Genomic DNA, 115,343 nt, shown 5'->3' on the forward strand with positions numbered 1-115,343 from the left:
TGGTGGCGGAAATACTTTTCTTTTGGTAAAAACTTTACATAATGAAAATTTGATGCAGTTGCTGAAAGAAAATATTGAGAGAGGTAAACCTTATCTCGGTTGCAGTGCCGGTTCCAATATAGCTGGAGTGAATATGAAAACAACCAACGATATGCCCATTGTTTATCCGTCGAGTTTTGATTGTATGGGATTGGTTCCTTTCAATATCAATGCACATTATCTTGATCCTAACCCGGATTTAAAACATAACGGAGAAACCCGCGAGACGCGTATTAAGGAGTTTTTAACCCAAAATGATGTTAAGGTCATTGGTTTGCGGGAGGGAAACTGGATCCGAAATAAAGACGGAAAAATCAGTGTAGAAGGAAGTGAAATGACCAGGGTTTTCGAAAAAAACAAAGCTCCTTACGAAGTAGAACCAGGAACATTCCTTTAATTATTCTTGCCATTTTTTTTCGATGAGGTCCATCAGGAAAACAGGACATTTTATAATGTTATTGGTTTTGGAATCCAGAAAAAAGAGGGTAGTTTTTGCCTCCGTAATTTTTTGTTGAGAATTGTTAAAGATTTCATATTCAAACTCAATTCTTACACCAGGCTTTTTTTTGATGTAGGTGTGGATTTCCAAAATTTCATCATATAAAGCCGGCTTCAAATACTTAATGGAGAACTCCGAAACAGGTAACCATATCCCCTGATTTTCAATCTCATCATACGACATTCCGAGCTCGCGAAAAAGTTCCACTCTGGCTACTTCGAAGTATTCAGCATAATTGCCGTAATAGACGTATTTCATCGGGTCTGTTTCTCCGTAACGTACTCTTAATGAATGTGTTGTGTGTATCATAATGATTGGTAAATCTTTCATACAAATATATTTTTTAATAACCAATAGCACAAAAATTTTTTTATCAAATTTAAAAATTAGATATTTGTCTTCCTGTCCTAAAAACGAAATTTGCCGGAAAAAGCTGAAAGAAAATGAATGAAAATTTAACTATTATCTGGGAGAAATGTCTACAGTTCATGAGGGATAACCTTAATGCGGCAGAAGACAATACTGACCTGAAAAAACTCGAAAACTCTTTTGATTTACTCTTTGATAATGTGCGACCAGTTTCATTGGTAAGCAATAATCTTACGCTTTTGGTACCGAGCGATTTTTATAAAGAATATATTGAAGATAATTATTTGTCTTTATTATCAGCTGCACTGAAAAAGAATTTAGGAAAAGGAGTGAAGCTCTGGTATTCCGTAATGGAAAACAAACCGGCCGGTCAGGAACAGCCCATTACGATGAATGTTAAGGGCAAAAGCATACCTACTCCCAAATTACAGGAAACTCTGCCACCTTCTTTTTCAGCAAACTTGATCAACCCGTTCGTGGTTCCGGGAATGAAAAAAGTGAATATCGATTCTAATTTGAAAGCCGATTTCTCTTTTGATAATTATGTGGAAGGAGAAAGCAATAAGTTTGCAGCAACCGTTGCAAGATCGATCGCAAAAAGACCAGGCGCAACGGCGTTCAACCCCTTGTTTTTATACGGAGGTTACGGAGTAGGGAAAACGCATTTGGGACACGCAGTTGGATTGGAAGTAAAAAATGCCTTTCCGGATAAAGTGGTTCTATATTTATCTTCAGAAAAATTTATTCAGCAATTTGTTACGGCAGCAAAAGCTCATAAACAAACCGAATTTGCGAATTTCTACCAAATGGTAGATGTCTTGATTATTGATGATATCCAGTTTCTTTCCGGAAAAAAATCAACTCAGGATAGTTTTTTCCATATTTTCGATTATTTGCACCAAAACGGAAAGCAAATTATCCTAACTTCCGATAAAGCGCCTGTTGATATTTTAGATATTCAGGATCGTATTGTTTCCCGTTTCAAATGGGGACTTTCCGCAGAAATTAAATCTCCAGATTTCGATACCCGAAGAAAAATTATTGTAGATAAACTGAGCCGCGACGGAATTGTTTTGACCGAAGATATGCTCGATTTCCTTGCATCTGAAGTGAAAACGAATGTTCGTGAATTGATCGGTGTGATCAACTCGGTAATCGCTTATTCTACGATTTATAAATCAGATTTGAGCCTTGAACTTCTCAAGGAAACGATTAATAAAATTGCTGCCAACCAGAAAAAGGTTATCAATATTCCTTATATTCAAGAGGTGGTTTGCGAATATTTTGGTATTCAGCGAGAGCAACTTTTATCGAAAACCAGAAAAAGAGAGATTGCCTTGCCAAGACAACTTGCGATGTATTTTGCAAAAGAATTTACCAATGCCACTTTCACTAAAATAGGCGAGGAAATGGGCGGAAAAGATCACTCTACTGTTATGTACGCTTGCGATACGATCAAAGATGTTTCCAAGATAGATAAGGAGCTAAAAAAATACGTAAAAGAACTTACCGAACGCATTAAGCAATAATTTTGCAGCGTTGGAATAGAAATTAATAGGATGAAGAATAGCAATATTCTTCATTTTTTGTAATATTGTTTATCACCGAAATCGTTTATTCATTATGAAAATATTAGCCGTTTGTCTCGGAAATATCTGCAGAAGTCCACTTGCGGAAGGAATTCTGAAATCTAAACTTCCGGAAAGCTTCATCATTGATTCTGCCGGAACAATTGCTCTGCACGAAGGTGAACATCCGGACAAACGCGCCATTTCCACTGCCGCAAAATATGGACTTGATATTTCAAAGCAACGTTCAAGACCGATTTTGCCGAAGGATTTTGTGGAATTTGATGTGATTTATTGCATGGATCTTAGTGTTTTTGAAACCGTGATTTCTATGGCGAAAAATGAAGACCAGCGTCGGAAAATAGTTCTTTATTTAGAAGAAGCTGGTTTCACAGGTGATCAAGCTGATGTTCCGGATCCTTATTGGGGCAATCTTTCTGATTTTGAAAACGTTTACCAGTTGCTCGATGAAGCGGCTGATTCTATTGTGGCTAAACTGGTTTCTTAAGAGGGAATTATCTTTTTTATCTTTTAACTATTTTCTAAATATCATCAACTTTGAATTTAAAATAATGTGCGGATAAAGGAAAGTATCAACAGTCTTTCGGTATTGTTGGAAGAAGGGTCTAGCTCTCTTTGCTTTAATATAGCTTATCCTTGAACTAGACATGAAGTATACTACAAGTATATACGGCTTTGGTACGACTCAACTACGGCAGAAGTACGGCTCAACCTTTGGGATTGGCTTTCTGTAAGTGGTTTCGAGAGAATTAATAGGTGGAAAAAAGTGTTTTTTCGGGAGGGAGTGTGTTGTTATCACAATGTAAAGTAAAAATACGAAAATAAGGTGGAAGGTGTGTTTTTTCAGTTTAAATTTATGTATAGTGATCTTTGAATAGAGAAAATTGCTATTGTGAGATTTATATTTTTGATGTAGCTATGTATTTTGAGTTAGGTACAAACCAAAGAGTAAAAATTTGTTAATTTATTTATTGATAAAGAAATGAGTTCTTGATAGTAATCAAGATTTTTATATTTCTAATTATTTGGTTTCAAGTGTTTTAAATAGGGTTTCACTTTTTCAATTTGGTTAAGATAACTACGCTGGGCGAGGAAACAGTAGGCGTTCATCAAAACTAAAAATATTAGTAGTGAATTTCCTGCATAATAAAGGGGATTTTGCGCAGTAAGGTGAAAAGTTTGATAAAGCATTGACGAAAACATTTTTAAATTAATTAAAAACTGTGCAAAACTGCCCAAAAAAACTAATGACAAAACTGCGGCGTCTTGATGAACGGTTAGTTTGTAATTATCATACCGTTTAACCAAGCGAAAAACCTTAAAATACCGGATATATTGTGCAATTGGAACCAGCATTACAACCGCCACAAAGGAAGAAAAAGCATAGAAAAATAAATTTTCCGGCAATAAATACGCAATGATAAAGAGCGTGCTAAAAGCTACCAAAGTAATCTTTACACTCTGTATTCCTATTGATTTTGATTCCGCCATTTGAATTTTCTTCAAAAAATAGGTGGTATCGTTCAGGTCGAACTGAATGCGGTATTTTGGAAAGTTGAGTTCTGGTTTCCATGCGTTTTTTACTTTTTCGAAAGCAGTTTCAAAATCTTTGGTCTCCACTCTCTGCAAATCATTAATCTGAGAAACGAAATGATCCTCCACTTCCATTAAAACATCTATCGGAAGTTTTTTGGACAAAAGATAATCGCGGATTTCGGAGTGTTGGGATGGAGTCATAATCTAAACTAGATAACTGTTATGATTTTATTTTTAAAACCTTCTAATTTCACCAGATAATAAATACTAAAGAATATAACCCAAATATTGAAAACATATTTTTGCAAAAATAATTTTAGGTTTTCTTTTTCCATTCTGGTAGTTTTTAAAAGCTGATTTGAGGCAATTTGAAAATAGCACACCGAATAATTAAAGGTCAATATGCAATCTCTTCTGCAAATTTCTTACACTTTTCCGGTATTCAAGAAAAAATAATAAGCCATAAATAATTCCCCAATCGAAGATGAAAAAAATAAATATTTTTAAAAAACCACTAAATGTAATTTCCAAATTTTGGAATTCTTGCAATGCCTGAATTGCTTTTGAAAATTTCATATCATAACTCATTAACACAAAAAGTATAATATACAATGTAGAAATCGTTAGCGAATAGCTATTGGCTTCTGCATAGCTAAGCTTTTTGCGTTTCTTAGGCTGCGTATTTTTCATCAGTTTATATTCAAAAATGTTGAAATATAAGCCGATTACCAAAAGAACAATATGCATTACCAAACAGAAATAATAAGCATAAGGAGCATTAAACAACATAAGAAAAATAGAAATCGAAAAAGGGATAGCGAAGAAGAGCAACGATTTCAAAATAAACTTCTTTTCAGTTTCTGCTATAGTTTTAAATTCTAAAACGGTTTTAGGCTTCCACCAATATTTGAGGCTTTTCTTTATTGCTAAATCTTTACTCCAAAGTTGCTGCACTTCCGTGAAAGCTTCTTCAAAATTTTTATTTTCAAAATCTATTTTAGCTTGAATTTGTTCCGTAAAATGATCAGAAACTTCCAAGTATAAATCCAGCGGAAGTTTTTTGGATAACAAATACTCTTTTATATCGGCAGATTGCAGTTCGGTTATCATATCGCAAAAATATTTTGTAGGTTAAACAAATAACTCTTCATTTTCTCCTCCTGCATTTTTTGTTGGCGTTTTCCCTTTTCGGTGAGCAGGTAATATTTTCGGTCGCGGCCGTTCACGGTTTGGATTTCCGAGAAGATGATTCCCTCGGCTTCCAGTTTGTGCAGAAGCGGATAGAGGGCGCCTTCCGTCATCTCCAGTTCGCCTTTCGTGAGTTCTTTTGCCCGCTGCGTCAGTTGGTAGCCATACATTTTTACTTCCGAAGCTAAGAGTTTCAGGATAATGTTTTGGAGTGTGCCTTTGTAAAGCGCATTGTTTTTCATGCCTAGTTAAATTATGTATTACAAATCTATATATAATTTTCTTAGGTATCAAAATTTTTTTATCATTTTTTATAACATTATTCTCAATAGGAAGAATTTTCTTTTTAAATATTTCCTGCTGGATCCAATTTTTCAATAAATAAAACCCGCAACACGAAAGGGAATTCAAAACAAATCAATATATTTGAAGCGGCTGGTGGAAATTCTGTTGTTGAGTTTCTGGTTTTGAATCAGTCGGAAAATGGATTCACCAAACTTTAGTTTTATGTTATTTTTAATTCCTGCTTACCTTTCTGAAAATTCCCCAATTGAGTATTTTGCCCCTTCGATTAAGGAATATATTCTGAAAACCGATTATTTTTTTGTAGAGAACCAAAAAACCGCCAGAAAGGTTATTAAATTTTTCGCACCCGAAAAGAAACAGGCCGATCTTAAGCTTTTTCTTTTAGATAAATATTCGGAAACGGCAGATTTAAAAGAAGCACAAAAGCTGATGAAAAGCGGGCAGGACTTTGGTTTGCTTTCCGAAGCCGGGCTTCCGTGTATCGCCGATCCGGGAAATTTAATGGTGAAATGGTGTCACGAAAATAACATCAAAGTTGTTCCAATCAACGGACCTTCATCGATTATCCTGGCTTTGATTTCGAGTGGTTTTAATGGTCAGGAATTCACTTTTCATGGGTATTTGCCGATCGATAAAACCGAAAAGAAAACGAAGATTCATTTTTTGGAAAATCAGGTTCAGAAAACCGGTTATTCGCAGATTTTCATGGAAACTCCGTACCGCAACAATCCGCTTTTTGAAGATTTGTGCAGGTTTCTTTCTCCCAATATGAAACTTTGTATTGCAGCTAATATTAATGATCCGAAAGAGGAATTTATTAAGACTTTAACCATTAAAGAATGGCAGAAAAACAAGCCAGAACTTCATAAGATTCCGGCGGTTTTTGTGATAGGGAAATAAAGTTTAACTTCCTTTAACAGCACTTTTGCACTATTGTTGCGATAGTCATGATAAATAAATTATTATGACAGAAAAAAAATTATCCGGGCTATGGCTCGATCAGCACAAAGCAATAGTAGTAAAAAATCATGATGCGCAGAACGCTTTCAAATTCTTTCTTTGTTCGCCGGTAAAAGCGGAGGTTCAACACGGAAATTCCAACGAAAATGCTGCGAATAATGCAGAACAAACCAATAAGGCAAAGTATTTTAAAGAAATTGCCCATCTTTTGACTAATTCTGAGGAGGTTTTCATCACTGGTCCTGGAACCATACAAGAAGAACTGAAAAACTTTTTACATGATACGGCTCAGTTTAAAAATTTGAAAATTACTTTAGGTACTGCTCAAAAGATGAGTGATGAAGAGGTTTTAAATGCTGTGAAAGGTCATTTCGGAGCTTAAAAACAAAAAATAGGGTTGATTTTTTCAACTCTATTTTTTTTAATATTTAATGCCAATTTTCTTTAAAATAAAATGCAAAAGCCAAATTGGACCTACCAAAAGAAATTGTAAATCTTTGAGGAAGCTAGGTTTTTTGCCTTCTATTTTGTGCCCATAAAACTGACCAATCCAAGAGATTACAAAAACAGCAAGATAAACCATCCACGATCGATGCTCAAATTGAATATTGATGAAATAGACGAAATGTTCCATTAATAGCATGATGATAATCATCATTAAAGCAATTTGCCACGATAATCTGAAGTAAAAAACCGTCACCAAAAGCAGTGCTCCCAAGGACACCAAACTGATCGCTCCAAAATACCTCATGAAGAAATGAGGCGCGGGAATCAGCGAAACGAAACCTAGAATGGAAAAAAAAATCAATGGTACACAAATCCAGTGAATGGCTTAGTTGGTGTGGTTTTGATGGCTTTCGGCATATTAGGCGAAAAGCTGATCAATTTTTCTCATGGAAATTCATTTAATGATTATAAATAAAAAAAGATTTTGAATATACTCAAAATCTTTTTTTACGATTCTTAGAAAGCTACGCTTAGCCAATTTCTACGCCGTTTTCTACCGGAACATCAGGCGTTACAAACGCTAATTTTCCATCGGGTTTTGTGGTTAAAAGCAACATTCCCTGAGATTCGATACCGCGGATTTTTCTCGGTGCAAGATTTAATAAAATCATTACTTGTTTACCTACACATTCTTCAGGTGTGAAACTTTCAGCAACTCCAGAAACTACGGTTCTTACGTCAACGCCCGTGTCAACAGAGAATTTCAGCAGTTTGTCTGCTTTTTCTACTTTCTCTGCGGTAAGGATGGTTGCGGTTCTTAAATCGATTTTGGTGAAGTCGTCGAACTGTATTTCGTCTTTCATGGGGTTTGCTTTAGGATTAGTTTTTTTATTGGATTCTTTGGTGTTCTCCAGTTTCTGAATCTGGAATTCGATGGTTTCGTCTTCGATTTTTGAAAATAATAATTCGGCTGGATTAATCTGATGGCCAGTTTTTATGAGTACTTTTTCATCTTGAATTTCTTTCCAGCTAAGTTGAGGAACGTTGAACATTTTCTGTAGTTTTTCAGCGCTGAACGGCATGAACGGTTCGCAAACCTGAGCCAATCCAACGGCGATTTGTGCCGCTACAAACAGTGAACTTGCTGCTTTTTCCGGGTTGTCTTTGATGGTTTTCCAAGGTTCTTCGGTTTGCAAATATTGGTTTCCGAATCTCGCTAAATTCATCATTGCAGATAATGCATTTCTGAATTCGAAATTTTCGAGGAAGTTTTCGATTTCAGAAGCTGCCTTTGCCATTTCATTAAGTTCTAAAGCGTTTTCATCACCTGCAGGAACTATACCGTCGTAATATTTATGAATTAAAACAGCTACTCTGTTGATAAAATTTCCGAAAATCCCAACCAACTCAGAATTATTTTTAGTCTGGAAATCTTTCCATGTGAAGTTGTTGTCTTTGGTTTCCGGAGCTGAGGATAGTAATGCATAACGCAAAACATCTTGCTGACCAGGAAATTCTTCCACATACTCATGAGCCCAAACAGCCCAGTTTCTTGAAGTTGAAATTTTATCGTTTTCAAGATTAAGGAATTCAAAAGCTGGAACATTTTTCGGCATGATGTAATCTCCGTGAGCTTTCATCATTGCAGGGAAAATAATACAATGGAAAACAATATTGTCTTTCCCGATGAAGTGAATCAATTCCGAGTTTTCACTTTGCCAGTAATCTTTCCAGTTTTTACCATTTTTTTCGGCCCATTCTTGGGTGAATGAGATGTATCCGATGGGCGCATCAAACCAAACATACAGCACCTTTCCATCCGCATCAGGAAGTGGCACGGGAACGCCCCAATTGAGGTCTCTAGTCATTGCACGAGGTTTCAGTCCATCGTTTAACCAAGATTTAACCTGTCCGTAAACATTGGGTTTCCAATCTTCCTTATGTCCCTCGATGATCCATTCATTTAAGAAATTTTCATAATCGTTTAAGGGAAGATACCAGTTTTTGGTTTCCTTTAAGATTGGGATATTTCCGCTTAACATCGATTTTGGATTGATCAATTCGGAAGGGGAAAGGGTAGAGCCACATTTTTCGCATTGGTCACCATAAGCATTATCGTTGCCGCAATTTGGGCAGGTTCCTACGATATATCGGTCTGCAAGAAATTCGTTGGCTTGTTCGTCGAAATATTGTTCAGAAACTTCTTCGGTGAATTTTTCTTTATTATAAAGTGTAGTAAAAAAATCCTGACTTACTTCGTAGTGTTTTTTAGAAGTTGTGCGGGAATATTCGTCGAAAGAAATGCCCAGATCTGCGAAAGATTTTTTGATGATTCCGTGGTATTTGTCCACAATATCCTGCGGTGTCACGCCCTCTTTTTTTGCTCGAATAGTAATTGGAATCCCGTGTTCATCGGAGCCACAGATAAATGCCACGTCATTACCTAGTCTTCTTTGAAATCTTGCGTAAACATCTGCGGGAATATACACCCCTGCTAAATGGCCAATATGAACGGGCCCGTTAGCATAGGGCAAAGCCGCAGTAATCATCTTTCTTGCTGACATAAATTGATCTCTTTTATTTTATGCAAAGATAAGGGTTAGGAGGCTTACTATAAAATTATTGAATCGATAAAAATTTCGAGTTGAGTTGCGAAATTGGGGATTTGTATATTAAAAAATGATAAACAAATGTTTAACTTTTTGTTAATATCTATATTCTCATTGATGAGACAATATAAAGGTTAAATATCTGATAATTAAAAAATTAGCTTTTATGTTCACAATCAAGATATGATTTTTCTCACATAAAATTAACGATTTTAATAAAATTTTAGGAATAATTGAATATTTGTTTAAATTGCAAGACTTCACCATGTGGAGTATTAAGTAAAGAATATTAATCCTTAAATTTTATTTTTGTGAGAAACTATACTACAGTTTTGAAAATTGCACCGGCCTTTTTGTTATTGGCGGGTACAATGTTACACGCACAAACAGCGGATTCGGTTAAAACTGCCGATATTGAGCAGGTTGTATTAATTGGATATGGAAAGCAAAAGAAGGCTGACCTTACCGGATCTATTGCTTCTATTTCGTCCAAAGACTTTAATGGAGGAGCGACCTCTGCAGACCAGTTAATACAAGGGAAAGCACCGGGTGTTACCATCACAGGAAACGGAGGAAATCCGGGTGCAGGTTCTACGATTAGAATCAGGGGAGGAGCTTCGCTTACGGCGAGCAACGATCCTTTAATCGTTATAGATGGTATACCGATGGATATGACAAAGAATCTTGATGGTAAGTCCCTTATGGGAGCATCTGATGCTTTAGCATTGATTAACCCGAACGATATTGAGTCATTCACTGTTTTGAAGGATGCTTCTGCAGCAGCAATTTACGGAAACAGAGCTTCGAATGGGGTTATTTTGATCACTACAAAAAAAGGTTCTGCAGGAAGACTGAAAGTTAATTTCTCTACATCAGCATCGGTTTCTACTAAAATGGGAAATCAAGACGTCTTGACCGCTGATGAATTCAGAAAATATGTAATTGAAAATGCTACCCAGCAAAAGTACATCGATATGCTAGGTACGTCCAACACTAATTGGCAAGATGAAATTTACCAGACTGCTTGGGGAACCGATAATAACGTTTCCTTATCAGGTGGTATTAAAAAATTGCCTTATCGCCTATCATTAGGATATACAGAGCAAAATGGTTTGGTGAAAACCAACGAATTTAGAAGAACTTCAGTAGGATTAAATTTGACTCCGAAATTCTTTGATAATCATTTATCAGTTACAGCATCCTTCAAAGGATCAATGACAGAAAACCGATTCAATGCGGGAGTTATTGGAGCTGCACAACTAATGGATCCAACCCAATCTGTTCGTGATTATTCAGCGCAAGGAGATCAGGTAGGAAACTATTGGGAATGGTTCTTGCCAAACGGAGCTCTTAACGTAAACGCTACAAGTAACCCAGTTGCTTCATTGGAAGCTAGAAGAGATGTTTCAACTGTATTCAGAGGGATTGCTGGTTTGCAATTGGATTATAAATTCCACTTTTTACCAGATTTACACTGGAATATCAACTTGGGATATGATCATCAAAAAGGTACAGGTGCAGTAACTGAATATGCAGGATACAGAAGCACTTTCTTTAACCTTGGAACACGCAGAGATTATACTCAGGAAAAAACCAATAAATTATTAGAAACGTACTTGAATTATGTGAAAGAAATTTCTGCGATCAATACCAAACTGGACTTGATGGCGGGTTATTCTTATCAGAAATTCAATGATAAAGTGCCGGGAGCTTTCACTTACAACGGTGATCCATCGTATGATGCACCTGCACCTTCGAGAGATTATGAGGGAAATTTGGTATTGTTAGGTTTCTATGGTAGAGGTATTTTCACTATTGCAGACAAATATATCTTAACAGGCTCTGTGAGAAGAGATGCGTCATCAAGATTCTACAACGGTACTGATTTAAAAAATAACTGGGGAACCTTTATGTCTTTTTCCGGAGCATGGAAAATTAAGAGCGAAAACTTCCTAAAAGACGTGAATGCAGTTTCCGATTTGAAACTAAGAGGAGGTTGGGGAGAAACTGGACAACAGGAAGTTGGAAGTTATTATAACTCCTTTGCATCTTATAATATATCTGAGGCAACTGCGCAATACGGTTTCGGTGATCAGTTCTATTTAATGTATCGTCCGACGCAGTATAACCCAAATTTGACATGGGAAACTACAGCAACCATCAATGCAGGATTGGATTACGGATTCTGGAATAACAGAATTACCGGTTCTATCGATTGGTTTAAAAAGAAAACTTCTGATCTGCAAGCAAGAGTACAAGTGCCTGCCGGAGAATTCAGTAATACCAACATTAAAAATATCGGGAAAATGGAAACGGATGGTATTGAATTCCTTATCAATGTAATTCCTGTGAAAAAAGAAAACTTCACATGGGAATTTAGCTTTAATGCATCTCATTACAAACCAACTATTACCCATTTTGATGATGTAGCACCAAATTATGTCATCCAGCAAGGTGGTATTTCAGGAGGTACTGGAAATACAGTACAAGCCCATGTGGTAGGAAATACGCCATTCAGTTTCTGGTTGTACCAACAAGTTTATGACAATAGTGGGAAACCATTGGATGGGGTTTATGTTGACAGAAACGGAGATGGAAAGATTGATACTAACGATAAATATCTGTATAAATCAACAACTCCAGATGCAACTTTAGGATTCTCTACCAAAATCAATTACAAAAACTGGGATCTTTCTACCTCTTTGAGAGCGGTTTTAGGAAACTATGTTTATAACAACTTCGCATCACAATCGAATGTACTAAGTATTGCTAACAACGATTTTTTAATGAACTTGTCATCTGTTACTGCTCAGTATGGATTCAAAACTCCACAATATTGGAGCGATATCTTTGTAGAAGATGCTTCTTTCCTAAGAATGGACAACCTTACTTTGGGATATAATTTTGGTGATATTTTCAATAAAGGAAGCAACCTTCGAGTATATGGTATGGCTCAGAATGTTTTCGTAATCACTGATTATTCAGGTGTAGATCCTGAAATTGTCGGAAATATCGATAACGGATTCTATCAAAGACCTAAAGTATATTCATTAGGATTAAACTTTCAATTTTAATAATTTAAGAAAATGAAAAATTTTAAAATAACAAAAAATACGATAGCTGCAGCACTTTTAGGACTTACCCTTACCGCAACTTCATGTGTAAATGATTTAAGACAAGAGCCAATTACAGAAGTTACCGCAGCGAGTTTGTATAAAGATTTCGGAAATTATAAGAATCTTTTGGCAAAATTATACGGAGGTTTGGCTGTTGGAGGTCAATCCGGAGGTGATGGTAATGGAGATATTGCAGATATCGATGGTGGATTTTCCAATTATATGCGTTTGCTGTATACTCTTCAGGTTATCACAACTGATGAAGCGGTAATCGGTTGGAATGATGGTTCTTTGCACGAATTCCACAAAATGATCTGGACTCCGTCAAACGAATTCAGCAATGCAATGTATTATCGTTTATATACCGAAATCGCTTTCTGTAATGAGTTTATTAAAAATACAACCGACGAGAAATTAAACCAAAACGGCATTTCAGGAGCAAACCTTGATGAAGCGAAAGCGATGAGAGCTGAAGCCCAATTCCTTAGGGCACAAGCTTATTATCACTTGTTGGATCTTTATGGAAACGTACCTTTCGTAGATGAAACTACTTTTGGTAGCGTGCCGCAACAAATGAAAAGGGCTGAACTTTTTACGTATGTTGAAAATCAGTTGAAAGATGCGGAGGCGGGATTGAAAGATCCAAAAACCAACGAATACGGAAGAGCAGATAAAGCTGCTGCATGGTCTTTGTTGGCAAGATTATATCTAAACGCAAAAGTGTACAGCGGAACAGAAAGATATGCTGATGTAATCACTTATACGGAGAAAGTAATTTCTGCAGGATATAGCTTGAAGCAAACTGTCGTTCAAGTTCCAAATGAATCTACGCCAGATCCGAATGATACAATGCCGAAGAACATAAGCTACGAAAGCTTATTCCTGGCGGATAACCACGTGAACAACCCAGAGAATATTTTCTCTATTGTTTATGATGGCGCTAAAACCCAAACCAATGGTGGAACCACTTTCCTTGTGCATGCGGCAATCGGAGGGGATATGGTAGCCGCAGATTTCGGCGTGAATGGTGGATGGGGAGGTTTAAGAACCACCAAAGCATTCGTTCAGAAATTTGAAAGTAGTGATAAAAGAGGTCGTTTCTATACTGATGGACAGACTTTAGAAATCAATGATTTAGGAAACTTTAATGACGGTTATGCTTTCATTAAATATAAAAACCTTAAGAGCGATGGTACACCAGGAATTCACGATAACTGGGTTGAAACAGATTTGCCAGTTTACCGTTTAGCAGATGTGTATTTGATGTATGCTGAAGCAGTTCTAAGAGGCGGTGGCGGAAATATGGCTACAGCACTTGGATATGTAAATGCCTTGCGAACCCGAGCAAGTGCTTCTGCGGTTTCTGTTCTTAATTTAGATTTTATTCTTGATGAGCGTTCCAGAGAATTGTCTTGGGAAATGACCAGAAGAACCGACCTTATTCGATTTGGTAAATTTACTTCATCTGCTTATTTATGGCCTTGGAAAGGAAATGTAAAAGATGGAATCGCTGTAGGAGAATACAGAAACATATTCCCAATTCCAACGAACGATTTGGTAGTAAACCCGAATCTTGTACAAAATCCTGGCTACTAATTATTTAATTTACAAGAAATGAAAAATAATATCTTTAAAAATTTTATACTTGCGGCAACCGTAATTCTTGGGCTTAGTTCTTGCGAAGACAGAGAATTGATTACCATAGAGCCAGAATCTGCCCCAATTCTAATGGATCTTTCAACGCAAAACTTGGTTTTGGATCCTAATTTCCCATCTAATCCGGCGATCACCGTAAGCTGGGATCCAGCTAAATTCAACGTGCCTGTAGAAACCAAATACAGTGTAGAAATTAGTGCAACGGAAGGTTTTGAAACCAAAGAAGTCGTAGGTTCTACCACTCAATCCGTTACTCATCTTTCTTTTTCAAACGTACAGATGAATAATGCTGCAAAGAAAATCGGTTTCGTACCGGGCGTTGCACAGAAAATGTACATCAGGGTTGTCTCTTTTATTGGTGTTAATGATTATGAGCAAGTTTCTAATGTTACCAGTTTGATGATTACTCCGTATTTAGCAGCACCAATTTACAATTTTGTAGATCTCTATCTGGTGGGTGATGCTACAGCAGCAGCTTGGGATAACAATGCGGATAACAAAAATCTATTACCTCTACTGAAAACTGCTGAGGATAATCAATATACTTTCACTGGATTTTTCAAACAGGGAGAATTCAAAATGATTAAAGTTAAAGGATCTTGGGATGCACAATTCGGTTTAGGTGCAGCATCAGGAATGTTGAGTACTGACGGCGGTTCCGGAAATATCCCGGTTGCTGCTGATGGCTACTACAAACTTACGGTGAATACTGCAGATCTTACGTACACATTTGAGCCAGCTACTGTTTCTACTACCACTTACGCTAATGTTTCGATTATCGGAAATGTAAATGGAAATTGGGATACCGATACCCAATTAACACAGTCAACTTTCGATCCACATGTTTGGTCTATACACTCGGTATCTCTTAAAGAAGGTGAATTTAAGTTCAGAGCTAATAATGCGTGGGATGTAAGTTGGGGAAGTAACGCTGCATTCTTCGGAACTGCAGTACAGGGAGGAGATAATATTCCTTTAGGAGCTGAGTGGACTTATGATGTGTATTTCAATGATGCAACAGGAGCGTACACCATTATTCCGGTGGAGTAATGTTGATTCCTATAATTTTTAATAAAAATTTTATGAAAAATATATTTAAATATTTATTAGTAGCATTGGTGTCAGCTTTTGTTTTCACCGCCTGCGACCGAAGTGCAGATAGAGACTGGACAACTCCGGAACCGTCATTTACCTTGTATAATACCACTTTGGGAGCTGCAGTTTTGTATCCTACAATGGAAAATAACCCTTTCATATTAAGATGGGACAACTCTAAAACTACTGGAGGAACTTATTCTGTTGTTGTTTCAAAGACAGAAGATTTCGCTACGAAAGTAGAGTTGGGTACTTCCAATTCCAATACCTTCACTACTACAATTGGCGCACTGAATACTGCAATGTTGCAAGCTGGTCTTTCTCCTTATTCTTCGCAAAATGCTTATATTAGAATAGAGATTGGTGCTGAAGTGTCGAATGCGATTAATTTTGTGGTAACTCCTTATCCTTCTGAAGTTCCGGTGATCAAAAATCCTAGTGCAGGTCAATTGATTACTTTGAATGCTGAAGCTCCATTAGAAACTGCTACCACTATTCTTTGGGATGATTATTCTTACAGTGTGGCTGTTGAATATAAAGTAGAACTTGCTGCGTCAGGATCATCAAACTTCCAATTATTAGGAAGCACTACCGATGAAACTCAGTTGGCGGTTTCTAATTATACTTTGAATGATATCGCTATCAAAGCAGGACTTCCTGTGAATGTAGCATCTTCTGTTGATATCCGCGTTACTGCAACTACCACATCAACTGGTGGTACCATAACTAAAACTTCAGATATTGTTACCTTTAAAGTTGCACCTTATCAACCTGCGTTTGTAGATTTCTATCTTGTAGGTGGTGGTACAGCGGTGGGCTGGAATGCTACTTCTGCTCAATTGTTGAAACAAACCAATGAAATTTCTGAAATTTATACTTATTTGGAAAATAATGGTGAATTCAGATTTTTAGGTCAACAAGATTGGAACCCTATTAATTACAGTCTAAACGCTGATGGTATCAATGATTCTTTCAAGTATTTCAACACTTGGTCTAACAATTTGGTACCATCAGGATCCGAAAACATGAAATTCACAGGAAATTCTGGAATGTACAAAATCACTATTAACCAAAACTCAAGAAACATCACGGTAACTCCTTCTTCTGTTCCTACTTTGCCAACAAATGTTTATTTGGTAGGATCTATCCAAGGTTGGAACGCTGGATCAGCATTAGAAATGACTCAAGTTGGTGATGGAGTTTACGAATATGTAATTGAAGTTCCGGATGGAGCAGAATTCAAATTCCTAGGTCAGCAAGATTGGTCTGGTACGGAATGGGGTAACATCCATGGTGCTGGAAACTCCGGTTTCTTAGGACCAAATGGTGATAACAATAATATTCAATACAACGGTGGCGGCACTACTTATAAAATTACTGCCAACATCAAATTGGGAACTTATAAACTGACTCCTCAGTAAGTTTTATTTTCCTTGAAATTTATAAGAAACTGTTGCTTTTTAGCAGCAGTTTTTTTGTGTTTTTGAGGATAAATATTGCTCAAAAACTTGGTCATTACTAGCATTTTATCTAAATTTATTGATTCGAAATAATCATTATGAAAAATATAAAAATATCTGCGCTTTTCCTGCTGATGGGAAGTTTCGCACTTAACGCACAGTCTTTAAAATCTCCCGACGGAAAATTTGAAATGAACTTTCAACTCAAAAATGGAGTTCCTTTTTATAACCTAAAATACCAAGGAAAAACCGTTGTTGAAGACTCCAAATTAGGATTAAGACTTTTAAGAGATGGCGATATTAAGTTTGCTTCCGAGATAGAAAGTAAAGACCAAAAAGGCAAAGATTTATCAGAAGGATTTACCAAAACAGCTGAAAAATTCGACTCCAAAAACGAAAGTTGGAATCCGATTATGGGCGAAAAAAAATCGTATGTAAATCACTTCAACGAACTTGCCGTAACGCTTAATCAGGAAGCGAATGATCGTTATATTATACTGAAATTCAGGTTGTTTAATGATGGACTTGGATTCAGATATGAATTTCCGCAACAGAAAAATCTGAACTATTTCATCATCAGGGAAGAAGACTCCGAAATCGATCTGCCAACCGATATGAAAGCGTGGTGGCTAGCGGGCGATTACGATTCTCAGGAATACCAAACGCAGACCACAAACCTTTCTGAGATTCCTGCAAAATGGCCAACTTCGTATGATGGAAATGCTTCGCAATCTTTAATTAAAAATGCAGTTCAGACGCCTTTAATGCTGAAAAAAGAAGGAAAAGATCAATTGTACGTAAACATTGCAGAAGCTGCAGTTATCAATTATCCGGCTTCCAACTTGGAATTGGATGCGACTGAATTTAAGTTTAAAACCCACTTAACTCCTGATGCTCAAGGTGCAAAAGGTTATATGCAAACCCCGGCGGTTTCTCCGTGGAGAACGATCATTGCTTCCCCTAAAGCAGAAGAAGTTTTGGCTTCAAAAATGATTTTCAACCTCAATGATCCTACAGAATATAAAGATACTTCCTACATCAAACCTACAAAATACATGGGTGTTTGGTGGGAAATGATCATCGGGAAATCTCAGTGGGCTTATTCCACAGCCAACAACGTACATATCGGGAAAACTGATTTTTCTAAACTCACCCCGAACGGAAAACACGCGGCAAATAACACCAATGTCAAAGAGTACATCGATTTCGCTTCAGCACACGGCTTCGACGCATTACTTATCGAAGGCTGGAACATAGGCTGGGAAGACTGGTTCGGTCACAGCAAAGAATTTGTTTTCGACTTCATCACGCCTTATCCTGATTTCGACATTAAAATGCTGAATGACTACGCTCATTCAAAAGGAATGAAACTGATGATGCACCACGAAACTTCCGGCTCGGCCACCAACTACGAAAGATGGGCCGACAAAGCTTTCCAGCTGATGAACAAATACGATTATCCGTCTGTGAAAACCGGTTATGTTGGGAATATTATTCCGCGTGGCGAACATCATTACTCACAGTGGACGATTAACCATTATTTAAGAATCGCAGAGAAGGCCAACGAGTATAAAATCATGGTCAACTCTCACGAATCTGTTCGTCCTACAGGTTTAAGCAGAACCTATCCGAACTGGATCGCCGCTGAAGCCGCACGTGGAACAGAATACGAAGCATTTGGCGGAAATAATCCGGATCATCAGACCATTCTTCCGTTCACCAGATTTATGGGTGGCCCAATGGATTACACACCGGGAATTTTCCAAACCAAACTAGATTATTATTTTCCCGGCGATACAAGATTTGTGAAAACAACTTTGGTGAAGCAGCTGGCACTGTACGTGGTAATGTATTCTCCGCTACAGATGGCGGCTGACTTACCGGAAAACTACGCACGGCATTTAGATGCGTTCCAGTTCATCAAGGATGTTGCGGTAGATTGGGATGATACCAAAATTCTTTCGGCAGAACCTGGCGATTATATCCACACGGCCAGAAAAGCAAAAGGCAAAGATGAGTGGTATGTAGGCGGAATTACCGATGAAAACACAAGAAATTACACCGTAGATTTCTCCTTCCTTCCGAAAGGGAAAAAGTACGAAGCCACTGTATATGCCGATGGCGACGATGCAGATTATATCAACAATCCTCAATCCTATAAGATTTACAAAAAGACGGTTACCAGCAAATCGAAATTGCCGATGAAACTCGCTAGAAGCGGTGGTTATGCGATTTCAGTGAAGCCTGTAAAGTAGGTGATGTGAACAGGTACCAATTAAACCTTAGAGGTTTTCAAAACCTATAAGGTTTCTAAGGTTTCTAGTTTTCGCCACTCCAAATAAACAGTACCATGATAGAGAGCAGATATCGCGAAAGTTTCGACTTCAACGGAATTTTTCATGTGTACACGCACGTGAACGGAAACGAATTGGTTTTTCGTGAAGACAAAAACTATATTTTTTTCCTTGAAAAACTCAAGCATTATCTGTTACCGGTTTTAGATATTTACGCTTATTGTTTAATGCAGAATCACATTCACCTGTTGGTAGCATTTAAAACGGGTGATGAGGTTGGTAAGAATTTGACTATTGAAACTGCAGAGGTGTATGGTGAAAAATCGCATCGGCTTCTGATGAAGCCGTTCAGTAATTTACTTAATTCGTATGCGAAGGCTTATAATAAAATGTACGGCCGGCGAGGGGCATTATTTTTAGATTATTTAAAGAGAATCAGAATAGATGACGAAAAATATTTATTAAATACCTTCAAATATATTCACAGGAATCCTATAAATCACGGTTTCGTTCGTGATGTGAGTGAATGGAAATTTTCATCCTATCGAAGTTATCTCCATCCGGAAACCGCATCGGCAGTAACACGCGATTATATGCTGAAATATTTTCGCTCGATGGATGAATTTATCGAATTTCACAGTTATCCTGAAATGAATCCTCAAACCTCATAGGTTTCTGAAACCTATGAGGTTTAACTACAGCTAGACAGCTAACTAACCAACAACCAACCATGAAAAAACTACTCTTATTATTGTCGCTATACATCAGCACGACGTTGATTGCCCAAATCCAGAAAGTAGAACCCGCCTTCTGGTGGAAGGGAATGAAAAATCCTGAACTCCAGATTATGGTTTATGGAAAGGATATTTCCAAATATGCGGTAGAACTTTCCGATCAAATCCCGGTTAAAGATCTTACCAAAACTGAAAACCCAAATTACGTATTCATCACCGTGAATACCAATGAAATCAACAATTCTCTTTTTAAAATTAATTTTAAAGAAAATAATAAAACCGTTTATTCCTACAAATACGAACTCAAAAGTAGAAAACCCAATTCTGCTAACAGATCTTCATATTCTTCGAAAGATGTGATGTATCTTATTATGCCCGATCGGTTTGCAAACGGAAATCCTTCAAATGATTCCCAAAAAAATCTTACCGATAAAGCGAATAGAAACGAACCGACTGGAAGACACGGGGGCGATTTACGCGGTATTATCAATAATCTTGATTATCTTCAAAATTTGGGTGCAACTGCGCTTTGGCTGACTCCGGTGAACGAAGACAACGAAAAAAGAACTTCCTACCACGGCTATGCACAAACTGATCTTTACCAAATCGATGGTAGATACGGAACCAACGAAGAATATCTGGAACTTTCCCGAGCACTGCAAAAACGCGGGATGATGCTTATTCAGGATTATGTGACTAATCATTGGGGAATTTCGCACTGGCTTATTCAGGATTTACCGACCAAAGATTGGATTCACCAATTTCCGGATGGCGAAGGGAAGTATGGTTTCAAAAGATCCAATTACAGGATCACTTCGCAGTTTGATACGAATGTCGCTGATATCGACAAAAAAGAAGCATTAAACGGTTGGTTCGATACCACAATGCCAGATTTGAATCAAAGTAATCCATTGGTTTTGAAATATTTAACCCAAAACGCAATTTGGTGGATTGAATATGCGGAACTCGGCGGTTTACGCGTTGACACATATCCGTACAACGACAAAGTAGCGATGGCAAAATGGGCAAAAGCCATCACAGACGAATATCCAAATTTCAATATCGTGGGCGAAGCTTGGATGTACAATCCGGCACATATTTCTTATTGGCAAAAAAATTCAAAGATTGCGGAAATTGATGGCTATAATTCCAATTTACCGGCAGTGATGGATTTTACTTTGTACACCGATTTACCTTCTGCATTGAAAGAAGAAGACGGCTGGGACAAAGGAATGATTAAGATTTACAACTCCTTCGGAAACGATTTTCTTTATCCCGACATCAATAACATTTTGGTCTTTTTTGAAAACCATGATACCGAAAGATTCAATGAAATTTTCAATGGAGATTCCAGGTATTACAAAATGGCATTGACCTTAATTTCCACCGTTCGGGGGATTCCGCAGATTTATTATGGTTCCGAAATTGGGATGCGTGGCGACAAAAATAAAGGCGGTGATGCCGATATCCGGAGAGATTTTCCTGGTGGCTGGAAAGGGGATTCGCAGAATGCATTCAACCCGAAAACCCAAACTCCGGAGCAACAGGATTTCTACAATTTCACTCTAAAAATATTGAATTGGAGAAAAGGAAAAGAGGTAATCCATAGTGGAAAAACCAAACATTATATGCCGAAAGAAAAGGTATATGTCTATTTCCGATACAATGAAAAAGAAAAAGTTATGGTGGTGATTAATAATAACGAAAAAGATCAAACTCTCGATTTAAGCCGTTTCGCGGAATCGTTATCAGGCGTTTCTGCGGGAAAAGATGTAATTTCCGGAAAGGATTTTTCGGTAAATGCACAAAATAAACTCACCGTTTCGGGGAAATCTTCTTTGATTTTAGAGTTGAATTAAAAATGGTAGCAGCGTTCTTTTTGTAATAAAATTACAGTGCTTTCTCTTTAATATAGATAGAAATCAACGTAAAAAAATTATCGTGTCATTGTCTTTGTTTAATAAAATAGTTAAAACCGTTACTATGAAAAAAATAACTTTTATTGGAATATTATTATTGATTTTCAATTTTTCCGCAACAGTTTCCGCACAAAATAAAGGTTTTTACGAAAACGTCCAGAAGAAAAATGTCGCTAAAGTTCTCGACGATTTGAATGCTTTTGCGGCAGCAGCAGATTACAAAAATTATTTCGATCTTTATGCCGAAGAATCTACTTTCATTGGTACCGACGCTACGGAAGTATGGAATAAAAAAGAATTCATGGTTTGGGCAAAGCCATTTTTCGATAGCGGCAAGGCATGGAATTTCACTTCGCTGAAAAGAAATATCACCTTTAGCAAAGATGGTACCTACGCTTGGTTTGATGAACTTTTAGATACCCAGATGAAAATTTGCCGCGGCTCCGGAGTTCTAGAAAAAATTGGTGGCAAATGGAAAATCCGACAATATGTCCTTTCTATGACGATTCCAAACGACAACGTCGACGAAGTTACCAAAATTAAAACCTCTGTGGAAGATGCCTATATTATCCAACTCAAAACTCAAAAATAATCTCAAAACCAATCATCCTTAATACTTCATAAATTATACTTCATACTTCATACTTCAAAAATCATCCTTCATATTTAATCCTCATAACAAATTATGGCAAAAAAAATAAAACCAAACCTCAGTATCGCTCAAATTATCAATATGAGTATGGGGTTTCTCGGAATCCAAATGGCATTTGGTCTGCAGAACGGAAATGCTAGTAGAATCTTAGCCAACCTCGGCGCCGATGTTCACGAGCTTTCCTGGTTCTGGTTGGTAGCACCTATTACGGGCTTAATTGTACAGCCTATTATCGGTCACATGGGTGATAATACCTGGAGTCCGCTCGGCAGAAGAAAACCGTATTTCCTCATTGGCGCAGTGCTTTGCGCAATCGGTTTGGTACTTCTTCCGAATGCAGCTTCAGTAACCCAATTAATTGCAGCCAATGTTTTATTGTTGGCGGTTATTTTTCTTGCGATGATGGATTTTTCTGTGAATATTGCGATGGAACCTTTCCGTGCGCTGGTCGGGGATATGCTGCCGAAACATCAGGGAACGCTTGGTTTTTCTATCCAGACTATCTTAATTGGAGTTGGAGCCGTTATCGGTTCAGAAATGCCGAACTGGCTCACCAAAATGGGCGTATCTAATGTCGCACCCGAAGGCTATGTGGCGGATAATGTGATTTACGCATTTTATATCGGTGCAGCAGTACTTATTTTGTCCATTTTATACACTATTTTCACTACCCGAGAATACTCACCTCAGGAATTTGCTGACTTTTCCGATGATAATAAAGAGCCGGAACACTCCAAATTCATGGATATTTTCAAAGATTTTGCCACCATTCCTCCTTTGATGAAAAAGTTAGGAGTCGTGCAATTCTTCTCTTGGTTTGCTTTGTTTACGATGTGGGTTTTTACAACAAGTGCTTTAGCGACTCACCATTTCGGACTTGCGCCGGATGATACTACCTCTGCAGAATTTAATAAAGCCGGTGATTTAACCGGACATTTATTTGGTCTCTATAATTTATTTGCGATTCCGTTTGCGTTTCTTTTAACTCCAATTGCTAAAGCGATTGGTAAAAAACAAACGCACGCTTTGGCTTTATTTGCCGGTGGATTAGGTTTAATTTCTATGTTTTTCATTAAAGATACCGGAATGTTGTGGATTTCCATGGTTGGTTTAGGTTTCGCTTGGGCAAGTATTCTTGCAATGCCTTATGCAATGTTGATCGATGCTATTCCTCAAAGGAAAATGGGTGTTTACATGGGAATCTTCAATTTCTTCATCGTGATTCCACAAATTATCAATGGTATTTTCGGAGGCCCAATTGTGAAAAATCTCTTCGGCAATATGGCCATTGATTATGTCGTAGTAGGAGGGGTTTGCATGATTGTAGCGGCTGCTGTAACAATGTTTTTAATTAAAGATGAAACCCCCGACTCTCCGAAAGAAATTGAGGAAGAAATTCAGCAGGTGCATTTTTAGGAAATCTGCCGCATCTTATCATCATAGCTAGTCAAAATTCCGATTAAAAAGGAAAAAGTATATTCAAAAAACATGAGTAATGAATGGGAAAATAAAATTGAAATTAAATCAAAAATATTCGTTTTTCAATAATCGTTACGAAGTATTTGTGGATGATGATTATATTGGACATGTTGATTACAAAAATCCAAAAATTGATTTCGTTACAAATTTTGGTAATCATAAAATTCTTGTCAAAGCGAAAGATTTTGAAAAAGAACATCATTTTGTTTTAGATTCAAAAAAAATAGTTTTGCCAATTGAAATTAATGAAAACATTTTTTGGTCTAAATCAAATGAAAACCTTCCGAAAGTCTTACAAGGTGTATTATTAGGCTTTTTAATCGTTTACGTTTTAGTTATCACTTTCCTTATGACTTCAGAGCGAATAGAATTTAATTATGCATTATTAATTCCCTTTTTTATTTTGCTTTTTCTAAAATCGTTTGGTGAAAAAAATGAAAAATTTGAACTTAATTTTAAATAGTATGAAAATTACAAAAAGAGACCTTTTATTTTTTATTATCGGACTTGTTACAATGTTTATTGTTGAAAGTATCTTTGATTGGAAAGGAACAAAGGATGCATATATGAAAGGTTATGACGAAGGGAGTCAAATACTGAAAAGATAAAAAAGTAATACAATAACTCGTAGTGCATTATTAAATTAAAGATACTTTAATTTTGTTCATTTTTCTATTAAAAACAAAAACATTTACAAATTGAATAAAAGTTAGAGCCGTAATTTTACTTAAGATTCTGGTTTTAAAACCATTAAATGATTTCGCATAATTATTTCTGATTTTAAATTGGTCACAAAGTTGAGAAAATAGCGTTTCGATTCTCTTTCTTGATTTTCTAAAAATGTATTTCTGCTTGTGATAATTTTTTTGGTTGCTTCTCATAGGTGTATCTAATTTTATATTTGCATAATTGAACAAATCTGTTTGTACTTGAGTTGATAAATAACCTCTATCTCCGATTAATGTGCAATTGTTTATTTGATGCTTTATGTCTTGCAAAAAATGGATATCATGAATGCTTGCAGTAGAAATATCAAAACTTTGAAATATTCCTGAAACAGAACATATAGCGTGTAATTTGTAGCCATAATAATAACTCGATTGAGAAGCGCAATATCCTTTGCTTGGAAATGAAAATTCATCTTCTTTACAGATTTTAGAGCGGTTTGCTCTTGCGTTTTTGCAAATTTCTAAAGGCATTGAGTCTACAATAAAAATCCTTTCAAGATCATGAAATCTATCAACCATAATCTTTCTGATATTTTCCATATGCAAGAAGAGTTTTCTTTTCCTGCGATTATAAACACTTCTTTCTATCATTCCATTTAGTTTTGAATTTGAAAGATATCTAAATAACTGATATTCTGAGTCTATTGATAAATATTCTGCAGAAATATTTATGGCAATAAGTTCTAAATCACTCAATTTTGGTTTAATAGGTTTAAAATAAAAATTTTCATTTAAGGTTAATTTTCTTAATTCATTTAAAATAAAATCGTAAATTGCATCTAGGTTATTCATAGTGTATTAGATTGGTATTCAATACAATATACGATTTTTTTTCGTATTATGAATAACCTTTTTATAATGCACTACGAGTTACAATAATTAATAAGTTTCAGCTTTATTCAGATCGTTTTGCACAACAAACAACGAGCTAGAAATGAAATTCCGTTGAAACGGAGACCATGTACAGAAAATTTTTTTTTTGTGGCAATTGATTCTCTTTAGAAGAAGTTTTATCATTTTAAAATGAAGCAGAAGAATGTTAACAGGTGCGTTTATAAAACGACATTTAATCAACCAATTCAATCGATCCCAAAAAAAGATCATACATTTATAGTCCTTAAAGCCTCAGAAACTTTAAGGATTTTTATTTTTTAATATTTTTCAAAAAAAGCAAATGTTTAAGATTTTCAACAAACAAAATACATTTCTTCTCTTTTTGGTAGCGATGGTTTTGCTCGCCAAAATTGTTCCGTTCCGGCCGGCGTACAACCAATGGTTCCCGCTATCTGATTTTATCGAGTGGGGAATTGCAGGGATATTTCTGTTATATGGGCTCAAGCTGAATCTTAAAGAAGTTGTGAAAGACGTCTCCAACTGGAAACTCCACCTTTTAATTCAGTCCGCAACTTTTCTCCTCTTTCCTTTCTTGGTGCTTATTTTTTATCCCGCCTTTCGAGAAACTGCTTATTACGGCATTTGGTTATCAGTTTTTTTTCTGGCAAGTCTTCCATCCACCGTTTCCTCATCCGTGGTAATGGTTTCTATCGCTAAAGGAAATGTTATGTCTGCCATTTTCAATGCGTCGATTTCCGGCCTTATCGGAATTGTGATGACCCCACTTTTGATGAGTTTTTTCTTAAATGCAAACACTGCAAACGCGGACAAAACCGAAATCGTTGAGCAGTTGCTCCTCAAAGTTCTGCTCCCGATTATTATTGGTATTGCATTGAACCCTTTTTTCAAAAAATGGATTACCAGATATTCCAGTGTCATTTCAGAATTCGATCGGCTCATCATTCTGTTGATTGTTTACGAGAGTTTCTCGACCGCATTTATCGAAAAAATCTTCGCTACGGTTCCCGGTTTTGTGTTTTTGATATTGACGATCAGTGTCGTTTCTTTATTTTTTATTGTCTATAATATCATTAAATTCATTGCCAAGAAGATGGGATTTCAACTCAAAGAAATCATCACTGCAACCTTTTGTGGTTCCAAAAAATCATTGGTTCATGGCAGTTTGTTTCTTTTGGTCTTAGGAATTCCGGATGATCAGAAAGTACTTTTCCTCTTGCCGGTGATGATGTACCACAGTTTTCAATTGTTTTATGTAAGTTGGCTTGCCAATAAAATCGCACAAAGAAATCCGCAATAATTGTAGATATTAATAAGGATCATAATTATCCTAGATCAATCATTCTCAAACTTATAAATGCTAGTTTTGTAACATTATAAATCATTAAAATAAATCGTTATGAAGACAATATATCACCCGGCAGATTCAAGAGGTTTTGCCGATCACGGTTGGTTGAAATCCCATCACACCTTCAGTTTTGCCAATTATTACAACCCTGAAAGAATGAATTTCGGTGCGCTTCGCGTACTCAACGATGATCAGGTTGCTTCCGGAATGGGATTTGGAACCCATCCACACCGCGATATGGAAATTATTTCTATTCCGTTAGAAGGCGATTTGGAGCATAAAGATTCCATGGGAACCACCGCTGTTATCAGAAAAGGTGAAATCCAGGTGATGAGTGCCGGAACCGGTGTAATGCACAGTGAATACAATAAAAACAAAGATGAATTGGTGAAATTCCTTCAGATTTGGGTGATTCCAAATAAGATGAATGTTACCCCGCGTTATGACCAAATCAGCATTAAAGAAAACGAAAAGATCAACGATTTCCAGCAAATTCTATCGCCAAATACTGAAGATGAAGGCGTTTGGATTCATCAAAATGCATGGTTTAATATTGCAAATTTCGAAGCAGGAAATGCCAAAGAATACAAAGTGCACCAGCCCGGAAATGGGGTGTATATTTTCGTGTTAAAAGGTTCAGCTAAAATTGGAGATCAGGTTTTAGGAACCCGCGATGGCTTCGGTATTTGGGAGACCGAAAGTTTTATTTTAGAAGCATTGGAAAATTCTGAGATTTTATTGATGGAAGTTCCAATGAATATTTAAAATTGTTATCTTTAAAAAAAAATTAAAAAAATGAAAATACTCGCTTTTGCAGGAAGCAATTCTACCGTTTCAATCAACAAGAAACTCGTAACCTTTGCTTCTACATTTTTCTCTGAAAACGAGGTGGAAATTTTAGATTTAAATGATTATGAAATGCCCATTTACAAAAGAGAAATCGAACTAGAAGCCGGCATTCCACAATCCGCAAAAGATTTCGCTGCGAAGATTGACGCTTCTGATTTGATTTTGCTTTCCACTCCGGAAAATAACGGAAACTTTCCGGCTGTTTTCAAAAACCTGATGGATTGGATGTCGCGAATTAAAGGCAGAAAGATTTTTGGTGAAAAAAATATGTTCCTCATGGCAACTTCCGACGGAGCAAGAGGCGGAGCCAGCGTTTTAGAAATTGCGCAGAAAAGATTCCCTTTCGATGGAGCCCAAGTTGTAGAAGTTTTCTCGCTGCCAAAATACAGTGAAAATTTTGATCCTGAAAAAGGAATTACCGACGAAGAAAAACTCGCGGAATTGAAAGATAAAGCCGAAAGCGTAAAACAAAAAATGAATCAATAAGTTTAAATTAGAAAGCTGCTTCACCATCGAAGCAGCTTTTTTTTGAACAGTTTTTCAAGTTTGTGTTTTGTTATTTTTTATTCATATTGGCAAATTTGAAAGTTGGTTGACAAATTCTGTCAAACTTCTTTTTTATCTTTGACTAAATTTAAAATTAAAAATGAAATGCATCAACTCAAAGACCTTATGAAAGTGCTCCGCGAATATCTTGCAGCACAAATTTTCATTGATAAAAGTATTCGTTAAACCTATTATTAAAAACTTGATGAAGTAATTTTCTTTTTTTTCAGATCCAACAGAAAACTGGTTTTTCTTGTTTGAAATCATTAACCAAATCCAATATCAAATTTAGATTACACAAGAAGAGCGCTCCAAGGAACGCTCTTTTTATTATTGCTGTACTGCTTTTTTCTTTTTCACAAATCGGAACGCCCGTTTAAACAACATAAACACCGGAACCATGATTAAACCTGCGATAATTCCAAGTAATGCTTCTCTCACAATTGCCGGTAAATTTGGTAAAAAATGATGGTGAAGCCAATCGATATTGTGGGCGAAAATTCCACCAGCAACAAGGATTAATGCAACCGTTCCGATGATACCTAATAATTTAATTACCCACGGAAGCGCTTTAATCAATAATTCACCTAAAGTATTGATGAATCCTTTTCCACCTGATTTTTTGATGAGTTTGAATCCTGCATCATCCATTCTTACAATCAATGCGACAATTCCATAAACGCCAACTGTAGCAATAATCGCCACGATAGAAACGGTAATGATTTCTACTAAAAATGGGTTGAACTGAGATTTTAGGGATTCAAAACCATCTTTTGCTGAAGCCAAAGCAATAATGACAATTTCCAGGGAAAGAATAAAATCTGTTTGAATGGCAGAATTTACTTTTGCCGCTTCCTCCGCTTCACCGCCATTATTTGGATCTTCGATTTCCTGAACCACCTCGTGACCTTTTTTTCTGCTATGAATGAGAAATTCAATAATTTTTTCTACACCTTCGTATGCGAGATACAAACCGCCAAGAATCAAAATAACCGTGATCGCAGGTGGATAAATCCATTGCAGCAAAAAAACTACCGGAACGATGATGAGTTTATTTATAAACGAACCTTTCATGATTTTTAGCAAAACCGGAACTTCACGCGAAGACAGAAAACCGGTCGCCTTCTCAGCGTTTACGGCAAGATCATCTCCTAAAATTCCTGCCGTTTGTTTGGTTGCTAATTTGGATGTTACTGCGATGTCGTCCATCAGTGCAGCAATATCATCTAAGATCGCAAAAAAGCCTGAAGCCATATTGTATTTTTAGTATCGAACAAAAATAGGAATTTCAATGAGAAATCAATGCTTTGTGTTTTTGAAAAACAACCTTTTTTTTAAATCATTTTTTAATTTCGTTTAAAAATCTTATTTTCGCAGAACAAAATTTGTATCCTTGAAACCGAAAAAAATACATTCCCAGAAAGAGAATTTCCAAAATATTGGATGTGTGATTTTCGCAAGTAAATACTAATGAGCCGACGTCTGAATGATTGCCGGCTTTTTTGTTCTTTATTTTCAATATTTTTCAAGTTTTTGTGAAGTAAAATTTAATAAAAAGTAAAAATGAGCAATACATACAAATCCGCAGGAGTTGACAAGGAAGAAGGTTACAAAACCGTCGACAAAATAAAATCGGCAGTTGCCGAAACCCACAATGAAAATGTACTGAACAGTTTAGGAAGTTTCGGTGCTTTTTATCAGATTGGTGGTTACCAAAATCCTGTTTTGGTGAGCGGAACCGATGGAGTAGGAACCAAATTGAAAGTCGCCCTGGATTCCAAAAAATATGATTCCATTGGAGTTGATTGTTTTGCGATGTGTGCGAACGATATTTTGTGCCACGGCGCGAAACCTCTGTTTTTTCTCGATTATTTAGCTTGTGGAAAACTCGATTCCGATATTGCAGCCGAAATTGTGATGGGAATGGTGAAAGCTTGCAAAGACAATAATTGCGCTCTCATCGGTGGCGAAACTGCCGAAATGCCCGGAATGTACCAACCCGGAGATTACGATGTAGCCGGTTTTTGTGTAGGAATTGTAGAAAAAGACCAAATTATCGATGGTTCCAAAATAAAACGAGGAGATCAAATTATCGCTTTACCAAGTTCCGGTTTCCACAGCAACGGATTTTCTTTGGTAAGAAAAATCTTCCCTGATTTCAACGAAGAATTTGAAGGAAAACCTCTTTATGAAACGCTTCTAGTTCCTACAAGACTTTATTATCAGCCGATTCATCGTGTTTTAGAAGAAGTGAAAGTGTCAGGAATTGCGCACATTACCGGTGGCGGATTAATTGAAAATGTACCGAGAATTATTCCGGAAAACCTTTGTGCGAAAATTGAAGCTTCTGCTATTAAAATTCCGAGCATCATGCTAGAACTTGAAAAGAGAGGAAACATCGCGAGATCAGAAATGTACGGAACTTTCAATATGGGTATTGGAATGGTGATCGTGGTTGATGAAAATCACGCAACAAAAGTTTTGGATTTGCTTGAAGATGCTTATATCGTCGGAGAAATTACGGAAGGAGAAGAGAAAATAGTTTTAAATTAATTGCTTTAGGCTGTTAGTTTTTTGTCCCGTATCTGCCTAAAATGTAAAGCGTTTTATGAAAAATCTAGTAGTCCTCGTTTCCGGTTCCGGCTCCAATCTTCAGCGGATCATCGATGCGATTGAACAGGGAGAAATTCCCAACGCTACCATAAATTTGGTAGTTGCTGATCGCGAATGTTTTGGTTTGCAAAGAGCCAAAAATCACGGAATCAAAAATATTTTAATCAAAAGAGGAAGAACTTTCTGCGAGAATTTAGCGAAAGAAATTCCCGGAAATACCGATTTAATCATTCTTGCAGGATTTTTATCGATCATCAGTAAAGAATTTTGTGAAAATTTCCCCGGAAAAATTATCAATATTCATCCAGCACTTTTGCCTAAATTCGGAGGAAAAGGAATGTGGGGAAACCACGTTCACAAAGCGGTTTTGGAAGCGAAAGAAAAAGAAAGCGGTGCTACCGTACATTTCGTAACTCCAGGGATTGATGAAGGTGAAATTATCCTTCAAAAATCATTTCCGATTTCAGAATCAGAAACTGTGGAATCCTTAGCAAAGAATATTCATGAAGTGGAATACGAAATTTTCCCGAAAGCTATCAATAAGGTTTTGGAAGATTGATTCATTGGAAATTTTTCGAAGATTAACTTTAAAAATGAATAAAAAAGAATAATGGAAGTCAAAATGAAAATTGATGACCAGAGATTTAATAAAAAGTAAAAAAGAAAGAAAATGTCAAAAAAGAGAGCACTGATTTCTGTTTCCGATAAATCCGGACTTATAGAATTTGCAAGATTTTTAGAAGAAAATAACTACGAATTGGTTTCCACTGGCGGAACTTTCAAGCATTTGAAAGATGCTGGTTTGTCTCCGATACAGATTGATGAAGTGACCGATTTCCCTGAAATGTTGGACGGAAGAGTGAAAACTTTGCACCCTAAAGTTCACGGCGGATTACTCGCAGTTCGTGATAATGAGGAACACATGAGCACCGTTCAGCAACATGAAATCGGGTTGATCGATATGGTGATCGTCAATTTGTATCCGTTTTTCGAAAATGCAAATTCCGATATTTCTTTAGATGAAAAAGTAGAATTTATCGATATCGGCGGACCTTCCATGTTGAGATCAGGAGCAAAAAATTTCAATTCTGTTACCGTAATTACCGATGTGGAAGATTATGCAAAAATTCAGCTGGAAATTGCAGAAACCGGAAGTACAACTTTGGAAACTCGAAAAAAACTCGCCGGAAAAGTCTTTAATTTGACTTCAGCTTACGATGCAGCGATTTCCAGAATGTTGCTCGATGAACCATATCCAACTTATTTGAGTGCTTCTTACAAGAAATTTTCAGACCTGCGATATGGTGAAAATCCTCATCAAACTGCTGCGTATTATGTTTCCACTACCGAAAACGGAGCGATGAAAGATTTTGAAATTTTGGGTGGAAAAGAATTGTCATTCAATAACTTACGCGATATGGATTTGTGTTGGAAGGTAGTCAACGAATTCAAAAACGAAATGGCTTGTTGCGCGGTAAAACATTCCACACCTTGCGGTGTTGCGGTAGGGAATTCGGCTTTAGAAACCTACAAAAAAACCTTCGAATGTGATCCAGTTTCTATTTTTGGCGGGATTATTGGAATGAATTTTAATGTAGATGCAGCCACTGCAGAGGAGCTCAACAAAACTTTCTTGGAAATCGTCATGGCGCCATCTTTTGATGAAGATGCGATTGAAATTTTAAGAAAGAAGAAAAATTTAAGAATTATCAAGATTAAAAATTCAGTTTCCGATGCTCAAACTTGGGTAAAAGTGGATGGAGGAATTTTGGTGCAGGATAATGATACCCAATTTTCAGAAAAAATTGAAACCGTTACGATTTTTAAACCTACTGAAGAACAACAAAAAGCACTTTTGTTTGCGCAACGCGTTGTAAAATATGTAAAATCCAATGCGATTGTGGTTTCCAACGGTGTTCAGGCTTTAGGAATTGGTGGCGGCCAAGTGAATAGAATTTGGGCAACGCAGCACGCTATCGAAAGAGCAAAAGAAAAGTTCCAAGGAGATTTGGTACTCGCTTCCGATGCCTTTTTCCCTTTCCGAGATGTGGTTGATTTCTGTGCAAAAGAAGGAATTAAAGCCATCATCCAACCTGGTGGAAGTATGCGCGACGAGGAAAGTATCGAAGCTGCTAACGAACACGGAATTCCTATGATGTTCACCGGAATGCGTCACTTTTTACATTGATCATTTTTAAAATAACAGCTGTCTGAATCGCTGTGTTTTTTAAGAAATGAATAAACTTTTTCTCCGAACAACATTTGAGATTCACTTTCAAATTAGTAATTTTGGAGAATTCAAATAATAAGATAATGAAAATATTAATCATAGGAAATGGAGCCAGAGAATCTGCAATTGCGGTAAAACTGAAAGGCGACAACAGAATTACGAAAATGTATTTTGCACAGGGTAATGCAACGACCGATCAACTTGGGCAAAATGTGTACGAAGAAAGTGTGGAAGGGTTGAGAGATTTCGCCATCAAAGAAAGAATTGATCTTACGATTGTAGGCCCTGAAGCGCCTTTGGTTGAAGGGATTGTAGACGAATTTAAGAAACACGGCCTCAAAATTTTCGGACCAAGAAAAAGAACAGCAGAATTGGAAGGAAGCAAGGCTTTTTCTAAAAAATTCATGCAAACCAATAACATCAAAACCGCAAAAGCAGTCGTTTTTGATGCCTATCAAGATGCGATTGATTATGTGAGAGAACAGCAATTCCCAATCGTGATCAAAGCGAGTGGTTTAGCCGGCGGAAAAGGTGTAGTTATCGCTGAAAATCTGATGGAAGCTGAATCCACGATTCATCAATTTATGATCGAAAGAATTTATGGTGATGCCGGAATTCAATTGGTGATTGAGGAATATCTGAAAGGTTTTGAAGCATCAATTATCGCTTTTTCCAACGGAAAGAAATTGTTCCCTTGCATTCCTGTGAAAGATTATAAAAAAGTTGGAAACGGAGATACCGGTCCAAACACTGGTGGAATGGGAAGTGTGGCTCCAAGCCCTGAATTTACAGCAGAACATTTCCAAGATTTTGAAGAAAATATCATGAAACCAACGCTTGCAGGTTTGGAAGCAGCGAATATTCAATTTAAAGGTTTTATCTTTTTTGGTTTAATGGTGACCAACAACGGAACTTTCCTTTTGGAATATAATATGAGAATGGGAGATCCGGAAACTCAAGTGATTTTGGCTTTGATGGAAAACGAATTGTTCGACGTGATTACCGATTGCTTGGAAGGAAGAGACATCAACTTGAAATTTAAAGATGAAAAAGCAGTTTGCCTCGTGATGTGTTCCGGCGGTTATCCACGAAAAATAGAAACTGGTTTCGAAATTAGAAATATTGAAAAAGTAAAGGAAAGCCAAGTCCTTTTCGCAGGTGCAAAAACTTCCGGAACCCGCATTGTGACTTCCGGAGGTAGAGTCTTAAGTTTAGTTGCTACAGGAGCGACCTATGAAGAAGCCCGCAAAAAAGTTTACGATGATGCTAAAATCATCAGCTTCGATTACGAGATTTATAGAGAAGATATCGGGAAATTTTAGTAGCGAAAGGCGTGAGAAATCACGCCTTTTTTTTTATAATAAATTCTATCCTAATCTTTTGAAAAACAAGCAGTAAGAAATTAGAAATAATAAAAAGTAAATATTTAATGAATAACGGTATTATCATCCTTGATTTTGGATCTCAATATAACCAGTTGATTGCCAGAAGAATCCGAGAACTCGGTGTTTATTCGGAAGTCCTTCCTTTCAATACAAGTATAGAAGATATTTTAGCGAGAAATCCTTCCGGAATTATTCTTTCCGGCGGACCAAGTTCGGTGAATGCAGAAAATGCTCATTTGGTTGATCGAGCACTTTTCGAAAAAGGAATTCCGGTTTTGGGAATTTGCTACGGAATGCAACTCACCACCCATCTTTTGGGCGGAACAGTGAAAAAAGGTGAAAAAGGCGAATACGGAAAAGCAAAATTTGAAATCCTAAAATCCAATCCATTACTCTCTGGAGTGAGCCGATTTTCAACCGTGTGGATGAGCCATTTTGATGAGGTAGAAAATGTTCCGGAAGGTTTTGTAAGCAACGGAACAACGGATGTTATTTCAGCCATTTCTGATGAAAGCAAGAAAATATATTGTGTGCAGTTTCACCCGGAAGTTTCTCATACCGAAGAAGGTGCTCGAATGATTGAAAATTTTGTTTTTAATATTTGTAAAGCTCCAAAAGATTGGAAACTTACCAATTATATCGATAAAACTGTAGCCGAAATCAAAGAAAAAGTGGGAGATCAAAAGGTGATTCTTGGTCTTTCCGGTGGTGTAGATTCTTCCGTGGCGGCGGTTTTAATTCATAAGGCCATCGGCGATCAGTTGCAATGTATCTTTGTAGATACCGGACTTTTAAGAAAAGATGAAGCTGAAAAAGTGATGAAAAATTATGGTGAACATTTTCACTTAAACATCAAATTGATCGATGCGAAAGATCGATTCATGACAAAATTGAAAGGCGTTTCGGATCCGGAAGCAAAGCGAAAAATCATCGGGAATGAATTCGTTGTTGTTTTTGATGAAGAATCTCACAAAATAGAAGGTGCAAAATTCCTCGCTCAAGGAACCATCTATCCGGATGTTATCGAAAGCCAGTCGGTGAAAGGTCCATCAGCAGTGATCAAATCGCATCACAATGTGGGCGGACTTCCCGAAGAAATGGATTTTGAATTGCTGGAACCTTTGAGAGAATTATTTAAAGATGAGGTAAGAAAAGTAGGCGAGGAGCTTGGTATTCCGCATCACTTGGTTCATCGTCATCCGTTCCCTGGACCTGGTTTGGGAATTCGAATTTTAGGCGAAGTAGATGAAGAAAAAGTGAAAATCTTACAGGAAGCTGATGATATTTTCATCGAAGAATTGTATAAAAATAACTTGTACGAAACTGTTTCTCAGGCATTTGTAGTTTTGCTTCCGGTAAAATCTGTTGGCGTAATGGGAGATGAGAGAACTTATGAATACACTGCGGTCGTTCGATCAGCTAATACCACGGATTTCATGACAGCAACGTTCAGTAAATTCCCGTGGGAATTCTTGGAAAATGTGTCGAACAGAATCATCAACGAAGTGAAAGGTATCAACAGAATTGCCTATGATATTTCTAGCAAACCACCTGCAACTATTGAATGGGAATAGGCTTTAAGAAAAAAATCCTTCTGAATTTTCAGAAGGATTTTATTTTATTCTTTGCTTCCGCCGCTGTCTTTTTCAACATTGGTTTTCATGTTTTCTTTTACCTTTTGATTTCCGAATCTTTTAATGAAAGTTAAAGAAAATCCGTACCAGTCGTCTTTAGTGGAGTTTCTAAAAGTTCCGAGCTGCGTATAGGTCGTTATATCAAACACTGGTCTTTGGAAAATATTGTACATCTGCAGACTCGCTTCCATCTGCGTTTTTGGGAAAATTTTAGTCACCGAAATATTGTGGAAGAAATTCATTTGATTGCCATACGAATTTCCAAAATTCTGACTGAACAATCCGAACCATCCATTGATGTTGATATTTTTATTGAAGAGATTGTTATAAGATATATTGGACGAACCTCCAAAATTGGTGAAATAATCTTTAGCATCCTTCAGATTATTTTGAGCATTAAAATCACTATTATCGGTGTAATTTAAGTTCAGACTTAGATTTACATTCAGTTTATTTTTTAAAAAAGCCTGATTGGTATTAAAGTTTATGCCATATTTTGCTACTTTTCCCGGGAAGTTTTCTTCCATTTGGATGGTTTTATCGCCGTCTTTGAAATAGGTAGTCCAGTAATCCTGGTTGCTATACCAATAGCTTGCTGTAAGAAAATATTTCTTGTAAAGTCCGATTTTCAGACTGAATCTGTCGTTCGGATTGGGGTCCAGATTCATATTTCCGCGCATGTAGGTCCCGTTATCCATCGGCAATTCGAAAGGATTCATTTCATTGTACCAAGGCCGCCAAATATTGTGCTTGTACGTTGCGGTAAGATCCGTGTTTTCCGAAATTGGATATTTTACTAAAAAATCTGGAAGGAAGGTTCCGTAAGAATCTGTTTTTTCAATATTTCCTATATCCTGCCGTACTTTAAACCAAATATATTCGTAGCGCAAACCGATTCTGGTTTCTAATTTCTTGAAAAATGTTTTGCTGAAATTGGCATACAGCGAGTTCAAATTTTCTAAATATTGAAAATCATTGCTTCGGGAAAGATCTTCCACCCAATTGTTACCAGATAATCCGTAATAGTCATAAGGAATTACATAGTTTTTATAGCTGCTTTTTCCGCCGAATTCAAGCGTACTTCCCGTTTTTCCCAGAGGTTGCGAATAATCTGCCTTGAAATAATAATCGCGGTTTTGGTTATCTGCCAAAATACGAATTCCCGTAGGAATGTTGTTTGCGCTAAAATTGATCAAGTGGTCGTTCGTATCCGTCACAGAACTGTAATTGATTCCGGCATTTAGATCCAGTATTTTGTTTTTTTCTTTATCGTAATATTTGTAATAGAGATTAGAGCCCAAATTTTTGTTTAAACCAGTTAGACTTTGGGTTTTTGCATAAAAATTTTGCAAATTGTTTCCGATAAAATTTTCCCCATAAGCATCCGAAAAACTACTTCTTTTGGTTTGGGAATATTCGAAAATAAAACCAATATTATTTTTGTCATTCAGCTCCAGCTCCGAAGAACTTGATAAGGAAGGAGATTTACCGGTTTCCGTACTTTCAGTGACGATCTTGGTTAGTTCGTTGTTTTCATAAATAAAATTTTCATTGTAGTTTTTCATGACTTGGGTATTGTCACTATAACCGCCGGTTAAGGTTTCGGTGAAATTCTTTTTATGATAATTAAAATTGAAATTAGCGTACTGCGAATTTTTGGTATTTTGAGTATTGGTAAGGGAAACACTGCCTTTTGTACCTTCGTTTTCCAGTTTTTTCAGCACGATATTGATCACCGGTCCGGCTGCTTCATATCTTGCGGATGGCGTGGTGATCACTTCAATTTTCATCAGATTATCTGCAGCGATGGTTTTCAGGTAATCTTTCAGCTCTTTGCCAGTGAAAACAGTTTTTCGATCGTTGATGTAAACGCTCACCGATTCACCTTCGGCAAGCAGGTTATCATTACTGTCCATGCTCACCAGCGGTGTCATTCTCAGGACATCCCAAGTGGTGTTTCCCGCAAGTATGGAGCTGTTGGCTACATTAAAGACCGTTCTGTCCGTCTTGTTTTCGATGGTTGGTTTTCTGGCAATTACTGTTACTTCGGCAATATCTTTTGTTTTGGTAGAGTCTGTTTTTATCTGCCCAGAAATTATGGTTACAGAGAAAAATGCAAAAAAGTTCAGCGTTTTTGTCATATGGTTATTAATTTTTTCAATAAGACAATCATTTGTGCTTCTTTGTTACATTATAGTTTTATTAATAGAGAAAATATTAGGTTTATTTACTTAAAAAGTGCGGCAATTTTCTCTGTTAATGAAAGATTTACAACTTTGAATTTCCTTTTTCTGAAATAAACTATCTTTGCAAAATGGAAAAAATCACTTTTGCCGATTTTGAATTACCCGAAAAGATTCTTGACGTATTGGCTGATCAAAATTTATTTGAACCTACGCCAATTCAAGAAAAATCCCTTAAACCAATCCTTTCTGGCCGTGATGTAATGGGAATTGCCCAAACAGGAACCGGAAAAACCTTAGCGTATCTTTTGCCAGTTCTCAAAACTTGGAAGTACAACAAAACAGGAAATCCAACCGTAGTAATCCTTGTTCCCACACGGGAATTGGTGGTTCAGGTAACGGATATTGTGAAAAATCTTACCCAGAATATTACTGCGAGAGTAGTAGGAATTTACGGTGGTGTGAATATCAAAACTCAGAAATTGCTTTTCAATGACGGATGCGATATTTTGGTAGGAACTCCCGGAAGAATCATGGATTTGGCGATTGATAATGCGATTTCTCTTAAAGAAGTTCAGAAATTGGTAGTCGATGAGTTTGATGAAATGCTGAATTTGGGTTTCAAATCGCAATTATCGAATATTTTCACCATGTTAAGAGAAAAAAGACAGAATATTCTTTTTTCGGCAACCATGACCGAAGCGGTTGACGCAGTTTTAGAGGAATATTTTGCAAATCCGATAGAGATTTCCTTGGCAAAATCGGGAACTCCGCTGGAAAAAATTGAACAGATTGCCTTTAAAGTGGAGAATTTCAACACCAAGATTAATCTTCTCGAACATTTGCTGAAAACCGATACCGATTTTTCTAAAGTATTGATTTTCTGTAATAATAAAAAGAACGCCGATTATCTTTATACAAAAATCGATGAGTTGTTTCCCGATGAATTCGATGTAATTCACTCCAACAAATCCCAGAATTACCGCCTGAATGCGATGAGAAACTTTGAAGCCCAAAAAGTGCGAGGTTTGATTACTACCGACATTATGGCGAGAGGTTTGGATATTTCGGATATTACCCACGTCATCAACTTTGAAATTCCTGAAGTTCCGGAACAGTACATCCATCGAATTGGACGAACAGGAAGAGCTGATAAAAACGGGATCTCCATTTCTTTTGTTACTAAAAAAGAAGAAACTTTGCTTTTGGATATTGAATTGTTAATGGACAAAGCGTTGATAATGAAAGATTTCCCATCAGAAGTAAAGGTTAACCCTGTGAAAATCGCTTCAGAAAAAGAAACCGTAGTGATGAAAAATGCACACACCGTGAAATTGGAAGAAGGTGGTGGCGCTTTCCATGATAAAAAAGATAAGAATAAAAAGATCAATCTCGGAGGACCTACCAAAAGGAATCCCCCGAAGACCAAACCCACTAACCGCGCGCAGGCAAAAGCCAAATCTAAAGCGAAGCGAAAAAAATAATCCCGAATTTCCGGGATTATTTTATTTTCTATTAATAATGCAGAAATAAAAGTAATAGAAATCTTTAGTCAAAAAAATGCTTTCCGTATTATTTATTGAGTTACTTGAGCGGTCACAAATATTCTAGCCATATCATTATTGATATTCGTGCAATTTGAAGTGTTACCACCATACGTAACAGAACTGTATCCCGTTGTTATTTTTGGCAGATTTCTACCATAAACAGATACGGTATGGGTACCAATAGGTAAATCGCTAATGATTCCTGCTAAATTAAATTTTCGCCAGTTACAAGTAAAATTCTTGCCAGCGTTCGTGTATTTACTCGCCAATTTTAATTGATTATTTACAAAAACTCCAATAGCAAATTGAAACTCTTGTTGGGTATTATTTGCATTATTAATTTGAGACATACCTTCTATATTAATATAAGTGGTATTGGAAGTATTAGTAATCACAACCGTTGCAGTTGCGCCTAAATTGGTCCAATTTGCGGTAGAACTATTAGCAGTAAATAGTGGCATGCTGCTAGGAAATGTAGAAATTGTAGTGCTTGCTCCGGAGTTTCCAGAAAAGTTTTCAGTTTGTTGTATAATAGCTAAGCCATCTGCAACCTGAAAATTTCTATTCCATTGGCCATTAGCCCAGAAATTAACCTTTTGGGTGTTGGTATTTTGCACAAGCAATCCTTGTACAGGAGTAGGAACCGACGTATTGTCGTTTGAAGCGGTTAGAGGTACTTGAGGTAGCAATATTCCTCGCTTAGTATCGGAAATTTCTAGTACTGCACTTGGATGCGGCGTATTATTGGTGATATTTCCGGCAATCAATACTTGGGCTGTTGATAAATTACTTAAAGTAATAATCAAAAGGGTTAATATAGTTGATATTGTTTTCATCGTTAAAAAACATAAGGTTGGTTAATAGAAATTGTGCTACTGATAGCTGCTTCGAAATTCGTAAGCGTATTGCACGAACTACTGGTATTTGGACCTCCATAGGTCACTGTGAGCCCATTGATTGTAGGAGCAGAAATATTTCGGATTGCAAATTTTACAGTATGATTACCGACGGATAGATTTTTTGCTAGACCATAGATCATGAATTGTCGGTAAGAACAAGAAGGTTGAATATCGAGAAACATTGGTTTTACATCAATCAGCTTATCATCCACAAAAAAGCCAATACTTGAACTAATACCACCTGTAGAGTTCGATGCTCCATTATTCACTTGAAACATACCGTTGATATTCATCAATGTTTCATTTTGAGGTCTATCGATGGAGATTGTTTTTGTAAGGTCAGAAATTACCGTCCATTGGGAAGTATTTAATATTTCACCGGCAGCATGTGCGCTGTATCCATAGAATTGATTTGGAGAATTTTGCGTGAAAGTATAGGCGGTGCTGGAGGTAGAGGTGTAGTATTTCACTTGATTCATCAGATTTCCTTGGTTAAGATCAGTGAAGAAATAGTCCCATTTCGCACCGTCCCAGAAGTAGTAACCTTCTTTTCCATTAAGGGAATTATTCGTGTTGTAAATAATTAATGATTCTTTAGGATTTGGAACAGCGGTAATATCTGTCCTGCTATGAAGCGATATTTTCGGTAGACTGACCCCTTTATCAGTAGCTCTAATATCCAAAATCGCAGAAGGATGTGGAGTGGTTGTATTTATACCAACCTGTCCGAAAGCAACACTACTGGAAAATATCAAGGTTAAAAATATTTTTTTCATGGTGATAATTTTAAGGTTTTTCAGAGATTTTAATATTCATAACGGATTTGTCCATCAGAGGGCTCAGATTGCTGCATGCTGAATGTTTCCCTCCAAATGTGATGCTTTGCGAACTTACTTCCTTCACTCTTAATGTTTCCCGTAATTCTATATTATGGTTTCCGATACCTAAGTTATTCACATTGAAATACACATTGAAGTCGTTATATATACAAGCGCTATTTCCAACAATTTGGAAATTTCGAACTCCGGCGAGTTTTGAGTCGACAAATAGTGCAATAGAGTAGGTCATATACGTATTATCGTTCGCTGCAGAATTAACCTGAACGATGCCACTTCCGGAAACCGACACCGTGTTTTGAGGAGAATATAGTTCAATGGTCTTTGAAAGTCCAGGAATTAATTGCCAATCGTGCGCGGAAGGAGCTTCTCCCATGGTATAGCTAATACCAGTAATAGGACTACTGTCATTAACTCCAGATGTAGAGATGCTACTTTCAGACCGTACAATTCCCAAATATTTATAAATATTGGTGGTGTTGAGGAAAGGGTTCCATTTGTTATTGGACCAATAATAAAAACCTTTTCCGGTGTTTGTATTGGTGTTATAAACAATCAATGAATTGGCCGGATTAGTAACCGGAGCAGCGTTCGAAAGGTTAGGAATCGATACATTGGGTAATAAGACCCCTTTGTTCGAAGAAACTATTTTAAGGGCTTCAGAATCATCGAAAGTAGTAACATTTTCGCCAATACCGATTTGGGCATGGGATAACGCAAATACTACCAGGAAGCCAGGTAATAATTTTATTTTCATCATTTGTGGTTTAGTGTACCACAAATTTAATTTCCTTTATTCAATTTATTATGGGTCAAAACACCCTAAATTTTTAGTGTATTTTTTGAGTGATTTTAACTAGATAAATTTTATGAATCATTGCAGTATTTATTAGTTAAAAAAAATTAGACTTTATAAATAGGTTAAAAAAAACGCTCTGGAATAACTCCAAAGCGTTCTTTTTATGGTTGAGATTAAATCTCCGGTTAATATCTGTAATATTCCGGTTTGAAAGGTCCTTCGACTTCTACACCGATATATTTAGCTTGTTCAGGTGAAAGGGTTTCCAATTCTACCCCGATTTTTTTCAGGTGAAGAGCGGCAACTTTTTCATCTAATTTCTTAGGAAGCGTATACACTTCGTTTTTGTAGGCTTCTGAATTGGTCCACAATTCGATTTGCGCTAAAGTTTGGTTACTGAATGAGTTACTCATCACAAATGATGGGTGACCGGTTGCGCAACCCAAGTTTACCAATCTTCCTTCAGCAAGAATGATGATTTCTTTGCCGTCAATGTTGTAAATATCCACCTGTGGTTTTACTTCGTATTTGGTATCACTGTAGTTTTTATTTAACCATACCATGTCGATTTCATTGTCGAAGTGACCGATGTTACAAACGATGGTTTTATCTTTCATCTTTTTGAAATGCTCAGCTCTTACGATGTTGAAGTTTCCGGTAGTGGTGATAATGATGTCGGCATTTTCTACTACAGTATCTAGTTTTTTAACTTCGTAGCCTTCCATAGCAGCTTGTAGCGCACAGATTGGATCTACTTCGGTAACGGTTACGATAGACCCCGCACCTCTGAAAGAAGCCGCAGTACCTTTCCCCACATCACCATAGCCGCAAACTACCACTCTTTTGCCCGCCAACATTACATCAGTTGCTCTTCTTACAGCATCCACTGCAGATTCTCTACATCCGTATTTGTTGTCGAATTTGGATTTGGTTACTGAATCATTCACGTTGATCGCCGGCATTACCAAAGTTCCGTTCGCCATTCTTTCATACAAACGGTGAACTCCGGTTGTAGTTTCTTCAGAAAGACCTTTAATTCCTGCAGTTAATTCAGGATATTTATCGAAAACCAAGTTGGTTAAATCTCCACCATCATCCAAGATTAAGTTCAATGGTTTTCTATCTTCCCCGAAAAATACGGTTTGTTCGATGCACCATTCGAATTCTTCCTCGTTCATTCCTTTCCAAGCATAAACAGGGATTCCTGCAGCAGCAATTGCCGCAGCAGCGTGATCCTGGGTAGAGAAGATGTTACAAGAAGACCAAGTAACTTCCGCACCCAATGCTACTAAAGTTTCAATCAAAACTGCAGTTTGGATGGTCATGTGAAGACATCCAGCAATTCTGGCTCCTTTCAAAGGTTGGGAAGGACCGTATTCTTCGCGGATTGCCATCAAGCCAGGCATTTCTGCTTCAGCGAGCATGATTTCTTTTCGGCCCCATTCAGCTAGGGAAATGTCCTTTACTTTAAAAGGAACGTATTGTGTTGTTGTGTTCATTGAATTGAAAAAATTTTTACAAAATTAAGCAATTTTATTCTGACTTTCAAAACCGTTTGTTTGATGTGTTTATTAGGCTTCTTTGTGTAGAATGTTGTTATTTTTTTAATGATTTAGCGATTAATGAATCGTGGTTATCAACAAATTAATAGCAACCGGTATTCTCCATTTTTTTCTTGCGGAGCTCGATGAATACAGGCCAAAACTTCCTGAAAAGGATGATCTACCGCCAATCTCCAAAGATTTCCGTTGCCAAGGTTAATAGGCGTTGCTCCGGGTTTTGCATCATAATGGAGGTCGAAAAAGTTTTCTTCAACGAATGTTTCAAAAGGTTCAGTATGACCATCATGCATTGCTTTTAGTTCTTCTAAAATTTCGGGGATTTTGATTTTTTGTATCGCCTGATTATTGGGCAAAATATCACTTGAAGCTCCAAAATACGTGCATAAAAAAGTATCCGCCGCAATTGGCGATCGGTCTACATGAAAGGAATAAACGTCTCTTGCGATAAAATTGAATTCATCATCCCGTTCATAAGATTTTAAAAGGTTGAGTGATGGAGCAGCTCCGAAGTTTTCGAGTAATTGTATATCATTTAAAATGATTTCCCTTGCGCGATTTCCCGATTCTGTGAGTTGAAGTTCGAGAAGATTATCGGCAGAAATCTCCGTAATATCATCTTCTAAAGAAAGTTGGTTTACGATTTCACAGAAGTCGCCGTCTAGGTTTCTTTGCCAGCAAAACGCATTGGTATTTCCCTGAAAACGGTTGTTCACCAGTTCATCAAAAGTGGAAAACGTTTTTATCAGGCTTTGCTCGGTTTGCGAATTCATTGCAGTGCGATTGTGGTTTACAAAAGTAGCATAATTCATCTTTTTGGAGTCGTTTTTTACATCGAACTTATATCCAATTTATTTCCCAATTTTTACCTCAAAAAAAAATAAGTATTTTTGCGAAGGATCAGTTTTAATTTGTTTTGTTGAATTATGCCTTTATACAGAGATTTTTCCGATGATCAAGCTACCATACTTCTTTGGAAATATGATGAAAATGAAATGCTAGATCCACAAGAATTGCTGGAAAAAGAAAATGATGATCGGATTAAAGATTACCATCCGACGAAACTAAAAGAGCATCTTTTGGTGAGGAAAATCCTGAAATCGGTTTTGCCTGGCTATAAAATTCTGTACAACGGGCGCGAACCTTATCTGTATCCGAAGGATTTCGAGATTTCAATTACCCATTCGTTTCCATTCGCGGCATTGGCTATTTCTAAAAATAAAGTCGGAATTGATATAGAACCATTTAACCCCAAAATTGTTAGAATTAAGCATAAATTTTTGAAAGAAGAGGAATCCGACTTTATTGAAAAAGATAAAGAAGTGGCGTATCTCACAGTGATTTGGTCGCTGAAAGAGAGCATGTACAAAGTTCACCATTCGAATTATTGGTCCTTGAAAAAGCACTATGAAGTGAAGCCTTTCAGTTTAGATTTCCCCTTCAATATTATGTGTAGAGTTCACGATGATCTGGTTTCAGATCTGTACAAAGCTCGGGTTGAGTTTTTCGACCATTATTGCTTCACGATTGTGGATTGAATTTCAGGTTCTAGCTTTTCAGCACATTTCCGTTGTTCTTTTGCGACATCGTAGATCAGTTCTAGGATTTCTCTCAGGTTTTTTAACTCGGTTAGTCTGGTGATTCTGTTCGGATCCCGCCGGTTTGAAATTTCGTTTTCCAAAATTTCTTTTTTCCTTTTTTCGAGGAGTTTTTCTACAGAATCTTCAGGTTTTAGCTGACTGTCTTCCACGATATCGCGGTGATATTTTTTCTGATTCAGGATAAGTGCGGTACGCAATAATTCTGCAGAAATTTTACGGTTCCAACTCGCAAAATCTATTTCGGGGTAATCTTTTGCTTTTTTGGAATACTGTGAAAATGAAGCAATGTACGCAGTAATCAAATGTGCGGTATTCACAAACTGATGCACCAGTTCCATCTTTTTCTGCTGGTTTTTAGGATCAGAAATCATCCTTTGGAAATTATCCGAAAGGTTTCCAAGGTCGATAATTGCGTCTTTTCTTTTAAGTTTAAAATCCTGAATATTTGCATTTTCATTTTGAAAGATATCCATCGCTGCCTGAAAATAATTCAGATTACTTTTGGCCGTTTTCTGCATTAGTTCCAGATTCTGGGTATGTTCCCAAACCGGCAGAACAAAATAGGAAACAGCGAAGGCAACGAGTCCAGCGATAGCGGTATCCAGGATTCGATCTTTGAAAATAAGGTTGACATTTCCGGGGTTCAAGAAATTAAATGTCAGGAAAATATAAATCGTCATGAACAGAACTGCCCAAAAATATCTTACTTTAAGAAAGGTGAAACAAAGAATCATCGAAAAGAGTAAAATGGCGAGAAGTACCGTACTGCTGTCGATGAAATATAAAATAAGATATGCAACTACAGCACCCACAACTGTTCCGTACAATCGCAACAGGTTGCGATGTTTGGTGGTAGAATAGGCGGGTTTCATGATCGCAATAAGGGTAATAAGAATCCAGTACGAGTGCCCAATTCCCAAGAAACTCAGCTTTGAAATGGCGTAACCAACCAACAAAGCAACGGTAATGCGCACCGAATGGCGAAAATGCGAGGATTTTAGCGAAAGATTATTGCGCAACACCTTGAAGTTGATTTTCTCTTCCGCAGTTACAAATTTTCGGTAATCCAAACCTGTAGAAAGACTTTTTGCTAGTTTTTTGTCTTGGGTAAAAACTTTGTAAATGGTTTTAATCTCATCGGTAATATCGGTAATCCGCACCAAAATCAGGCGCAGAATCATGAAATCTTCTAAGTTTTCCGCATTCAGTCGCTGGCTTCGCAGGTCGAAATATTGCTCAAAAATTTCGCTTAATTCTTGGTCAATTTTATAAATAGGTTTTGCTTTGGTGCCGCCTTGCAAAGCAATTCCGATATTGCTGAGTTCCTCTGAAATTTTCGAAAGGTAAATGCTAATTGAAGTTAAAAATCCTGAATCTCCGAAGCTTTCCTGAATTTTGCGATAGTCGCTCTCTGAGGTCATCAGTTTTTCGTGTAGGTCAATGGAATTAAGGAACATCAACATTAACAGTCGGCTTGTGGTAGTCGATTCGTTGACGATCTTTCTTGTTTTGAAAACAGTTTCCCTTGTTTCTTCCTGCAGGTTCTTAATTTTAATCTGTTGGGATATCACCTGCGAATGAAGCAATTCGAAATCGGCATTTGGCTGGTAAAATTTAGATTTTATGGTTAGATAATCGGCAAGTTCGAGGTAGTTTTCGCCAATCATTTGTCCCGCTAATTTATACGGTTGGATTTTAGAAACGATTAAAAAAATCAGCAGATATAAAACTGATCCTGCAAAAAAAATAAGTAAACTGTGCACTAAATTTTCTCCGCTAAGATGCCCGTCGATGAAAATCCCTAAAACAACCAAAGAAAGCGAACCCACCGCCGCGAGTCTTTGGCCGTAAATCCCTATCATCGAGAAAAACATTCCGAAGAAAATTATTTCTAAATAAATCAGAACCGGATAATTCTTAAGAAAACTCGCAACTAAAGCCACGAAAAAGAAAGAAATCACGGCGAGAATCAGCGCGTTTCGTCGGCGGATAAAAGGCCCAGGTTGGTCGGTAAGTCCCACAAAACTGGTTGCTAAAGGAAAAAGGAAATATTCCTTCAATAAACCAAAATAGGCCAGAATAATGCTGGGAACCACAATCGCCAGTGAAATACGAATCGCCGAATAAATATATTGGCTGGTTGTAAATTTCCGGAGTTGTGTAGCATAGTTCATGGTGCAAATTTAAGGGTTATTCTAAAAAGAAAGCCTCAATTTCTTGAGGCTTTCTGTATTTTTTTATTAAATAAAATTAATAATCGGCGTTCGAGGAATCTTCGCCAATGTTCCAGGTAAGCCCGAATCTTAAAGTATTGTCTAAGGCTGAATTTACTTTGGAAGTATTGATGAGGTAAGACATATCTAATCCGAAAGATTGGTATTTCAAGCCAACCCCTACGGTAGCGTACTGTCTTGCACCTTGCTGCTCACTTTCGTGGAAATAACCTCCTCTTAAAGCAAAAGCATTATCGTATTCATATTCTACCGCTCCACTGAACATGATACTTTGCGGGTTGTTGAATGATTTTCCGATTCCTTCGATTACACCTACATTCGGAATATTTCCGGTTTCATCTGGACCTGCAACCAATAATTTGGAAGCTTCGAAGTTTAAACCTACACGATTAAGATCATCGATAAATAAATCGTAACCTGCACCTAATCTTGCGGTGGTAGGAAGATAAGATCTAGATTCTTCGTCGCCCGTATAATCCAGTCTTGGACCTAAATTTTGGATTGCAAAACCAGCTCTTGCACGACCTTCGAAATCGTTGATGCTCGTGTGTCTTTCGGATTGAAAATATCCTGAAACATCTACTGCGAAAGAGTTTGCAGGTTTTAAAGTGTTATCAGAGTTGAAACCTCCGGACAAATCTGAACGGATGAATCGACCGGTAACCGCCATGGAATACGTATCAGTAAGTTTCAAGCCGTACGCAACATCGATGGAAAATTCGTTAGGTTTTGCAGTACCTTCTTGTACCACTTCAGTTCCAACCAATTTAGTAAGATCTACCGCTCCCATGTTGAAATAATAAATACTTGCAGAAATGGTCGCTCTTTCTTCATCTCCCAAAAATTGATGATAAGCTCCGTAAAGCAAGAAAACATCATTGGTCAGTTTACTCATATAAGGAGTATAGTTAACCCCAATCGCAGAAGTGGTTTTGCTGAAAGGATATTTCGCTGCGTTCCAAAACTGAGAGAAAGCGTCCGTGGTTGTCGCAACCCCTTGATCACCCATTCCTCCGGCTCTTGCATCCGGGGAAATCCTCAGAAACGGAGCACCGGTAAGAACCGGCTGTATTTGCGAGTAAGCAGCTACACTTACTCCTAAACTTAGTCCTAAAAATAATTTTTTAGTCAATTTCATAAAGTAGTTTTTTATCGTTTATATTTTTTTTATTTTAAAATGACCATTTTTTCCACTGCTGTAGCGCTGCCTTTGCATTTGTCCTGGTTTTGGCTTTTTGCAAAGATTTTAAAAATATAAGTTCCTTTTCCTACTGCGTCTCCGAAATCATCTTTGCCGTCCCACTCGATCGCGGTTCTTGGGGTTCGGAAACCTTGATAGAACGGCTCTGCAGTAACAGAATTGCTGATTGTTTTTACCAATTTTCCGGTGATGGTATAAATCTGCACATTCACATCTAAAATATCATCGCAATTATGTTCGAACTGCACGTAGGTTTTGTTGGTAAAAGGATTTGGCCAATTTAAGAGTTTATTAACAATTAAATTTTGGTTGGTTTCGTCCTTAACTATAAAGTTTAACGTTTGAGTAGTGGAATTATTGTTGATGTCCCAAACTTTAAAGGTAAGTTGGTGCGCTCCTGGCGATAGATTTCGGAATGGGTAGCTTACATTTCCTTTCTGATAATCGGATAAAGAAGGGTTGGTACATCCGTTTCCGTCGCCTGAAAAATAGAAATCGTTCAGCGCTACGGTGTTGATGATTTGTCCGTCGAGAACCACGGTGATGTCGTGTCCAATTCCTGAACCTGTAGAGTTTATTCCTTTGTCATCGGTTACACAAGCCAAAAGCATTGGGTTTTGATCGGTAATTCCACCGTCGGCAAAATTGGTATTGTTCATATAAAGCTGAACTTTCGGCGCTTCGGTATCATTGATTCCATCCGGATTGATTCCGCCAACTTTTTGAACCTGATTATTAAATACATCAAAAACTTTATTATCTGCGTAGGCTAAAATTCTACCGTCACCAATTTCATAATTAATGTCTTTCGGAACATAAAATTCTACAGTGAAGATACCGTTAACCGCCTGACCGGAAGATTTTACGATAGGTCCATTTTCTTCGGTATAGGAAAGAACAGGATTCATTTTTGGTACTCCATCATTATTGAGTGTTTTTTTGTTAAGTCTTTTATCAAAAATATTAATCGCCACTCTTCCGTTGAAGGTATTATCAACCGTTCCGTCGGCTTTGGTAATGTGGCCTTTCACTTTCACAAAATCCAATGCACGCAACTGTCCTGGAACCGGAGATTCAATTTCGTCGATGGTTAATAATCTTTTCGGGCGGCTCATTTTGGTCGCCGGATCGCCCAATAAATTTACTTTTAGGTGGTCGGAATGGGTTCTTTTTTCAATTTTAGCTTTTAAGAAGGCATCACCCAAACTGCTGAAATCGTCATTTACCAAATTAAAAAGATGTCGGGTGAAAATTGTGGTAAATTCTTCACCATATCCAACTCCGATCGCTCGGCTGGAAGTAAGCATCATAGAAGCACCCCCTTGTTTCGATTTCATCACCTGTTCTCCCGCGGAAGAAGTAGCAGGATCGTCCCAAAGTGTAAATTCGCAGGTGATGGTAGAAACCAGTGGGAACCTTGCGTAAACATTATTGTAATTATTGAAATTCTGAATTTCATCTATAGTTAAAACTCTTTCCTGAGCCCATCCATTGATTCCTCCATGCCCGAAATAGAACAAATAGAGGCTGTTTCCAACATCATTTGCAATGGCTTGGTTTACCTGAGGATATCTTTGTCCACCGGCAGAAGTTTGCGCAGTGAAGGCATCTAAGTACAGTTTTCTGACATTATATTCTTTTCTTACATTCCCCGTTTCGAAAACATTTACCAAGGAAGCATTCATGGTATTGTGGAAAGGAAATTGGTTATCCGCATCATCATCCACCACGAAAGCGAGTTTCATTCTCCACTCGCCAAATGGAGTAGGCTGGCCACGAAGTGCGTTGTTGTATGCTAAAGCTTTGTCGATCAGTAATTTTGCTTCTGCAAGATTTGCAGCGGGTAATCTACCAACCGGAAAATCGGGTAGTCGAGAAGATAAAAGTGTAGATGTAACTGGTCGGGGCGAGGTCATAGTAAAATAATCGTCGGTAACGAAGGAGTTCGAATAGTCCCCACTTTCTTCACTTTGGTACGATGGAACAATATCGGATCCGGGGTGGTTTCTTCCGCGGAAATCATAGGAACTATCGCCTAAAATGAAAAGATATTTCAGTTTTCCTGTTGGTGTATTGAGTTTGGTGGCGAAATCTCTGATGGCGGTAATATCTTTGCTGCCACTGCTGAATTCGTTATAAATTTTATTTACATCTACTACTGCAACCTTATATTTGTCTTGGTAATAGTTGGCTAATCTTTGCACCTGTCCCATCATTTCGGTGGAAGTAATCATCAAATATTCTATATTTTGCAAACCAGATAAATCTTGATTTTCAATTCTTCCGACAAACGAAGGCGTATAAGCATCGCTGTTTTTAAAAGCGACAAATTCGTTTATAAACTGGTTATTGGGAACGTAACCAAAACTGAAAGTACTATTACTGCCTGATTTGTTTACTTTTTTGGTGGCCGTAGTAATGTCTGAAACCTCCCAAACTTGTTCGACCGCTGATGCATCGGAAATGTTGAAAGTGTACAAATCTGAACTTCCCTCCTTGATGTCGTAGCTGCGGAAATTCATTTGGGAATTGTTGAATTTTAAATCTTCTTTATATTGAACTTCGGCATAATCGAAATAAAATCGGCCATTAGGATTGGCAGCGATATTCGGGGCGAAGTTGAAAGTAAGCTGATTGCCTTGTAAATTGGTGATGATTCCGCTATAAGTCAACGGAATTGCTTCTTTTTTCTCGGTTGCTAAAATCGAAGAAGTGCCCGGATTTTGGTTATTGATTGTTGTTGTAATTTTATTTCCCGCAGATTGGTAAGCGACTACTCTTGAGCGGTATCGAATCACGTCCGAGCTTTGCATCGGAGATTTTGTAGTGAAAGTGAGTGTCTTACTATCGATAATTGCATCGCCTGTCCAAATTCTTCCGATTTTCATTAAATTGAATTTTTCTTCATTAATGAATTGATAATCGTCATAGCGAGAAATCACATTAGAATTCACTGCTTGATCAACTTCCAGAACTCTCTTTCCGGGGCCTAGATCGAAATTGATAAAGTAATAGGAGTAATCCTCATAAAGATTCACATAATTAAGAGGCCTGTCTGTACGGGTTTCAATTCTTCGGTTTCCGTTACCATTGGGCAAATCGGAAACTTTAAATAAATTATAACCGTGAGGACCTTGAGCATAAAAAAGCGCATAATCTCCATCATTCCAAGTGCCATCTTCTTCACCAACCACCTGAATTGCATTCTCTTGCAAAGCGGAATATCGGGAATCCTGGTTGTGTTCCGGTAACATCACTCCGCCATTTCCGTAAATTCTGAAATTTTTTGGATTAATGCTGGAAGGGTTGATGCCATTATCTCGCAGAAACTGAGCTGTGATTTTGAAAATCCCCGATTTATCTACTTTTATTTTATAGAAATTACCGGATTTCAGTGGGTTTTCGGTAGTGCCAATTTTTCCGGATAATATTGGACTGGCTTGAGCAGTTTCAGTACTGTTTGTAATAGCAAAAGAAGTTAATCGGTAAATATTTCCTTTTTCAGATTTAAAAGCAGCAACTTTTATATCCGAAGTAATTTCTTGGGTGTAAGGATTGGTGTAATTGCTGATTTCGGCTCTTTCATTAGAAGGAATGTTGTATAAACTCAGTTCAAAAAGATCTTTTTGCAAAACTTTTTCCCAAACCATATTGGTCACCGTTTGAATTTTCCCGGAATATTTCCCGGAGGTGTGATAATAAACGGTACCGTCTTCATAAGAAAACCCTTCGCTTTCGAAGTAGGGAATGGTCAATTGATAGCTTCCGTAATCGATGGTTTTGGAGCCTTTCCACTGAATATTTACGGATTGAGCCGTTGTTAGCGAAATAAATAAGCTAATAAAAAAAAGAGTTAAAATGCGTTTCATCTGAGTGTAAAATTTCACAATTACAAATTAAACGAAAAATAATAGATTTAGTATAAACAATAAAATTAAAATGTTAACGTTTTCCAAAAAAAACTAATTTTTAATTTGATTTATTAAAGTTTTTCTTTTTTCTTTGTATCCTGAAAATATCTATATACCAACTATGAATAAACTTAAGTTGTTTACATTACTAGCGTTCAGTTCTACACTCATTCTTACGAGTTGTGGCGGAGGTGGTAATAGCAAGAAAGGTGGCGGAACCAAGCGTTTTACCAGTAAAACCGGATGGAAACCCAATGACCAAAAAGGCTGGTTCTTCACCGGAAAACAACAAAAACAAAAAGGATGGCCAGGAATGGTTTACGTGGAAGGCGGTACTTTTACTATGGGATTAGTGAAAGACGACGTAATGCACGATTGGAATAACACCCCAACAAGAATGCAGGTAAGCTCATTTTTCATCGGAGAAACCGAAATTACCAACTACGAATACCGCGAGTATGTAACTTGGTTGAAATTCGTATTCCCTCCATCTGATCCAAGTTTCAAAGAAATTTATAAAGGTGCTCTTCCTGATACCACCGTTTGGAATAACGAACTTTCTAGAAACGACTTTGCTGAAACTTATTTCCGCAGACCGGAATTCGATTATTATCCAGTGGTAGGGGTTTCTTGGTTACAAGCTTCTAGATATTGCGACTGGTTATCCGATAGAGCGAATGAAAAAGCTTTAATGGAGCAAGGTGTAATTGCTAAAGATTTTTATGCTAATGATGCTAATAACCAAGGTGCAGGAGCTTTCAGTTTAGATAAATTTAAAGCGAATGATCCGGAAATAGAAGCGTATATCAATAAACAAAGACTTCAGCAGAAATCTGGTATTAAAACCAGTAACCAAAGAATTCTTGCCGCTAACAGAAATGCTACAGCAGGTGTAGTTGAAAAATTCCGTCTCCCGACAGAAGTTGAATGGGAATTTGCTGCACTTGGTTTACAAAAAGATAGAGAATACAATTTGTATCTCAACAAAAAACCAGTTATTGAAGAGCTGAAAGGCAAAAAAGGTAGAAATCGTGGGATGTATCTTGAAAACTTCAAACAAGGTAGAGGAGATTACTCCGGTGTTGCAGGATGGAAAAATGATGGTTCACCAACTACTTCAGACGTGAAACAATATCCTTCCAATAACTTAGGAATCTACGGAATGTTCGGTAACGTTGCTGAATGGACTGCAGATGTCTATCGTCCAATTATCGATCAAGAAGCTAGCGATTTCAATTATTACAGAGGAAATGTTGCTCAAGAAGTTGTGAGAAATGCTGATGGAACTTATAAGAAAATTGAAGCTCCTGCATTTGATACTTTAGCGGACGGAAGATTAGTTTACAAAGGATTACCTGGACAATATGAAAGAGAAGTTGTTGCTGACAACAGAAATTTTAGAGATGGTGATTTCCAGTCTTCATTAGATGCAGGTTACGGAAGAGGAGAAGATAGTACTACTGCTGGATACAATATGTACAACTCCAAACAGAAAAGATTTATTGTTGATGAGCGTGGTAGAGTAGTATTACAAAAAGACCCAGTATCGAGAACAACTAGAGTTACCAATGAAGTAAGAGTTATTAAAGGTGGTTCTTGGTTAGACGGAGCCTACTGGTTAGATCCAGGACAAAGAAGATTCCGTGATGAGGCTAAAGCTTTTGGATGGGTTGGTTTCCGTGTAGCACAAGATGCTAAATCTTCCGGTAAAGGTAGAACCAAAAGATAATTAGTATAAAATATTTTCTAAATCCTTCTGTTTTTGCAGAAGGATTTTTTATTTTTGAATAATGAATGCAGCCTCTTTTTATCCGCTTTTTTTGCAAGCAGGAAAAGTAACCATCGATAGTAGAAAAATAGAATCCAATGATATTTTCTTTGCCTTTTCCGGCGAAAATTTCAACGCAGCTACTTTAGCTGAAACATCCGCTGATCAAGGTGCTTTAGCAGTAATTGTAGAAGATCAAGCTTTTGAAAATACAGCAAGAAATATCTTTTTTGTTCCTTCTACTTTGGAGTTTTTACAAGAATTGGCGATTCATCACCGGAACCAATTAAAAATCCCAATCATCGCATTGACGGGAAGTAACGGGAAAACAACAACCAAAGAAATCATTCATGCAGTTTTGTCTCAGAAATTCAATGTACAATACACCTTTGGGAACCTTAACAATCATATCGGAGTTCCGCTAACTTTACTTTCCATTAAGCTCGAACATGAAATGGCTGTGGTGGAAATGGGAGCCAATCATCAAAAAGAAATTGAACTGCTTTGCCAAATTGCCCAACCCAATTTTGGGTACATTACCAATTTCGGAAAAGCACATCTCGAAGGGTTTGGCGGTTTTGAAGGCGTTATCAAAGGAAAATCTGAATTGTATGATTATCTTAAAAATCATTCTCAAACTATTTTGGTGAATGAAAATGATCCGATTCAAGTTGAAAAAACCGAAAATTATTCCCCAAAAATTACTTTCGGAAAAGCCAATTCCGATTATCAGTTCGAAGAATTTTCTAACCAAAATTTTGTAGGTTTAAGTTTTAAAAATCAAAAAGCACAATCGAAACTTACCGGAAATTATAATTTCACCAACTTGTGTGCTGCAGCGAGTTTAGGTTTCTATTTCGGATTAAATTTTGAACAGATAAAAACCGCTATTGAAAATTATACGCCAACCAATATGCGTTCGCAAGTTTTGGAGAAAAACGGAAAAACTTTTGTGTTGGATACTTACAATGCCAATCCGAGTTCGATGGTGGAATCACTGAAAAACTTCAGTACTTTCAATGGAAGTAAAACCATTATCATCGGCGATATGCTGGAATTGGGCGAAGAATCGGATAAGGAACATCAGTCGATTTTGGAGTTTGCGGAATCTTTTAATTTCGATGAAATTATCACGGTTGGGAAACACTTCAAAAAAGCCAATTCGATTTCCCAATCTTTTAACGATACTCAGGAATTATCAAAATATCTGGAATCGAATGATATTCAATCCAAAAATGTTCTACTAAAGGCATCGCGAGGAATTGCTTTGGAAAAAATTCTGGAATTTATTCATTAATGAAGATTCCAGTAATCGTTCAAAATTAATTTGATGTTTTGGAACGTCATCGGGAAAACTTGCTGTACAATCTCATCTTTGCTTTTCCAGGAAACTTCGGAAATTCCCTCCTCAATTTGTGGTTTCGGCGTTTCGTTTCCTACGTACTGCATTCTGAACCAATAAGTGGTCTTCAGAATTTTTGTGCCATTTCTTTCGGTGTAAATGTGAAAAGTATTGTTCAGGAATTCCTCCAAAATAAGTTCCGATAATCCTGTTTCTTCCTCTACTTCACGAAGAGCGGCTTGTTCCAAAGATTCGCCTTTTTCAATTTTTCCCTTTGGTAAATCCCATTTTCCGATGCGGTGAATGAAGAGAATTTCGCCGTTTTTATTGCTTACTACACCTCCTGCAGCTTCTACTACTTTGAACATATGGGTAAAATCTTCCCAGATTTCTTCGATGTTTTCGCCATATACGTTCAGTTCCGGGCAAGAAGTATTTTCCAAAAGATCAATTGCAATTTCTAAGGTCGCAAAACCTTCAAAACGCAATTTCTTTTCTATATCTTCAGGATATTTACTTAGCATTAATTTTTTTTCATTCACAAAAACTTTATACATTTGCATCCATTTAATCTCGCAAAAATATAAAAATGAATTTAGAAGGACGCAAAATTATTGTAAATAAATCCGTGAACGATTTGGTAGGGATGCTTAAAAATCCTGAAGATTATAAAAATCTGATGCCGGAATCGCTTCAAAATTTCGAAGTTAGAGACAACGGGTTCAAATTCGGCTTGAAAGGAATGCCGGAAATTGCTCTTAAAATCGACGAAGTTACCGAAAACCAAGTGTTGCTTTCTTCCGCAAGCTCTAGTTTAGATTTCTTGTTGAAAGGCACGATGAACGCCGTAAACGAGAACCAAACCGAAGTTCAGTTATTATTCGAAGGTAAATTCAATCCGTTTATTAAAATGATGGTAGAAAAACCACTTCAGAATTTCATCAACACGCTTACCGATAACATCGAAAAGTTGTAAAAGAATATTTTAATAATAAAAAAAGCCCTGAAAGTAGTATTTTCAGGGCTTTTTTTATGAATGGGTGTAATTCGCAAAAGCTTCTTCTAAACTTCCATATTTTCCTTTAAATTCTTCAATCTGAGAATCTTGAATAATATTTCCTTGATGAATGAGAATCACTCGCGAGCAAAGCGCTTCTACTTCCTGCATGATGTGCGTCGAAAGAATGACGGTTTTTTGCCGTCCGATTTCCTTTATCACATTGCGGATTTCAATAATTTGGTTGGGATCCAAACCATTGGTTGGTTCATCGAGAATAAGCAAATCCGGTGAGTGCAAAATTGCCTGCGCAAGGCCAACCCTTTGTTTGTACCCTTTGGAAAGTTGCGATATTTTCTTCGATTTTTCGGGAGTAATTCCTACCAATTCGATAACTTCATCAACTCTTTCTTTAGCAATTTGATGGATGTCTGCCACGAAATTCAAGTACTCTTTTACATACATTTCCGGATAAAGCGGATTGTTTTCCGGCAGGAAACCCATGTTTTTCTTCGTTGTGATTTCGTTTTCGGTTACGTCGTTGCCGTTGAACAAAATCTGTCCTTCATCAATTTTTAGAACACCAACAATTGATTTCATCAACGTTGATTTTCCTGCGCCATTAGGTCCCAATAGCCCAATGATTTCGCTGTTTCCGATCTCGAGATTGATCTTGTTTAAAGCAACTTGTTCCCCGAATTTTTTATTTAAATGAATGATTTGAAGTGACATGAATTGTATTTCTGTTTGATGCAAATTTAAGCAATGATGAGCAATTGTGGAATTTTATTGAGCAGCAAATTCTAAAACTCTTGTTTTTGATTAAAGTTAAATTTTGATGCATTTATTTTAAAGCAATCCATTGAAATAACATTTTATTTTTTATATGAAACTCAAAATCTTTTGTAATTTTGCCGTATGGAATTAAGTATAGGAGAAATGCTGATGATCGCTTTGGCGATTGTAGTTTTGTTCGGTCCCGATAAATTACCACAAATAGCTCGCGATTTAGGTCAAGGAGTACGCAAAATGCGTGGTGCAATGGAGGATGTGAAGACCGAGATTTTGAAGGAAACTGATAATCCTGTATCTGAAATTAAAAGAGAAATCGACAAAGTAAAGCAGGCTGCGAAGGATTACAATCCACTTGCTGAACTGGAATCCAAAGAAGCTCTAGCACAAAGAGATATTCCCAAAGTAAATCTTGCGGAAAACGATGATCACCAAGGACCGGTAAGCCGATAAAATGCAAGAAATTATTCAGGAAGATAAGGAACTTTTTTTGTACCTCAATAATTTGGGGAATCAGTCATTCGATCAGTTCTGGATTATGGTTTCGGCGACTTGGATTTGGGTCCCGCTTTATGTTATTTTTCTTTATTTGCTTTACAAAAAATTCGGAACTAGAAATTTGGTTTTCATTCTCATATTTATAGCTTTAGGAGTCACGGTTTCCGACCAACTTGCCGGAATTTTCAAAACCGGAATTTCAAGACTTAGACCTTGCCATGATCCATCATTAGACGGTTTGCTTCCAGAAGTAAAATGTGGCGGACAATTTGGATTTTATTCCAGCCACGCTTCAAATACATTCTTCATTGCAACATTAATGAGCATTTTGCTGAAAAAAACACATCGATATTTGCCATATTTCCTGTTTTTCTGGGCGGCTTTAGTATCGTACAGCCGAATTTATTTAGGTGTACATTTCCCGATGGATATTTTCATGGGCGCTTTGATGGGATTTTTCCTGGGCGGTTTCTTTGCAACACTTTCTTTGAAGGTGATTTACAAAAGACAAAAAGCGAATTCTTAATTTTTTTTACTTAAAATTTAATTTTAAATATTATTCCGTCGCATTATTAAATCGTGTGCTGAATCTTACTTTATTCCTTTTCTGCAAAGCCGTAAAAATATTATCTTTGCTACTATGTCACACAACAACGATAAAAGACTTTTCCTCATCGACGCCTATGCGATGATTTTTCGTGGGTATTATGCCTTAATCCGTAGTCCGCGAATTACCAGCGATGGGAAAGATACTTCAGCTATTTTTGGATTCACCAACTCATTGATTGAGTTAATCCGTCGTGAAAAGCCGACCCATTTGGCGGTCGTTTTTGATGTAGGTCAGGCGAGTGTGAGAACCTCCGATTTTGCCGATTATAAAGCCAACCGAAGCGAAACTCCGGAGGCGATAAAGATTGCCATTCCGTATATCCATCGGATTTTGGAGGCGATGCATGTTCCAATTTTAGGAGTTGAAGGTTACGAAGCTGATGACGTGATCGGAACCATTGCCTGCAAAGCAGAAAAACAAGGTTATACCACTTTTATGGTGACTCCCGATAAAGATTTTGCTCAGCTGGTGACCGATAAAATTAAAATTTATAAACCAGGTTTAAAAGGCGCAGAGTTCGAAATTTTGGGTGTTGAAGAGGTAAAAACAAAGTATGAAATAGAAGATCCAAAACAGGTCATCGATTATCTGGCGATGATGGGCGATGCCGTGGATAATATTCCGGGATTGGAGGGCGTTGGAGAGAAAACGGCCAAAAAATTCCTTAAAGAATACGGAAGCATTGAAAATTTGCTTTCAAATACCCATGAAATCAAAGGGAAATTACGAGAAAAAGTAGAAGCCAGCGCAGAACGCGGAATTTTATCCAAAAAACTAGCAACCATTATTTGTGACGCTCCGGTGGAATTTGAAGAGGAAAAATATGATCTTGAAATACCGGATTTCGAAAAAGTGAAAGAAGTTTTTGATGAAATAGAATTCAGAAGATTGTATGAAAATCTTTACCGTGCATTCGCTCCTGCAAAAGATGCTGAAAAAGAATTTGATCCTAATAAAATAAGCCGTTTCGACAAGGTACAAGATCCAAATAAACCAGTTCAGCTCGATCTTTTTGCTACTTATGAACAGTTGGATCAGGCCACCAAAACCCAATCCAATATCGCGGAGAGCGATCATTTGTATCAATATATCGACGCTCCGAAAGCACAGAAAATTTTAGTTCAAAATTTGCTTGCCCAAAAAGCAGTTTCTTTTGATACCGAAACCACTTCTTTGAATGAAATGGAAGCTGAACTGATCGGAATGAGTTTCTCTTACAAAAAAGGCCTTGCTTACTACATTCCGCTCTCTGAAAATCGCGAAGAAGCACTCGAAACATTGGAAATTTTCCGACCATTTTTCGAGAAACAAGATATTGTGAAAATAGCGCACAATTTAAAATTCGATTACAAAATCCTGAAGCAATACGGAATTGAAGTTGAAGGTGCAATTTTCGATACCATGATCGCTCATTATCTGCTCAATCCTGATGGCAGACACGGAATGGATTATCTCTCCGAAATTTATCTTCATTATCAACCAATTTCCATTGAAACCCTTATTGGTAAGGGAAAAAAACAAGGAACTTTGCGTTCGGTTTCCATTGAAGAGCAAACCAATTATGCTGCTGAAGATGCTGATGTAACTTGGCAATTGTACGAACTTTTTGCGCCTCAACTAAAAAAAGAAAATCTTGAAGATCTTTTTTTCAAAGTAGAAATGCCTTTGATGAAAGTGCTTGCCAAAATGGAATTGGAAGGCGTTTCTTTGGATAAAAAATGGCTTGAGCAAGAAAGTAAAGATCTGGAAGATGATCTTCGTAAGCTTGAATTAAAAATTTTTGAACTCTCTGGTGAAGAATTTAACATCAATTCACCAAAGCAAATGGGTGAAATTTTGTTCGAAAAGATGCAGCTCGACCCGAAAGCGAAAAAGACGAAAACCGGACAGTACGCGACTTCAGAAGATGTTTTGCAGAAACTTTCAAGTAAGCATGAGATTATTAAATATATCCTCGAATACCGAACCTATCAGAAACTGAAATCAACTTATGTGGATGCTTTGCCTTTGCAAATCGATAAAGATGATCATCGCGTGCATACCAATTTTTCGCAAACTACCGCTGCGACCGGACGTTTAGCTTCTGTAAATCCTAATCTTCAAAATATTCCGATTCGTACCTTACGCGGTCAGCAGATTCGCGGGGCTTTTGTTGCAGGTGAAGGGAAAAAAATTATTTCTGCCGATTATTCTCAAATCGAATTGCGTCTGATTGCAGAAATTTCCAATGAGGAGAATATGATTTTGGCCTTCCAAAATGGTGAAGATATTCATGCTTCTACAGCTTCCAAATTATTTAATATTCCGCTGGAAGAAGTTACGAAAACTCAGCGCTCTCAGGCGAAAACGGTAAATTTTGGAATTCTTTATGGGCAGGGAGCATTTGCTTTGGCAGAACAGACCGGACTTTCCAGAACTGAGGCCAAACAGATGATTGAAGCATATTACGAAACCTATCCTCAGCTAAAGAAATTCATGGCAGACCAGGTTAAGAAGGCGCAGGAATTAGGATATGTGGAGACAATTCTTCACCGTAAACGTCATTTAAAAGATATTAATTCTGCCAATTTTGTGGTGAGAGCTCATGCAGAAAGAAATGCGGTGAATGCCCCAATCCAAGGGAGCGCAGCTGATGTGATTAAATTGGCAATGATTAAAATTGATGAAAAACTAGAAGAACAAAATTTAAAAACCAAAATGTTGCTACAGGTTCACGATGAACTTTTATTTGAAGCACCAGTTGAGGAAGTAGAAATCGCCAAAACTTTAATTAAAACCGAAATGGAATCCGCGTTTGAAACCAAAGTTCCGTTGCTGGTAGAAGTTGGTGTAGGAAATAACTGGCTGGAAGCGCATTAAGTCACAGTTTAAGTCATCAAAAAACCTTCAATTATGAAAACCTTCATTTTCTACGAGAACAATCCTGAGGCAACCATGGAGCAGTTTATGGAAGTTTATCCTAGACATCAGGAGAATGAAGAAAAATTTATAAAAGCCGGAATATTTGCGATGAAAGAATTGCAAGACGAGCTCCTTTAGAATGAAATTCCTGATCATCATCCCCACTCACAACGAGGAAAAGAATATTCTTTTCTGTCTCGAGTCTCTGAAAAATCAGACTTTCAGGGATTATAAAATAGTGGTGGTAAATGATGGCTCGACGGACCAAACTCAAGCTATTGTGAATGAATTCGCAGCAGCTCATCCAGATTTTGAAATAAAAAATTTAGAGAAATCGGAACATCAACCCGGCGCAAAAGTCGTACGCACTTTTAACAAAGGCCTGGAAATGGTTGATCTTAAAGATTTTGATATCATCTGTAAATTCGATGCCGATATTATTTTTCCTGTAAATTATCTGAAAAAAATTCACGACGTTTACGAAAAGAACCCAAAAGCCGGCATGGTTTCGGGAATTGTTAAAATCAAAAAAAATGTTTTTGAGAAAAATTTTGCTTTTAATTTTTCTGATGAAAAAGGACAATGGACTTTTGAAAATATTGCTTCTAAAAACCACGTTCGCGGACCGATAAAATCTTACCGGAAAGAATGTTTTCTGGAAATGAATGGTTTGCGACCAGTTTTGGGTTGGGACAATATCGATGTGATGTTGGCTAAAAAACACGGTTGGGAAGTGATCACCATCAAAGATTTATGGGTGAAACATCTTCGTCCGACTGCTTATAAATACAAAAATCAAAAAGCCGAAAAATTAGGCGAATATTTTTATAATATCGGTTTAAGTTTTCCTTTAGCTGTAATTTCCTCAGTGAAATCCTCATTAAAGAACAGATCAATCGCTGAATTTCTTCTCACGATGAAATCATTTTTAATACAAAAAGGGGAAAGAAATTTATCGAAGGAAGAAATCAAATATATCCGGAATTTACGGTGGAGTCAGATATTTAAAAAAAAATTTTAACCACATAGTTTCATTATGGTCACGAAAAAATATTTGGATAATTTGACATACGAGATCATTGGAAGTGCTATTGAGGTCCATAAAACGATGGGCAGAGGTCTCTTAGAAAGCGTATATCACGAGTGTTTAAAAGAAGAGTTAAGACATAGGAAAATAAATTTTCTAGCAGAGCTAAAACTCCCGGTGATCTATAAGAAGAAATTACTTAATGTTGATTTTCGTTGCGATTTATTCGTCGAAAATAGTATTGTAGCAGAGCTAAAAAGTGTGCACGAATTAATTCCGATCCACGAAGCACAACTTTTGACCTATATGAAACTATTAAAATGTCCGAAGGGCATTCTAATTAATTTTAATTCTTCTAATATTTTTAGAGAAGGTCAAAAGACCTTTGTTAACGAATATTTCAGTGGTTTACAAAACGAATAAACCTATAAATCTATGTGGTTAATTACCAAGTAATAACAGTCGAATCATGAAAAGTATAATTGCAATTCTTTTATTTTTTTACGGGATGTTATCCGCGCAAAAAAACGCCGATCTTATCATTACGAACGCGAAAATTTATACAGTGAACCAGAATTTCGATGTAGTGGAATCGATGGCGGTTTCCAATGGAAAAATTCTTGCAGTAGGAAAAAGCAAAGATATTCTGAAGAAGTATAAATCTGAAAATATTCAGAATCTTGACGGAAAATCAGTTTTTCCTGGATTTATCGATGCGCACTGCCATTTCACTGGTTATGCGAGTGATCAATGGAAATGCGAATTGTGGGGAACAAAATCTTGGGACGAGATCATTCAAAAATTGAGCGATTATTCCAAAAATGCGCCTATGGAATGGCTTTACGGAAGAAGTTGGGACCAAAATGATTGGCTGGTAAAAGAGTTTCCGAACAAAGCAAAACTCGATGAATTGTTCCCGAATCGTCCGGTTTATCTGAAGCGAGTGGATGGTCATGCAGCGATTGCCAACCAAAAAGCGCTTGATATTGCCGGAATTACAACAAATACCAAAATTAATGGTGGCGAAATAGAAGTGAAAAACGGCAAACTTACCGGGATTCTGGTCGATAATGCGATGCTTTTGGTGGAAAAATATATTCCTGAAATCAGTGATGAAATGGCGATTCAGTATTTTGAAGATTTGCAGAAAACTTGTTTTTCTTATGGACTTACATCGCTTCACGATTGCGGAATTTCAACGCATACATTCTCGCTTCTGGAAGAAATGCAGAGGCAGGACAAACTTCAGATGAAAATTTTTGCTTTGCTTTCAGATGAACCCACCACCTACAACGAATGGATTAAAAAAGGAAGATTCACCAAAGGAAATATTACTTTTGGCGGATATAAAGTTTATTCGGACGGAGCTTTGGGAAGCCGGGGCGCGTGTCTGCTCCACGATTATTCTGATAAAAAAGATTGGAAAGGTTTTTTGTTGAGCGATCAAAAACATTTTGAAAATTTAGCTAAAAAGCTAAAAAGCAGTGATTTGCAAATGTGTACCCACGCGATTGGAGACTCTGCAAACCGCACGATTTTAAATATTTATGGTGATGTTTTAGGCATTAAAAATGATAGAAGATGGCGAATCGAACATGCCCAAATTGTCGATAAAAATGACTTCGATTTGTTCGGTAAATATTCCATAATTCCTTCAGTTCAGCCTACTCATGCGACTTCGGACATGTATTGGGCGGAAGAAAGATTGGGAAAAGATCGTTTGAAATATGCTTATGCGTACGAAGATTTGCTGAAACAAAATGGCTGGCTTCCTCTGGGAACCGATTTTCCGGTGGAAGAAATCAATCCGATAAAAACATTTTTTGCAGCAGTTGCCAGAAAAGATGCTAAAAATTTTCCGGCGAATGGTTTTCAGAAAGAAAATGCATTAACCAGAGAACAAGCGTTGCGCGGAATGACGATTTGGGCGGCGAAAGCGGCTTTTCAAGAAAAAGAATTGGGGAGTTTGGAAGAGGGAAAATCTGCGGATTTTGTGGTTTTAAATCAGGATTTAATGAAAGTTGATGAAAATAAAATCTTAGAAACGAAAGTTTTGGAGACTTATAGTTCAGGAAAAAAAGTGCATTAATTTTGAAGAAAATCGCCTATATCGAACTCGACACGCATGCGGAAATAGCTGCGAATTTTATGGGATTAATGAATGATTCCCGCGAGTTTTCTGTGGATTATTATTTCAGTGAAAAAATCCTCAAAACTTTAGGTTTAAATGAAACTGAAAATATAAAAAAAACAAGTCCAGAAGCGCTTTTTTGTCAATTGTCAACCAACGATTATCAACTTATTATCATCGGAACTGTTCACCGATATTTTAATTTATTCAATGAAATTTCCCGAAAATTCAATACTTCTGTAATTGTTCATAATCTGAATTTTACAAGCATTTCAAGGTTTCAACTTTTTAAGAATGTTTTTAAAAACGATACAAAATACCGTTTGAAACTGTTAATGAAAGAAGGTTTGCTTTCAGCGACTGAAGTTTATAAAAACGCGAAAAATCTTTTGGTTTTGGATGAAAGTTTAGTTCAGAAAAATTCGGATTTTACTTTGAAATTTCTTCCTGTTTTCTTTAAAAACGAATATTCCCCAAACAGAAAATCAATCGTCACCATTGTAATTCCGGGAACGGTTTCTCAATCGCGGCGTGACTATCTTCATCTTTTAGAAAGCATTAAATCTTTTAAAAGGAAAATTCATTTTCGGTTCGTTTTTTTAGGAAAAGCTGATGGAAAGGAACTTTCCTGGCTTAAGGAATTTGAGAGAAATAAACCAGAAAATATTTCTATTCACTATTTCACGGAGAAAGTTCCTCAACAAATTTTCGATGAATGGATGCAGAAAGCCGATATTTTATGGTGTCCGATTCAGAGGGAAACTGAATTTTTCAGCCAGACAGAATTTTACGGAGTCACTAAAATGAGCGGTAATGTAGGCGATGCCATTAAATACGGAAAGTCTGCGATTTTTCCGGAGAATTTTCCTAATTCGCATCCGTTCATCATTCGAGAAACTGCAACTATTGAAGAACAGATTTTAGTTTTGCAACAAGGTAAAATTTATGATTTCGAAAATCATTTCGCTAAGGAAAAAGTTCTGAAATCTTTAGAAAAAACGCTCGTAGAACTTCTTTAAAATTTAAAGAGACTTTTCAGGAAATTACGGTTGATGTATTCCTCAAGTGGGAAAATTTTCAGGAAATAATTCCCTACAAAAAACATCAGAAGAACGACTCCGGGTTTATAGAATAAATTTAAGAAACTGCTTTTGAATTCCGGCATAATTACCGCTACAGTAATTCCCAAAGTACCTATTATCAAGGCATACATCATTTCGATCGTCAATGGGAAAACTCCAAATTTAATGTAATTGAAGACGATTTTTGCGATGTTGAAAAGCGTAAGGGAAATTGCCGTCGCAATCGCTATACCGAAAAGTTCAAGATTGGTGTTTTTAAGAAAATAAATATTCAGCAAAACCGTGGTCACCGCCAAAAAAAGCATCACTACGATATTAAAACGGTAATATTTCGAAAGCGAAATAATATGTCCGTTAAATCCGGTCGCCAAATCGAAAAGCATTGCAAAACCGAGTACCCAAATTACAGGTTCCGATTGTCTCAAAAGCTCACCGTTCTTGATGAAATGCGTCAAATACGGAAAACCGACCAACACGCACGAAAGCAAAACCAAACCGAGGAAAAATAAAATGAGCGATGATTTTTTGTGCAAACGATCGAGTTCTTCGTAATCATTTTCAGCGAGGTGTTTATTGATAATCGGCGCGGAAATGCTGTACAATCCCATTGCTGGAACCGTGATTAGCGAAATGATGGAGTAGAGCGTGTTGTACACTCCGTTTGGCTCGAAACCTAGGAATTCACCGATCATCACACTGTCGATTCTCACCGCGATAAAATTCCCGATATTTCCCAAAAATCCGTAGAAACTATAGTTCAGCACTTCTTTCCAAAGGTTGTCTTTTTTAATATACTCGGTGGAAAAATCAGGTTTCAGCTTTTCGAGTCGATTGGTGTAATAAATATAACCGAAAAGCCCTAAAATAAACATTCCGATAAAGAAAAGATATGCTGCTTTTTCAGGAAAACCAATAAAAAAGAAAAGGCAAAATGCACCTAAATTGGCAATTTTCGGTATTAAATTTTCAAAAATATTTGGAACGACGATTCGCTTGAAATTTGAAAGATATTTGTTGAAAACCGCACTGAAAGCAAGTACGAGAATCAGCGGTAAAATCAGGCGTTTCATTTGCCACATCTCCGTTTCTTGAAGTTTTGGGAACAGCAGATTCACGGCGAAATATCCGATGAGAAAAATGATGAAATTCAGCAAAATTCCCAATAAAGAAAGCGAAAGAAAATTTTGATGTTTTCCGTCTTGATGCGTTTGGTTGAAAAATTTAACATTTGAAAAAGATAATCCGAAAACCACTACCGGAAGCAGCATTTCGGCTGTAGGAAGTACATAGCGGAGCTTTCCGTAAAACTCCATGTCGTGCGGAAACACGAAAATTGCCGAAAATGTTCCGAGCAAAAATCCGAGATATCCAACAACGGAATATTTAAAACTCTGTCGCGCAACTACACTCATATTTTTTCGGTTTTATGGGATTTAGGAATGAAAATCATGTTGTTGATATACGCTTGTTTCGTCCCAACTTTGCCGTCAGTATTTTCGGAAATCATTTTTTCATCGAGTTTTTCTAAATCAAATGTTTTTCGATTTAAGAAGAAAGTTTGGTATCCCCAATTTTCAATTTCGGAAATCAGTTGATGAAGCGGTTCGGAGTGGTGTCTTTGTTCCATTTCCACCATCATTGTTGGATGAAATTTTTTGATTACGGCTTTTGCACCGTGCAAAGTTTGCATTTCGTTCCCTTCAACATCAATTTTAATGAAATCAATTTTTTTTAATTTTTCCTGCTCAGCCCAATCGTCCAGTTTCATTACTTTCACTTGTTGCAAGACATATTTGGTTTCATCGATTTCTCGGTAATCCAATTGTAAAGTTCCGCGGGTATTATATTTTTTTCCTTTAATAATGGGGACTTTAAATGTTGCGATTTCATTTTTATCGGAAAGAGCTAAAGGAAAAATATTGGTCTTTGGGAAAATCCGCTTTAACCGGGAAAATAGATTTTTGTTGGGTTCAAATGCGTAAATGTTTTTAGGCGCCAATTTATTTTCAAGTTGAAAAACAAAACTTCCGGAATTGGCTCCGATGTCCAAAAAAACAGCATCAGACTTTAAATATTCCTTTATCCATAGTAATTCCGGTTCGATATTTCTCTCCGAAAAATTTTCCCGGGTGATATTTTTTAAATTTTTAAAATATCTTTTCTTGTAAAATTGGGGAGCAACAAATTGTAAATTTTCGGCAATTCTTTGGTATAAAGACATACTTTTTTCCTTTGAGGGAAACAAAGATAGAAAAATATGTTAAATAAATGTTAAAACCTTAACGTAAGATGAAATAGGTTTTCATAAAGCGTAGTAATCCTTATCTTTAACAATCAAAAAATTTTTATGAAAAAATTCTTTATCCTCGCAGGTTTTTCGGCGCTTATTTCTTGCGGTTCTGTTAATCATTCTCCAAAACAAAATTTTACTTGGGAAGGTGCGAATATGTATTTTTTGTTGACTGATCGTTTCAAAAATGGTGATGCTTCAAATGATGTAAATTTTGAACGAAAAGAAAAAGCTGCAGTTTTACGAGGCTTTGAAGGCGGAGATTTAAGAGGGATTATTCAGAAAATTGATGATAATTATTTCACCGATTTGGGAATGAATGCGATTTGGATGACTCCGCTTGTGGAGCAAATCCACGGTGCAACCGACGAAGGTACCGGCAAAACTTATGCTTTTCACGGTTATTGGGCGAAAGATTGGACCAATCTTGATCCGAATTTCGGAACAAAAGAAGAACTGAAGGAATTGGTTGAAAAAGCTCATGCAAAAGGAATTCGGGTAGTTTTGGATGCGGTGGTGAATCATACCGGACCGGTTACGGCTATTGATCCTGTTTATCCCAATTCATGGGTTCGTACTTCGCCGCAGTGCCAATATAACAATTATCAAAACACTACTGCATGTACGTTGGTTGCTAATCTTCCGGATGTTTTAACGGAATCCAATCTTCCCGTTGAACTTCCTCAAATGTTGATTGAAAAATGGAAAAAAGAAGGGAAATATGAAGCGGAAATGAAATCTTTGAATGATTTTTTCGCAAGAACCGGTTATCCGAAAGCGCCAAAATATTATATTATGAAATGGCTTGCTGATTATGTTGAAGAATTTGGAATTGATGGTTATCGTGTGGATACAGTGAAACATACGAATGAAGATGTGTGGAAAGATTTCCAGAAAATTTGTCAGGAAGCTTTCGATATCTACAAAAGAAAAAATCCATCGAAGGTACTGGATGATAACCTGTTTTTCACCGTCGGCGAGATTTACGGTTATGGGATTTCCCAGAAACAGCTTTACGATTTTGGTGATAAAAAAGTAAACTATTACCAAAACGGTTTCAAATCTTTAATTAATTTTGATTTTAAAGGTGACGCGAATAAATCTTATGAAGAACTGTTTTCAAATTATTCAAAACTTCTGCACGGCGATCTGAACGGAAAAACCGTAATGAATTATCTGACTTCTCATGACGACGGTTCTCCTTTTGATAAAGAAAGAAAGAGAACTTTTGAGGCTGGAACCAAACTTTTGCTCGCGCCAGGAATTTCACAAGTTTATTACGGCGACGAATCTGCGCGCGATTTAACGATTGAAGGCGCAACAGGCGATGCAACGCTTCGCAGCAATATGAATTGGACTGATCTTCAAAATAATACTGAAAGTCAAAAATTATTGCAACATTACCAAAAATTAGGAAAATTTCGAGCAAATCATCCTGCGGTTGGAGCGGGCGTTCATCAAATGATTTCAGCAAGTCCGTATTGGTTTACAAGGGTTTATAATGATGATAAAGTTTTGATTGGTTTAAATTTAAATTCCGGAACCCAAGAAATTTCGGTTGAAGGCATTTTTGAAAATGGAACAAAATTACGAGACGCTTATTCCGGGCAAATGACGAAAGTTGAAAATGGAAAAGCAACGATTAATACTGAGTTTTCAGTAGTTTTGTTTGAAAAAAATTAATATGAAAAAGTTACTATTTTTAGGTTTAATATTATTCGGGTTCAATGCATTTTCGCAAAAAGTTCCGGATGTTTTAAAAACCGAGTTTTCGAAAGAAGCACTGGCTCAGAAAATCGTCACCGCTTCCGGGAAGAAAGTGAGCATTAATGATGTTTTGGAACAACATAAAGGCAAAATTTTAATCATTGATTTCTGGGCAAGCTGGTGTCGTGATTGTATTCTTGCGTTGCCTTCTACAAAGGAGTTGAAAGAAAATAATCCTGAAATAGAATTTGTGTATTTCTCGCTCGACAGATCCCATGAACAATGGAAAAAAGGACTAGAAAAGTATAATATTGTCGATCAGGAAAATTACTGGTTTGATGAAGGTTGGAAAAATAATTTCAACAATTATATCGACCTGAATTGGGTTCCGAGATTTATGGTAATCGATCAAAAAGGGACGATTGCTAATTACTATTCCATCAATCCAAAAGATCCGGAACTTCAGAAAATATTAAATTCTTTAAAAAATTAAAGGATTTTTACGTTAAATATTACAAAAACGGCGCACTCAGAAAATCATTGAGTGGTTTCATTGATTGGAAAATCTTGGTCATGTTTTTCGTGGCATTTTCGCCCATCAAAGCGTCATCAGAAATCGGATGAACGACAATTAAGTTTTTTAATTTTAAGAATTCTGCCATAGGATCGTCTTTGTCGAAACCATTGGGAACTCTTTGCAACTTGGCTTCCACGCTCAATCCGCGGAAATTATTACGGAAATCGTCTTGTTGTAGAATTTCTTGAAATTCTTTGGCATTCATCGAAATTTCTTTGCGGATTTCTTTTAAAACAGAAGGTTCCGGCTGGTAAACTCCTCCGGCGAGAAAAGATTTTCCGGGTTCGATATGCAAGTAATATCCGGAAATTTTATTGCCTTTTCCCATTCCCAGACCTGCACCGAAGTTGGTTTTATAGGGCGATTTATCTTTAGAAAAACGCACATCACGATAAATGCGATAGAGCGATTTCTTGGCATCAATTTTCATGATTTCTTCATCAAAAGCTCCAATTTTTTCAATTAAATTTTCTACCATATTCAAGACATTTTGTTGAGCTGCGATATATTGGTCTTTATTTTCTGTAAACCATTCGCGATTATTGTTTTTTGAAAGATTTTTAAGAAAATGGAGTGTTGAAGCTTCTATTTTAGAGGACATATTGCTTAGATTTAAGTCCAAATTTACTGAAAAATTGGAGTTGTACGGTAATTATTGTATTCTTTAAGATAAATTTAATAAAACAATGTAATTTTTATCAATTCAAAAAAACGTATATTTGCAAAATATTTAATATACTTAATGAATTTATTTACAGAAACCAGCCTAAGTCCAGAAATTCTAAAGGCAGTTGGTGAATTAGGGTTTACAAGCCCAACAGAAATCCAAAAACAGACCATTCCTTTTATCTCTACAGATATACGCGACATGATCGCACTAGCGCAGACAGGGACGGGCAAAACAGCAGCATTTTCGCTTCCGATTTTGGATATGATTGACGAGGGTAGTCGCAAAATCCAATTTTTGGTGCTTTGTCCGACAAGAGAGCTGTGTCTTCAGATTACGAAAGACATTAAAAATTATTCCAAATATTTGCCAAACATCAAAACTACAGCGGTTTATGGTGGTAGCAGTATTATGGATCAAATCCGATCGCTTCGTGATAAACCACAAATTATTGTGGGAACTCCGGGTCGTGTGATCGATTTAATTAACAGAAAAGCATTGGATTTCTCGGAAATTCAGTGGCTGGTTTTAGATGAAGCTGATGAAATGCTTTCAATGGGTTTCAAAGATGATTTGGAAACTATTTTGAAAGAAACTCCGGAAACGAAACAAACTTATTTATTCTCAGCAACGATGAATAAAGAGGTGGAAAGAATTTCCAAGAATTATTTAACTTCTCCTCACCGTATTTCCGTAGGATCGATCAATGAGGTGAAGAAAAACATCAAGCATGAATTTTATGTGGTAGGTTACCGTCATAAAAAAGAAGCTTTGAAAAGATTGATTGACGCTAATCCGAATCAATATTCGATTATTTTCTGCCGTACCCGTATGGAGACCCAGGAAGTAGCAGACTTTTTAATGCAAAACGGTTATGCTGCAGATGCACTTCACGGCGATTTATCGCAAGCACAGCGAGACACCGTAATGAAAAAATTCCGACTCAAAAATATTGATATCTTGGTGGCGACAGATGTGGCTGCACGTGGGTTGGATGTAAATTCATTGACGCATGTTATTCATTATTCCTTGCCGGATGATCCGGAAGTTTTCGTTCACAGAAGTGGTAGAACGGGTAGAGCAGGGAAGGACGGAATATCAATGGCTTTGATTAAACCTGAAGAATCCAGAAAATTAAAGCAGATAAAATCTTCTACAAAAATTGATATCGTTGAGAAAAAAATTCCAACCGGAGAAGCGATTATCAAAGCTCAGGTAGGTGGTGTTTTCGAGAAATTATTCACGGAACATGAGGAGTTTTTTACTTTTGATGATGCTTTAATCCCAGATTTATCGGAATTTTCTAAAGAAGAATTGGTTCACAAATTATTGCAATTGCAATTGAGAGACTTAGCCATGTTCTACAAAGACAAGAACGATTTGGCAGATCAAAAATTCAATAGTGACGACCGCGGCGAAAGAGGTGGAAGAGATCGTGACAGAGGAAGAGACAGAGATCGTGGAAGAGACAGAGGCGATCGAAGAGATAACTACCGAGATGGTGGAAGAGACCGCGACAGAAAGCCAAGAAAAAACAATGGCGATATGGTGAGATTTTTCTTTAATCTTGGTAAAAAAGACCAATTGAAAAAGATGGATATGTTGGAAATTATCAACAAATCCACCGCGAAATCTAAGAAAAGACCAGATATCGGAGACATCGAAATTCTTGAAAAATTCTCATTTTTTGAAGTAGAAAAATCTTTTAAGGATGAAGTTTTGAAAGGTTTGCAAACCCAGAAATTCAAAGGGAAAGAAATGAGAGCCGAAGTGGCGAACTAATTTCCGCTGAAATTGATAAACTAAGCAGTTCTGTACGAAAACAGAGCTGCTTTTTTTGTAATTTGTGGAAAGAAAATCATTAATGTTAATAAAACTTAATATTAAAATCGTGCAGTTAAAACGCTTTTTCGGAAATTTGCACCACTAATTTTAAATGATAAACAATGGGAATCGGAAATATCTTTAAAGCATTCCAACCAAAAGACAAAGTGTTTTTTGTACTCTTCGAAAAAGTAGCTGCAACGCTTACCCAAATGTCCAAAGAGTTTCATGAAGGATTGATGGATTTTGACATCAATGATGATACGATGCTAAAAAATATGAGCGATTACGAGCATAAATTGGACGATCTCACTCATGAGATTTTTGTGCAATTAGGAGAAAATTTTATCACTCCTTTTGATAGGGAAGATATCAGCCATTTAGCAAGCGGGTTGGACGATATTGCGGATTATATGTATGCTTCTGCAAAATATATTTATTTATATAAAACTCCTCTAGATCCTGCATACACAGAGTTTTCATTGTTGATTTATAAGTCTTGCGTGGAAATTCAAACAGCGATGAATAACCTTAAAGATTTTAAGAATCCGAAAGGTGTTAAAGAATCTTGTATCAAAATCAATTCTTACGAAAATATTGCTGATGATGTTTTAAGCCAGGCAATCGTAAAGCTTTTTGAAACGAACGATGCGATTAACGTGATCAAAATAAAATCCGTTCTGGAATATCTTGAAATCGTAACCGATAAGGCTGAAGATGTAGCAAACACCATGGACAGTATCGTGATTAAATATGCGTAACCAGATCCTTTAACATTAAAAATAAAGAATGGATTTACCAATATTATTAATTGTAATCATCGTTTTAGCATTAATTTTTGATTATATCAACGGATTTCATGATGCAGCCAATTCCATTGCGACCATTGTTTCCACCAAAGTTTTAACGCCTTTTCAAGCAGTATTATGGGCAGCAGTGTGGAATTTTGCGGCTTTCTTTGTGGCGATGTACATCATCGGCGAATTTAAGATCGGAAACACAATTGCCAAATCAGTCAACGAAGATTACATCAATCTTGAAGTTATTTTTGCTGGGTTAATCGCCGCAATCGCCTGGAATTTACTCACTTGGTGGTTCGGAATTCCATCATCATCTTCACACACATTAATCGGTGGATTTTTGGGTGCAGCATTGATGTATGCTTTAGTTTCAGATTATAATGCAGTAGCTTTGGCTCAGCCGGATCTTTCTTTTTTTGATACCGCATCGCTTGCCTTTAAGCAGTTATTTAGCCAAAATGTGGTGAAATATGATAAAGTTATTCCAATTATCCTTTTCATCTTCCTCGCTCCAATTATTGGATCTATTATTTCTATTATCATCACTTTGATTATTGTAAATATTGCCAAAAAAACAAATCCCCGAAAAGCGGATAATATTTTCAAAAAATTGCAGTTGGTTTCCTCCGCATTGTTCAGTTTGGGACATGGAACCAATGATGCGCAAAAAGTAATGGGAATTATCGGTGCAGCCGTGATTTATTATCATGTTCAAATGCTGCAGGATCCTGTTTACCTAGCCATGGATGGATCGCATCAGTTTACTTATTTCGTAGAGCATTACTATTGGGTGCCCATCACCTCGTTCCTTATGATTGCCCTCGGAACCATGAGTGGCGGCTGGAAAATTGTGAAAACAATGGGAACTAGAATCACCAAAGTTACTCCACTTGAAGGTGTTGCAGCTGAAACAGCAGGTGCTGTCACTCTTTTCTTAACCGAACATTTCGGGATTCCGGTTTCTACCACACATACCATCACCGGTGCGATTATCGGGGTAGGATTAACGAAACGGATCTCAGCAGTGCGTTGGGGAATAACGGTAAGTTTGCTATGGGCATGGGTTTTAACCATTCCAATCTCCGCGATTGTTGCGGGTATTACTTACTTACTCATTGTTGCTGTCCGATAAAGTTTTTTAAACCTTAAAATATTTAAAGCCACTTTTTTTAAGAAGTGGTTTTTTTTTATCAACTATTTAGAAACAAAAAGTTTTTAAAATTGTAAATTTGTAAAAACATCATTTTTATGCAATTTTTAGATAAATATCAGGAAATCGTAGCCAAGGCTGTGGAAAAATATGTCTTTAAAGACAAACCTACAGAACTCTATGAACCTATGAATTATATAATTTCGCATGGTGGTAAAAGACTTCGCCCGATTATGGTTCTTATGGCCAATGATCTGTTTGGTGGAGATCTTCAAAAAGCTATAAAACCGGCTTTAGCGATTGAGTTTTTCCACAACTTCACACTGATTCATGATGATATTATGGATGAGGCGCCACTTCGAAGAAACCAACCAACCATTCATACCTTGCACGGTATTAATACAGGAATCCTTTCCGGTGATGCGCTTTTATTAAAAGCTTATAAGTTTTTTGAAGATCTGGAACCGGAACTGTTCAAAGCTTGTATCCGTGTTTTTACTCATACCGGACTATTGCTGTGCGAAGGACAACAATATGATATTAATTTTGAGACTTTACCAAACGTAACTTTCAACGATTATATCCGAATGATTACCTATAAAACAGGAGTTTTAAGTGCATCTTCTTTTGAAATTGGAGCGTTAATTGCCGGCGCAGATTTCAAAGATGCAAAAGCGATTTTTAATTTTGGTAAAAACGTAGGAATTGCTTTTCAAATTATGGATGATTATTTAGATGTATTCGGAAATCAGGAGCAATTTGGTAAAAAACATGCAGGCGATATTTATGAAAACAAAAAAACCGTTCTTTATCTTCTCGCAAAAGAAAATGCAACCGAGGAAGAACGAAAAGAATTGGAATATTGGTACTCCAAAAAAACCGATAATGTAGATAAAATCTACAGCGTAGAAAAGATTTTCCGCCGTACCAAAGTTGATGAAAAAACACTGCTTCTCATCCAAAAATACAACGAAATTGCTCAGGATTATTTGAATAAAATTGACGTTCCGGATGAGAAAAAGAAGCCGTTTGTCGAGTTGGCCAATTATCTTTTAAGAAGAGAATCGTAAATTCTCAAACTTTCAAATTGAAAAAATGAAATTCCGCACCGAAGTAGAAATTCCTGCTTTCCCCAAAAAAATAGAAACCCAAGACCGAATTTTTTCCATAGGATCTTGTTTCGCAACCGAAATGTCCGATCTGCTGGAAACTGCTCAAATGCAAGTTCTCAACAATCCTTTTGGAACCGTTTTTAATCCGTTTTCCATTAATCAAGCATTGAAAAAACTTCACGATGCTGAATTTTATACCGAAGAGGATTTGATCAAATACAATGATGAACTGATTTCTCTGGATCATCACAGCAGCTTCAATTCCAGGTTTGTGCATCAGATTTTAGAGAAAATCAATCACCAAATAGAACTTGGAAACCGTTTTCTTCAGACCACCAATTGGGTGATAATTACCTATGGAACTTCTTTTATTTATGAATTTTTGCCAAAGAAAAAATTGGTTGCAAATTGCCATAAAATCCCCGGAAAATTCTTTCAAAAAAGAATGTTAACCCATCTGGAAATCACCGATTCTATTTATGAAACTGTGACTACTTTGAAGGATATTTGCAAAGACGATGTACAGATTTTATTCACCGTTTCACCGGTTCGTCATACCAAAGACGGAATGGTGGAAAACAATTGGAGCAAATCCAAACTCATCACCGCCATTCACGAGATTTTGCCACAGTTTGAAAATTGCCATTATCTGCCGATTTATGAAATTTTAATGGACGATTTGCGCGATTACCGATTCTATAAAGAGGATTTGATTCATCCTAACAAACAAGCGGTGCAATACATTTGGGAGAAATTCGGTAACGCCTATTTTTCCGAAACAACAAAAGAATTTGTAGAAGAAAATTTCAAAATTGCGAAAGCATTAGCGCACAAAACTTCCGATGAAAAAAGCCCGAAACATCAGGAGTTTTTAGAAAATATTAAGGAAAAAATCGCCATTCAACAAGCTAAAGTAAAACATAAAATATTTTAAATTATTTGGGCAGCTTTTTCCGCCTTCCACTCCCGCTTTTTTGTTCCGCTTCGCTGCACAAAAAGAGCTCCGTTCAAGTCGGGCTGCGAATATGAAATATAAACAAAATGATCGATACCCATACCCATTTATACTCCGAAGAATTTGATCAAGACCGAAAAGAAACCATCGGAAGAGCTTTGAATAAAGGAGTTTCTAAGTTTTTTCTTCCGGCAATCGATTCTGAAACTCATGAAAAAATGCTGGCTTTGGAAAGCGAATTCCCTAACCAAATCTATTCCATGATGGGACTTCATCCCTGTTATGTAAAACCTGAAACTTGGGAAAACGAATTGAAACTTGTTCAAAATTACCTCAATCAAAGGTATTTTCCAGCAATTGGAGAAATTGGAATCGATTTATATTGGGACAAAACTACTTTAGATATCCAAATTAAGGCTTTCGAGCAGCAAATTGATTGGGCAATCGAAAGAGATTTACCAATTGTGATTCACACAAGAGAAAGTTTCGACGAGACTTTTGAAGTTTTAGAAAGAAAAAAACATCCGAAATTACGAGGGATTTTCCACTGTTTCTCGGGAAATCTGGAGCAAGCGAAACACGCCATCGATTTGAATTTTATTCTAGGAATTGGTGGAGTAGTCACCTTCAAAAACGGGAAAATTGATCAGTTTTTAAATGAAATTCCTTTAGAAAAAATCGTTTTAGAAACCGATTCGCCTTATCTTGCGCCAGTTCCACATCGAGGAAAAAGAAACGAAAGTGCGTATCTCGATTTGGTTGCAGGAAAATTGGTCGATATTTACGGAAAAGACTTCTCTGAAATCGACAGAATTACCACAGAAAATGCACTGCAACTTTTTAAAATTTAAACATAAAAATGCCGCGAATTAAAGAAGGTTTTTTCCTTTAATTCGCAGCTTATTTTAGTTTTTCACTTTATTTATTTCGCGAAAAATTACTTTTGTTTTTCGGTTTTTTGAAGCCGATATTTTCTTTGCTTTGTGGCTTTGGTCTTGGGGTGAATGGTTTGTTGTTCGAATCTCTTTTCTGCGGAACCAGATTGTCGGTATGAAACGGATGATCGGTTTCTACAGGGATTTTCTTGCCAATAAGTTTCTCTGTATTTTTTAAATTGACCAAATCCAATCCGTCCACAAATGATATCGATTTCCCTTCAACACCGGCTCTTCCAGTTCTTCCGATTCGGTGAACATAAGTTTCGGAGACATCAGAAAGCTCGAAATTTACGACATATTTCAGTTCATCAATATCAATTCCTCTTGCTGCGATATCGGTAGCAACCAAAATTCTGGTTTTTCCGGATTTGAAATTGGTGAGTGCGTTTTGTCTTTGGTTTTGCGATTTATTTCCGTGGATGGCTTCGGCAGAAATCTTTTGAGACTGCAATTTTCTGGCGATTTTATCAGCGCCGTGTTTGGTTCTGGAAAATACCAAAACCGAATCGGAAATATCTTGCTTAAGAATGTGGGTAAGCAAATCCAGTTTGTTGTCTTTTTCAACAAAATAAACTTTCTGCTGAATAGTATCTGCAGTTGCGGAAACCGGTGCTACTGATACTTTCACAGGATTACTAAGCATGGAATTTGCCAATGTTTTAATCTCATCCGGGAAAGTTGCCGAAAAAAACAAAGTCTGTCTTTTTTGGGGTAAAAGTTTCACAATTCTTTTTACATCGTGTACAAAACCCATGTCGAGCATTCGGTCGGCTTCGTCTAATACGAAGATTTCAAGATTTTTCAAAGAGATGATTCCTTGAGCAATAAAATCTAAAAGTCTTCCCGGTGTTGCTACCAAAATATCCACTCCTTTTTTAAGAGCGGCTTCCTGTGCGCCTTGTTTTACGCCACCGAAAACGACAAGATTTCTCATCTTCAAATGTCTTCCGTAAGCGTTGAAACTTTCTTCGATTTGAATGGCCAACTCTCTGGTTGGAGTCAGAATCAAAGCTTTGATTTGGTTATTTCGAATGTTTTTCTGAGTTAAATTTTGCAGAATTGGAATAGCAAAAGCTGCTGTTTTTCCGGTTCCTGTTTGTGCGGTTCCGAGGAGGTCTTTGCCTTCTAGAATACTTGGAATGGCTTGTTCCTGAATTGGGGTTGGTTTGGTGTAACCTTCTTCCTGTAACGCTTTAGCGATAGGATCGATGAGTTTTAAGTCGGTAAATTTCAAATGAAAAATTTTTAATTATAATAAAATGAACTGCGTCATTCTTTAAGTAATGTAACGAAGAAATGAAGTTGAAAATTTCGAAAAATTTCGGATTTCGCAGGTGGCGAATTTCATTAAGAATGACATCGTTCATAAAAAATCCTTCCGCGAAGAAGGAATTTTGTGTTGCAAATATAGTGTAAATTAATTTAGCACTAGCTTACTGTTTTTTTGTGACGATTAATTCACTTTAGTCCAATCCTGTGATTTTCTTAAATCTTCAATGAGTTGATATACTTCATCTAGTTTTTCGGTTCCGCCTTTTCCATAATCTTCTATGTGTTTTTGTGTTCCATCAGCGAAGGTGATTTTCAAATGAGAAGTTGGTAAATCGGTAACGTTTTTGTTTCCGTAATAATCCTTTAAATTTTTTAAATCCAAAGAATCTAATTTTGACAAAAGTAATTGGTAATCAGCTTCTTTAATGGTTGTTTTGAAAGTTCCTTCTTTTTCCCCAGACATATCATCTTTGGTTCTGCCTTCGGTAAAGGTAAATCGCTCTGCTTCTATCACCGCAGTTCTGTCGGGATTGATGGTAATTTTAAAAATCGGGCAAAAACCAAAACAAGCTCCTGCTTCGTATTCGATTTTGGAATATTTAGATTTGGTGGTAGTTGCACAAGATATCAGCAATGTAATTGACAATAAGATGAGTAAATATTTCATAAATTTGCTTTGTTACGTAAAAGTCAATTTTTATACCAAAAAAAAATAGACTTGAAATCTTTCAAATCTATTTTTATCTTTTAATATAACTAACCATGAAGCTTTTTCCAGATTTCATCTTTCAGTTCCATCAATCCTTCCTGTGTAACCGCAGAGAAGAAAATTGGCTGCTTATTTTCTGGGAATTTCTTGGAGATTTCAGCTTTCAGTTCTTCATCCAACATATCAGCTTTTGAAATGGAAATGATGAAATCTTTATCTAAAAGTTCAGGATTAAATTCTTTTAATTCGTTTTCCAAAATTTTAAATTCTTGGAAATAATCTTCCGCATCAGCTGGAATTAGGAACAAAAGAATTGAGTTTCTTTCAATATGTCTTAAAAATCGGTGTCCCAAACCTTTTCCTTCCGCAGCGCCTTCGATAATCCCGGGAATATCCGCCATTACGAAAGATTTGTAGTTTCGGTAATCTACAATTCCTAAATTGGGAGTAAGCGTCGTAAATGCGTAATCAGCAATTTTCGGTTTAGCTGCGGAAACTGCCGCCAAAAGCGTAGATTTTCCTGCATTCGGGAAGCCAACAAGTCCTACATCCGCCAGAAGTTTCAATTCGAAAGTAACATAACCTTCCTCTCCAGGCATTCCAGGTTGCGCGTACCGTGGAGTTTGGTTGGTAGAAGATTTGAAATGTTCGTTACCTAAACCGCCCATTCCACCTTTCATGATGATGATTTCCTGGCCGTCTTCTAAGATTTCGCCTAAGATTTCACCTTCCTCATTTCTAGCAATAGTGCCCATAGGAACTTCTATGTAAACATCTTGCCCATAAGCGCCGGTAAGCTGGTTTTTCCCTCCGTTGTGTCCTCGTTCTGCTTTGATGTGGCGGGTAAAACGAAGAGGAAGAAGCGTCCATTCATGAGCGTTTCCTTTCATAATTACGTGACCGCCGCGTCCACCGTCGCCACCGTCGGGACCGCCTTTCGGAATATATTTTTCACGGCGAAGATGCGCTGATCCGGCACCGCCATGACCACTTTTACAGTGGATTTTTACGTAATCTACGAAATTTGACATTTTTAATTCTTATATGTTCTGAAAGATGATTGAGTAAAGATTTTTCTTAAAAAAACCTTTCACTGCTTTCATCTATTTTATTTTTTCTACCTCCGCGAAGAGTTTTTCGGAAATTTCATCGACGGCTCCGACTCCATTTACTTCCACATATTTGCCTTGTTTTTTGTATAATTCGGCAACTTCTGCGGTTTTCGCGTAATATTCTTTAATTCTTGCTCGGATGATATCTTCGTTGGAATCATCGGTCCTTCCGCTGGTTTCGCCTCTTTTCAGTAATCGTTCTACCAAAATTTCATCATCTACAACTAGGGAAAGGCAGATCGAAATATCATCATTCAAAATTTCTTTTACGATAGTTTCTAAAGCTTCGGCTTGGTTGGCTGTTCTTGGATATCCGTCGAAAATAAATCCGTTGGTTTCGGTTGGTTTTTTCACTTCATCTTTCAGCATTTCTGTGGTTACCTGATCGGGAACGAGTTCGCCTTTGTCGATGTATGATTTTGCCAATTGGCCAAGTTCAGTACCGTTTTTAATGTTGTAACGGAACAAATCGCCGGTAGAAATTTGCTTAAGGTTGAATTTTTTAATCAGGTTTTGCGCCTGTGTACCTTTTCCGCTTCCTGGAGGACCGAAGAGAACGATGTTTATCATTTTATTAGATTTGTATTTGAAGATTTAGATTTATTTTCTCGTCTATTTTTAAGAAAGTTATTCATTGATTCGGCCTTCTTCAAGCTGGTATAAATCTTTCAAGTTTCTGCCAAGTTCGTCGTAATCCAATCCGTAGCCTAAAACAAATTTATTCGGAATTTCTTTTCCGATATAATCCAATTTGAATTCTTTCTTGTAAACATCCGGTTTCAATAGGAATGAAGCTAATTTTACAGATTTTGGTCGCTGTGTTTCGGTGAAATATTGAAAAAGACTTTCTACAGTGTTTCCGGTATCCACGATATCTTCAACCAAAATAATGTGTCGGTCTTTGATATCTTTCGTTAATTCCATTTTTTGGTAAACAATCCCTGTCGATTTGGTTCCCGCGTAGGAACTCATTTGGATAAAAGCGATTTCGCATTTCCCTGGATAATGTTTCAGTAAATCGGAAAAAAACATGATAACTCCATTCAAAACGCCCACAAATACTGGGGTTTCGTCTTTGTAGTCTTCATAGATTTTTAGCGCGGTAGCTTTTACGATTTCTTGGATTTCTGCATCCTTTAAATAAGGAACAAAGGTTTTGTCGTGAATTTGTATAGATTCCATAGATTATTTACAATATGCAAATTTAAGGTTTTTTTAAATAATTTTTTTAAATTAAAATATTTAAACATTTTTATAAATCAAAAATGCGATTTCTTTCCTAAACCTTTGCGCAAATCTTTTATTAAATCTATTTTTGTGGAAATCTAAAAATAAAGTAAATATGTCAACTTATGTAGTGGTTGGTCTTCAGTACGGAGATGAAGGCAAAGGGAAAATCACAGATGTTTTATCGGCCAAATCGGACTATGTGGTACGCTTTCAAGGCGGCGATAATGCTGGACACACCGTGTATGTTGGTGATGAGAAATTTGTTTTGCATTTGCTTCCATCTGGTGTTTTGCAATGCAAAGGAAAATGTATTATTGCAAACGGAGTAGTGGTGAATCCAAAAGCTTTCTTGAAAGAAATCGGGCAAATTGAAGAAAAAGGCATGAAAACAGATCACGTTTTTATCAGCCGAAGAGCTCATGTGATTATGCCTTATCATATTCTCCTCGATACCTATCGCGAAGAAGAAGCGGGCGGAACCCATATTGGAACTACAAAAAAAGGAATCGGACCTTGCTACGAAGACAAAATTGCCAGAGTCGGAATCCGCATGGTGGATCTTTTGAATCCTGAGGTTTTAGCTGAAAAAATTAAGAAAAATCTTAAAATAAAAAATTCACTTTTTGAAAAATATTTTGATAAACCAACTTTGGAATTTGATGACATTTACAATGAATTCCTTGAATTAGGTCAAAAATTAAAAGACAGAATCGTCGATACAGAGGTGGAGCTAAACCAAGCGATCCGCGACGGAAAAAATATCCTTTTCGAAGGTGCACAAGCTGCAATGTTAGATATCGATTTCGGAACTTATCCTTATGTAACTTCGTCTTCGCCTACTACAGGAGGAGTTTGTTCGGGAGCTGGAGTGCCGCCAACAAGTCTTCAAAATCTTATCGGTGTAGCAAAAGCTTACACAACAAGAGTCGGCGAAGGACCTTTCCCAACGGAACTTGATAATGAATTGGGCGAAAAAATAAGACAAACGGGATTCGAATTTGGTGCGACAACCGGAAGACCAAGAAGGACCGGATGGCTCGATTTGGTTTCGCTGAAGCATGCTACGATGATCAATGGAATTAATAATCTTGTGATCACCAAACTCGACGTGCTTTCCGGAATTCCTACTTTGAAAATCGCAACACAATATAAAACCGAAGATGGGAAAATCATCGATTATTTCACTTCATCAACCACTAAACTTTATAACTACGAACCAATTTATGAAGAACTAGAAGGTTGGACAGAAGATATTACCAAAGTAAGAAGCTACGATGAATTGCCTGCAAATGCGAAAAAATACATCGAGTTTATCGAAAATTATTTAGGAATTAATGTGTATTTGGTTTCCGTAGGCCCGGAAAGAAGCCAAAATATCATTCGAAAAGAATTGTTCTAAAGTTCTTTAAACAATTATACAAAAGTTGTCGGTAATTTCCGACAGCTTTTTTTTATTTCTACTTTAAATTTTCATATTGCTATGATTTGAATAATATCAATCTAAATTAATTAAGTAATTGGCTTATAATTTGATGAATTTTTACCAGTTATCATTTATTGATATGAACTTGTAAATTGGTGTTTAATTTTAAAACTTTTTAGGTGATGAAAAATCTATTCAAATCTGATCAGAATAATCGTTTTAATGAAATATTATTCGAAAATCGTAACAAAAATTATGGTGCTTATGTGTTGAGAAATCAAGAAGGTGAGATTTTGCAAAAGTCTTTGCTGATTGGTGTTGCTTTATTTGCAGCGACGGCTTTAACGCCTTTGTTGATTAATTCGTTTTCGACAAAAACAGTGGTTACAGCTCCGATTCCATCTTCACATACTTTGAAACCTGTTGATCAAACTCCGGAAAAAACTCCCGACATTGTAAAACCAATTGTTCCGCCAAAAGTGAATACCTATGATTCCCAAATAGCGACTCCTACTAAAAATGCAAATGAACCTAAACCTTTAACCAAGCAAGAGATTGAAGATGCCGTTCCTGGAATTACTACAAGTTTGGATAATCCGCCCGTTTCGGTAGTTAGTCCGCCACAAATTGAAATTCCGATGGTGACCACTCCGGCGGTTGTTCCGCCGAAAACAGTAGACAATAATCCGGTGACAACGGTTGATGTAGAAGCAAAATTTAATGGAGGAATTGACGCTTTCAGAAATAAAGTCGTTGGGAATTTCGATACCGGGAATTTTGAAGGAAGCGGAGATTTGATGAGAACTGTTGTAACTTTTATCGTAGAAAAAGACGGAACAATATCAAACATAAAAGCTAATGGCGACAATCCTCAATTCAATAAAGATGCAGAGAAAACCATTCGAAGCATCAAAGGAAAATGGACTCCAGCAAAATTGAATGGCGAAAATGTAAGAAGTTATTTCAAATTCCCGATTTCCATGCAATTTGAGTAAAATATCCGGTAAATAAATATTCCACTCATTTATCCACAAAAACTATGCTTTTGTGGATAATTTTTTTTATCCATAAACGGCTAATTAACAATATTTTAACTTAAACAGAGTTATTAACAATCATCTAAAAATCAGAAAAAAGTGTATTTTTGAAGATTAAAATTTAAATAATGGCTAAAGTTATAGGTGTTGCAAATCAGAAAGGTGGAGTAGGAAAAACTACGACCGCAGTAAATTTAGCGGCAGCATTGGGAGTATTAGAAAAGAAAATTTTATTGATTGATGCTGATCCACAAGCGAATGCAACTTCCGGTTTGGGGATTGATGAAGCGAACTTTTCGACATACAACCTCCTGGAACACAGCGCGGATGCCGAAAAATGTATCCAAAAAACGGCTTCGCCCAATTTAGATATCATCCCTTCTCATATTGATTTGGTAGCTGCTGAAATAGAATTGGTAGATCGCGAAAACCGCGAATATATGTTGAAGGAAGCGCTAAAATCCATCAGAGATGATTACGACTATATCATCATCGATTGTGCACCAAGTTTGGGATTGATTACCATTAATGCCTTAACCGCAGCGGATTCGGTGATTATTCCCATCCAGTGCGAATATTTCGCTTTGGAAGGTTTGGGCAAACTGCTCAACACCATTAAAAATGTTCAGAAAATTCACAATAAAGAACTTGATATCGAAGGATTGCTTTTAACAATGTATGATTCCAGATTAAGACTTTCCAATCAAGTAGTGGAAGAGGTTAATTCACATTTTCCGGAAATGGTTTTCGAAACCATTATCAGCAGAAACGTGCGTTTGAGTGAAGCGCCAAGTTTTGGTGAAAGTATTTTGAATTACGATGCAGAAAGCAAAGGAGCGATTCAGTACCTTCAATTGGCCGAAGAAGTACTATTGAAAAACGATAGTTTAGTAAAGAACTAAGCCAATTTTAAGTTAAACATCAATCATCATTTATACCGAATGAAAGACAAGAAAAGAGCAATGGGACGTGGTTTGGGAGCTATTTTAAGTGCCGAATCCAAAGCTACCGTAAACTCCGCAACCGACGAAGGTGCAGATAAATTTGTAGGAAATATTGTAGAAGTGTCACTGGAGGATATTTATCCCAATGCTTCACAGCCACGGACATATTTTGATGAAAAAGCCCTGAACGATCTCGCGCAGTCCATTAAAAATTTAGGAGTAATTCAGCCGATTACGCTTCGAAAAGATGGCGATAAATTTGAAATTATTTCCGGTGAACGACGTTTTCGTGCAAGTAAAATCGCAGGTTTAGATACTATTCCAGCTTATATTCGATTGGTTAATGATCAGGAGTTGCTCGAAATGGCTTTGGTAGAAAATATTCAGCGTGAAGATCTGGATGCCATTGAGATCGCCCTTACTTATCAGCGTTTACTGGAAGAAATCGGGATGACGCAGGAAAATCTGAGCCAACGAGTAGGAAAGGAAAGAAGTACCATTACCAACTCGATTCGTTTGTTGAGATTGGATCCGGATGTTCAGAATTCTATTCGAAGTGGGGAAATTTCTGCAGGTCATGGTAGAGCGATTATCAGTTTGGATGATCCACAGAAACAGCAGGAGCTTTTCAATAGAATCATTAAAAATAATTTAAGTGTAAGACAAGCTGAGCAGGAATCTAATTTGTTGAAAAATCCTGTTACCGCGGAGAAAAAACCAAAAGCTCCGGTTACGAATCAGTTTAAGAAAGCAGAGAAAAATCTCGCTGATATCTTAGATGTAAAAGTTGAAATAAAAACTTCCGCCAACGGAAAAAAAGGAAAAATTGTTCTCGATTTCAAAAACGAAGAAGAGCTCGAAAATATCCTTTCACACTTTAATAAATGAAAAAAATTACCCTAATTTTCATGCTGTTGTTTTCCCTGAAAGTTTTCGCACAAGTCAGTCCGAAAGATACGATTCGTGTTGAAAATTATCCTACGGATTCCATTTCTACCAAAACTTCAAAATCAGATGTTCAGGTGTTCGCCGATATTCAGGAAGCCAATGCAGTAACCCAAACGATGAAATATAATCCTACAAAAGCCGGGCTTTACTCTGCGGTTTTGCCTGGTTTAGGACAGTATTACAACAAAAAATACTGGAAAATCCCAATCGTTTGGGGCGGAATCGGAACCGGTGTCGGAATTGTTCTTTGGAACCAAAAACAATATACCAGATATCGCGATGCTTTTATCGCTCAGCTAAACGGACAAACTCATGAATTTTCGGATATTCCGGGAATTACGGCGGATGCTTTGGGAAGAGTTCAGGATCGTGCAAAGCGACAACGGGATTATGCAATCGCGGTGACTGGCTTGGTGTATGTTCTGAATATTGTCGATGCAGTAGTTGATGCGCACTTGTATGAAGGCCGAAAAGATCCGGATTTGGCTTTGAAACCCACCGTGATTTATGATGAATTTGGTCAGCAAAATTCTAAAGCGGGATTAAGTTTAAGTTATAATTTTTAAAGAAAAGAAGCGCTTTGACGCAAAATATATTATGAAAATAGCGATTGTTGGATACGGAAAAATGGGCAAAATCATTGCCGATATTGCCGAAAAAAGAGGTCATGAAATTGTGGCAAGATTAACAGAAACTCCCACAAAGGAAAATCTGAATAATCCGGATGTTGCGATAGAATTTACCAATCCTGAAGTGGCTTTCAATAATATTAAAAGTTGCCTTGAAAACAAAGTTCCTGTGATTTGCGGAACTACCGGTTGGCTCGATCAGAAACCTGAAATTGAGAAAATTGCTTCCGAAAATAATACGGCTTTCTTATATGGTTCCAATTTCAGTTTGGGTGTGAACTTGTTCTTTGCTTTAAATGAAAAGCTTTCAGATTTAATGAAAAACTTCAAGGAATACCATGTTCAGCTGGAAGAAATTCATCACACTCATAAAAAAGATGCACCGAGTGGAACCGCAATTTCTTTGGCAGAAGGAATTATTAAAAATGATCAAAGATTTGATGCTTGGAAACTCGATGAAACCAAAGAAAACCAACTGGGAATTGTTGCGATACGAGAAGATGAGGTTCCGGGAACTCACAGCGTTTTCTATAGAAGCGAAGTAGACGAAATTGAAATTAAACATACCGCTTTCAGCCGAGACGGATTTGCGTTGGGAGCCGTAATTGCTGCGGAATGGATTCAAGGAAAAACCGGAAACTTCTCTATGAAAGATGTTCTGGGATTGTAACAAATTCTGCTATTAATAAACTAATGAAAAACTGCTCTAGAAAACAATCCTAAAGCAAAAAGCCAAAAAATTATGAATTATTTTCTTACTTATACTGTCTATGTTCTCATTCTTTCCGTATTGATGGGGATTTCTACATGGAAGCTTTTCAAAAAAATGGGCTACAATCCGCTTTTGGCTTTTGTCCCTTTTTATAATTATTTTATCATTCAGAAAGAAACCAAGCACCCTAAATGGTGGGTTGCGATGGCCTATCTTCCAATTGTAGGACCGATTATGATGACGGTTTTTCATTTATTTTTAATGAAACATTTCGGGAAAAGTTCTTTCACCCAGAAATTGCTTACTGTAGTTCTTCCTTTTATTTATATGGCTTTTGTGAATTATTCGAAAGATGCAGAAGTTGAAGCAAAGGACGAACTTTATTTAACCGAAGAAGAAAAAAATGAGAAAAAGAAAGAATCTTTCGTGGGTTCTGTTACTTTCGCAGTAGTTTTCGCAACCATTGTTCATGTTTTTATTACGCAACCTTTTGGAATTCCTACGGGATCTATGGAAAGAACATTGCTTGTCGGAGATTTCTTGTTTGTTAATAAATGGAGTTACGGTTACCGAATGCCGATGCGTCCATTAGCAATTCCGTTTTTGCAGGGAACTATCATGGATACTGGTGAAAAAGGAAACCCGAAAGACGATCCGAAATCCTATGTTGACGCAGTAAAATTACCTTATTCCAGAATTTTCCAGTTCAGCAAACCTAAAAAAAACGATATCGTAGTATTCAATTATCCTCGAGATTCTGTTCATACAGCGATTGATAGAAAAGATTCCTATGTAAAACGTTGCGTTGCTGTTGCGGGAGATGTTATCGAAATGAAAGCGGGAAGACTTTTCGTGAACGGAAAACCCGAAACAATTTTAGGCGACCAACAAATACAGCATAAATTCATCGCGACTACAGGAAGCCAACTCGATATTCCTGCATTATACAGACAATATGGTTTTCTTCCAGTGCAGGAAATTCAAACCGAAACCGGCTACCTTTATGATTTTCAGGGATTAACGGATCAAACCGCCAAAGAAATTAAGCAGCTGCCACAAATTATCGAATTGAAAGAACATATTTGGCCAAAAGATTCCGCAGCGGTTTCCTATAAAGTGAATGCTGCAAGAGATGCTTATACCAAGAATATCGACACCACACAATCAATTTTCCCGATCAACAAAAAATGGAACCAGGATTGGTATGGCCCTTTGAAAATTCCTAAAAAAGGCGATGTCGTAACTTTAAATCAAGAAACTTTACCGGAATATCAGTGGATAATCTCCGAGTATGAGCATAACAAACTAGAAAATAAAAACGGAAAAATCTTTGTGAACGGTAAAGAAACATCGCAATACACGATTCAGCAAGATTATTATATGATGATTGGTGACAACCGCGATGCGTCCTTGGATGCGCGATTTTTCGGTTTCGTTCCCGAAGAAAATATCGTTGGAAGCCCGATGTTTACGTGGATGAGTGTGGAAGGATTGTTTGCAGATAAAAGTTCATCCTATCAACCAGAAGGTAAAAAAATCCGCTGGGACAGAATGTTCAAAGCGACCAACACCGGTGAAGCCAACAAAACTTCCTATTGGTGGGTTGCCGTGATTATTCTTGCGCTGTTTTTCGGTTGGGATTATTTCGCGAAACTCTTTAAGAAAAAAGAAAAGGTGGATTAATTTTCCTCTTTTTTTTGGGAGCTGATTCCCGCTTTCCGCTGTATCTTTTTCTTTTTTCTAAGAAAAAAAGAAAAAGGATGCCGCTGCAATCGGGGCTATTGGTTTTGTTAACCTATTTTATGTACGATCCAGAATGAAAGTTTTATTGCCCTTATTTTACTTACCTCCCATTTCTTGGTTTTCTGTCTTTTTGCAGCACGACGCCGAAGTTACGCTCGAGCAATTCGAAAATTTTCCGAAACAAACCTACCGAAACAGAACCGTAATTTACGGGGCAAACGGAAAATTGGCTTTGATTATTCCGGTTTTGCATAACGGAAAAAAAACAATCAATGAAATTGAAGTTTCGCAAAGGGAAAATTGGCAAAAACTCCACTGGAAATCAATTAAGAACGCTTACCAAAGTTCACCTTATTTTGAGTTTTATGAAGATCAATTAGCGCAGATTTTCACTTTCGAAACGCAATCTTTATTTCAATTTAATTTGAATGCGCTACAAATTATCCAAAAAATTCTTAAAACAGAAAAGGCATATTCTTTGAATGAAGAGTTCACGAAAACTCCGGCTGAGGTGGATTTTAGAAATAAGTTTTCTGCCAAAAAAGAATCGGAATTTGAAATGGAAGAATATTATCAAACCTTTTCCGACAAGCTTGGCTTCGAAAAAGATATCTCCATTTTGGATTTGATCTGTAACAAAGGACCGGAAAGTTTGACCTATTTAAGAAATGTTCAGTCAAAATAATATTTAATTATGAAAAGAATTATTATTGCAGCCTGCTTTTTGACAGGTTTTGCATCTTTTGCTCAGAATACTGCTACTTTGGATCCGATGCAGGATAAAGATTTAATGACTTGGTATCACAAAGATTTTTCTTCATCCAATGTATACGGTGTTAATACCGAAAATGCTTATAAATATTTGGAATCAAAAGGCTTGAAACCAAAAACTGTGGTTGTAGGCGTTTTAGATAGCGGTGTAGAAGTGGATCATCCGGGATTGGTAAAAAACATGTGGAAAAACCCAAATGAAGTTCCAAATAACGGTAAAGATGATGATAATAACGGTTATATCGATGATATCTATGGTTGGAACTTTATCGGTGGTAAAAATGGTGATATCGACATAGATAATATGGAAGTAACCCGCGTGGTGAAAAAATATCAACCAGTATTTGAAGGTGAAAATTCGTCGACCAATAAAGCAAATCAAGCGAAAATGCCGGAAGAATTTGCAATGTACATGAAAGCCAAAGAAATTTTTACCAAAAAAAGCGTTGAAGCAAAACAAGGTTATGAAACTTACTCCAGAATTCAGAAAATGATTCCGAGTATGGTTGCTTTACTTAATGGTAAAAACTTAACTCCAGAAGCTGTTTCCGCGATAAAACCTTCTACTCAGGAACAAGCGATGGCGGTTTCTGTTTTGGGACAAATTGCTCAAGATCCTGCTGTTAAAGGAAAAAGTCCTGCGGAAGTTCAGAAATATTTGGATGCTCAAATGAAAGAAGCTTTGGATTATTATGGTCCACAAGCGACTAAACAATATAATTTGGATTTCGATCCAAGAGCGGAAATCGTTGGTGATAACTACGACGATTATTCGGAAAGAAAATACGGAAATAACCACTACGAAGGTCCCGATGCAAAACACGGAACCCACGTTGCCGGAATTATTGCCGGACTTCCGCAAGGCAAAGAGATTCAGCACGGTGTAGGTTATAAAGTTGCAAAAATAATGACCGTAAGAGCCGTTCCGAATGGTGATGAGCGTGATAAAGATGTTGCCAACGCTATAAGATACGCAGTAGACAACGGAGCGAAAATCCTGAATATGAGTTTCGGTAAACCTGTTTCTCCAGGTAAAGCTGCGGTTTGGGATGCCTTCAAATATGCACAAGATAAAGGTGTTTTATTAGTAAAAGCTGCCGGAAACGAGAATGAAAACATTGCGGAAAACGTTTATTATCCTACCAATTTTAAAGATGTAAACGATGCAAAACCATTCATCAACAACATGATTGTTGTAGGTGCATCAACGAACGATAATGAGTTTTTGAGAGCAGATTTCTCCAATTACAACCAAAAAATGGTGAATGTTTTCGCGCCAGGCGAGAAAATTTATTCTACCGTACCAGATGGTAAATACGAATATCTGCAAGGAACTTCAATGGCTTCGCCGGTGGTAGCAGGTGCTGCATCTGTTTTGTTGGCGTACATGCCGAATTTGAAACCGGAACAAATCATCGAATCTTTGGTGAAAACATCTAACAAATCTTCGGTCAACGCAATGATTAATTCGAATACGAACAATAGATTTGATTTAATTTCTGAAGCGGGTGGCGTAATCGATGTGCGTAAAGCTGCCGAATATGCCTATACCAACTTCTACAAAGCAACGCCAACAAAATCAACAGTTGCGAAAAAGCCTATTAAAAAACGTGTGAAAAGTAAATAAATTTTCAGCACAATATCAAAAAGCCCGATGTTTTTCGGGCTTTTTTTATTTAAATTTTTGAACTTGGCACGGTTTTTAGTTATTTGATTTTAAATAATTTTATTACTATGAAAAATTTACTATTGGTCGGAATCATTGGAGCTGCATTCACAGTTTCTTGTTCCACCGCAAAAACAGCTCAATCAAATAAAAGCGAATTCCTAAAATTGAAAGGCGACTGGGAAATTACCAGCGTTGATTACAACAAGGATTTCAAAGTAAGACCTTTCGACGAAGGTGCTGATGCGCAATGTTTCGTTGGAAGTCACTGGAGACTCATCCCGAATAACTATAGCGGTTCTTATACTTTGAACGGTGGTGGTGCTTGTCCAAGTGTTATTCAGCCAATTAAATTTGAAGTAGTGAACGGAAACGAATTCAAGTTCAAAAAATTATTAGAAGGATCAAAAGCGAAAGCCGTAACCCAAGGTTACTCTTTAAATTTGATTAGCCAAACTACTGATGGTTTTAGCTTAGAGCAAAACATTCCTTCCAATGGTGAAAATGTAAGAATCGTATATAACTTTGCCAGAACAGGCATGAAATAACCTTATAAATTTTTAATTATGAATATTTTTAATAAAACCAATATTGCAGCTTTATTCATTTCATCCTCATTGGTGTTAACGAGTTGTGAATCAGTTCAAAACGCAAATAACCAACAAAAAGGAACCGTAATTGGTACCGCTGCTGGTGCAGTAATTGGAGGTGTTTTAGGAAACAACATCGGTAAAGGTAAAAATGCTCCTGCTGGTGCAGTTCTTGGTGGAATCGTTGGTGGTGTTGCCGGTAACGTTATCGGTAGAAACATGGATAAACAAGCGAAAGAAATCAAGGAAACTTTACCAGGTGCTGAAGTAGAAAGAGTGGGTGAAGGAATTAAAGTTACCATGAAAGAAAATATGGTTAACTTCGGATTCGATTCTTCTAATTTGACTTCCGCGGCGATGGCAAACCTTGATAAATTGGCTGAAGTGTTGAAAAACAATCCTGATACCAACATCAATATCTATGGACATACCGACAGCAAAGGTACTGACGAGTACAACCTTTCTCTTTCCGATAGAAGAGCGGCAGCTGTGAAAGCCTATTTAGTTTCTAAAGGAATTGCTTCCAGCAGAATACATACCATGGGAGTTGGTGAAAAAGAACCAATTGCAAGCAATGATACTGAAGCAGGTAGAGCTCAAAACAGAAGAGTAGAGTTCGCAATTACTGCAAATGAGAATATGATCAAAGACGCTCAAAACGCTCAATAAGACCAAATCATTTTTATTATATTTAAGTCCGCTTAGGCGGATTTTTTTATTTTAAAGTTTTCAGGAAAAAGCTGTTTCAGTTGAATAATAAGCTTTTATAGAGATAATCAAAGAAGTCAGGTAACGATTTAGTAACGGTTCTTATTGCTTTGCTTTTCGACACCTTTCCGTTAGCTCATAGCAAATATACAAAATGATATTGTACCATAAATATCGATGCTTAAATTATTGAAAAATACAAATAGAGATTAACGATTTCTTACATCAACCGTTCTTCCAATTGTCCTTTCCAAATCGTAAACCCTTTATTGTCATTAGAATAATCGTGGACAATTCTTGAAAAATTTGATGGATTGGTTTCTAAATAGGCTTGTCTTCCTTTTTCTCTGATGATGTTCAATTCTTTATCAATTTGTTTTATGGTGTCAATCAAAACTGATTTGCTTTTTTCTGTATGCCAGATATAGGTTGCTTCTTCGGTGTCTAAAGTTTCTAAAATGATGTGGTAGTTTTGTTCTCCTTCCAACAGAAAGACGAATGAAAACGGCTGTAAAACAAACCGTAATTTCATTACATTTCGTTCGTGTCTTTCAGCCAAAAACTGAATGTGCCGTGAATGTTTATATTGCTTCCCTTTCAGTAAGTCTTCCAAAACATTTTCGGCATTGGTATAGATATTTTGATTTTTCGGCAATTCATTCGTTGTGAGCATATTTTGTTTTGAAGTCGGAATTTGACCGATAAAACTCTTGTTCAGAAACTGAAACTTTACACTTTCAACGATTTCTTTATTGATGCTTTCAATGTTGGATGATGTTGCTAATTGCGATAAAGTCACTCCATTTTCAATTTCGGCATAAATATCAATCATAACGGATTTTGATTTCAAAACCTTGATGAAATAAGGTTTCAACACTTCAAATTCAGGTCTGAACTCTTCGTTTTCGATTTCAAAATCAAACCGTTGATTACTTTCTTTATCAATGTATTCAAAGCCAACATTGCCGTATCTGAAATCCAAATCTTCAATCGCTATTTTGATTTGCTTTTCGATAACTATACTTTGTCTCTCGGGAGTAAATTCGGTTGGTTCATCAAATAGACTTGCTTGTTTGGCTATTTGACGATAATACGTGTTCCGTTTTAAAAACAACTTGTTCAGGTAGTCAATTTTGATATCCCGATAATCATAAATAGTTGGGTTGATTTCCGAACGTTGTACTCGACCAATGTATTGAATTAGTTTACCCTTAAAAGAAAACGGATATACCAAAAACAGAGAACTAATATTTGACAAATCCGAGCCTTCACCAAAGTATTGTCCTGTGGTAATCAGTATCTGAAAATTACCTTGCTGTAAAGTTTGCCATTTGGATTTTCTGTTGCTTTCAGTGTCATCTCCACTTAACGTAATGACTTCGTAAGATTGTTTCAGAAAAAGGTAAAGTGTATCAATATGTTCTTTTCTTTCTGTAATAATGGTAATTCTTTTTCCTTTGGAAAGTTCGTTTTTGATGTCGTTCAGGATGAGCTTGTTTCGTTCTGAATCGTGAACCAAAATCTTTGAAAGCGTTTCAAAATTATCCGTTTTAGAACTGAAAGGAACATCCAAATCTGTATTCCTTACAATGATTTGGGCGTGTTTGAAATTTTCAATTTCGTTGTTAGCAATCTCCGAAATTATATCTCCAATAAAAGCAAAAATCAGTTTGTCGTCATTGTATTTTCGGAAAGGAGTTGCCGTCAATCCATACAGATAAAAGGTTTCTAATTTCTCAATGGTATTGCGAAATGTTTCGGCAGGAATATGATGACATTCGTCTACCAAGATAGTTCCGAATTGATTTTGGATTTGCTCAATTTGCTTCGGCAGACTTTGAATAGTTGCAATTGTAATCTGCTCTCCAATCTTCACTTTTCCCTGTCCGATGATGCCGATTTCGTGTTTTGAAATTCCAAGAAATGCCTGAACACGTTCCTGCCATTGTTCCAACAATTGTTTGCGATGCACAACGATTAGTGCAGGTTGTTTTTTATCAGCAATAACCTTTAAACCAACAATCGTTTTACCTGAACCTGGCAGAGCAACGATAACTCCAAAATCTTTTTTTGAAATCGCTTCAATAACTTTTTCTTGATGACTTCGTAGATTAGCATTGAACGAATATGAGATTTCTTCTTTTAGTTTTCGGTTGTCTTGAAAATCAAAATCCAAGTTTTGTTCTTTGCAAAATCGCAAAAGTTTACCAATAAAGCCTCGTGGAATGATGACTTCATTTTCCGCTTCTTCCACGAGTTTAAAATAACGTTCTGTCCCAAAAGTATTTTTACCCGATTTCTTCTTGATGAAAAATTCCGAATTGGCAAAGTTCAGTTCTTCTTTCAAAAAATTGACGAGTGGTATTGTTAATCCATCTCGTTGAATTCGGATGTTTTGTTGAAGTGTAATGGATAGTTTGCCATTATGGTTTTTAGGAATTGGAAGATTTTGCATTGTTAAAACTTCCGGATGCAAATTGTCCAATACACCAATCGAAACCCTTTCAATTTCATTCAAGAATTGCCATTGGTTGGGATAAGGCTCAAAAGTTTCAGAGTTAATAAAGCAACTGTTTCCATTCTCCATTGCAGGTTTGAAAAACGGCAAAGCAATTAGATTGCCCAAACCTTTTCCCGAAAGAAAATCCTGATTAGGAAACAATCTGTCGAAACTTGAGCTTTTGTCAAACATTGAAAATGCTCCTGATTGTTCCAAAATAGAAATGAAAACTTTTCTGCTTCTGACAGACGGATAAGGTTTGTCAAAAAATATCCAAACGTGTCCGCCATTTCCCGAGCGGGAACGCTCCAAATAAGCAGGAATGTCTTTCTCCTTGCAAGCGTTTAAGAAACTTACGGCTTCTTCTTTCCAATTTTGTTTGTCAAAATCAGCCACCAAAAACCAAGAGGTATTGTCTTTAAATAAGGGATAAATACCAATTTGCTGTACACCGTTTAAGTGTTTTTGAATTTCATTATCAATAAGTGGCAGGTACGTTTTGTGTGGATAATTTGCAAACGTTCCGCCATTCCTCTTATGAACCTGATAATGGTATGGATCATATTGACAGGAAGGCATATATCCCGATTTTCCTGATTTCTCCCAACGAACGGCAAACACGTCTTCTCTGCCTTTGAAGAGGGAGCGGAAAATATCTATGTTATTGGAAGTAAACTCATTCATTTAATCTTAATTCTCTTCTTCGTAATAGATTTTGTAATATTTTCTTCCATTTTCATCAACGCCTTGTTCTATCATTTCTCGGTTTCCGTGAATATAGATATGGAAGTTTTTATCAAGTTTAAGTACATTTTTGAAGACACGTGCCTGTTTTTTTACAGCTTGGGCTGATATTTCAAAGCTGTCAGCAAGCTCCACTTCATTTTCTTGTCGATAAGTCTGGTCAAATTTTCTAAATGACTCTATAACATTACTATCTCCAAAAACTTCTTCTTCAAATTCTTGTTTGTCAAATGTTTCATTCTTTTTGAAATAATCAACAGAACGATTTAAAAAATCTATCTTGTCGGCTTTGCTTACGTCAAAATCCTCATCCAATTGTTTTGTGACAAATTGCTTTGTAATCCCTAAGAATTCGTTTGTTTGATGATATTCATTTCTTTGTGGTTTAACACTTAAAAATTCATCTTTCCAATATTGAGCTTCTATGTTTTTGTTCGTATTATCTACAAGAGCAACTAAATACCCTTTCTCTTTTTCTAAGTTAAAAATAAGACAGCCTTTATCTAACTTATGTATGTTTATTCCGCTCACATCGGACAATCCATAACTTGTTTTTTTATCTTCAATTTTTAAGACCGTTTCTTTATTCTCCGATTTGAAAATTCCAATACAATCCGTTACCTCATCATCAATGGAGCTATCATTCATATAGAACACACATAATTCTCCTGATTTAATTTGAGGATGCGTACTTTTATCATAGAGATATCTACCCACATTTTTAGAGTGCTCTATAAAATTTTCATATTCTGTGTCACTAAAAATCGAGCTAACGAAAGAGTATACAGGATTCAAATCCAGATGAGGAAGAAAGTGAAATTGGTATAGTTCATCGAACTTAAAATTACTGACAATTAGCTTATTGATTATTTCTTCAACACTTTCAAAGTTCGTCATTTCATCAGAAAACCTTACCCCATCAGCACTACCTTTATTACCAATGTTATGGATAATTAATTTATTTAATTTACCTAAGTTAATTTTTTGCATAAATTTTTAGTTATTGCCGTATATTTCTTTTGGAATAAGCCCTTTGCCATTTATAAATTCATCGACAGTATGGAAGTGCGACAAGTTATTGTTTATCCAATAATCTTTAGAAGCGTGTTCTACCATAAATATTTGAAAATGATTGTTTTTTTCTTTTACAATGAACTCAATAAATGAGTTTAGTAGCGTAAAAGCATCTATTAGTTTTGACCTATCGTCATTTCCTTGCATTTCATCACTCCCTGCGTAATATGGAATACTTGGTTGGTCAATAAATAGGAATTGAGGTACATGTTCTGGATTTACATTTATTAGATGCTCGTGTAAACCCAAATAAACGCATAGGTGCATAAACATATAGTTGGATTTACTGCCAACATTATCTAAAGGAAACAATTGACCTTCGGGATATAGTTGTAAAATCATTTTGTCAGAATTAAAATCAAGCCTGCTATTTGTGTATGCTGGTAAAGATTTTAATTGATTAAAATTGCGTTGAATACTTTTGTTTAGTTCGGTTTTTAGATTGAACTCTATTTGTTTTGTATCAGTAGGTACTTTAGCCAAGTCCTTACTTTCTTCTGTTAATATATTCAACCTTATATTATCAATAGGTTTTCCTAACTCCAATTTTAAAAGTTGCTCTAATGCGAGTTTTATTTCTCCTAATACAATGAATTTTTGAACTTCTGTCTGACTTTCAGCCAAATAATTCTTCTTTATTTCATTCAGTTTAGAAATTTTATTTTCAATTTCTTTTAATTGTCTATTCAATTCTTTTGCATCGCCAGTAACCTTTATCGGTTCGATAATTTTCTTGGATAGATTTTCTTTGATGCTTTTCAAGGAAGATTCTAAGGACTCTACAAATGCTTTTGTTTCGTATGAATCTACTAATTGGTCAGATAGTTTTTCATTTAGAAATTCTATCGGCTGTAAACTGTCAGCGGATTTATTCAAATTCCTTTTGTATGCTTCATATTCTTTTTGATATTGACTTATAGCATCAATCTGACTGCGTATTGCAATTCTTCTTTTGTTTAGCTCGTCTAATTCTCCAAACAGATTTGAATTTTGTGCTACTTTTTGAGTATTTGTTATTACGTCCTGAATGATTGGAATTGCGGTATCAACCGTTTCAAAGGGTTCAGAATATTCTATAAAGTTATACTTCTTACATTTTTCAAACAAAACCTGAATCTCATTCTCAAAATTTTTGACTTTTCCTTGATTGTCCTTTTCTTGATTTTGTATCTTTCTTATTTCTCTTTTAACTTCTTTTAGTCGTTCAGAAGCCTTGATTTTTGCCATATCATTAACACCGATTACCAAGTTGAAAATATGATTGAGTGCTTTATCATATTCTTCTTTTCCGTAAAAAGTTGTATCGAAGTATGTTTCCTGTGCTCCAATGATGTTTTCGGTTAAAGAGTTGAAAATCAAAAAATGGCGATAAGAAAGATTGAGAGAAGTCCCACCTAACTCTTTGCCATAAGGAAATCTTAATGTATCTGTAATGCCAAATTCACTATCTAATATTGATTTAATTTCTGCAATTTCTTTGTTGCTTTCAGGATAATCAGGGAAAGAACCTAAATTAAAAAACACTTCCGAAGATACCGCACCTTTATCAGGTGTTTTTCGCACAATGGATATTTGTTTGTCATTGATAGAAAAACGTATCCCAAACCATAAAACTTTGTCGTTTATTGTATTTGCGATATTTACTTTTCCCGATAAAAGGCAATAATCTATAATATTCCAAAAACTGGTTTTTCCAGTGTTTGAGCCACCTGTAATAACATTGACTTTATCAGGTAAAAACTGGTAATTTTTAGGTTCGGCATCAGCATCTTTAAACCATAGCTTTATTTCGTGAAGTACAAATTTCATAGTTGAATTTTTAAAACTTTATACAGTTTTGACGTTGTGTATTTTTCAAGCATATCTATAAAATCAGGGATAACACTTTCTATTTTAGAAAATCGACCTCCTAAATTCGCATTGTCAAATGTGAATGTTTCGGTTCTTACAATCTCACTTCCGATAATGATTTGATTGCTTTTACTTAAAATCATCAAGGCATTAATGGTTATTGGTAATAATGACACATATCGCTTATTGAAAGAAACAAATAATCGAGGTTGGTCTTTGACGAGTTGTTCTATGCTCAAATTTTGCCCTTGAGTTTTTGCTAAATAATTTACTGTTCGGTCGTCTAATAGAAATGGTAAAATCAGACACGAACGAGCAACATCCAATTTATCAACCTTGTTCAGTACAGATAAAAGAATGCAACTCGCAATAGCTTCATTGTTATATGTGTAATAAATTTCTTTCATTATTCTTTATACTTGTTTTGCCAATCAAAGTGCCAACCAATTTCTAACTTGTTTGACAGTAAATAGTAATGTCCATTTGTAAAATCTACACCCAATGGTAAATAATCTCCAATTGATAAATCAAGCCTGCGGATATATTCAACAAGTCCAATACTTAAATCTTTTATTTCACTTTCCAAACTTTCTATTGTTGTTCCCGAACTTATTTTTCGTTCAATTTGCCGATACTTTCCTTTAAATTCATTATCCCATCTACTTATACTATCTTTCTTAAAATCCTCCGCTTCTGAAAACAGTATAAAATTCTCTTCATCAGACCAATATGTATAATGTCGAAGAAATTTAAGCATCAATGTTGTGTATTTTATCACGTCTTGTGAACCTGCTTGAATCTCGCCAACATCAAGTAATTGTTTTATGAAAATTTGCTCTTCTGGATTTTCGGGAAGAAGAATAGGGAAATTTCGAGTAGGAAGTTTTTGTACTCCCGTAGATACTTTAAAACATTTTCCAAATTTTTTATTGAAATCATCAAAGGTAATTTCAAACTTCTGTCCTGACTTTATTTCCAAATATTTTGACAATTGTAAGTTTGAGTATAGACTATCATATATTGTTTCAACAATATGATTTTCTCTGTAAAGTTCAAGTAGCTTATTTTTAATGCGTTTTATTATTTCATCAACACCTGTTTCAATTGAAATTTTTGAAAGAAAAGATGACAATTTTGTCTTATCAAGAGAAATTAAGTTTTCAATGTATTTTTGTAAAGTTTCATCTTTTGTTTTCGTCTTTATATCGTTTAGTTTTGCCAATATATTATCAATATCTTCGTCAATCTTAAATTGATGAAGGGCGTTAATGAATTGATTGCTATTTTCATTTTTGTTAGTTGCCAGTACAAAAGAGTGTTTATTGAGATAATTCTCTTTGCCTTTTTTGATGAAATTAGTCCAATTACTTAATGTTTTCCAAAGGTCACTATCCAATGTTGTCAAATTTTGGATAGCCCCATTACTACTTGTTAAAACACTATGTTTTGTTTGGAATAAAATGGTTGTTCCATCTGCTTTATCGATATGTACGTCATCTTTCACTTCAAAACCGACTTTCTGTCCGTGTCGGAGTTCAAGAGCTAATAACATAAAATAATAGAATTGATAATCAAATCCTATTGCTTGTGCTCCAGCCGTATGTTGTTCCTGTATGGATTTTGTTTCGTCCATATTAATCTATTTATATCCTTACACTATTTCAAACTCTTATACCAATAGAAAAATGCTTCCGGATTGGTCTTTTTTAACTTGTTCAATTTGTTGTACGTTTGGTCTTCAATCAGCCAATCCTTAATCTCCAATGGATTTTTAAACCGTTCTATTTCCTGATTTTCTTTATTCAGTAATGAAGTCAGATAGGCAACTTTAGATGAAGCTGTTATGGCTTCTTCGATTGAAAAACGGTCAATAATGAAATTCGTGAAGTTCTTAATACCCAACTGCAAGTGTTTGAACTCATCAGACTTCATATCTCTTTCTGCTAAGGTATAACAAGCATTCCAAGTGTCTTTCAATACCTCGCCAGCATCAATACTTAACTTTCGATAGCCGATTTCCTCCTGTACCACTCTCGAATAACTTTCTTTTACTACGTTAAGGTCTGATATTTGGTCAAACAAAAAACCAATATCATATAACTGTTTAATGATTTCGACAGGACGATTTTTTGAGTATAATATGCCTGTGGTTTTTGGAGCAAATGCAGTAAGCTTATCTCCTAAAATAGCCTCAAACGTTGGCAGTACAACCGTAGTATCTTTGCCCGATGTTGCCAACCAACTGTGATTTATCAGATATTCTTTAGTTTCAGGGTATGGATTGGGAGTGTATAATAAATCTAATAGTATCGGTTCTTCATGACCATCTACCACACTTTTGTAAAACATCTTGAAATGTCCAATGGGTGCGTCAGGCGTATGTTTTCGGTCGTTATCATCTTCCCAACGGATAAACATTTCCAATTGGCTTATCTTCGCTAAAATCTCCTTGATTTTATCCTCTGATTCTTCTGTAATGATGTCAATATCTATCGAAAACCTCTTAGGCGTTTCCGTTGCTAAAAGCAGAGCCGTTCCGCCTTTAAACACAAAATTTAGATTATTCAATTGCAATTGCTCCAAAAGTGTTAAAGCATATATTACTTTTTCAATCAGTTTTGGGTCAATGCGTTTCCCCAACTTATTTCGTAAGTCGGTGATCCATTCAATAATATATGACTTTGTGTCTATCATAATTTATATATCATTGGCATAAATAAATTTATTTTGCCAAACTTATATTTATCAGTTCGTCAATTTCTTCCTCTCTGTTTCTTCGGACAGCGTACCTACGCATCTTTAACTCATTTAAAGTATATTTCTCCATTACACTCCGCATAATAAATTCCTTTTCATTTTGCTGTGCTGAAAAAAGTGATGTGTCAATCAACATATCCACCAATAACTTTTCCAATGCAGGAATAATAATTTTGTCTTTTTCTATCAAAGGAGGTTCTGAAACCATATTCTTCACAATAAGGACTTCATCTTGGTTGTGAATGTAGCGGTCAAATATTTCCTCATCAGGATTAAAGAAAACGCTTTTAATAGTGTCCGTTAAAAACGTGAATACAGATTCGGAAGCATCTTTTTCAACTTCCACGACGGTATAATGCTTAAAAGGTTGATGACGCATAAAATCATTCAACCACACGGTATCCCAAACACAAAAACTGATATAGGGAAATTCCCGCTTGACCTTATTGAATATTCTTTTTAGCGTGGTTGAAATATTGGGCTGAAAAGGCTTTTGTCCATCAAGTTCATAAATCCCTCTGGAGGGAGCATTTATAACCCCTTCTTTTTTCAGCTTGGACAGATACATATTAATGGTGTTGTCAGACCAAGTAGGGAAATCCTTTTTTATTGATTCCACAAGCTTCTGCTTGGAAAGTCTTTCACTTTCCTTAAAATAGCGACCGATATGTTTTTCTAACGTTTCTGCCAAAACAGTTTTTTATGGTAAATGTAACACTAATTTATATAAGTTCGGCATAAAAAATATATTTTATCAAAGTTATATTTTAATTAAGTTTTGTTTTTCAAGGTTTTAAGTCTGGATTTTGCTGTAAATTAACGTCTAAAATAAGATGTTATGAAAAAGGGTAAAACGCCAGAACAGAACCTTGAGGATATAAACAAGTTTTATGAACAGATGGAGAAAGAAAAAGAAGACCGTCTGATAGACCTTATTGTGGAGATAATTGTGGATGCAACGCTAAGGGAATATTATGGGCAGATTGATGCCAGAGATAACCCGACATCTGGTAAAGAAAGAGATGAATAATTCTTAAAATTCACTCCAAAAGAAAAACAGAAAAAAAAGAAAGCCATTCTGCCAACGGATATAAGATAACGAAGCACTATAAGTCCCGAAGGGTGGCGAAGCCATTATGCGTGCTTCGTTATCTTTGCTTCCCTTTTTGTTTGTTTTTGACACCTCTATAAATCTTTGTCCATATATTCTTCCAAAGAAGATTTCAGTTGGTCTAAAAATGCGGTTCGGGAACCTGCACGATATTTCATTCGATGGAAAGAATTGTGTAAATCCCCTAAGGTAATCTGAAACAGTTTTTCCAACACCAAACTGATTTTTCGAATTCCTATTTTACCGTAGGAAAGGGAGCCATTCGCATACAGCGCATAAATCATTTCTATCAGGGCGTTTTTGGTATCCGTCCAAAGGATACCATCAGATGAAATATCCCTTGCAGAAAGAGAGCCTGCCATTTCATCATCGTTGATTTTTTGGAGTATGTAGGTGTAGAGTAACTCGTTGGCTATTATCCGAGCCACCTTGTAATCATAGTAGGTTGAAAACAACGGGTCAATTTCAAAGACAAAACTGTTCAGACCATCGTAAAAATTGATGTTACCTAACCTAAAGTAGGTTTCATCACGGTCGGTTCTTCCTGAACGATAATATCTGTGAAAATCTGAATTGTAGATATGCCCCCTGTATTCCTCTTTTAATTCCCGTAATTGTTCTGAAAAATAACTTGCGTGCATTTTCCCTCCGTCAACAGGGCAAGCTGTCTGCATACGAAATATCTTATTGTGGTAAATGAGTTTGGAGAGGATGTATGGCTTAATGTTGCGAAAGAAATTGATTTCCTCCCAATGATTTTTAAAGCCTTGCTTTGTAATATCCTCTTTTATCGACCCCAAGAATTCTTGCAGGTATATTGTCATTTGGTAAGCTTCATCAATTATATTAGGTGCAGACAGCGAAATTGCATTTTCTTTTCGCTGTATCTCCGAGATAATATGATTTAATGAAGATGCCATTCCGATTAGTTTTTTTATTGCTTATTAAACAGAAATATCTAAAGGTCATTCATCGGAATAACCTTTAGATTTCTTTAGTTTATATGATTTGTACAGAATATATTTCTTACTTTCCCTGCTCCACACGTTTTAGTGCTTCGTTGTCTTTGGTTTCAAAATTGAATTGCTGAAAATCTTTGTCTGTCGGTATTTCTAATTCAAAACTTTTCAGTTCGGCAATTTCGATTTTCAAATCTTTTCCCGTAAAATCCAAAACGTGTCCGCCCTGTGTTTTGTCGGTTGAAAGGAAGTGAAAATGAAAGCCTTTGCTATTGATGCCGTTCAGGTATTCTGGAAGATGATAACCGATTAACGTGCCTTGCGTGTTTGAAAACTCAAAGAACTTTTGCGTATCGAAAATTGAAGTGATAAGAGGGAACGGTTCATTCTTTACAGGTGGAAATGCCCTTGTTTTTATATGGTCGAATTGTCCTGTTATTTTAATGGCATACATCGTATTCTTATTATTCAGTGCCTTGCCTATCTGCTCCCAAAGGGCTTTTTCGCCAATTGTGTTTTCAACATTGATAACCGTGTCGGCTTTAAAGAATGTTACGAACGACATTGAGGTTTTAAAATCGGTTTCAGGTTCAACGGTTTCGCCTTTGGCTTTGGTCTGATATACTTTTCCGTCAAGCATCGTCAATTCGCCATCTAACATATCGGGTGCTCCCAAACCGAAATCGCCTCTTAGCTTCAAATCTTTAACAGGTAAAGTTCCCTTGTACAGACCGCCCACAAAAGCATCCGCCACACCGTATTGATATAATTTGTTGTATTTCTCTTTATTTACCATTTCCAGTTCTTTTTTATCCGTGATGATTACTTTATTTTTAGCATTTGGGGCATATATATTTTTTGTGAGGAATGGTCATAATAAATATCTGCAACGCTTTCTTCAGTCAGTAGCATTTCGGGTTGTTGGTTTACCAAATCGTAAATCCAAAGTTTACCATAGCCTTTGGTCGGAAACGTTACCCAATCCGAAATCAGCAAATGATTGTCGTCTAACCATTCCACGCCGTCAAAAAATCCGTTGGCAATGTTGGGGAGCTTCTGAAAATCTCCATTGCCTGTTTTGATATAGACCGCTCCCTCGCCCAGAGTTTCCCCATTGGTACAAACGGCAAGCTGATTGGTGTTCCTATTGAACGAAATGCCGTTTATTGTCGGGATATTTCCGATTATTTCAAACGACTTTGTTCGGGTATTTACTTTGTAGATATTCCCCGAATAAGTATCTGTAACACCTATAAAGCCATTTTCCAAACGGCAAATATCATTCAGTACGGTAGCCTGCGGAATGGCAAGTTCAAAAACGGTTGTTCGGCTGTTTATGTCAAATCCTACGATGCGTTCAAGGTCTGCCACGTACAAAATACTGTTTTCAACAGCCATACCTTTGGGAGCGTGCAAAACACCTTTGGTCGGCGCAAATTTCAGTTCTATCAGTTTGCCGTCTGCGGAAATTTCACTGATAAATCCATCACCATCCCGACTGCTGAAATCCTGCCCTTGATTGGAAACAAAAAAGCGTTTGCCGTCCGATGTAACACTTTCGGGTGTTGCAAAGCCGTTGATGACCTGTTGCGAAAAACTGTTTAAACCAATGCAGATAAGGACTGCGGTTGATATGCTTCTTATTTTCATAGTTCCCGTTGCTTTAAAATTTGATGACTACTTTTCCGAAAGCATTGCCCGATTTCAGCTTTAGAAATGCTTCCTGCGTTTGGTCTATGCTGTAAACGCTGTCTATAATAGGTTTGAGATTATTCTTCTCGATAGCATTTACCAATTCCTCCAAATCCTGTGCATTGCCTACGGAATAGCCTTGCAGGCGGATATAGTTCATAATAAGCGGAAACACGTCAAAGGATAGTCTGCTACCGGACATAAAACCGACCAAACCCACAAAACCGTGTTCTTTTACGGATAAGATGCTCTGCTCGATGGTTTCCTGTCCTGCCACATCGAGCGTAACATCTACGCCTGTACCGTTGTTCAACCGTTTTACTTCATTGCTCCAATCGGGAAAGTCCTTATAATTGATGACATCATCAGCTCCCAAATCTTTCAGTTTTTGCTCTTTCTCCCTGCTACCTGTGGTTGCAATTACTTTCAGACCCGAAATCTTTGCGATTTGCAGGGCAGACAAAGAAACACCACCGCTTCCCTGTACCAAAATCGTCTGTCCTGCCTTGATGCCTGCCTGCATAAGCATTGCCCAAGCGGTCAGACCTGCAACCGAAAGTGATGTAGCTTCTTCATCGGTAATGTTTTGAGGGGAACGGACAAGCGTGTTTTCGGGCTGTACGGTAAACTCCGCCAAAGTTCCCGAAGCTTGCAGTCCTGTCCTTAACGCATTGTGGTAAGGCGTGGTTTGCCCTGCTTCCCAATGTGTGATAAACGGTATCAATACACGGTCGCCTTTCTTCCAACGTGTCACGTTTTTACCAACATTTTCCACTATACCCACACCCTCTGAAACAGGAATGAACGGAAGCGGGATATTCAGCCCTGCGGTGTTCTCTACTGCAATAAGGTCGAGGTATTGCAATGAAACGGCTGTGGTTCTTACCAATACTTGGTTTTCTCCAACTTCGGACGTTGGCACTTCGGCTATTTTCAGATGCGCTATGCCGTAATTTTCTAATTGTATTGCTTGCATAAGTTTAATTGTATTAAAGCACAAAGTTCGCCTTGATGCTTCTTTAAAAATTATGCAATTCAAACGAATGATTATGATATTAGTGCCAAAAAAGCAACGCCTAACGGTTTATTTTTTCGCTCTTTCATTTATTACTTCTTTCAAAATATTGGTTCCATTGATTGCAGATGGAAAACCTGAATAAACAGTCATCAAAAGCATAATTTCTTTGATTTCTGTTTCTTTCAGTCCGATGTTTAAACCTGCATTGATGTGGAATTTGAGTTGTGGTTGTGCTGTACCCAAAGCTGTAAGTGCAGAAATTGTTGCTATTTGACGATACTTTTCGCTCAAATTATCTCTTGAAAAAATATCTGCATATCCGTATTCCAAAGTGAATTTTACCAACTCGGGCGAAAAATCATTGTAAGCAGATTTTAATCTTTCAACTTGCAAACTGTCTAATTTAGACAGTTCCTTTTCGCCCAGTTTTAATCTGTCTAATGATTTTGTTTCTGTGGCTGATTTTCCGATTTCATCTTTAAATCCGTGTATTTGTCTTTCCGCCAAAACCTCTTTCAAAGCGTTCATTCCGTTAATCGAACTCGGAAAACCTGAATAAACGGACATTTGCAAAATGACTTCTTTCAATTCATTGACGGAACTTCCAGTATTCAATGCTCCGTTGATATGAACTTTTAATTGTGGTTGTGCGTTTCCCATAGCTGTCAAAGCTGCAACAACAGCAATTTCCTTGGATTTTAAATCCAATCCGTCCCTTGTGTAAACATCTCCAAAAGCGTATTCTATGATGAAAGTTCCCAAATCGGGAGAAATATCTTTCAGGCTTTCAATTACTTTTTCTCCTGCTTCTCCATCAATTTCTTTAAGTTTTTGCCAGCCTGCTTTAAATCTTTCTGATTGCATCGTGTCTGATTTTATTTGTCCGCTTGCATTTATGCTCAATGTCAAAAGCGAAATAATTACAACTAATTTCATTTTTTTAATTACAAAATTAGTTTCGATGCAATCTTTCTGTTAGGACTTCTGTCCTTTATTCAGGTACTTTTCCCGAAATCCGGCAGGAGAATAATCGGTTTTCTTTTTGAATATTCGTGAGAAATAGGAATTGTCTTCAAATCCCAATTGAAAAGCAATCTCACTTGTATTTAACGAAGAATACAACATCAACCTTTTAGCTTCGGTAATTTTCACGTCTAACTGAAGTTGTTTCGGCGTAAATCCCGTTTCTTCTTTGCAAGTCTGATTTAAGTTTTCCGTAGTAATACCAAGTTTTTCAGCATACTGTTCAATAGTCAAATTCTTATCTATATTTTCGTTGACCAATTTCTTAAATTCCGTGATAGTGTTACTCTTTTTAAAAGTTTGATGATTACTCAAAAGTGAAAGCAAATAAGGAATTGCTGTTTGTTGATTATTCTTCGACAGCATTCGTTTAAAGATTTCTTCGATGAACTTTAAATCGTCTTTTTGAATGTCAACAAATGGAAATGAGAAGTCTATGTTCAGGTGTTTTGCAAACGGTTCTTCAATAAGCAAAAAAAATCCGCAACTGTCAATAGAATAGTTCCAATTATGGATTTGCTTTGGATTGATTGTGAAAATTCTGTTCGGCAGAATTTCGTATTCGTCAAAATCAATAACATTCATTCCGTTTCCTTGCGTAAACCAAACAAATGAATAAAAAGCGTGTCTATGAGGCCATTCAATTTCAGGGTCTGGCGTATCTTCAAAGACCCCGACATAATATTCAGTGGGTTTAGTGAGTTTGGGTATTATGTCGGTTATTTGATAGACTTTCATTTTATAATGGAGATAGTGTTTATTTACTGATTTTTATTGTATTATTTATCCGATTTCTTTCCTGAACTGCAAAGGCGTAATACCTGTTTGCTTCTTAAAGAAAATGATAAAATTGGATGAGTGTTCAAAGCCTAAACAATAAGCTATTTCTGCAACATCCCAACTGCTGAACTGCAATAATGCTTTTGCTTCTTTCGTCACTCTTTCGGCAATCCATTCCGTTGTGGTTTTTCCTGTACTTTCTTTCAAAGCCCTGTTTAACGTATTCGTGTGTACATTAAGCTGTACCGCAAATTCGGTTGCCGTTTTGAGTTTCAGCGTTTGGCTTGGGGCATCAATGGGAAATTGTCTTTCCAGCAATTCCAAAAACAAATTGCTGATGCGCTCCGAAGCATTGGCGGGCTGATAAAAGGTTTCGGGTGGTTGTATTTTCATTGCTTCGTGCATAATAATCTGCACGTAGCTCCTCAATAAATCGTACTTATTGGTGTATTCCGAGCGTATTTCACGCATCATATTCTCAAAAACGCTTTCCAAAAGTTTTAAACTTTCTTCACTCGGAAAAAATATATGGTTGCCCCCAACTTTGAACAATGCCGACTGTGAAAGATTTTCATTTTTCAGTGTCGGGCTTACAAAATCTTCTGTGAAAAGGCAGAAAAAACCTGCCTGATTTTCCGACGTCGGCTCCCACGAATAAGGAATAAGCGGATTAAGAAATGTAATAGACGGTTTGTCAATCTGTATGGATTTGTCGGCATAGCTCAAAACACCTGTTCCTTTAGTAATCATTGAGATTTTATAAAAATCCCTACGGTTAGGCGGTAATGAGGTGCTGTCACACGCAAATTCCTCTCTACGGTATATATTGAATTGTCCCGTTTTTGGATATTCCTGTCCGTGATTGGTGTAAAACTCTTTTATTGTTTCCTTACGTTTCATATTGCAAAGTTATGAAATTCAAACAACCGTTTTCACAATCTCCTCCCTTTCTGCTTCTTTTTCTTAATCCGATTGGCAAACTGGTCTTCTTCATAATTCTCTCCCTGTGCATCAGGCAACAGGCTGAACAATCCCAAATCGGAACTATGCGAATGTTCCTGTGAGATAAACTCAAAAAGGTCTTTTGGTTGGTTGTCTATTGTATTCGGTTTAGAAACAGGGCTGTGCTGTGTTTTCAGTTCGGGTTTGTTACCGTTGTTCCACCAATCGTTAAATACATTTGCCGACAGGTTTCTATCCAAAGCTGAACCATTCCAAACGCTACGGCTCTCGTGGTCAATAAAGGTCATACCGTAAATTCGTCCTTCAATATTACATCTTATAACCGTATTGATGCCTTGCTCGGTCAATTGCTTTCTAAAATCCGTTTCATTGCTTGTAGTATGTATGGCAAGCTCCACCGCATTTTTGAGAACAGACCTTACAGGCGTGGTTTTCATTTTCTCTTTGGACTGTTCAAAGTGTTTTTGCAGTTGTGCAATTCCTGCATCTTTCCCGAATAGCGATGCTTTGAACGGATTGCTTGCCTTGTTTCCGTTCTTGTCCAATGCCACATACACCAATCCGTTTACGGTCTGACCGTTCCGCTCGCCTTTGACTTCTTCTGCTGTGATGTTGAACAGCGACAATAAAGCATTATAGCTTCCCATAGTCGGAAAGCTGTAATACTTTGGCAAGTGTCGCACTACCGAAGCAATCTGACTTTTGATGTCGCCTTTGTGGTAATCCACAGGTTTGAAAACTTTGTTGGCTTGTTTCTGCTCCTGCTCGGTTGCTTTTTGCAGGTTGTATTTCGTTTCCAAATCCCGACAGATAGCCATCGAACGTGGATGGTCGTAATCATCGGGGATTTTTTTACCGTCAATGCCTACACAGGTCGAAACAATATGGATATGTGTTCGGTCAATGTCCGTATGTTTGAAAACAATATATGGCTGATTGCCGTAACCCATACGCTCCATATACTCGTGTGCCATTTCGGTAAACTGTTCATCGCTAACCTTGTCTTTCGGGTCGGGGTTCAATGAAATATGCCGTACCGTTTTTTCCGTTTTGATATTTGCCGATAGATACGGCTCAAAGCACTTGTTAAAATACGCTACGGAATACCTGCCGTTCATTGTATCGGGTATCTTGTTCAACAGTAAAACCGCTCCGTTTTCCGTTTCCACTTTCTGCTGATTGTACAAAATAGCTCCATACATATTGTTTCCCTTTCCTATTTTTGCAATCATTTTTCTACTCTTTATTTAGATATTTCTTTTCAAATTCTTCGGTAAGAATTAAAACCTTTTGCAATAATTCTTTCATTTCTTTGGTCTCTTTTTCCAATTTAAAGAGGTATGCAGATGCTTTTTTATCTGAAAAGTTGGCGTTCAAAAGCTTTACAATTTGATTGTAATTCGTTGCTATTCCTCGAAATTGACCGAAAAACTTGGTCAAACCTGCGTGGTATTCTATTGCATCCATATCAATTTTAACGGTCTTAACCGTCTTTTGAAAGATGCAAGCTGTAATAAAATGAGCTATTACTTTCATTCCCGATTGGTCAAAAAGTGCAAGAAACTTTGCATTATCTTCTGCATTTAGGTTAATGGAATACCGATTGACGGCAGGGTCGTTCTTCGGTTTTCTTCCTGTTTTTCTAATCTGTTTTCTGTTTTTCTCTTCCATAATAATCCATTTTTAATTTTTAATAAACGTGCGACTTCGGAGCCGTTTCCAGCCCCCTGCAAGGGCAAGTGCTTTTGAGGTGCCGAAATTTATTTCGAGTACCTCAAAAGATAACTTGCTCTGAACATGGGTTCAGAAAAATCCGTTTTGCAAACGGATTGTAGTTAGCAGGGAAAACCCATAGCTTCCATTACAAATTTCGGTAAGACTATTTGAATAACAGCTATTTACAACAATGACAATGAATGCCAAATGATGCCACTGAATACCACCTTAAGGCAGATTGGGACTGCTTTTATTTCCTTTGTATATGGCTAGCTAGCTGATTGGTTATATCCTTAATGAAGTAACTAAACAGCATAAATCCCGACAGCAAATCTGCGTGATTGAATGCAGACGAATTGCAGATTTTTGAGTTAATGAACTAACCAATTAAGGGTCTGCAGGTGCTTAGGTAGATAGGTAGTTACATAGATACAACAGTATATACAGCTGATTGCTTAGTTAACCAAACAGCTAATTGGATATAATATTAAAAATGATAGATATGATACACGAAGAAAACAAAAATCAGCAATCCGAAAAAGAGGATTTCTCTATTGAAAATTTCATAACTGATGAAAATAAACAATCTTTCACGGAACAACAGGTAGTAACACATCGGGAAGATTTTGTCAAACCCAAAGTAGATGAGGAAGCTATTATGCGTGTAATGGCAGGCGAAGAACCTTCGGAAACTGAAACGGAAAACACAAAAACACCTGCGAGTAATACAAGAAGGATGATTTACAAGCCAAAGAAGCTGACCAAAGAGGACTACTGCGGACGGTTCTTCAAAATTCCCACGACAACGGCAAGCAGGGGGAAATCAGTGTATGTACGGCAGGAACACCACGAAACATTTAACAGGCTTACAAATATTAAGGGCATCGACAAACTGACGATTTATGCGTATCTGGACAACATTATCGAATACCACTTTCAGGAGTTCGGGGAATTGATTAGGGAAATCTATAACGAGAAACACAAACCGTTGTTTTGATAACTATACGTGGTGGGTGGTACGTTTCTACCTCTTAAAATTATTTTCCAAAAGAAAAAAACAGAAAAAAAAGAAAGCCATTTTAGCAAGGCGGACAGGCGGAAAAACCAAAAGGAAACGGAATAAGTCCCGAAGGGTGGCAGGGCAAACACAACCACTCGGCGAAGCCACCATATTTGCCCTGCCATTATGCCGTAGTCTTTTGGTTGGGTGGTGCGGTGGCTGTCCGCCTTAACTTTGCTACCTTTTTATTCTTTTTTAATCAATTCCAATCAAAGAAAGGGTACAAAAAAACACGTAAGGGCTAAAGATAGGGTGTTTTTGGTATGCTTTCCCTTATCCGTAAAAAACTCTTTAAATGTGCGAGGGCTTTGCAAGGAAAATTTAAAGTGTTTTGAGGATTACTTTCCATTCATATTGTGCCAACATAAGCCTAATACTGCCTAATACTGCCTAATATAAACAATACATTCCCTTGTGTTCTATATTGGGTGCAAATTTTGAACCTATGGCACAAAAAGTAATACCTGACAAAGAGCAGAAAGAGAAAGAACAAATCAGAAAAAAAGAACATAGTCCTTTGATACAGGTTGATAAGCAGAGTGACCCGATTTCTAATTTCATCGCCAACTTTAAACGCCAATTCAAAGACACAAAGGGTTTAGGTCTGGGCAGGCTGTTCGGGGGCAAGCGTGTTGAACCGCCAAAGCAGACTGCCGAACCTGAAAGCATCATAGGCGCTACCAAAACGGTTATGCGTTCGGATTATAAAAATGCCGAAAACAATCAGACCGTACACACCAATAAAAAGCCTGCTTTAAAAATGGACAATACAAACAAAATACAACAGGCTCGCCCTAAAAGTAAGAAACCAAAGTTCGGATTATAGCCTAGTATTTGGCAACTGTACGCCAAATACCGCCATCGGATGCAACATTAAAATGACCTATTTGAATAGCTTTTATTTTAGAGGTTTAAATGATGCAGATATGGAAATAACAGTTTTAGACATTCAGATTTTGAAAGCATTGCATAGGGAAGTTAAGGAAGTTTCCAATTTGATAGCGGAAATGACTACACCCTACAAAGCACTGCAACAGGCAACTAAATGGCTCGACCAACAGGAAGCCTGCCAATTGCTCAACATCAGCAAAAGAACGTTGCAGACGTATAGGGCAAAAGGCATTCTTGGAGCAACGCAAATTAATCGGAAAACGTATTTCAGATTATCCGAAGTGGAGTTACTTATGCAGGGAGAGCGACCATTAAAAAAGCAAAAGAAATGAAACAGATTGGAAATTCAAACGAAGATATGCTTGCCTTGCTCGAAGCTGTGGTAGGCATCAAAAATGAACTGTTGTATATCAGAGAATATTTCCACCCATTACTAAAAGGGGAAATCTATCTGTCAGGCGAACAGGTTTGCGAGATGTTACACATAAGTAAACGGACATTGCAACAGTACAGGGATGACGGACTGATACCTTTTATCAAGCTCGAACGGAAAATCTTGTTTCGTGAAAGCGATATTGTAAAAGTATTGGAAGATAACTATCAGCGTTAGCCCATTAAATGAATGCTTTGAAACTGTAACCCTCGGTCAATTAAAGAAACAGCCCACTGATTTAAATAGTGGGCTTTTTTCGTTATCAAAATACATATTCCATTTCTGGATAGAGGTCGTTAAATACTTCCTCAAAGTCATATTTTTGTCTTGGCATTTTTGAATAAAACTGTTCTACCTTTTTTTGAAAAGTACCTTTAATATCAAGTTTAATTAGCTCGTCCCAAAGTCCAAATTTTTTAAACGCTAATTCTATGTATTCCCAATATTCACTGTAATACTGAATTGCATTGTTAGCAAACGAAACCCATTTATTTCCTTGAAAGTTGAATGTTATCAATTCCTTGCTCCGTGCAGATTCAATAATGAAAAGCAATTTTGAAAATTGAAGAACATCGGAAACAAGATTTCTATCGGTTAAGTTGTTGCAAAATTTATAGATATAGAAGTCGGCTTCTGAAATTTTCAGTTTTTCTTTTAGTTCATTAAGTTTTAAATTGTCGCTTTCCGTTAGTGTGTAACCTGCTTGAAAAAGTGAAAGTGCTGGTGTTGTTTTGTAAATATTTTCGTTTTCAAATAACGCTTGCAATGGTGTTCGTCCATTGTCGTTTGTGTTTATATCAAGGTCAATTTTATTTGTCTTTAAAACAAAGCTAAGAAAGACAACATCATCTTGTGTTGCTTCATCAATCCATTTTATTAAAGGCGATTTGCTTTTTCCTTTCAAGTTCAGAGTTTTATTAAGAACATCAAATTCGAAATCGTCTAATTCTTCAAGTTGGTTTGAAATGCTATCAAAATTTTGAATTTTACGCTTTCGGAAATCTGCAATTTCAGCGACTATATACTTTTCTGTGTTTTGTGCGTTTTCAAGTCTTTGTTGTTCTCGTTTTTTTCTTTCAGCTTCTTTAATTTCAGCCTCTTTTTGTTTTTGAAATGTTTCAGTTTTTGTTTTGTTGTCGCCAAAATTGTAGTAGAAGGCTTGATGAACTTCGCTGTCAAATTTTAGCTCGTTTAATGCAACAGATTT

The 115,343-nt window shown here is 36.7% G+C and carries 104 protein-coding genes (2 of these 104 cut by a window edge); 60 read left to right on the forward strand and 44 right to left on the reverse strand.

Annotated elements, in window-relative coordinates:
* Positions 1-436: the 3' portion of a dipeptidase PepE gene (gene pepE, locus H0S70_RS00585; protein ID WP_188321310.1), read on the forward strand. The gene continues 257 nt to the left of window position 1, outside the view; only the last 436 of its 693 coding nucleotides appear in the window; its start codon lies beyond the left edge, outside the window; its stop codon occupies positions 434-436.
* On the opposite strand, the gene H0S70_RS00590 is transcribed toward pepE, so the two are convergent.
* Positions 437-847, reverse strand: a complete 411-nt coding sequence (locus H0S70_RS00590; RefSeq protein WP_188322166.1) for an acyl-CoA thioesterase — start codon at positions 845-847, stop codon at positions 437-439.
* Positions 848-981: 134 nt separating this feature from the next.
* Here H0S70_RS00590 and dnaA point away from each other — a divergent pair, with 134 nt between their 5' ends.
* Entirely contained in the window at positions 982-2,436 is a 1,455-nt protein-coding gene (dnaA, locus tag H0S70_RS00595) for a chromosomal replication initiator protein DnaA (protein ID WP_123248302.1), read from the forward strand.
* A gap of 94 nt (positions 2,437-2,530) precedes the next feature.
* Positions 2,531-2,983 carry a low molecular weight protein-tyrosine-phosphatase gene (locus H0S70_RS00600; protein WP_188321311.1) on the forward strand — a complete coding sequence of 151 codons (453 nt, stop codon included), beginning with the start codon at positions 2,531-2,533 and terminating at the stop codon, positions 2,981-2,983.
* A 530-nt stretch (positions 2,984-3,513) separates the two neighbouring features.
* On the opposite strand, the gene H0S70_RS00605 is transcribed toward H0S70_RS00600, so the two are convergent.
* From H0S70_RS00605 to H0S70_RS00615, 3 genes are all read right to left on the reverse strand, one after another.
* A complete protein-coding gene (locus tag H0S70_RS00605) occupies positions 3,514-4,233 on the reverse strand; it encodes a hypothetical protein (RefSeq protein WP_188321312.1) in 720 nt (239 codons plus the stop codon).
* Positions 4,234-4,422: 189 nt separating this feature from the next.
* The gene (locus H0S70_RS00610; RefSeq protein ID WP_188321313.1) at positions 4,423-5,142 is read right to left on the reverse strand and encodes a hypothetical protein; all 720 of its coding nucleotides are present in this window, start codon (positions 5,140-5,142) and stop codon (positions 4,423-4,425) included.
* Positions 5,139-5,462 carry a PadR family transcriptional regulator gene (locus H0S70_RS00615; RefSeq protein WP_188321314.1) on the reverse strand — a complete coding sequence of 108 codons (324 nt, stop codon included), beginning with the start codon at positions 5,460-5,462 and terminating at the stop codon, positions 5,139-5,141. The genes H0S70_RS00610 and H0S70_RS00615 overlap by 4 nt, the downstream gene beginning before the upstream one ends.
* Before the next feature lie 265 nt (positions 5,463-5,727).
* On the opposite strand from H0S70_RS00615, the gene H0S70_RS00620 reads away from it, so the two are divergent.
* The gene (locus tag H0S70_RS00620) at positions 5,728-6,426 is read left to right on the forward strand and encodes an SAM-dependent methyltransferase (protein WP_188321315.1); all 699 of its coding nucleotides are present in this window, start codon (positions 5,728-5,730) and stop codon (positions 6,424-6,426) included.
* A gap of 64 nt (positions 6,427-6,490) precedes the next feature.
* Complete coding sequence (locus H0S70_RS00625) at positions 6,491-6,868, forward strand: hypothetical protein (protein WP_188321316.1); 378 nt, start codon at positions 6,491-6,493, stop codon at positions 6,866-6,868.
* Positions 6,869-6,907: 39 nt separating this feature from the next.
* Here the strand turns inward: H0S70_RS00625 and H0S70_RS00630 are convergent, their stop codons facing one another.
* Positions 6,908-7,315: an Mpo1 family 2-hydroxy fatty acid dioxygenase gene (locus tag H0S70_RS00630; protein ID WP_228453866.1), complete on the reverse strand. Its 408-nt coding sequence runs from the start codon at positions 7,313-7,315 to the stop codon at positions 6,908-6,910.
* Positions 7,316-7,463: 148 nt separating this feature from the next.
* Entirely contained in the window at positions 7,464-9,497 is a 2,034-nt protein-coding gene (gene metG / locus H0S70_RS00635; protein WP_188321317.1) for a methionine--tRNA ligase, read from the reverse strand.
* Between the two features lie 356 nt (positions 9,498-9,853).
* On the opposite strand from metG, the gene H0S70_RS00640 reads away from it, so the two are divergent.
* From H0S70_RS00640 to H0S70_RS00685, 10 genes are all read left to right on the forward strand, one after another.
* On the forward strand, positions 9,854-12,616 hold the full coding sequence (locus tag H0S70_RS00640) for a SusC/RagA family TonB-linked outer membrane protein (RefSeq protein WP_188321318.1): 2,763 nt from the start codon (positions 9,854-9,856) through the stop codon (positions 12,614-12,616).
* Positions 12,617-12,628: 12 nt separating this feature from the next.
* Positions 12,629-14,254 carry a RagB/SusD family nutrient uptake outer membrane protein gene (locus H0S70_RS00645; RefSeq protein ID WP_188321319.1) on the forward strand — a complete coding sequence of 542 codons (1,626 nt, stop codon included), beginning with the start codon at positions 12,629-12,631 and terminating at the stop codon, positions 14,252-14,254.
* Positions 14,255-14,272: 18 nt separating this feature from the next.
* Positions 14,273-15,364: a SusF/SusE family outer membrane protein gene (locus H0S70_RS00650; protein WP_188321320.1), complete on the forward strand. Its 1,092-nt coding sequence runs from the start codon at positions 14,273-14,275 to the stop codon at positions 15,362-15,364.
* A gap of 32 nt (positions 15,365-15,396) precedes the next feature.
* The gene (locus H0S70_RS00655) at positions 15,397-16,830 is read left to right on the forward strand and encodes a SusE domain-containing protein (RefSeq protein WP_188321321.1); all 1,434 of its coding nucleotides are present in this window, start codon (positions 15,397-15,399) and stop codon (positions 16,828-16,830) included.
* A gap of 137 nt (positions 16,831-16,967) precedes the next feature.
* Complete coding sequence (locus H0S70_RS00660) at positions 16,968-19,124, forward strand: glycoside hydrolase family 97 protein (RefSeq protein ID WP_188321322.1); 2,157 nt, start codon at positions 16,968-16,970, stop codon at positions 19,122-19,124.
* A 95-nt stretch (positions 19,125-19,219) separates the two neighbouring features.
* Complete coding sequence (locus tag H0S70_RS00665) at positions 19,220-19,834, forward strand: transposase (protein ID WP_031503307.1); 615 nt, start codon at positions 19,220-19,222, stop codon at positions 19,832-19,834.
* A gap of 59 nt (positions 19,835-19,893) precedes the next feature.
* Positions 19,894-21,756 carry a glycoside hydrolase family 13 protein gene (locus H0S70_RS00670; RefSeq protein ID WP_188321323.1) on the forward strand — a complete coding sequence of 621 codons (1,863 nt, stop codon included), beginning with the start codon at positions 19,894-19,896 and terminating at the stop codon, positions 21,754-21,756.
* A gap of 124 nt (positions 21,757-21,880) precedes the next feature.
* Positions 21,881-22,408 (forward strand): nuclear transport factor 2 family protein, encoded by a 528-nt coding sequence (locus tag H0S70_RS00675; protein ID WP_188321324.1) that lies wholly within the window; start codon positions 21,881-21,883, stop codon positions 22,406-22,408.
* A 93-nt stretch (positions 22,409-22,501) separates the two neighbouring features.
* Entirely contained in the window at positions 22,502-23,884 is a 1,383-nt protein-coding gene (locus tag H0S70_RS00680; RefSeq protein WP_188321325.1) for an MFS transporter, read from the forward strand.
* Positions 23,885-23,963: 79 nt separating this feature from the next.
* The gene (locus tag H0S70_RS00685) at positions 23,964-24,410 is read left to right on the forward strand and encodes a hypothetical protein (RefSeq protein WP_188321326.1); all 447 of its coding nucleotides are present in this window, start codon (positions 23,964-23,966) and stop codon (positions 24,408-24,410) included.
* A 175-nt stretch (positions 24,411-24,585) separates the two neighbouring features.
* Here the strand turns inward: H0S70_RS00685 and H0S70_RS00690 are convergent, their stop codons facing one another.
* Positions 24,586-25,467 carry an IS982 family transposase gene (locus H0S70_RS00690; RefSeq protein WP_123249586.1) on the reverse strand — a complete coding sequence of 294 codons (882 nt, stop codon included), beginning with the start codon at positions 25,465-25,467 and terminating at the stop codon, positions 24,586-24,588.
* A 382-nt stretch (positions 25,468-25,849) separates the two neighbouring features.
* On the opposite strand from H0S70_RS00690, the gene H0S70_RS00695 reads away from it, so the two are divergent.
* From H0S70_RS00695 to H0S70_RS00705, 3 genes are all read left to right on the forward strand, one after another.
* Positions 25,850-26,827 (forward strand): bile acid:sodium symporter family protein, encoded by a 978-nt coding sequence (locus tag H0S70_RS00695; protein WP_123248288.1) that lies wholly within the window; start codon positions 25,850-25,852, stop codon positions 26,825-26,827.
* Positions 26,828-26,926: 99 nt separating this feature from the next.
* A complete protein-coding gene (locus H0S70_RS00700; protein ID WP_123248287.1) occupies positions 26,927-27,640 on the forward strand; it encodes a pirin family protein in 714 nt (237 codons plus the stop codon).
* A gap of 30 nt (positions 27,641-27,670) precedes the next feature.
* Entirely contained in the window at positions 27,671-28,210 is a 540-nt protein-coding gene (locus tag H0S70_RS00705; RefSeq protein ID WP_188321327.1) for an NADPH-dependent FMN reductase, read from the forward strand.
* Between the two features lie 390 nt (positions 28,211-28,600).
* On the opposite strand, the gene H0S70_RS00710 is transcribed toward H0S70_RS00705, so the two are convergent.
* Positions 28,601-29,524: a DUF808 domain-containing protein gene (locus tag H0S70_RS00710; protein ID WP_188321328.1), complete on the reverse strand. Its 924-nt coding sequence runs from the start codon at positions 29,522-29,524 to the stop codon at positions 28,601-28,603.
* Between the two features lie 309 nt (positions 29,525-29,833).
* Here H0S70_RS00710 and purM point away from each other — a divergent pair, with 309 nt between their 5' ends.
* From purM to guaA, 5 genes are all read left to right on the forward strand, one after another.
* Complete coding sequence (gene purM, locus H0S70_RS00715; protein WP_188321329.1) at positions 29,834-30,823, forward strand: phosphoribosylformylglycinamidine cyclo-ligase; 990 nt, start codon at positions 29,834-29,836, stop codon at positions 30,821-30,823.
* A gap of 55 nt (positions 30,824-30,878) precedes the next feature.
* The gene (gene purN, locus H0S70_RS00720; RefSeq protein ID WP_188321330.1) at positions 30,879-31,442 is read left to right on the forward strand and encodes a phosphoribosylglycinamide formyltransferase; all 564 of its coding nucleotides are present in this window, start codon (positions 30,879-30,881) and stop codon (positions 31,440-31,442) included.
* Between the two features lie 111 nt (positions 31,443-31,553).
* Positions 31,554-33,071 carry a bifunctional phosphoribosylaminoimidazolecarboxamide formyltransferase/IMP cyclohydrolase gene (gene purH / locus H0S70_RS00725; protein WP_188321331.1) on the forward strand — a complete coding sequence of 506 codons (1,518 nt, stop codon included), beginning with the start codon at positions 31,554-31,556 and terminating at the stop codon, positions 33,069-33,071.
* Positions 33,072-33,196: 125 nt separating this feature from the next.
* Positions 33,197-34,435 carry a phosphoribosylamine--glycine ligase gene (gene purD / locus H0S70_RS00730; RefSeq protein WP_188321332.1) on the forward strand — a complete coding sequence of 413 codons (1,239 nt, stop codon included), beginning with the start codon at positions 33,197-33,199 and terminating at the stop codon, positions 34,433-34,435.
* A gap of 107 nt (positions 34,436-34,542) precedes the next feature.
* Positions 34,543-36,072, forward strand: coding sequence for a glutamine-hydrolyzing GMP synthase (gene guaA, locus H0S70_RS00735; protein ID WP_188321333.1), 1,530 nt, complete (start codon positions 34,543-34,545; stop codon positions 36,070-36,072).
* Positions 36,073-36,116: 44 nt separating this feature from the next.
* On the opposite strand, the gene H0S70_RS00740 is transcribed toward guaA, so the two are convergent.
* Positions 36,117-38,273 (reverse strand): outer membrane beta-barrel family protein, encoded by a 2,157-nt coding sequence (locus tag H0S70_RS00740; RefSeq protein ID WP_188321334.1) that lies wholly within the window; start codon positions 38,271-38,273, stop codon positions 36,117-36,119.
* Between the two features lie 173 nt (positions 38,274-38,446).
* Between H0S70_RS00740 and H0S70_RS00745 the strand changes: the two genes are divergently transcribed.
* A complete protein-coding gene (locus H0S70_RS00745; protein WP_188321335.1) occupies positions 38,447-39,799 on the forward strand; it encodes a DEAD/DEAH box helicase in 1,353 nt (450 codons plus the stop codon).
* A gap of 92 nt (positions 39,800-39,891) precedes the next feature.
* Here H0S70_RS00745 and H0S70_RS00750 read toward each other — a convergent pair whose 3' ends face one another.
* From H0S70_RS00750 to H0S70_RS00770, 5 genes are all read right to left on the reverse strand, one after another.
* On the reverse strand, positions 39,892-40,698 hold the full coding sequence (locus H0S70_RS00750) for a hypothetical protein (RefSeq protein WP_188321336.1): 807 nt from the start codon (positions 40,696-40,698) through the stop codon (positions 39,892-39,894).
* Positions 40,699-40,700: 2 nt separating this feature from the next.
* Positions 40,701-41,537: a hypothetical protein gene (locus H0S70_RS00755; RefSeq protein WP_188321337.1), complete on the reverse strand. Its 837-nt coding sequence runs from the start codon at positions 41,535-41,537 to the stop codon at positions 40,701-40,703.
* A gap of 10 nt (positions 41,538-41,547) precedes the next feature.
* A complete protein-coding gene (locus tag H0S70_RS00760; RefSeq protein ID WP_188321338.1) occupies positions 41,548-42,357 on the reverse strand; it encodes a hypothetical protein in 810 nt (269 codons plus the stop codon).
* 224 nt (positions 42,358-42,581) lie between these two features.
* Entirely contained in the window at positions 42,582-43,895 is a 1,314-nt protein-coding gene (ahcY, locus tag H0S70_RS00765; RefSeq protein ID WP_188321339.1) for an adenosylhomocysteinase, read from the reverse strand.
* Between the two features lie 137 nt (positions 43,896-44,032).
* Positions 44,033-44,728 (reverse strand): DUF1826 domain-containing protein, encoded by a 696-nt coding sequence (locus H0S70_RS00770; protein WP_188322167.1) that lies wholly within the window; start codon positions 44,726-44,728, stop codon positions 44,033-44,035.
* A 153-nt stretch (positions 44,729-44,881) separates the two neighbouring features.
* On the opposite strand from H0S70_RS00770, the gene H0S70_RS00775 reads away from it, so the two are divergent.
* Positions 44,882-45,493, forward strand: coding sequence for a 4'-phosphopantetheinyl transferase family protein (locus H0S70_RS00775; RefSeq protein ID WP_188321340.1), 612 nt, complete (start codon positions 44,882-44,884; stop codon positions 45,491-45,493).
* On the opposite strand, the gene H0S70_RS00780 is transcribed toward H0S70_RS00775, so the two are convergent.
* From H0S70_RS00780 to porU, 3 genes are all read right to left on the reverse strand, one after another.
* Positions 45,469-47,730, reverse strand: coding sequence for an FUSC family protein (locus tag H0S70_RS00780; RefSeq protein WP_188321341.1), 2,262 nt, complete (start codon positions 47,728-47,730; stop codon positions 45,469-45,471). The two genes, H0S70_RS00775 and H0S70_RS00780, sit on opposite strands and share 25 nt — an antisense overlap.
* A gap of 76 nt (positions 47,731-47,806) precedes the next feature.
* Complete coding sequence (porV, locus tag H0S70_RS00785) at positions 47,807-48,928, reverse strand: type IX secretion system outer membrane channel protein PorV (protein WP_188321342.1); 1,122 nt, start codon at positions 48,926-48,928, stop codon at positions 47,807-47,809.
* A gap of 29 nt (positions 48,929-48,957) precedes the next feature.
* The gene (gene porU, locus H0S70_RS00790; RefSeq protein WP_188321343.1) at positions 48,958-52,860 is read right to left on the reverse strand and encodes a type IX secretion system sortase PorU; all 3,903 of its coding nucleotides are present in this window, start codon (positions 52,858-52,860) and stop codon (positions 48,958-48,960) included.
* A gap of 163 nt (positions 52,861-53,023) precedes the next feature.
* Here porU and gldJ point away from each other — a divergent pair, with 163 nt between their 5' ends.
* Both gldJ and H0S70_RS00800 read left to right on the forward strand, forming a co-directional pair.
* Positions 53,024-54,631 carry a gliding motility lipoprotein GldJ gene (gene gldJ, locus H0S70_RS00795; protein ID WP_188321344.1) on the forward strand — a complete coding sequence of 536 codons (1,608 nt, stop codon included), beginning with the start codon at positions 53,024-53,026 and terminating at the stop codon, positions 54,629-54,631.
* Between the two features lie 61 nt (positions 54,632-54,692).
* Complete coding sequence (locus H0S70_RS00800) at positions 54,693-55,967, forward strand: UDP-N-acetylmuramoyl-tripeptide--D-alanyl-D-alanine ligase (RefSeq protein WP_188321345.1); 1,275 nt, start codon at positions 54,693-54,695, stop codon at positions 55,965-55,967.
* On the opposite strand, the gene H0S70_RS00805 is transcribed toward H0S70_RS00800, so the two are convergent.
* Complete coding sequence (locus H0S70_RS00805) at positions 55,964-56,569, reverse strand: NUDIX hydrolase (RefSeq protein WP_188321346.1); 606 nt, start codon at positions 56,567-56,569, stop codon at positions 55,964-55,966. The genes H0S70_RS00800 and H0S70_RS00805 overlap by 4 nt on opposite strands.
* A gap of 32 nt (positions 56,570-56,601) precedes the next feature.
* Here H0S70_RS00805 and H0S70_RS00810 point away from each other — a divergent pair, with 32 nt between their 5' ends.
* Positions 56,602-56,988: a hypothetical protein gene (locus tag H0S70_RS00810; protein WP_031502305.1), complete on the forward strand. Its 387-nt coding sequence runs from the start codon at positions 56,602-56,604 to the stop codon at positions 56,986-56,988.
* A 54-nt stretch (positions 56,989-57,042) separates the two neighbouring features.
* On the opposite strand, the gene H0S70_RS00815 is transcribed toward H0S70_RS00810, so the two are convergent.
* Entirely contained in the window at positions 57,043-57,741 is a 699-nt protein-coding gene (locus H0S70_RS00815) for an ABC transporter ATP-binding protein (RefSeq protein WP_123248191.1), read from the reverse strand.
* Positions 57,742-57,927: 186 nt separating this feature from the next.
* Between H0S70_RS00815 and H0S70_RS00820 the strand changes: the two genes are divergently transcribed.
* The 8 genes from H0S70_RS00820 (at position 57,928) to H0S70_RS00855 (ending at position 65,987) form a co-directional block, all read left to right on the forward strand.
* Positions 57,928-58,254 (forward strand): Sec-independent protein translocase subunit TatA/TatB, encoded by a 327-nt coding sequence (locus H0S70_RS00820; RefSeq protein WP_031502073.1) that lies wholly within the window; start codon positions 57,928-57,930, stop codon positions 58,252-58,254.
* Between the two features lies 1 nt (position 58,255).
* The gene (locus tag H0S70_RS00825) at positions 58,256-58,825 is read left to right on the forward strand and encodes a phosphatase PAP2 family protein (protein ID WP_188321347.1); all 570 of its coding nucleotides are present in this window, start codon (positions 58,256-58,258) and stop codon (positions 58,823-58,825) included.
* 114 nt (positions 58,826-58,939) lie between these two features.
* Complete coding sequence (polA, locus tag H0S70_RS00830) at positions 58,940-61,768, forward strand: DNA polymerase I (RefSeq protein WP_188321348.1); 2,829 nt, start codon at positions 58,940-58,942, stop codon at positions 61,766-61,768.
* Positions 61,769-61,801: 33 nt separating this feature from the next.
* Positions 61,802-61,948, forward strand: a complete 147-nt coding sequence (locus H0S70_RS00835; RefSeq protein ID WP_164462368.1) for a hypothetical protein — start codon at positions 61,802-61,804, stop codon at positions 61,946-61,948.
* Position 61,949: 1 nt separating this feature from the next.
* Positions 61,950-62,831, forward strand: a complete 882-nt coding sequence (locus H0S70_RS00840; protein ID WP_188321349.1) for a glycosyltransferase family 2 protein — start codon at positions 61,950-61,952, stop codon at positions 62,829-62,831.
* Between the two features lie 15 nt (positions 62,832-62,846).
* Entirely contained in the window at positions 62,847-63,260 is a 414-nt protein-coding gene (locus H0S70_RS00845) for a GxxExxY protein (RefSeq protein WP_188321350.1), read from the forward strand.
* 46 nt (positions 63,261-63,306) lie between these two features.
* On the forward strand, positions 63,307-64,926 hold the full coding sequence (locus tag H0S70_RS00850; protein WP_188321351.1) for an amidohydrolase: 1,620 nt from the start codon (positions 63,307-63,309) through the stop codon (positions 64,924-64,926).
* Between the two features lie 2 nt (positions 64,927-64,928).
* A complete protein-coding gene (locus H0S70_RS00855; protein WP_188321352.1) occupies positions 64,929-65,987 on the forward strand; it encodes a hypothetical protein in 1,059 nt (352 codons plus the stop codon).
* Here the strand turns inward: H0S70_RS00855 and H0S70_RS00860 are convergent.
* Together H0S70_RS00860 and H0S70_RS00865 are read right to left on the reverse strand one after the other, a co-directional pair.
* Positions 65,984-67,462: a lipopolysaccharide biosynthesis protein gene (locus H0S70_RS00860; protein ID WP_188321353.1), complete on the reverse strand. Its 1,479-nt coding sequence runs from the start codon at positions 67,460-67,462 to the stop codon at positions 65,984-65,986. The genes H0S70_RS00855 and H0S70_RS00860 overlap by 4 nt on opposite strands.
* Entirely contained in the window at positions 67,459-68,271 is an 813-nt protein-coding gene (locus H0S70_RS00865; RefSeq protein ID WP_188321354.1) for an FkbM family methyltransferase, read from the reverse strand. The genes H0S70_RS00860 and H0S70_RS00865 overlap by 4 nt, the downstream gene beginning before the upstream one ends.
* Positions 68,272-68,397: 126 nt before the next feature.
* Here H0S70_RS00865 and H0S70_RS00870 point away from each other — a divergent pair, with 126 nt between their 5' ends.
* Together H0S70_RS00870 and H0S70_RS00875 are read left to right on the forward strand one after the other, a co-directional pair.
* The gene (locus H0S70_RS00870; RefSeq protein WP_188321355.1) at positions 68,398-70,023 is read left to right on the forward strand and encodes an alpha-amylase family glycosyl hydrolase; all 1,626 of its coding nucleotides are present in this window, start codon (positions 68,398-68,400) and stop codon (positions 70,021-70,023) included.
* A gap of 1 nt (position 70,024) precedes the next feature.
* Positions 70,025-70,540: a TlpA family protein disulfide reductase gene (locus H0S70_RS00875; RefSeq protein ID WP_188321356.1), complete on the forward strand. Its 516-nt coding sequence runs from the start codon at positions 70,025-70,027 to the stop codon at positions 70,538-70,540.
* A 19-nt stretch (positions 70,541-70,559) separates the two neighbouring features.
* On the opposite strand, the gene H0S70_RS00880 is transcribed toward H0S70_RS00875, so the two are convergent.
* On the reverse strand, positions 70,560-71,225 hold the full coding sequence (locus H0S70_RS00880; RefSeq protein WP_188321357.1) for a DUF2461 domain-containing protein: 666 nt from the start codon (positions 71,223-71,225) through the stop codon (positions 70,560-70,562).
* Positions 71,226-71,366: 141 nt separating this feature from the next.
* Between H0S70_RS00880 and H0S70_RS00885 the strand changes: the two genes are divergently transcribed.
* The 6 genes from H0S70_RS00885 (at position 71,367) to H0S70_RS00910 (ending at position 77,983) form a co-directional block, all read left to right on the forward strand.
* On the forward strand, positions 71,367-73,073 hold the full coding sequence (locus tag H0S70_RS00885) for a DEAD/DEAH box helicase (RefSeq protein WP_188321358.1): 1,707 nt from the start codon (positions 71,367-71,369) through the stop codon (positions 73,071-73,073).
* A 164-nt stretch (positions 73,074-73,237) separates the two neighbouring features.
* Positions 73,238-73,876, forward strand: a complete 639-nt coding sequence (locus tag H0S70_RS00890; protein ID WP_188321359.1) for a DUF47 domain-containing protein — start codon at positions 73,238-73,240, stop codon at positions 73,874-73,876.
* Between the two features lie 28 nt (positions 73,877-73,904).
* The gene (locus tag H0S70_RS00895; RefSeq protein ID WP_188321360.1) at positions 73,905-75,047 is read left to right on the forward strand and encodes an inorganic phosphate transporter; all 1,143 of its coding nucleotides are present in this window, start codon (positions 73,905-73,907) and stop codon (positions 75,045-75,047) included.
* A gap of 116 nt (positions 75,048-75,163) precedes the next feature.
* Positions 75,164-76,135 carry a polyprenyl synthetase family protein gene (locus tag H0S70_RS00900; protein WP_188321361.1) on the forward strand — a complete coding sequence of 324 codons (972 nt, stop codon included), beginning with the start codon at positions 75,164-75,166 and terminating at the stop codon, positions 76,133-76,135.
* Positions 76,136-76,160: 25 nt separating this feature from the next.
* Complete coding sequence (locus H0S70_RS00905) at positions 76,161-77,111, forward strand: GSCFA domain-containing protein (RefSeq protein ID WP_123248205.1); 951 nt, start codon at positions 76,161-76,163, stop codon at positions 77,109-77,111.
* A gap of 107 nt (positions 77,112-77,218) precedes the next feature.
* Positions 77,219-77,983, forward strand: a complete 765-nt coding sequence (locus H0S70_RS00910) for a TatD family hydrolase (protein ID WP_188321362.1) — start codon at positions 77,219-77,221, stop codon at positions 77,981-77,983.
* Positions 77,984-78,050: 67 nt separating this feature from the next.
* Here H0S70_RS00910 and H0S70_RS00915 read toward each other — a convergent pair whose 3' ends face one another.
* The 5 genes from H0S70_RS00915 to H0S70_RS00935 form a co-directional block, all read right to left on the reverse strand.
* Positions 78,051-79,304 carry a DEAD/DEAH box helicase gene (locus tag H0S70_RS00915; protein WP_188321363.1) on the reverse strand — a complete coding sequence of 418 codons (1,254 nt, stop codon included), beginning with the start codon at positions 79,302-79,304 and terminating at the stop codon, positions 78,051-78,053.
* Positions 79,305-79,523: 219 nt separating this feature from the next.
* Positions 79,524-80,009, reverse strand: a complete 486-nt coding sequence (locus tag H0S70_RS00920; protein WP_188321364.1) for a DUF6438 domain-containing protein — start codon at positions 80,007-80,009, stop codon at positions 79,524-79,526.
* Positions 80,010-80,098: 89 nt separating this feature from the next.
* Positions 80,099-81,082, reverse strand: a complete 984-nt coding sequence (obgE, locus tag H0S70_RS00925) for a GTPase ObgE (RefSeq protein WP_031503468.1) — start codon at positions 81,080-81,082, stop codon at positions 80,099-80,101.
* A gap of 72 nt (positions 81,083-81,154) precedes the next feature.
* Positions 81,155-81,733, reverse strand: a complete 579-nt coding sequence (locus H0S70_RS00930; protein WP_123248209.1) for an adenylate kinase — start codon at positions 81,731-81,733, stop codon at positions 81,155-81,157.
* A 57-nt stretch (positions 81,734-81,790) separates the two neighbouring features.
* Positions 81,791-82,345 (reverse strand): phosphoribosyltransferase, encoded by a 555-nt coding sequence (locus H0S70_RS00935; protein ID WP_188321365.1) that lies wholly within the window; start codon positions 82,343-82,345, stop codon positions 81,791-81,793.
* A 160-nt stretch (positions 82,346-82,505) separates the two neighbouring features.
* On the opposite strand from H0S70_RS00935, the gene H0S70_RS00940 reads away from it, so the two are divergent.
* The 11 genes from H0S70_RS00940 to H0S70_RS00990 all read left to right on the forward strand — a co-directional run bounded on the left by H0S70_RS00940 (position 82,506) and on the right by H0S70_RS00990 (position 93,525).
* Positions 82,506-83,792, forward strand: coding sequence for an adenylosuccinate synthase (locus H0S70_RS00940; RefSeq protein ID WP_188321366.1), 1,287 nt, complete (start codon positions 82,506-82,508; stop codon positions 83,790-83,792).
* A gap of 206 nt (positions 83,793-83,998) precedes the next feature.
* On the forward strand, positions 83,999-84,811 hold the full coding sequence (locus H0S70_RS00945; RefSeq protein ID WP_188321367.1) for an energy transducer TonB: 813 nt from the start codon (positions 83,999-84,001) through the stop codon (positions 84,809-84,811).
* Positions 84,812-84,981: 170 nt separating this feature from the next.
* The gene (locus H0S70_RS00950) at positions 84,982-85,755 is read left to right on the forward strand and encodes a ParA family protein (RefSeq protein WP_123904533.1); all 774 of its coding nucleotides are present in this window, start codon (positions 84,982-84,984) and stop codon (positions 85,753-85,755) included.
* A 39-nt stretch (positions 85,756-85,794) separates the two neighbouring features.
* Complete coding sequence (locus H0S70_RS00955) at positions 85,795-86,685, forward strand: ParB/RepB/Spo0J family partition protein (protein ID WP_188321368.1); 891 nt, start codon at positions 85,795-85,797, stop codon at positions 86,683-86,685.
* Complete coding sequence (locus tag H0S70_RS00960) at positions 86,682-87,311, forward strand: DUF5683 domain-containing protein (protein ID WP_188321369.1); 630 nt, start codon at positions 86,682-86,684, stop codon at positions 87,309-87,311. The genes H0S70_RS00955 and H0S70_RS00960 overlap by 4 nt, the downstream gene beginning before the upstream one ends.
* 31 nt (positions 87,312-87,342) lie before the next feature.
* Positions 87,343-88,044, forward strand: a complete 702-nt coding sequence (dapB, locus tag H0S70_RS00965; protein WP_188321370.1) for a 4-hydroxy-tetrahydrodipicolinate reductase — start codon at positions 87,343-87,345, stop codon at positions 88,042-88,044.
* A gap of 72 nt (positions 88,045-88,116) precedes the next feature.
* On the forward strand, positions 88,117-89,769 hold the full coding sequence (lepB, locus tag H0S70_RS00970; protein WP_188321371.1) for a signal peptidase I: 1,653 nt from the start codon (positions 88,117-88,119) through the stop codon (positions 89,767-89,769).
* A 133-nt stretch (positions 89,770-89,902) separates the two neighbouring features.
* A complete protein-coding gene (locus H0S70_RS00975) occupies positions 89,903-90,514 on the forward strand; it encodes a WbqC family protein (protein WP_188321372.1) in 612 nt (203 codons plus the stop codon).
* A 9-nt stretch (positions 90,515-90,523) separates the two neighbouring features.
* On the forward strand, positions 90,524-92,227 hold the full coding sequence (locus H0S70_RS00980) for a S8 family serine peptidase (protein ID WP_188321373.1): 1,704 nt from the start codon (positions 90,524-90,526) through the stop codon (positions 92,225-92,227).
* A gap of 107 nt (positions 92,228-92,334) precedes the next feature.
* Positions 92,335-92,814 carry a lipocalin family protein gene (locus tag H0S70_RS00985; protein WP_188321374.1) on the forward strand — a complete coding sequence of 160 codons (480 nt, stop codon included), beginning with the start codon at positions 92,335-92,337 and terminating at the stop codon, positions 92,812-92,814.
* Positions 92,815-92,832: 18 nt separating this feature from the next.
* A complete protein-coding gene (locus tag H0S70_RS00990) occupies positions 92,833-93,525 on the forward strand; it encodes an OmpA family protein (protein WP_088264310.1) in 693 nt (230 codons plus the stop codon).
* Between the two features lie 259 nt (positions 93,526-93,784).
* On the opposite strand, the gene H0S70_RS00995 is transcribed toward H0S70_RS00990, so the two are convergent.
* Genes H0S70_RS00995 through H0S70_RS01025 form a run of 7 tightly spaced genes read right to left on the reverse strand, consistent with a single transcriptional unit; the run spans position 93,785 to position 103,181 of the window.
* Positions 93,785-96,748 (reverse strand): DEAD/DEAH box helicase, encoded by a 2,964-nt coding sequence (locus H0S70_RS00995; RefSeq protein ID WP_228453757.1) that lies wholly within the window; start codon positions 96,746-96,748, stop codon positions 93,785-93,787.
* Between the two features lie 6 nt (positions 96,749-96,754).
* Positions 96,755-97,798 (reverse strand): nucleoid-associated protein, encoded by a 1,044-nt coding sequence (locus tag H0S70_RS01000; protein ID WP_188321375.1) that lies wholly within the window; start codon positions 97,796-97,798, stop codon positions 96,755-96,757.
* A 6-nt stretch (positions 97,799-97,804) separates the two neighbouring features.
* On the reverse strand, positions 97,805-99,691 hold the full coding sequence (locus H0S70_RS01005) for a DUF3732 domain-containing protein (RefSeq protein ID WP_130867153.1): 1,887 nt from the start codon (positions 99,689-99,691) through the stop codon (positions 97,805-97,807).
* Entirely contained in the window at positions 99,688-100,140 is a 453-nt protein-coding gene (locus H0S70_RS01010; protein ID WP_034978724.1) for a three component ABC system middle component, read from the reverse strand. Before H0S70_RS01010 ends, H0S70_RS01005 begins: the two co-directional genes overlap by 4 nt.
* Positions 100,140-101,366, reverse strand: a complete 1,227-nt coding sequence (locus H0S70_RS01015; protein WP_031502543.1) for a hypothetical protein — start codon at positions 101,364-101,366, stop codon at positions 100,140-100,142. The genes H0S70_RS01010 and H0S70_RS01015 overlap by 1 nt, the downstream gene beginning before the upstream one ends.
* Positions 101,367-101,389: 23 nt before the next feature.
* Positions 101,390-102,427, reverse strand: a complete 1,038-nt coding sequence (locus H0S70_RS01020; RefSeq protein ID WP_034979465.1) for a nucleotidyl transferase AbiEii/AbiGii toxin family protein — start codon at positions 102,425-102,427, stop codon at positions 101,390-101,392.
* Positions 102,428-102,455: 28 nt separating this feature from the next.
* Positions 102,456-103,181 (reverse strand): DUF6577 family protein, encoded by a 726-nt coding sequence (locus H0S70_RS01025; protein ID WP_034979467.1) that lies wholly within the window; start codon positions 103,179-103,181, stop codon positions 102,456-102,458.
* Between the two features lie 147 nt (positions 103,182-103,328).
* Between H0S70_RS01025 and H0S70_RS01030 the strand changes: the two genes are divergently transcribed.
* The gene (locus H0S70_RS01030; protein WP_034979470.1) at positions 103,329-103,520 is read left to right on the forward strand and encodes a hypothetical protein; all 192 of its coding nucleotides are present in this window, start codon (positions 103,329-103,331) and stop codon (positions 103,518-103,520) included.
* A gap of 155 nt (positions 103,521-103,675) precedes the next feature.
* Here the strand turns inward: H0S70_RS01030 and H0S70_RS01035 are convergent, their stop codons facing one another.
* The 9 genes from H0S70_RS01035 to mobA all read right to left on the reverse strand — a co-directional run bounded on the left by H0S70_RS01035 (position 103,676) and on the right by mobA (position 111,707).
* Entirely contained in the window at positions 103,676-104,521 is an 846-nt protein-coding gene (locus H0S70_RS01035) for an RteC domain-containing protein (RefSeq protein WP_188321376.1), read from the reverse strand.
* A 106-nt stretch (positions 104,522-104,627) separates the two neighbouring features.
* Positions 104,628-105,356 (reverse strand): acetolactate decarboxylase, encoded by a 729-nt coding sequence (gene budA / locus H0S70_RS01040; protein ID WP_088264587.1) that lies wholly within the window; start codon positions 105,354-105,356, stop codon positions 104,628-104,630.
* Between the two features lie 26 nt (positions 105,357-105,382).
* Positions 105,383-106,210: an SMP-30/gluconolactonase/LRE family protein gene (locus H0S70_RS01045; RefSeq protein WP_188321377.1), complete on the reverse strand. Its 828-nt coding sequence runs from the start codon at positions 106,208-106,210 to the stop codon at positions 105,383-105,385.
* Positions 106,211-106,223: 13 nt separating this feature from the next.
* On the reverse strand, positions 106,224-107,228 hold the full coding sequence (locus tag H0S70_RS01050; protein WP_188321378.1) for a zinc-dependent alcohol dehydrogenase family protein: 1,005 nt from the start codon (positions 107,226-107,228) through the stop codon (positions 106,224-106,226).
* 108 nt (positions 107,229-107,336) lie between these two features.
* Positions 107,337-108,206 (reverse strand): carboxymuconolactone decarboxylase family protein, encoded by an 870-nt coding sequence (locus H0S70_RS01055; protein ID WP_188321379.1) that lies wholly within the window; start codon positions 108,204-108,206, stop codon positions 107,337-107,339.
* 39 nt (positions 108,207-108,245) lie between these two features.
* Positions 108,246-109,031 carry a helix-turn-helix domain-containing protein gene (locus H0S70_RS01060; protein ID WP_188321380.1) on the reverse strand — a complete coding sequence of 262 codons (786 nt, stop codon included), beginning with the start codon at positions 109,029-109,031 and terminating at the stop codon, positions 108,246-108,248.
* A gap of 45 nt (positions 109,032-109,076) precedes the next feature.
* Positions 109,077-109,973: an AraC family transcriptional regulator gene (locus H0S70_RS01065; RefSeq protein ID WP_188321381.1), complete on the reverse strand. Its 897-nt coding sequence runs from the start codon at positions 109,971-109,973 to the stop codon at positions 109,077-109,079.
* A gap of 32 nt (positions 109,974-110,005) precedes the next feature.
* Positions 110,006-111,268, reverse strand: coding sequence for a conjugal transfer protein MobB (mobB, locus tag H0S70_RS01070; RefSeq protein WP_188321382.1), 1,263 nt, complete (start codon positions 111,266-111,268; stop codon positions 110,006-110,008).
* Positions 111,269-111,272: 4 nt separating this feature from the next.
* The gene (gene mobA / locus H0S70_RS01075; protein WP_188321383.1) at positions 111,273-111,707 is read right to left on the reverse strand and encodes a conjugal transfer protein MobA; all 435 of its coding nucleotides are present in this window, start codon (positions 111,705-111,707) and stop codon (positions 111,273-111,275) included.
* Between the two features lie 547 nt (positions 111,708-112,254).
* On the opposite strand from mobA, the gene H0S70_RS01080 reads away from it, so the two are divergent.
* The 4 genes from H0S70_RS01080 (at position 112,255) to H0S70_RS01095 (ending at position 114,313) form a co-directional block, all read left to right on the forward strand.
* The gene (locus tag H0S70_RS01080) at positions 112,255-112,749 is read left to right on the forward strand and encodes a DUF3408 domain-containing protein (protein WP_188321384.1); all 495 of its coding nucleotides are present in this window, start codon (positions 112,255-112,257) and stop codon (positions 112,747-112,749) included.
* Between the two features lie 508 nt (positions 112,750-113,257).
* Positions 113,258-113,638: a hypothetical protein gene (locus tag H0S70_RS01085; RefSeq protein ID WP_188321385.1), complete on the forward strand. Its 381-nt coding sequence runs from the start codon at positions 113,258-113,260 to the stop codon at positions 113,636-113,638.
* Positions 113,639-113,738: 100 nt separating this feature from the next.
* Positions 113,739-114,035 carry a helix-turn-helix domain-containing protein gene (locus H0S70_RS01090; protein WP_031504736.1) on the forward strand — a complete coding sequence of 99 codons (297 nt, stop codon included), beginning with the start codon at positions 113,739-113,741 and terminating at the stop codon, positions 114,033-114,035.
* Entirely contained in the window at positions 114,032-114,313 is a 282-nt protein-coding gene (locus H0S70_RS01095) for a helix-turn-helix domain-containing protein (protein ID WP_021191501.1), read from the forward strand. Before H0S70_RS01090 ends, H0S70_RS01095 begins: the two co-directional genes overlap by 4 nt.
* Before the next feature lie 85 nt (positions 114,314-114,398).
* On the opposite strand, the gene H0S70_RS01100 is transcribed toward H0S70_RS01095, so the two are convergent.
* Positions 114,399-115,343, reverse strand: the 3' portion of a protein-coding gene (locus tag H0S70_RS01100; protein ID WP_188321386.1) for a DUF6035 family protein. The gene runs 723 nt beyond the window's last position; the window shows 945 of its 1,668 coding nt (coding positions 724-1,668); its start codon lies off the right edge, out of view — the gene reads right to left on this strand; the stop codon is at positions 114,399-114,401.

The organism is Chryseobacterium manosquense (assembly GCF_014623485.1).
Classification (GTDB): domain Bacteria; phylum Bacteroidota; class Bacteroidia; order Flavobacteriales; family Weeksellaceae; genus Kaistella; species Kaistella haifensis.

Bases quoted from the DNA above. Each gene is read 5' to 3' on its own strand.
- H0S70_RS00590 (WP_188322166.1), bottom strand. From the start codon at position 847: ATGATACACACAACACATTCATTAAGAGTACGTTACGGAGAAACAGAC.
- dnaA (WP_123248302.1), top strand. From the start codon at position 982: ATGAATGAAAATTTAACTATTATCTGGGAGAAATGTCTACAGTTCATG.
- H0S70_RS00600 (WP_188321311.1), top strand. From the start codon at position 2,531: ATGAAAATATTAGCCGTTTGTCTCGGAAATATCTGCAGAAGTCCACTT.
- H0S70_RS00605 (WP_188321312.1), bottom strand. From the start codon at position 4,233: ATGACTCCATCCCAACACTCCGAAATCCGCGATTATCTTTTGTCCAAA.
- H0S70_RS00610 (WP_188321313.1), bottom strand. From the start codon at position 5,142: ATGATAACCGAACTGCAATCTGCCGATATAAAAGAGTATTTGTTATCC.
- H0S70_RS00615 (WP_188321314.1), bottom strand. From the start codon at position 5,462: ATGAAAAACAATGCGCTTTACAAAGGCACACTCCAAAACATTATCCTG.
- H0S70_RS00620 (WP_188321315.1), top strand. From the start codon at position 5,728: ATGTTATTTTTAATTCCTGCTTACCTTTCTGAAAATTCCCCAATTGAG.
- H0S70_RS00625 (WP_188321316.1), top strand. From the start codon at position 6,491: ATGACAGAAAAAAAATTATCCGGGCTATGGCTCGATCAGCACAAAGCA.
- metG (WP_188321317.1), bottom strand. From the start codon at position 9,497: ATGTCAGCAAGAAAGATGATTACTGCGGCTTTGCCCTATGCTAACGGG.
- H0S70_RS00645 (WP_188321319.1), top strand. From the start codon at position 12,629: ATGAAAAATTTTAAAATAACAAAAAATACGATAGCTGCAGCACTTTTA.
- H0S70_RS00650 (WP_188321320.1), top strand. From the start codon at position 14,273: ATGAAAAATAATATCTTTAAAAATTTTATACTTGCGGCAACCGTAATT.
- H0S70_RS00655 (WP_188321321.1), top strand. From the start codon at position 15,397: ATGAAAAATATATTTAAATATTTATTAGTAGCATTGGTGTCAGCTTTT.
- H0S70_RS00660 (WP_188321322.1), top strand. From the start codon at position 16,968: ATGAAAAATATAAAAATATCTGCGCTTTTCCTGCTGATGGGAAGTTTC.
- H0S70_RS00665 (WP_031503307.1), top strand. From the start codon at position 19,220: ATGATAGAGAGCAGATATCGCGAAAGTTTCGACTTCAACGGAATTTTT.
- H0S70_RS00670 (WP_188321323.1), top strand. From the start codon at position 19,894: ATGAAAAAACTACTCTTATTATTGTCGCTATACATCAGCACGACGTTG.
- H0S70_RS00675 (WP_188321324.1), top strand. From the start codon at position 21,881: ATGAAAAAAATAACTTTTATTGGAATATTATTATTGATTTTCAATTTT.
- H0S70_RS00680 (WP_188321325.1), top strand. From the start codon at position 22,502: ATGGCAAAAAAAATAAAACCAAACCTCAGTATCGCTCAAATTATCAAT.
- H0S70_RS00685 (WP_188321326.1), top strand. From the start codon at position 23,964: ATGAATGGGAAAATAAAATTGAAATTAAATCAAAAATATTCGTTTTTC.
- H0S70_RS00690 (WP_123249586.1), bottom strand. From the start codon at position 25,467: ATGAATAACCTAGATGCAATTTACGATTTTATTTTAAATGAATTAAGA.
- H0S70_RS00695 (WP_123248288.1), top strand. From the start codon at position 25,850: ATGTTTAAGATTTTCAACAAACAAAATACATTTCTTCTCTTTTTGGTA.
- H0S70_RS00700 (WP_123248287.1), top strand. From the start codon at position 26,927: ATGAAGACAATATATCACCCGGCAGATTCAAGAGGTTTTGCCGATCAC.
- H0S70_RS00705 (WP_188321327.1), top strand. From the start codon at position 27,671: ATGAAAATACTCGCTTTTGCAGGAAGCAATTCTACCGTTTCAATCAAC.
- H0S70_RS00710 (WP_188321328.1), bottom strand. From the start codon at position 29,524: ATGGCTTCAGGCTTTTTTGCGATCTTAGATGATATTGCTGCACTGATG.
- purM (WP_188321329.1), top strand. From the start codon at position 29,834: ATGAGCAATACATACAAATCCGCAGGAGTTGACAAGGAAGAAGGTTAC.
- purN (WP_188321330.1), top strand. From the start codon at position 30,879: ATGAAAAATCTAGTAGTCCTCGTTTCCGGTTCCGGCTCCAATCTTCAG.
- purH (WP_188321331.1), top strand. From the start codon at position 31,554: ATGTCAAAAAAGAGAGCACTGATTTCTGTTTCCGATAAATCCGGACTT.
- purD (WP_188321332.1), top strand. From the start codon at position 33,197: ATGAAAATATTAATCATAGGAAATGGAGCCAGAGAATCTGCAATTGCG.
- guaA (WP_188321333.1), top strand. From the start codon at position 34,543: ATGAATAACGGTATTATCATCCTTGATTTTGGATCTCAATATAACCAG.
- H0S70_RS00740 (WP_188321334.1), bottom strand. From the start codon at position 38,273: ATGACAAAAACGCTGAACTTTTTTGCATTTTTCTCTGTAACCATAATT.
- H0S70_RS00745 (WP_188321335.1), top strand. From the start codon at position 38,447: ATGGAAAAAATCACTTTTGCCGATTTTGAATTACCCGAAAAGATTCTT.
- H0S70_RS00750 (WP_188321336.1), bottom strand. From the start codon at position 40,698: ATGAAAACAATATCAACTATATTAACCCTTTTGATTATTACTTTAAGT.
- H0S70_RS00755 (WP_188321337.1), bottom strand. From the start codon at position 41,537: ATGAAAAAAATATTTTTAACCTTGATATTTTCCAGTAGTGTTGCTTTC.
- H0S70_RS00760 (WP_188321338.1), bottom strand. From the start codon at position 42,357: ATGATGAAAATAAAATTATTACCTGGCTTCCTGGTAGTATTTGCGTTA.
- ahcY (WP_188321339.1), bottom strand. From the start codon at position 43,895: ATGAACACAACAACACAATACGTTCCTTTTAAAGTAAAGGACATTTCC.
- H0S70_RS00770 (WP_188322167.1), bottom strand. From the start codon at position 44,728: ATGAATTCGCAAACCGAGCAAAGCCTGATAAAAACGTTTTCCACTTTT.
- H0S70_RS00775 (WP_188321340.1), top strand. From the start codon at position 44,882: ATGCCTTTATACAGAGATTTTTCCGATGATCAAGCTACCATACTTCTT.
- H0S70_RS00780 (WP_188321341.1), bottom strand. From the start codon at position 47,730: ATGAACTATGCTACACAACTCCGGAAATTTACAACCAGCCAATATATT.
- porV (WP_188321342.1), bottom strand. From the start codon at position 48,928: ATGAAATTGACTAAAAAATTATTTTTAGGACTAAGTTTAGGAGTAAGT.
- porU (WP_188321343.1), bottom strand. From the start codon at position 52,860: ATGAAACGCATTTTAACTCTTTTTTTTATTAGCTTATTTATTTCGCTA.
- gldJ (WP_188321344.1), top strand. From the start codon at position 53,024: ATGAATAAACTTAAGTTGTTTACATTACTAGCGTTCAGTTCTACACTC.
- H0S70_RS00800 (WP_188321345.1), top strand. From the start codon at position 54,693: ATGAATGCAGCCTCTTTTTATCCGCTTTTTTTGCAAGCAGGAAAAGTA.
- H0S70_RS00805 (WP_188321346.1), bottom strand. From the start codon at position 56,569: ATGTATAAAGTTTTTGTGAATGAAAAAAAATTAATGCTAAGTAAATAT.
- H0S70_RS00810 (WP_031502305.1), top strand. From the start codon at position 56,602: ATGAATTTAGAAGGACGCAAAATTATTGTAAATAAATCCGTGAACGAT.
- H0S70_RS00815 (WP_123248191.1), bottom strand. From the start codon at position 57,741: ATGTCACTTCAAATCATTCATTTAAATAAAAAATTCGGGGAACAAGTT.
- H0S70_RS00820 (WP_031502073.1), top strand. From the start codon at position 57,928: ATGGAATTAAGTATAGGAGAAATGCTGATGATCGCTTTGGCGATTGTA.
- H0S70_RS00825 (WP_188321347.1), top strand. From the start codon at position 58,256: ATGCAAGAAATTATTCAGGAAGATAAGGAACTTTTTTTGTACCTCAAT.
- polA (WP_188321348.1), top strand. From the start codon at position 58,940: ATGTCACACAACAACGATAAAAGACTTTTCCTCATCGACGCCTATGCG.
- H0S70_RS00835 (WP_164462368.1), top strand. From the start codon at position 61,802: ATGAAAACCTTCATTTTCTACGAGAACAATCCTGAGGCAACCATGGAG.
- H0S70_RS00840 (WP_188321349.1), top strand. From the start codon at position 61,950: ATGAAATTCCTGATCATCATCCCCACTCACAACGAGGAAAAGAATATT.
- H0S70_RS00845 (WP_188321350.1), top strand. From the start codon at position 62,847: ATGGTCACGAAAAAATATTTGGATAATTTGACATACGAGATCATTGGA.
- H0S70_RS00850 (WP_188321351.1), top strand. From the start codon at position 63,307: ATGAAAAGTATAATTGCAATTCTTTTATTTTTTTACGGGATGTTATCC.
- H0S70_RS00860 (WP_188321353.1), bottom strand. From the start codon at position 67,462: ATGAGTGTAGTTGCGCGACAGAGTTTTAAATATTCCGTTGTTGGATAT.
- H0S70_RS00865 (WP_188321354.1), bottom strand. From the start codon at position 68,271: ATGTCTTTATACCAAAGAATTGCCGAAAATTTACAATTTGTTGCTCCC.
- H0S70_RS00870 (WP_188321355.1), top strand. From the start codon at position 68,398: ATGAAAAAATTCTTTATCCTCGCAGGTTTTTCGGCGCTTATTTCTTGC.
- H0S70_RS00875 (WP_188321356.1), top strand. From the start codon at position 70,025: ATGAAAAAGTTACTATTTTTAGGTTTAATATTATTCGGGTTCAATGCA.
- H0S70_RS00880 (WP_188321357.1), bottom strand. From the start codon at position 71,225: ATGTCCTCTAAAATAGAAGCTTCAACACTCCATTTTCTTAAAAATCTT.
- H0S70_RS00885 (WP_188321358.1), top strand. From the start codon at position 71,367: ATGAATTTATTTACAGAAACCAGCCTAAGTCCAGAAATTCTAAAGGCA.
- H0S70_RS00890 (WP_188321359.1), top strand. From the start codon at position 73,238: ATGGGAATCGGAAATATCTTTAAAGCATTCCAACCAAAAGACAAAGTG.
- H0S70_RS00895 (WP_188321360.1), top strand. From the start codon at position 73,905: ATGGATTTACCAATATTATTAATTGTAATCATCGTTTTAGCATTAATT.
- H0S70_RS00900 (WP_188321361.1), top strand. From the start codon at position 75,164: ATGCAATTTTTAGATAAATATCAGGAAATCGTAGCCAAGGCTGTGGAA.
- H0S70_RS00905 (WP_123248205.1), top strand. From the start codon at position 76,161: ATGAAATTCCGCACCGAAGTAGAAATTCCTGCTTTCCCCAAAAAAATA.
- H0S70_RS00910 (WP_188321362.1), top strand. From the start codon at position 77,219: ATGATCGATACCCATACCCATTTATACTCCGAAGAATTTGATCAAGAC.
- H0S70_RS00920 (WP_188321364.1), bottom strand. From the start codon at position 80,009: ATGAAATATTTACTCATCTTATTGTCAATTACATTGCTGATATCTTGT.
- obgE (WP_031503468.1), bottom strand. From the start codon at position 81,082: ATGTCAAATTTCGTAGATTACGTAAAAATCCACTGTAAAAGTGGTCAT.
- H0S70_RS00930 (WP_123248209.1), bottom strand. From the start codon at position 81,733: ATGATAAACATCGTTCTCTTCGGTCCTCCAGGAAGCGGAAAAGGTACA.
- H0S70_RS00935 (WP_188321365.1), bottom strand. From the start codon at position 82,345: ATGGAATCTATACAAATTCACGACAAAACCTTTGTTCCTTATTTAAAG.
- H0S70_RS00940 (WP_188321366.1), top strand. From the start codon at position 82,506: ATGTCAACTTATGTAGTGGTTGGTCTTCAGTACGGAGATGAAGGCAAA.
- H0S70_RS00945 (WP_188321367.1), top strand. From the start codon at position 83,999: ATGAAAAATCTATTCAAATCTGATCAGAATAATCGTTTTAATGAAATA.
- H0S70_RS00950 (WP_123904533.1), top strand. From the start codon at position 84,982: ATGGCTAAAGTTATAGGTGTTGCAAATCAGAAAGGTGGAGTAGGAAAA.
- H0S70_RS00955 (WP_188321368.1), top strand. From the start codon at position 85,795: ATGAAAGACAAGAAAAGAGCAATGGGACGTGGTTTGGGAGCTATTTTA.
- H0S70_RS00960 (WP_188321369.1), top strand. From the start codon at position 86,682: ATGAAAAAAATTACCCTAATTTTCATGCTGTTGTTTTCCCTGAAAGTT.
- dapB (WP_188321370.1), top strand. From the start codon at position 87,343: ATGAAAATAGCGATTGTTGGATACGGAAAAATGGGCAAAATCATTGCC.
- lepB (WP_188321371.1), top strand. From the start codon at position 88,117: ATGAATTATTTTCTTACTTATACTGTCTATGTTCTCATTCTTTCCGTA.
- H0S70_RS00975 (WP_188321372.1), top strand. From the start codon at position 89,903: ATGAAAGTTTTATTGCCCTTATTTTACTTACCTCCCATTTCTTGGTTT.
- H0S70_RS00980 (WP_188321373.1), top strand. From the start codon at position 90,524: ATGAAAAGAATTATTATTGCAGCCTGCTTTTTGACAGGTTTTGCATCT.
- H0S70_RS00985 (WP_188321374.1), top strand. From the start codon at position 92,335: ATGAAAAATTTACTATTGGTCGGAATCATTGGAGCTGCATTCACAGTT.
- H0S70_RS00990 (WP_088264310.1), top strand. From the start codon at position 92,833: ATGAATATTTTTAATAAAACCAATATTGCAGCTTTATTCATTTCATCC.
- H0S70_RS00995 (WP_228453757.1), bottom strand. From the start codon at position 96,748: ATGAATGAGTTTACTTCCAATAACATAGATATTTTCCGCTCCCTCTTC.
- H0S70_RS01000 (WP_188321375.1), bottom strand. From the start codon at position 97,798: ATGCAAAAAATTAACTTAGGTAAATTAAATAAATTAATTATCCATAAC.
- H0S70_RS01005 (WP_130867153.1), bottom strand. From the start codon at position 99,691: ATGAAATTTGTACTTCACGAAATAAAGCTATGGTTTAAAGATGCTGAT.
- H0S70_RS01010 (WP_034978724.1), bottom strand. From the start codon at position 100,140: ATGAAAGAAATTTATTACACATATAACAATGAAGCTATTGCGAGTTGC.
- H0S70_RS01015 (WP_031502543.1), bottom strand. From the start codon at position 101,366: ATGGACGAAACAAAATCCATACAGGAACAACATACGGCTGGAGCACAA.
- H0S70_RS01020 (WP_034979465.1), bottom strand. From the start codon at position 102,427: ATGATAGACACAAAGTCATATATTATTGAATGGATCACCGACTTACGA.
- H0S70_RS01030 (WP_034979470.1), top strand. From the start codon at position 103,329: ATGAAAAAGGGTAAAACGCCAGAACAGAACCTTGAGGATATAAACAAG.
- H0S70_RS01035 (WP_188321376.1), bottom strand. From the start codon at position 104,521: ATGGCATCTTCATTAAATCATATTATCTCGGAGATACAGCGAAAAGAA.
- budA (WP_088264587.1), bottom strand. From the start codon at position 105,356: ATGGTAAATAAAGAGAAATACAACAAATTATATCAATACGGTGTGGCG.
- H0S70_RS01045 (WP_188321377.1), bottom strand. From the start codon at position 106,210: ATGAAAATAAGAAGCATATCAACCGCAGTCCTTATCTGCATTGGTTTA.
- H0S70_RS01050 (WP_188321378.1), bottom strand. From the start codon at position 107,228: ATGCAAGCAATACAATTAGAAAATTACGGCATAGCGCATCTGAAAATA.
- H0S70_RS01055 (WP_188321379.1), bottom strand. From the start codon at position 108,206: ATGAAATTAGTTGTAATTATTTCGCTTTTGACATTGAGCATAAATGCA.
- H0S70_RS01060 (WP_188321380.1), bottom strand. From the start codon at position 109,031: ATGAAAGTCTATCAAATAACCGACATAATACCCAAACTCACTAAACCC.
- H0S70_RS01065 (WP_188321381.1), bottom strand. From the start codon at position 109,973: ATGAAACGTAAGGAAACAATAAAAGAGTTTTACACCAATCACGGACAG.
- mobB (WP_188321382.1), bottom strand. From the start codon at position 111,268: ATGATTGCAAAAATAGGAAAGGGAAACAATATGTATGGAGCTATTTTG.
- mobA (WP_188321383.1), bottom strand. From the start codon at position 111,707: ATGGAAGAGAAAAACAGAAAACAGATTAGAAAAACAGGAAGAAAACCG.
- H0S70_RS01080 (WP_188321384.1), top strand. From the start codon at position 112,255: ATGATACACGAAGAAAACAAAAATCAGCAATCCGAAAAAGAGGATTTC.
- H0S70_RS01085 (WP_188321385.1), top strand. From the start codon at position 113,258: ATGGCACAAAAAGTAATACCTGACAAAGAGCAGAAAGAGAAAGAACAA.
- H0S70_RS01090 (WP_031504736.1), top strand. From the start codon at position 113,739: ATGGAAATAACAGTTTTAGACATTCAGATTTTGAAAGCATTGCATAGG.
- H0S70_RS01095 (WP_021191501.1), top strand. From the start codon at position 114,032: ATGAAACAGATTGGAAATTCAAACGAAGATATGCTTGCCTTGCTCGAA.